At 64.1% G+C, this 112,767-nt stretch carries 108 protein-coding genes, 7 tRNA genes, 3 rRNA genes and 1 pseudogene (1 of these 119 cut by a window edge); 37 read left to right on the top strand and 82 right to left on the bottom strand.

Annotation, left to right across the window (positions count from 1 at the left end; all coding sequences use genetic code 11):
• The 49 genes from dsbD to H3H55_RS01350 form a co-directional block, all read right to left on the bottom strand.
• Window positions 1-1,572 carry the 5' portion of a protein-disulfide reductase DsbD gene (gene dsbD / locus H3H55_RS01590; RefSeq protein WP_193097484.1) on the bottom strand. Its footprint begins 273 nt before the window's first position, so the window shows 1,572 of its 1,845 coding nt (coding positions 1-1,572); it begins with the start codon at window positions 1,570-1,572; its stop codon lies beyond the left edge, outside the window.
• Complete coding sequence (gene cutA, locus H3H55_RS01585) at window positions 1,565-1,891, bottom strand: divalent-cation tolerance protein CutA (protein ID WP_193097483.1); 327 nt, start codon at window positions 1,889-1,891, stop codon at window positions 1,565-1,567. Before cutA ends, dsbD begins: the two co-directional genes overlap by 8 nt.
• 201 nt (window positions 1,892-2,092) lie before the next feature.
• Window positions 2,093-2,488 (bottom strand): 50S ribosomal protein L17, encoded by a 396-nt coding sequence (gene rplQ / locus H3H55_RS01580; RefSeq protein WP_006477175.1) that lies wholly within the window; start codon window positions 2,486-2,488, stop codon window positions 2,093-2,095.
• A gap of 137 nt (window positions 2,489-2,625) precedes the next feature.
• Window positions 2,626-3,603 (bottom strand): DNA-directed RNA polymerase subunit alpha, encoded by a 978-nt coding sequence (locus tag H3H55_RS01575; protein WP_006477176.1) that lies wholly within the window; start codon window positions 3,601-3,603, stop codon window positions 2,626-2,628.
• Between the two features lie 124 nt (window positions 3,604-3,727).
• On the bottom strand, window positions 3,728-4,351 hold the full coding sequence (gene rpsD / locus H3H55_RS01570) for a 30S ribosomal protein S4 (protein WP_129513518.1): 624 nt from the start codon (window positions 4,349-4,351) through the stop codon (window positions 3,728-3,730).
• Window positions 4,352-4,505: 154 nt separating this feature from the next.
• Complete coding sequence (rpsK, locus tag H3H55_RS01565; protein WP_004197937.1) at window positions 4,506-4,907, bottom strand: 30S ribosomal protein S11; 402 nt, start codon at window positions 4,905-4,907, stop codon at window positions 4,506-4,508.
• Between the two features lie 28 nt (window positions 4,908-4,935).
• Window positions 4,936-5,301 (bottom strand): 30S ribosomal protein S13, encoded by a 366-nt coding sequence (gene rpsM / locus H3H55_RS01560; protein ID WP_047899584.1) that lies wholly within the window; start codon window positions 5,299-5,301, stop codon window positions 4,936-4,938.
• A gap of 38 nt (window positions 5,302-5,339) precedes the next feature.
• Complete coding sequence (gene rpmJ / locus H3H55_RS01555; RefSeq protein ID WP_004199844.1) at window positions 5,340-5,456, bottom strand: 50S ribosomal protein L36; 117 nt, start codon at window positions 5,454-5,456, stop codon at window positions 5,340-5,342.
• A 20-nt stretch (window positions 5,457-5,476) separates the two neighbouring features.
• Entirely contained in the window at window positions 5,477-5,695 is a 219-nt protein-coding gene (gene infA, locus H3H55_RS01550) for a translation initiation factor IF-1 (RefSeq protein WP_004521905.1), read from the bottom strand.
• Window positions 5,696-5,703: 8 nt separating this feature from the next.
• Window positions 5,704-7,053, bottom strand: coding sequence for a preprotein translocase subunit SecY (gene secY / locus H3H55_RS01545; RefSeq protein WP_006482915.1), 1,350 nt, complete (start codon window positions 7,051-7,053; stop codon window positions 5,704-5,706).
• 42 nt (window positions 7,054-7,095) lie between these two features.
• Window positions 7,096-7,530, bottom strand: a complete 435-nt coding sequence (gene rplO, locus H3H55_RS01540) for a 50S ribosomal protein L15 (RefSeq protein WP_006477180.1) — start codon at window positions 7,528-7,530, stop codon at window positions 7,096-7,098.
• A gap of 26 nt (window positions 7,531-7,556) precedes the next feature.
• Complete coding sequence (rpmD, locus tag H3H55_RS01535) at window positions 7,557-7,739, bottom strand: 50S ribosomal protein L30 (protein WP_006400644.1); 183 nt, start codon at window positions 7,737-7,739, stop codon at window positions 7,557-7,559.
• Between the two features lie 15 nt (window positions 7,740-7,754).
• Window positions 7,755-8,273, bottom strand: coding sequence for a 30S ribosomal protein S5 (gene rpsE, locus H3H55_RS01530; protein ID WP_006752931.1), 519 nt, complete (start codon window positions 8,271-8,273; stop codon window positions 7,755-7,757).
• A gap of 14 nt (window positions 8,274-8,287) precedes the next feature.
• The gene (rplR, locus tag H3H55_RS01525) at window positions 8,288-8,653 is read right to left on the bottom strand and encodes a 50S ribosomal protein L18 (protein ID WP_006477183.1); all 366 of its coding nucleotides are present in this window, start codon (window positions 8,651-8,653) and stop codon (window positions 8,288-8,290) included.
• A 12-nt stretch (window positions 8,654-8,665) separates the two neighbouring features.
• Window positions 8,666-9,196: a 50S ribosomal protein L6 gene (gene rplF / locus H3H55_RS01520; RefSeq protein ID WP_006758786.1), complete on the bottom strand. Its 531-nt coding sequence runs from the start codon at window positions 9,194-9,196 to the stop codon at window positions 8,666-8,668.
• Between the two features lie 18 nt (window positions 9,197-9,214).
• Window positions 9,215-9,610: a 30S ribosomal protein S8 gene (gene rpsH, locus H3H55_RS01515; RefSeq protein WP_009687199.1), complete on the bottom strand. Its 396-nt coding sequence runs from the start codon at window positions 9,608-9,610 to the stop codon at window positions 9,215-9,217.
• Between the two features lie 14 nt (window positions 9,611-9,624).
• Window positions 9,625-9,930, bottom strand: coding sequence for a 30S ribosomal protein S14 (gene rpsN, locus H3H55_RS01510; protein ID WP_006482884.1), 306 nt, complete (start codon window positions 9,928-9,930; stop codon window positions 9,625-9,627).
• A 7-nt stretch (window positions 9,931-9,937) separates the two neighbouring features.
• Complete coding sequence (gene rplE / locus H3H55_RS01505; RefSeq protein ID WP_006477186.1) at window positions 9,938-10,477, bottom strand: 50S ribosomal protein L5; 540 nt, start codon at window positions 10,475-10,477, stop codon at window positions 9,938-9,940.
• Between the two features lie 16 nt (window positions 10,478-10,493).
• Window positions 10,494-10,802: a 50S ribosomal protein L24 gene (gene rplX / locus H3H55_RS01500; RefSeq protein ID WP_006477187.1), complete on the bottom strand. Its 309-nt coding sequence runs from the start codon at window positions 10,800-10,802 to the stop codon at window positions 10,494-10,496.
• 9 nt (window positions 10,803-10,811) lie between these two features.
• Window positions 10,812-11,180 carry a 50S ribosomal protein L14 gene (rplN, locus tag H3H55_RS01495; RefSeq protein WP_006752929.1) on the bottom strand — a complete coding sequence of 123 codons (369 nt, stop codon included), beginning with the start codon at window positions 11,178-11,180 and terminating at the stop codon, window positions 10,812-10,814.
• A 309-nt stretch (window positions 11,181-11,489) separates the two neighbouring features.
• Entirely contained in the window at window positions 11,490-11,762 is a 273-nt protein-coding gene (gene rpsQ, locus H3H55_RS01490; protein ID WP_047899582.1) for a 30S ribosomal protein S17, read from the bottom strand.
• Window positions 11,759-11,953 carry a 50S ribosomal protein L29 gene (gene rpmC, locus H3H55_RS01485; RefSeq protein ID WP_006400652.1) on the bottom strand — a complete coding sequence of 65 codons (195 nt, stop codon included), beginning with the start codon at window positions 11,951-11,953 and terminating at the stop codon, window positions 11,759-11,761. Before rpmC ends, rpsQ begins: the two co-directional genes overlap by 4 nt.
• A 9-nt stretch (window positions 11,954-11,962) precedes the next feature.
• On the bottom strand, window positions 11,963-12,379 hold the full coding sequence (gene rplP, locus H3H55_RS01480) for a 50S ribosomal protein L16 (protein WP_006752927.1): 417 nt from the start codon (window positions 12,377-12,379) through the stop codon (window positions 11,963-11,965).
• Between the two features lie 2 nt (window positions 12,380-12,381).
• A complete protein-coding gene (gene rpsC / locus H3H55_RS01475) occupies window positions 12,382-13,182 on the bottom strand; it encodes a 30S ribosomal protein S3 (protein WP_006482899.1) in 801 nt (266 codons plus the stop codon).
• A gap of 11 nt (window positions 13,183-13,193) precedes the next feature.
• Window positions 13,194-13,523 carry a 50S ribosomal protein L22 gene (gene rplV, locus H3H55_RS01470; protein ID WP_004199272.1) on the bottom strand — a complete coding sequence of 110 codons (330 nt, stop codon included), beginning with the start codon at window positions 13,521-13,523 and terminating at the stop codon, window positions 13,194-13,196.
• A gap of 12 nt (window positions 13,524-13,535) precedes the next feature.
• Window positions 13,536-13,811 (bottom strand): 30S ribosomal protein S19, encoded by a 276-nt coding sequence (gene rpsS, locus H3H55_RS01465; protein WP_004199273.1) that lies wholly within the window; start codon window positions 13,809-13,811, stop codon window positions 13,536-13,538.
• A 10-nt stretch (window positions 13,812-13,821) separates the two neighbouring features.
• On the bottom strand, window positions 13,822-14,649 hold the full coding sequence (gene rplB / locus H3H55_RS01460) for a 50S ribosomal protein L2 (protein ID WP_006482900.1): 828 nt from the start codon (window positions 14,647-14,649) through the stop codon (window positions 13,822-13,824).
• Between the two features lie 2 nt (window positions 14,650-14,651).
• Window positions 14,652-14,966: a 50S ribosomal protein L23 gene (gene rplW / locus H3H55_RS01455; RefSeq protein WP_004199275.1), complete on the bottom strand. Its 315-nt coding sequence runs from the start codon at window positions 14,964-14,966 to the stop codon at window positions 14,652-14,654.
• The gene (gene rplD / locus H3H55_RS01450; protein ID WP_011350675.1) at window positions 14,963-15,583 is read right to left on the bottom strand and encodes a 50S ribosomal protein L4; all 621 of its coding nucleotides are present in this window, start codon (window positions 15,581-15,583) and stop codon (window positions 14,963-14,965) included. The genes rplW and rplD overlap by 4 nt, the downstream gene beginning before the upstream one ends.
• Window positions 15,583-16,233, bottom strand: a complete 651-nt coding sequence (gene rplC, locus H3H55_RS01445) for a 50S ribosomal protein L3 (protein WP_006482922.1) — start codon at window positions 16,231-16,233, stop codon at window positions 15,583-15,585. The genes rplD and rplC overlap by 1 nt, the downstream gene beginning before the upstream one ends.
• Before the next feature lie 177 nt (window positions 16,234-16,410).
• A complete protein-coding gene (rpsJ, locus tag H3H55_RS01440) occupies window positions 16,411-16,722 on the bottom strand; it encodes a 30S ribosomal protein S10 (RefSeq protein WP_004199280.1) in 312 nt (103 codons plus the stop codon).
• 285 nt (window positions 16,723-17,007) lie between these two features.
• A complete protein-coding gene (gene tuf / locus H3H55_RS01435) occupies window positions 17,008-18,198 on the bottom strand; it encodes an elongation factor Tu (protein ID WP_129513512.1) in 1,191 nt (396 codons plus the stop codon).
• Between the two features lie 39 nt (window positions 18,199-18,237).
• On the bottom strand, window positions 18,238-20,340 hold the full coding sequence (gene fusA / locus H3H55_RS01430; RefSeq protein ID WP_047899581.1) for an elongation factor G: 2,103 nt from the start codon (window positions 20,338-20,340) through the stop codon (window positions 18,238-18,240).
• A 122-nt stretch (window positions 20,341-20,462) separates the two neighbouring features.
• Window positions 20,463-20,933: a 30S ribosomal protein S7 gene (gene rpsG / locus H3H55_RS01425; RefSeq protein WP_006477195.1), complete on the bottom strand. Its 471-nt coding sequence runs from the start codon at window positions 20,931-20,933 to the stop codon at window positions 20,463-20,465.
• A 172-nt stretch (window positions 20,934-21,105) separates the two neighbouring features.
• A complete protein-coding gene (gene rpsL / locus H3H55_RS01420) occupies window positions 21,106-21,486 on the bottom strand; it encodes a 30S ribosomal protein S12 (protein WP_006400662.1) in 381 nt (126 codons plus the stop codon).
• 227 nt (window positions 21,487-21,713) lie between these two features.
• Complete coding sequence (gene recQ / locus H3H55_RS01415; RefSeq protein ID WP_129513517.1) at window positions 21,714-23,561, bottom strand: DNA helicase RecQ; 1,848 nt, start codon at window positions 23,559-23,561, stop codon at window positions 21,714-21,716.
• 243 nt (window positions 23,562-23,804) lie between these two features.
• Window positions 23,805-28,052, bottom strand: a complete 4,248-nt coding sequence (gene rpoC, locus H3H55_RS01410; protein WP_129513516.1) for a DNA-directed RNA polymerase subunit beta' — start codon at window positions 28,050-28,052, stop codon at window positions 23,805-23,807.
• Window positions 28,053-28,073: 21 nt separating this feature from the next.
• Window positions 28,074-32,180 carry a DNA-directed RNA polymerase subunit beta gene (gene rpoB, locus H3H55_RS01405; RefSeq protein WP_129513515.1) on the bottom strand — a complete coding sequence of 1,369 codons (4,107 nt, stop codon included), beginning with the start codon at window positions 32,178-32,180 and terminating at the stop codon, window positions 28,074-28,076.
• Between the two features lie 377 nt (window positions 32,181-32,557).
• Window positions 32,558-32,932, bottom strand: a complete 375-nt coding sequence (rplL, locus tag H3H55_RS01400) for a 50S ribosomal protein L7/L12 (RefSeq protein WP_129513514.1) — start codon at window positions 32,930-32,932, stop codon at window positions 32,558-32,560.
• Between the two features lie 63 nt (window positions 32,933-32,995).
• A complete protein-coding gene (gene rplJ, locus H3H55_RS01395) occupies window positions 32,996-33,493 on the bottom strand; it encodes a 50S ribosomal protein L10 (protein ID WP_129513513.1) in 498 nt (165 codons plus the stop codon).
• A gap of 308 nt (window positions 33,494-33,801) precedes the next feature.
• Entirely contained in the window at window positions 33,802-34,500 is a 699-nt protein-coding gene (gene rplA / locus H3H55_RS01390) for a 50S ribosomal protein L1 (protein WP_006482906.1), read from the bottom strand.
• Window positions 34,501-34,932, bottom strand: a complete 432-nt coding sequence (gene rplK / locus H3H55_RS01385) for a 50S ribosomal protein L11 (RefSeq protein WP_006753591.1) — start codon at window positions 34,930-34,932, stop codon at window positions 34,501-34,503.
• 140 nt (window positions 34,933-35,072) lie between these two features.
• Window positions 35,073-35,630 carry a transcription termination/antitermination protein NusG gene (gene nusG / locus H3H55_RS01380; RefSeq protein WP_006400672.1) on the bottom strand — a complete coding sequence of 186 codons (558 nt, stop codon included), beginning with the start codon at window positions 35,628-35,630 and terminating at the stop codon, window positions 35,073-35,075.
• 1 nt (window position 35,631) lies between these two features.
• Entirely contained in the window at window positions 35,632-36,012 is a 381-nt protein-coding gene (gene secE, locus H3H55_RS01375) for a preprotein translocase subunit SecE (protein ID WP_006482892.1), read from the bottom strand.
• Window positions 36,013-36,055: 43 nt separating this feature from the next.
• Window positions 36,056-36,131 (bottom strand) — tRNA-Trp (locus H3H55_RS01370).
• 59 nt (window positions 36,132-36,190) lie between these two features.
• Window positions 36,191-37,381, bottom strand: coding sequence for an elongation factor Tu (gene tuf, locus H3H55_RS01365; RefSeq protein ID WP_129513512.1), 1,191 nt, complete (start codon window positions 37,379-37,381; stop codon window positions 36,191-36,193).
• Window positions 37,382-37,445: 64 nt separating this feature from the next.
• Window positions 37,446-37,520 (bottom strand) — tRNA-Thr (locus H3H55_RS01360).
• 25 nt (window positions 37,521-37,545) lie between these two features.
• Window positions 37,546-37,619 (bottom strand) — tRNA-Gly (locus H3H55_RS01355).
• A 44-nt stretch (window positions 37,620-37,663) separates the two neighbouring features.
• Window positions 37,664-37,749 (bottom strand) — tRNA-Tyr (locus tag H3H55_RS01350).
• Window positions 37,750-38,516: 767 nt separating this feature from the next.
• Between H3H55_RS01350 and H3H55_RS01345 the strand changes: the two genes are divergently transcribed.
• The gene (locus H3H55_RS01345) at window positions 38,517-39,230 is read left to right on the top strand and encodes a hypothetical protein (protein ID WP_193097482.1); all 714 of its coding nucleotides are present in this window, start codon (window positions 38,517-38,519) and stop codon (window positions 39,228-39,230) included.
• Window positions 39,231-39,959: 729 nt separating this feature from the next.
• Here H3H55_RS01345 and rrf read toward each other — a convergent pair.
• From rrf to H3H55_RS01315, 6 genes are all read right to left on the bottom strand, one after another.
• Window positions 39,960-40,072, bottom strand: a 5S ribosomal RNA gene (rrf, locus tag H3H55_RS01340).
• A 183-nt stretch (window positions 40,073-40,255) separates the two neighbouring features.
• A 23S ribosomal RNA gene (locus H3H55_RS01335) occupies window positions 40,256-43,137 on the bottom strand.
• Window positions 43,138-43,426: 289 nt separating this feature from the next.
• Window positions 43,427-43,502, bottom strand: a tRNA-Ala gene (locus tag H3H55_RS01330).
• Between the two features lie 86 nt (window positions 43,503-43,588).
• A tRNA-Ile gene (locus tag H3H55_RS01325) sits at window positions 43,589-43,665 on the bottom strand.
• Between the two features lie 63 nt (window positions 43,666-43,728).
• Window positions 43,729-45,261, bottom strand: a 16S ribosomal RNA gene (locus H3H55_RS01320).
• The 16S, 23S and 5S rRNA genes sit together here with 2 tRNA genes alongside, the layout of an rRNA operon.
• Window positions 45,262-45,824: 563 nt before the next feature.
• Window positions 45,825-47,090 carry an SGNH/GDSL hydrolase family protein gene (locus tag H3H55_RS01315; protein WP_193097481.1) on the bottom strand — a complete coding sequence of 422 codons (1,266 nt, stop codon included), beginning with the start codon at window positions 47,088-47,090 and terminating at the stop codon, window positions 45,825-45,827.
• 199 nt (window positions 47,091-47,289) lie between these two features.
• Between H3H55_RS01315 and paaA the strand changes: the two genes are divergently transcribed.
• The 8 genes from paaA (at window position 47,290) to H3H55_RS01275 (ending at window position 53,560) form a co-directional block, all read left to right on the top strand.
• Window positions 47,290-48,288: a 1,2-phenylacetyl-CoA epoxidase subunit PaaA gene (gene paaA, locus H3H55_RS01310; protein ID WP_193097480.1), complete on the top strand. Its 999-nt coding sequence runs from the start codon at window positions 47,290-47,292 to the stop codon at window positions 48,286-48,288.
• A 44-nt stretch (window positions 48,289-48,332) separates the two neighbouring features.
• Entirely contained in the window at window positions 48,333-48,617 is a 285-nt protein-coding gene (paaB, locus tag H3H55_RS01305) for a 1,2-phenylacetyl-CoA epoxidase subunit PaaB (RefSeq protein WP_034188015.1), read from the top strand.
• Window positions 48,618-48,627: 10 nt separating this feature from the next.
• On the top strand, window positions 48,628-49,431 hold the full coding sequence (gene paaC, locus H3H55_RS01300) for a 1,2-phenylacetyl-CoA epoxidase subunit PaaC (protein ID WP_193097479.1): 804 nt from the start codon (window positions 48,628-48,630) through the stop codon (window positions 49,429-49,431).
• Window positions 49,432-49,454: 23 nt separating this feature from the next.
• Window positions 49,455-50,012 (top strand): 1,2-phenylacetyl-CoA epoxidase subunit PaaD, encoded by a 558-nt coding sequence (gene paaD, locus H3H55_RS01295; protein WP_193097478.1) that lies wholly within the window; start codon window positions 49,455-49,457, stop codon window positions 50,010-50,012.
• Between the two features lie 2 nt (window positions 50,013-50,014).
• Window positions 50,015-51,103, top strand: a complete 1,089-nt coding sequence (gene paaE, locus H3H55_RS01290; RefSeq protein WP_193097477.1) for a 1,2-phenylacetyl-CoA epoxidase subunit PaaE — start codon at window positions 50,015-50,017, stop codon at window positions 51,101-51,103.
• Window positions 51,104-51,231: 128 nt separating this feature from the next.
• Window positions 51,232-52,047, top strand: a complete 816-nt coding sequence (locus H3H55_RS01285) for a DUF1835 domain-containing protein (protein WP_193097476.1) — start codon at window positions 51,232-51,234, stop codon at window positions 52,045-52,047.
• Window positions 52,048-52,063: 16 nt separating this feature from the next.
• A complete protein-coding gene (locus tag H3H55_RS01280) occupies window positions 52,064-52,669 on the top strand; it encodes a TetR/AcrR family transcriptional regulator (RefSeq protein WP_129513504.1) in 606 nt (201 codons plus the stop codon).
• A gap of 243 nt (window positions 52,670-52,912) precedes the next feature.
• A complete protein-coding gene (locus tag H3H55_RS01275; RefSeq protein ID WP_129513502.1) occupies window positions 52,913-53,560 on the top strand; it encodes a GNAT family N-acetyltransferase in 648 nt (215 codons plus the stop codon).
• 60 nt (window positions 53,561-53,620) lie between these two features.
• Here the strand turns inward: H3H55_RS01275 and H3H55_RS01270 are convergent, their stop codons facing one another.
• On the bottom strand, window positions 53,621-54,145 hold the full coding sequence (locus tag H3H55_RS01270) for an Lrp/AsnC family transcriptional regulator (protein ID WP_011350656.1): 525 nt from the start codon (window positions 54,143-54,145) through the stop codon (window positions 53,621-53,623).
• 222 nt (window positions 54,146-54,367) lie between these two features.
• Here H3H55_RS01270 and hppD point away from each other — a divergent pair, with 222 nt between their 5' ends.
• Window positions 54,368-55,465 (top strand): 4-hydroxyphenylpyruvate dioxygenase, encoded by a 1,098-nt coding sequence (gene hppD / locus H3H55_RS01265; protein ID WP_048248172.1) that lies wholly within the window; start codon window positions 54,368-54,370, stop codon window positions 55,463-55,465.
• A gap of 132 nt (window positions 55,466-55,597) precedes the next feature.
• Here hppD and H3H55_RS01260 read toward each other — a convergent pair whose 3' ends face one another.
• Window positions 55,598-55,792: a hypothetical protein gene (locus H3H55_RS01260; RefSeq protein WP_048248171.1), complete on the bottom strand. Its 195-nt coding sequence runs from the start codon at window positions 55,790-55,792 to the stop codon at window positions 55,598-55,600.
• 318 nt (window positions 55,793-56,110) lie between these two features.
• On the opposite strand from H3H55_RS01260, the gene H3H55_RS01255 reads away from it, so the two are divergent.
• Entirely contained in the window at window positions 56,111-59,701 is a 3,591-nt protein-coding gene (locus H3H55_RS01255; RefSeq protein ID WP_193097475.1) for an indolepyruvate ferredoxin oxidoreductase family protein, read from the top strand.
• Window positions 59,702-59,839: 138 nt separating this feature from the next.
• Here the strand turns inward: H3H55_RS01255 and H3H55_RS01250 are convergent, their stop codons facing one another.
• Entirely contained in the window at window positions 59,840-62,110 is a 2,271-nt protein-coding gene (locus H3H55_RS01250) for an NADP-dependent malic enzyme (protein ID WP_129513499.1), read from the bottom strand.
• A 460-nt stretch (window positions 62,111-62,570) separates the two neighbouring features.
• On the opposite strand from H3H55_RS01250, the gene H3H55_RS01245 reads away from it, so the two are divergent.
• Window positions 62,571-63,257, top strand: coding sequence for an orotate phosphoribosyltransferase (locus H3H55_RS01245; RefSeq protein WP_048248168.1), 687 nt, complete (start codon window positions 62,571-62,573; stop codon window positions 63,255-63,257).
• A 241-nt stretch (window positions 63,258-63,498) separates the two neighbouring features.
• The gene (locus H3H55_RS01240) at window positions 63,499-64,095 is read left to right on the top strand and encodes a YbhB/YbcL family Raf kinase inhibitor-like protein (protein ID WP_129513498.1); all 597 of its coding nucleotides are present in this window, start codon (window positions 63,499-63,501) and stop codon (window positions 64,093-64,095) included.
• 76 nt (window positions 64,096-64,171) lie between these two features.
• Here the strand turns inward: H3H55_RS01240 and H3H55_RS01235 are convergent, their stop codons facing one another.
• A complete protein-coding gene (locus H3H55_RS01235) occupies window positions 64,172-64,321 on the bottom strand; it encodes a hypothetical protein (protein ID WP_164991984.1) in 150 nt (49 codons plus the stop codon).
• Between H3H55_RS01235 and H3H55_RS01230 the strand changes: the two genes are divergently transcribed.
• The 5 genes from H3H55_RS01230 (at window position 64,305) to H3H55_RS01210 (ending at window position 70,088) form a co-directional block, all read left to right on the top strand.
• On the top strand, window positions 64,305-64,877 hold the full coding sequence (locus tag H3H55_RS01230; RefSeq protein ID WP_048248166.1) for a flavodoxin family protein: 573 nt from the start codon (window positions 64,305-64,307) through the stop codon (window positions 64,875-64,877). The two genes, H3H55_RS01235 and H3H55_RS01230, sit on opposite strands and share 17 nt — an antisense overlap.
• 164 nt (window positions 64,878-65,041) lie before the next feature.
• Window positions 65,042-65,992 carry an N-acetyl-gamma-glutamyl-phosphate reductase gene (gene argC / locus H3H55_RS01225; RefSeq protein WP_193097474.1) on the top strand — a complete coding sequence of 317 codons (951 nt, stop codon included), beginning with the start codon at window positions 65,042-65,044 and terminating at the stop codon, window positions 65,990-65,992.
• Between the two features lie 430 nt (window positions 65,993-66,422).
• Complete coding sequence (locus H3H55_RS01220) at window positions 66,423-67,853, top strand: DUF2957 domain-containing protein (protein ID WP_048248164.1); 1,431 nt, start codon at window positions 66,423-66,425, stop codon at window positions 67,851-67,853.
• 141 nt (window positions 67,854-67,994) lie between these two features.
• Window positions 67,995-69,236: a DUF2957 domain-containing protein gene (locus H3H55_RS01215; RefSeq protein ID WP_193097473.1), complete on the top strand. Its 1,242-nt coding sequence runs from the start codon at window positions 67,995-67,997 to the stop codon at window positions 69,234-69,236.
• 18 nt (window positions 69,237-69,254) lie between these two features.
• Window positions 69,255-70,088 (top strand): OmpW/AlkL family protein, encoded by an 834-nt coding sequence (locus tag H3H55_RS01210; protein ID WP_129513495.1) that lies wholly within the window; start codon window positions 69,255-69,257, stop codon window positions 70,086-70,088.
• Between the two features lie 183 nt (window positions 70,089-70,271).
• On the opposite strand, the gene H3H55_RS01205 is transcribed toward H3H55_RS01210, so the two are convergent.
• The gene (locus H3H55_RS01205; protein WP_129513494.1) at window positions 70,272-71,201 is read right to left on the bottom strand and encodes a LysR family transcriptional regulator; all 930 of its coding nucleotides are present in this window, start codon (window positions 71,199-71,201) and stop codon (window positions 70,272-70,274) included.
• A 97-nt stretch (window positions 71,202-71,298) separates the two neighbouring features.
• Here H3H55_RS01205 and H3H55_RS01200 point away from each other — a divergent pair, with 97 nt between their 5' ends.
• Window positions 71,299-72,582 (top strand): MFS transporter, encoded by a 1,284-nt coding sequence (locus tag H3H55_RS01200; RefSeq protein WP_193097472.1) that lies wholly within the window; start codon window positions 71,299-71,301, stop codon window positions 72,580-72,582.
• Between the two features lie 75 nt (window positions 72,583-72,657).
• Here H3H55_RS01200 and H3H55_RS01195 read toward each other — a convergent pair whose 3' ends face one another.
• The gene (locus H3H55_RS01195) at window positions 72,658-73,299 is read right to left on the bottom strand and encodes a LysE family translocator (RefSeq protein ID WP_193097471.1); all 642 of its coding nucleotides are present in this window, start codon (window positions 73,297-73,299) and stop codon (window positions 72,658-72,660) included.
• Between the two features lie 74 nt (window positions 73,300-73,373).
• The gene (locus H3H55_RS01190) at window positions 73,374-74,282 is read right to left on the bottom strand and encodes an NAD(P)-dependent oxidoreductase (protein WP_319022248.1); all 909 of its coding nucleotides are present in this window, start codon (window positions 74,280-74,282) and stop codon (window positions 73,374-73,376) included.
• Window positions 74,283-74,339: 57 nt separating this feature from the next.
• Here H3H55_RS01190 and H3H55_RS01185 point away from each other — a divergent pair, with 57 nt between their 5' ends.
• Window positions 74,340-75,098, top strand: coding sequence for a Mut7-C RNAse domain-containing protein (locus H3H55_RS01185; protein WP_193097469.1), 759 nt, complete (start codon window positions 74,340-74,342; stop codon window positions 75,096-75,098).
• A 77-nt stretch (window positions 75,099-75,175) separates the two neighbouring features.
• Here H3H55_RS01185 and H3H55_RS37230 read toward each other — a convergent pair whose 3' ends face one another.
• Window positions 75,176-75,541: a hypothetical protein gene (locus H3H55_RS37230; RefSeq protein WP_226799902.1), complete on the bottom strand. Its 366-nt coding sequence runs from the start codon at window positions 75,539-75,541 to the stop codon at window positions 75,176-75,178.
• Between the two features lie 239 nt (window positions 75,542-75,780).
• On the opposite strand from H3H55_RS37230, the gene H3H55_RS01175 reads away from it, so the two are divergent.
• From H3H55_RS01175 to H3H55_RS01160, 4 genes are read left to right on the top strand one after another with little or no spacing between them, the layout of a single operon-like run.
• Window positions 75,781-76,986, top strand: a complete 1,206-nt coding sequence (locus H3H55_RS01175; protein WP_193097468.1) for an efflux RND transporter periplasmic adaptor subunit — start codon at window positions 75,781-75,783, stop codon at window positions 76,984-76,986.
• Between the two features lie 7 nt (window positions 76,987-76,993).
• Complete coding sequence (locus tag H3H55_RS01170) at window positions 76,994-77,692, top strand: ABC transporter ATP-binding protein (protein WP_129513488.1); 699 nt, start codon at window positions 76,994-76,996, stop codon at window positions 77,690-77,692.
• Between the two features lie 21 nt (window positions 77,693-77,713).
• The gene (locus tag H3H55_RS01165; protein WP_048248154.1) at window positions 77,714-78,868 is read left to right on the top strand and encodes an ABC transporter permease; all 1,155 of its coding nucleotides are present in this window, start codon (window positions 77,714-77,716) and stop codon (window positions 78,866-78,868) included.
• Between the two features lie 8 nt (window positions 78,869-78,876).
• Window positions 78,877-80,043, top strand: coding sequence for an ABC transporter permease (locus tag H3H55_RS01160; RefSeq protein WP_193097467.1), 1,167 nt, complete (start codon window positions 78,877-78,879; stop codon window positions 80,041-80,043).
• A 13-nt stretch (window positions 80,044-80,056) separates the two neighbouring features.
• On the opposite strand, the gene H3H55_RS01155 is transcribed toward H3H55_RS01160, so the two are convergent.
• From H3H55_RS01155 to H3H55_RS01145, 3 genes are all read right to left on the bottom strand, one after another.
• Window positions 80,057-81,388, bottom strand: a complete 1,332-nt coding sequence (locus H3H55_RS01155) for a carotenoid oxygenase family protein (protein WP_193097466.1) — start codon at window positions 81,386-81,388, stop codon at window positions 80,057-80,059.
• Between the two features lie 16 nt (window positions 81,389-81,404).
• Window positions 81,405-82,031: a DUF2239 family protein gene (locus H3H55_RS01150; RefSeq protein WP_193097465.1), complete on the bottom strand. Its 627-nt coding sequence runs from the start codon at window positions 82,029-82,031 to the stop codon at window positions 81,405-81,407.
• A gap of 123 nt (window positions 82,032-82,154) precedes the next feature.
• A complete protein-coding gene (locus tag H3H55_RS01145; RefSeq protein ID WP_193097464.1) occupies window positions 82,155-82,871 on the bottom strand; it encodes a glutathione S-transferase family protein in 717 nt (238 codons plus the stop codon).
• A 39-nt stretch (window positions 82,872-82,910) separates the two neighbouring features.
• Between H3H55_RS01145 and H3H55_RS01140 the strand changes: the two genes are divergently transcribed.
• The 3 genes from H3H55_RS01140 (at window position 82,911) to H3H55_RS01130 (ending at window position 86,919) form a co-directional block, all read left to right on the top strand.
• Window positions 82,911-83,912 carry a LysR family transcriptional regulator gene (locus H3H55_RS01140; protein ID WP_193097463.1) on the top strand — a complete coding sequence of 334 codons (1,002 nt, stop codon included), beginning with the start codon at window positions 82,911-82,913 and terminating at the stop codon, window positions 83,910-83,912.
• A gap of 200 nt (window positions 83,913-84,112) precedes the next feature.
• Entirely contained in the window at window positions 84,113-85,453 is a 1,341-nt protein-coding gene (locus tag H3H55_RS01135) for an MFS transporter (protein ID WP_129513481.1), read from the top strand.
• A gap of 62 nt (window positions 85,454-85,515) precedes the next feature.
• The gene (locus tag H3H55_RS01130) at window positions 85,516-86,919 is read left to right on the top strand and encodes an enolase C-terminal domain-like protein (RefSeq protein WP_193097462.1); all 1,404 of its coding nucleotides are present in this window, start codon (window positions 85,516-85,518) and stop codon (window positions 86,917-86,919) included.
• A 65-nt stretch (window positions 86,920-86,984) separates the two neighbouring features.
• On the opposite strand, the gene H3H55_RS01125 is transcribed toward H3H55_RS01130, so the two are convergent.
• The 4 genes from H3H55_RS01125 to H3H55_RS01110 form a co-directional block, all read right to left on the bottom strand.
• Entirely contained in the window at window positions 86,985-88,739 is a 1,755-nt protein-coding gene (locus H3H55_RS01125; RefSeq protein ID WP_193097461.1) for a flotillin family protein, read from the bottom strand.
• Window positions 88,740-88,829: 90 nt separating this feature from the next.
• Window positions 88,830-89,489, bottom strand: a complete 660-nt coding sequence (locus H3H55_RS01120) for a YqiJ family protein (RefSeq protein ID WP_193097460.1) — start codon at window positions 89,487-89,489, stop codon at window positions 88,830-88,832.
• A 33-nt stretch (window positions 89,490-89,522) separates the two neighbouring features.
• Entirely contained in the window at window positions 89,523-90,221 is a 699-nt protein-coding gene (locus H3H55_RS01115; RefSeq protein WP_193097459.1) for a PspA/IM30 family protein, read from the bottom strand.
• 70 nt (window positions 90,222-90,291) lie between these two features.
• Complete coding sequence (locus H3H55_RS01110; RefSeq protein ID WP_193097458.1) at window positions 90,292-90,786, bottom strand: hypothetical protein; 495 nt, start codon at window positions 90,784-90,786, stop codon at window positions 90,292-90,294.
• Window positions 90,787-91,339: 553 nt separating this feature from the next.
• Here H3H55_RS01110 and H3H55_RS01105 point away from each other — a divergent pair.
• The 4 genes from H3H55_RS01105 (at window position 91,340) to H3H55_RS01090 (ending at window position 97,347) form a co-directional block, all read left to right on the top strand.
• Window positions 91,340-94,030, top strand: coding sequence for a type VI secretion system Vgr family protein (locus H3H55_RS01105; protein ID WP_129513476.1), 2,691 nt, complete (start codon window positions 91,340-91,342; stop codon window positions 94,028-94,030).
• Window positions 94,031-94,062: 32 nt separating this feature from the next.
• Entirely contained in the window at window positions 94,063-96,009 is a 1,947-nt protein-coding gene (locus H3H55_RS01100; RefSeq protein ID WP_129513475.1) for an esterase/lipase family protein, read from the top strand.
• A 77-nt stretch (window positions 96,010-96,086) separates the two neighbouring features.
• Window positions 96,087-97,046, top strand: a complete 960-nt coding sequence (locus H3H55_RS01095) for a T6SS immunity protein Tli4 family protein (RefSeq protein ID WP_193097457.1) — start codon at window positions 96,087-96,089, stop codon at window positions 97,044-97,046.
• A 13-nt stretch (window positions 97,047-97,059) separates the two neighbouring features.
• Complete coding sequence (locus H3H55_RS01090) at window positions 97,060-97,347, top strand: PAAR domain-containing protein (RefSeq protein ID WP_129513474.1); 288 nt, start codon at window positions 97,060-97,062, stop codon at window positions 97,345-97,347.
• Window positions 97,348-97,564: 217 nt separating this feature from the next.
• On the opposite strand, the pseudogene H3H55_RS37640 reads toward H3H55_RS01090, so the two are convergent.
• The 6 genes and pseudogenes from H3H55_RS37640 to H3H55_RS01060 all read right to left on the bottom strand — a co-directional run.
• Window positions 97,565-98,085, bottom strand: a pseudogene (locus tag H3H55_RS37640) (TIGR03747 family integrating conjugative element membrane protein); the annotation flags it as partial.
• 178 nt (window positions 98,086-98,263) lie between these two features.
• A tRNA-Ala gene (locus tag H3H55_RS01080) sits at window positions 98,264-98,339 on the bottom strand.
• Window positions 98,340-98,405: 66 nt separating this feature from the next.
• Window positions 98,406-98,768, bottom strand: a complete 363-nt coding sequence (locus H3H55_RS01075) for a c-type cytochrome (RefSeq protein ID WP_193097456.1) — start codon at window positions 98,766-98,768, stop codon at window positions 98,406-98,408.
• Window positions 98,765-99,565: a BON domain-containing protein gene (locus tag H3H55_RS01070; RefSeq protein ID WP_129513472.1), complete on the bottom strand. Its 801-nt coding sequence runs from the start codon at window positions 99,563-99,565 to the stop codon at window positions 98,765-98,767. Before H3H55_RS01070 ends, H3H55_RS01075 begins: the two co-directional genes overlap by 4 nt.
• A gap of 17 nt (window positions 99,566-99,582) precedes the next feature.
• Window positions 99,583-100,167 carry an SIS domain-containing protein gene (locus H3H55_RS01065; RefSeq protein ID WP_048248145.1) on the bottom strand — a complete coding sequence of 195 codons (585 nt, stop codon included), beginning with the start codon at window positions 100,165-100,167 and terminating at the stop codon, window positions 99,583-99,585.
• 126 nt (window positions 100,168-100,293) lie between these two features.
• Entirely contained in the window at window positions 100,294-100,722 is a 429-nt protein-coding gene (locus tag H3H55_RS01060; RefSeq protein WP_193099429.1) for a YraN family protein, read from the bottom strand.
• Window positions 100,723-100,768: 46 nt separating this feature from the next.
• Between H3H55_RS01060 and rsmI the strand changes: the two genes are divergently transcribed.
• Window positions 100,769-101,647: a 16S rRNA (cytidine(1402)-2'-O)-methyltransferase gene (rsmI, locus tag H3H55_RS01055; RefSeq protein ID WP_193097455.1), complete on the top strand. Its 879-nt coding sequence runs from the start codon at window positions 100,769-100,771 to the stop codon at window positions 101,645-101,647.
• A 78-nt stretch (window positions 101,648-101,725) separates the two neighbouring features.
• Here rsmI and H3H55_RS01050 read toward each other — a convergent pair whose 3' ends face one another.
• On the bottom strand, window positions 101,726-102,337 hold the full coding sequence (locus H3H55_RS01050; RefSeq protein ID WP_193097454.1) for a septal ring lytic transglycosylase RlpA family protein: 612 nt from the start codon (window positions 102,335-102,337) through the stop codon (window positions 101,726-101,728).
• Window positions 102,338-102,993: 656 nt separating this feature from the next.
• Here H3H55_RS01050 and H3H55_RS01045 point away from each other — a divergent pair.
• The 3 genes from H3H55_RS01045 (at window position 102,994) to H3H55_RS01035 (ending at window position 104,844) form a co-directional block, all read left to right on the top strand.
• Window positions 102,994-103,638, top strand: a complete 645-nt coding sequence (locus tag H3H55_RS01045; RefSeq protein WP_048248141.1) for an MBL fold metallo-hydrolase — start codon at window positions 102,994-102,996, stop codon at window positions 103,636-103,638.
• On the top strand, window positions 103,635-104,294 hold the full coding sequence (locus H3H55_RS01040) for an exonuclease (RefSeq protein WP_193097453.1): 660 nt from the start codon (window positions 103,635-103,637) through the stop codon (window positions 104,292-104,294). The genes H3H55_RS01045 and H3H55_RS01040 overlap by 4 nt, the downstream gene beginning before the upstream one ends.
• 79 nt (window positions 104,295-104,373) lie before the next feature.
• Window positions 104,374-104,844 (top strand): Lrp/AsnC family transcriptional regulator, encoded by a 471-nt coding sequence (locus H3H55_RS01035; protein ID WP_006477376.1) that lies wholly within the window; start codon window positions 104,374-104,376, stop codon window positions 104,842-104,844.
• Between the two features lie 51 nt (window positions 104,845-104,895).
• Here H3H55_RS01035 and H3H55_RS01030 read toward each other — a convergent pair whose 3' ends face one another.
• From H3H55_RS01030 to H3H55_RS01020, 3 genes are all read right to left on the bottom strand, one after another.
• Window positions 104,896-106,053, bottom strand: coding sequence for a cation diffusion facilitator family transporter (locus tag H3H55_RS01030; protein WP_129513467.1), 1,158 nt, complete (start codon window positions 106,051-106,053; stop codon window positions 104,896-104,898).
• A 242-nt stretch (window positions 106,054-106,295) separates the two neighbouring features.
• Window positions 106,296-106,589, bottom strand: a complete 294-nt coding sequence (locus H3H55_RS01025; RefSeq protein ID WP_039324408.1) for an H-NS family nucleoid-associated regulatory protein — start codon at window positions 106,587-106,589, stop codon at window positions 106,296-106,298.
• Between the two features lie 354 nt (window positions 106,590-106,943).
• On the bottom strand, window positions 106,944-107,603 hold the full coding sequence (locus H3H55_RS01020; protein ID WP_193097452.1) for a HugZ family protein: 660 nt from the start codon (window positions 107,601-107,603) through the stop codon (window positions 106,944-106,946).
• A 221-nt stretch (window positions 107,604-107,824) separates the two neighbouring features.
• Here H3H55_RS01020 and H3H55_RS01015 point away from each other — a divergent pair, with 221 nt between their 5' ends.
• The gene (locus tag H3H55_RS01015) at window positions 107,825-109,042 is read left to right on the top strand and encodes an MFS transporter (protein WP_193097451.1); all 1,218 of its coding nucleotides are present in this window, start codon (window positions 107,825-107,827) and stop codon (window positions 109,040-109,042) included.
• 85 nt (window positions 109,043-109,127) lie between these two features.
• Here the strand turns inward: H3H55_RS01015 and H3H55_RS01010 are convergent, their stop codons facing one another.
• Window positions 109,128-110,270 carry a branched-chain amino acid ABC transporter substrate-binding protein gene (locus tag H3H55_RS01010; RefSeq protein WP_129513464.1) on the bottom strand — a complete coding sequence of 381 codons (1,143 nt, stop codon included), beginning with the start codon at window positions 110,268-110,270 and terminating at the stop codon, window positions 109,128-109,130.
• A 442-nt stretch (window positions 110,271-110,712) separates the two neighbouring features.
• Window positions 110,713-111,792: an NAD(P)H-dependent flavin oxidoreductase gene (locus H3H55_RS01005; protein WP_193097450.1), complete on the bottom strand. Its 1,080-nt coding sequence runs from the start codon at window positions 111,790-111,792 to the stop codon at window positions 110,713-110,715.
• A 223-nt stretch (window positions 111,793-112,015) separates the two neighbouring features.
• Between H3H55_RS01005 and H3H55_RS01000 the strand changes: the two genes are divergently transcribed.
• On the top strand, window positions 112,016-112,708 hold the full coding sequence (locus H3H55_RS01000; protein WP_193097449.1) for a dienelactone hydrolase family protein: 693 nt from the start codon (window positions 112,016-112,018) through the stop codon (window positions 112,706-112,708).
• Window positions 112,709-112,767: the final 59 nt, after the last annotated feature.

Raw genomic sequence — 112,767 nt, 5'->3', positions numbered from 1 at the left:
GTAGAAGTCGAGCATCACGGGCTGGCCCGACGTCTTCAACAGCGCGTCGAGCTCGCCACTGGAGCGCACCGATGCGAACGCGGGGCCATCCTGCGCGGTCGCGCCAGCCGCCGCAGTGCCGCCCGACGCAACCGTGCGCGCCGCGAGCACGGCCAGCGGCTTGACCGGATCGGTCGATCCGGCGGCCAGGCCGACGAGCAGCGTCGCCGCCCAGATCGCGAGTGCGGCGCCCACACCGCGGCCGAGGCGGCGCCAGATCGACGCGGCGCCGGCATTCGGCGTGAACAGGCCGAGGGCCGCGGCGGCGATAAGCAACCACAACGCGGCGAGCACCATCTTCAGCCCACCCGCCAGCACCGGCCACACGATCCACAGCGCGGCCGCGAGCAGCACGATGCCGAAGAACACCTTCACGCCATCCATCCATGCGCCCGCGCGCGGCAGCACCGTCCCGGCGCCGACGCCGACGACGAGCAGCGGCACGCCGAGCCCCAGCCCCATCGCGAACAGCGCCGCGCCACCAAGCAGCGCATTGCCGGTGTGCGCAATGAACGCGAGTACCGCGAACAGCGGTGCCGTCATGCACGCGCCGACGACCAGCGCCGACAATGCGCCCATCGCCGCGACCGCAATGAAGTGACCGCCCTGGCGTGCGCTCGATGCCTCGGACGCGCCGTTCTGCCAGCGCGCGGGCAGCGCGATGTCCTTGCCCGAAATCAGCGACACAGCAAACGCGGCGAGCAGCACGCCGAACGCGCCGAGCACCCACGGGTTCTGCAGCCACGCGCCGAGGCTCTGGCCGACCAGTGCCGCGGCGATGCCGAGCGCCGTGTAGACCAGCGCCATGCCGACCACATAGGTCAGCGACAGCGCGAAACCGCGCGCATGCGTCGCGCGCGTGCCCTGGCCGATGATGATCGCGGACACGATCGGAATCATCGGGTACGAACACGGCAGGAGGCTCAGCACGACGCCCGCGACGAAGTACAGTGCGACGATCGTGAAGAAACCCTGCCCTTCGAGCAGCGACTGCGCGAAATCGGCGCTCGTGACCTTGTCGAACCAGCTGCCCGAGGCAGCCGTTTCGCCGGACGACGACGCGGCACCGAGCGCGGCGCCGTCGACCTTCACCACGTGCTCGGCCGGCGGATAGCAGATCCCCTCGTCCGCGCACCCCTGCGACGTCACCGCGAGCTCGAACGGCCCCGACGCCTGCTTGACGGGCACATGCACGACGACTTCGTCACGATAGGTCTCGACGTTCTTCTGGAACGTCTGGTCGAACTTCACGTGGCCGGCCGGGAATTGCGGCTCGCCGAGCGTCGCCTGCCCGCCCTTCACCGCGAACGCGAACCGCTCGCGGTATAGGTAATAGCCATTGGCTACCTTGAAGTGAACGTCCACCTGTCCCGGCGATTCGCTCGCACTGAACTTGAACGCGACCGACGGATCGAGGAAGTCGTCGGCCGCGCGCGCGACCGACAGGCCGCCCAGCACGAGCACGAACGACAACAGGACTGCAAGGAACCGCAGCGCGCGCACGCGCACGGGAAGCGCCATACCGTTAAACATGAAATAGACGTTGAGTTTCGCTGGTCACCCACTGACCGTACGCGGCCGAAGCCGTCGACTGCCAGGAGACGATTTCGGGCGTCTCGTAAGGATGATTCGCAAGAATAAATCGCTCCAGTTCGAGCGCCCGCACGGGGCTCGTCTTGAACAGCAACTGGATCTCGTCGGCCGTTTCGACCTTGCCCTGCCAGTGATAGCGCGACTTGATCGCACCGAGCTCCGACACGCACGCGGCAAGCCGTGCATCGAGCGCGCCGTCGGAGAGCGCCGCGGCCGTCGCCGCATCGGGCGCCGTCGTCAGCATCAGCACCACTATCATCCGCGCCCTCCTGGCTGGTCTACCGGCTTCTGCCGACACGGGTTGCCCCGCTGGAACCACGTCGGCTGCCCCGTATCGTAGCGCAGCCCGCGCAACGCTGCCGGCACCGGCCTGCGACAATCGATCGCAGCCGGCGCCGCAAAAACAAAAAGGGCCAAGCTATTGCTCGGCCCCTTTCAGATACTGCTGCGTACCGGAAGCTTATTCAGCTTCTTGCACGTTTTCCGTTTCGTCGACTTCCGGACGATCGAGCAGCTCGACCAGTGCCATCGGTGCGTTGTCACCAACGCGGAAGCCGAACTTCAGCACGCGCAGGTAGCCGCCCGGACGGTTCGCGAAACGCGGACCGAGCACGTCGAACAGCTTCGCGACCGAGTCACGATCGCGCAGGCGGTTGAACGCCAGGCGACGGTTTGCCAGCGACGGCTTCTTGCCGAGCGTGATCAGCGGCTCGACGACTTTACGGAGTTCCTTCGCCTTCGGCAGCGTCGTCTTGATGACTTCGTGCTCGATCAGCGAGTTGGACATGTTACGGAGCATAGCCAGACGGTGGCTGCTCGTGCGGTTCAGTTTCCGCAGACCATGACGATGGCGCATTTCAGTTTCCTTGATTCAAAGTTTTGATCCAGCTCTTCTATCGCACCTCGAAGGGTGCACGGGCCGGTAGCGAAAAAAGCAAGATGCGGATTTTAAAGGAAAATCCGCATCTTTGCCAACTACAGCTACAACCGGGCTTACTTGTCGAGACCAGCCGGCGGCCAGTTCTCGAGCTTCATGCCCAGCGTGAGACCGCGCGAAGCGAGCACTTCCTTGATCTCGTTGAGCGACTTGCGACCGAGGTTCGGCGTCTTCAGCAGCTCGTTTTCCGTGCGCTGGATCAGGTCGCCGATGTAATAGATGTTCTCGGCCTTCAGGCAGTTCGCCGAACGAACCGTCAGCTCGAGATCGTCCACCGGACGCAGCAGGATCGGATCGATCTGCGGTGCACGCGACGGCGCCTCGGCAGCCGTTTCCGTGCCTTCCAGCGCCGCGAACACGGACAGCTGGTCGACCAGGATGCGGGCCGATTGACGGATCGCTTCTTCCGGCGTGATCACGCCGCTCGTCTCGATGTTCATCACGAGCTTGTCGAGGTCGGTACGCTGCTCGACACGTGCGCTTTCGACAGCGTAGCTCACGCGGCGAACCGGCGAGAACGATGCGTCCAGCACGATGCGGCCGATGATCTTGGCCGTATCTTCGCCGTAGCGACGAACGTTGCCGGGCACATAACCACGACCCTTCTCGATCTTGATCTGAACGTCGAGCTTGCCGCCCTTCGACAGATGCGCGATCACGTGATTCGGGTTGATGACTTCGCAATCGTGAGCCAGCTCGATATCGCCGGCCGTGACAACGCCTTCACCTTCCTTGCGCAGCGTAACCGTCACTTCGTCACGGTTATGCAGCTTGAACACCACGCCCTTCAGGTTCAGCAGCAGGTTGACGACGTCCTCTTGCACGCCATCAAGCGTCGAGTACTCGTGCACCACGCCGGCGATCGTGACTTCGGTCGGCGCATAGCCGACCATCGACGACAGCAGCACGCGGCGAAGCGCATTGCCCAAGGTATGGCCGTAACCGCGTTCGAACGGTTCCATGACCACCCTCGCGTGGTTCTCGCCAAGCGATTCCACGGCGATGATCTTGGGTTTCAGCAAACTGGTTTGCATGGGCTTTCCTTTTCAATACCCTCGGCTCGTTACACCGATAAGGCTGACCGGTAACAACCAGAAAATAAACAGCCGAGGCCCCTCCTTGCGCAACGCAATCGGGGTACCTCGGCCGTCAATCGGATTAACGCGAATACAATTCGACGATCAGGCTTTCGTTGATGTCGCCTGCGATGTCAACGCGTTCCGGCATTTGCTTGAACGTGCCTTCGAACTTCTTCGCATCGACTGCAACCCAGCTCGGCATGCCGCCTTGCTCGGCCAGCGACAGCGATTCGACGATACGCGCTTGCTTCTTCGCCTTTTCGCGGATCGCGACGACGTCACCCGCCTTCACTTGCTGCGACGGGACGTTCGCGACGACGCCGTTCACGGTGATCGACTTGTGGCTCACCAGCTGACGCGCTTCAGCGCGGGTCGAGCCGAAGCCCATGCGATACACGACGTTGTCGAGGCGCGACTCGAGCAGTTGCAGCAGGTTTTCACCCGTGTTGCCCTTGCGGCGGTCGGCTTCGGCGAAGTAGCGGCGGAACTGACGCTCCAGCACGCCGTAAATGCGCTTGACCTTCTGCTTTTCGCGCAGCTGCGTACCGTAGTCGGACGTACGAGCGCCCGAGGTACGGCCGTGCTGACCCGGCTTGCTGTCGAGCTTGCACTTGTCGGCGAGCGAGCGGCGCGCGCTCTTCAGGAACAGGTCGGTGCCTTCACGGCGGGACAGCTTGGCTTTGGGGCCGATATAACGTGCCACTTTGCATTCCTTTATCAATCAGTCACGCGAACCGAAATCCGCGCTAGTCCGCTCCCTTTGGGGCGAACGGTGGGCTTAGTCAATCAAAAAAGCACAGCCCGTCGACGCTACGCGGCGACAGGCAATGCGCTAGCACGAACGTGCCAGCACATTCTTAGATACGACGACGCTTCGGCGGGCGGCAGCCGTTGTGCGGAATCGGGGTGACGTCCGAAATCGCGGTGATCTTGATGCCGAGGCCGTGCAGTGCGCGCACTGCCGACTCGCGACCCGGGCCCGGGCCCTTGATCCGCACTTCCAGATTCTTCACGCCGTATTCCATCGCGACGCGACCTGCCGACTCGGCTGCGACCTGAGCAGCGAACGGCGTCGATTTGCGCGAGCCCTTGAAGCCCTGGCCGCCCGACGTCGCCCATGCCAGTGCGTTGCCTTGGCGATCGGTGATCGTGATGATCGTGTTGTTGAACGACGCGTGAACGTGAACCACGCCTTCAGCGACGTTCTTCTTAACCTTCTTGCGTACGCGTTGCGCCGCGGTGTTCGAAGCCTTAGCCATTACGTTTTCCTGTAACTGTCAGTTCCGCTTACTTCTTCAGCGCTTGCGCTGCACGACGCGGACCCTTGCGAGTGCGTGCGTTCGTACGCGTACGCTGACCGCGCATCGGCAGGCCCTTGCGATGACGGACGCCACGGTAGCAACCGAGGTCCATCAGGCGCTTGATGTTCATCGTCACTTCACGGCGCAGATCGCCTTCGACGACAAACTTGCCCACTTCTTCACGCAGCTTTTCGAGATCTGCGTCGGTCAGGTCCTTGACCTTCTTCGAGAATTCCACGCCAGCTGCCGCGCAGATGCTGCGCGAGCGCGTGCGGCCGACACCGAAGATTGCCGTCAGGCCAATCTCGGTATGCTGGTGATTCGGGATGTTAACCCCTGCGATACGAGCCATTGTTTTTCCTCAAACAAAAAGCGCAAACAAACGCGCGGTCAGCCTTGGCGCTGCTTGTGGCGCGGATCCGAGCTGCAGATCACGCGAACGACGCCTTTGCGCTTGATGATCTTGCAATTGCGGCAAATGCGCTTAACCGATGCCATCACTTTCATGATAATACCCTTTTTTCAAATCACTTCGCCCGGAACACGATCCGCGCACGAGACAGATCGTAAGGCGTCAACTCAACCGTCACCTTGTCGCCCGGGAGGATGCGGATGTAGTGCATCCTCATCTTTCCGGAAATATGCCCCAATACGACATGGCCGTTTTCCAGCTTCACACGGAAGGTCGCATTCGGGAGGTTTTCGATCACCTCACCCTGCATCTGGATTACATCGTCTTTGGCCATAGTCCTATTTAACGCATCGGGATGTTGCCGCCCTTGAAGTTCGCCTTCTTGAGCAGTGACTCATACTGTTGCGACATAACGTACGACTGCACCTGCGCCATAAAGTCCATCGTGACGACGACAATGATCAGCAGCGACGTTCCACCAAAATAAAACGGCACGTTCCAGCGCAGCACCAGGAATTCCGGCAGCAGACACACGAAGACGATGTAGATCGCACCGGCCAGCGTCAGACGCGTGAGGATGCGGTCGATATATCGTGCGGTCTGATCGCCCGGACGAATGCCCGGAACAAACGCGCCGCTCTTCTTCAGGTTGTCTGCGGTCTCCCTGCTGTTGAACACCAGTGCGGTGTAGAAGAAGCAGAAAAACACGATTGCCAGCGTGTACAGCAGCACATAGACCGGCTGGCCCGGCTTCAGCGCTTCCGCAACGTTATGCAACGTATTGGAAATCCAGCTTCCCGTCGGCTGACCGGTACTGAACCAGCCGAGAATCGTTGCCGGGAACAGGATGATCGACGATGCGAAGATCGGCGGAATCACGCCCGACATGTTCAGCTTCAGCGGCAGGTGGGACGACTGCCCGCCGTAGATCTTGTTACCGACCTGGCGCTTCGCGTAGTTCACGAGGATCTTGCGCTGACCGCGTTCGATGAACACGACCAGGTAAGTCACCGCGGCAATCAGAACGACGATGATGATCGCCGAAATGATGCTCATCGAACCCGTACGCACCAGCTCGAACAACCCACCGACGGCATTCGGGAACCCTGCTGCGATCCCGCCGAAGATGATGATCGAGATACCGTTGCCCAGACCACGCTCGGTAATCTGCTCGCCGAGCCACATCAGGAACATCGTGCCAGTAACCAGCGTCACGACCGTCGTCAGTCGGAACAGCATGCCGGGATCGGTGACGAGGCCCGGCTGGTTTTCCAGCGCAGCCGCGATACCGAATGCCTGGAAGGTCGCGAGCACCACGGTGAAATACCGCGTGTACTGCGTGATCTTCCGTTGCCCTGCCTGCCCTTCCTTCTTCAGCGCCTCGAGCTGCGGCGAGACGATCGCCAGCAACTGCATGATGATCGACGCCGAAATATACGGCATGATCCCCAGCGCAAAGATCGTGAAGCGGGAAAGTGCGCCACCCGAGAACATGTTGAACATGCCCAGGATGCCACCCGCCTGGCTCTGGAACAGCTTAGCCAGTTGATCCGGATCGATGCCCGGCACGGGAATGTGCGCGCCGATGCGATAGACGATCAGCGCCAGGAGCAGGAACATCGCTCGCCGACGCAGATCGCCGAATTTCGCCGTGCTTCGACCGGGTTTTGCAAGACTCGGGCTGTTAGCCAAGTACCTTCTCCGATGAATGCAAGTGACGACGCGCTACGCGTGTCACTCGGCGAACGAACCGCCAGCCGCTTCGATCGCAGCGCGCGCACCCTTGGTGGCACCGAGACCCTTCACGACGATCTTGCGCTTCAGTTCGCCCGTCGCGATGATCTTTGCGCTCTTCGTCAGCTCACCGACCAGGCCGGCTTGCTTCAGTGCGAGCAGATCGATCTCATCGACCGGCAGCTTCTCGAGGTCGCTCAGGCGCACTTCACCGACGAATTCCTTCGTCAGCGACGTGAAGCCGCGCTTCGGCAGACGACGTTGCAGCGGCATCTGACCGCCTTCGAAACCGACTTTGTGGAAGCCGCCCGAACGCGATTTCTGACCCTTGTGACCACGGCCAGCCGTCTTGCCGAGGCCCGAACCGATGCCACGGCCGACGCGACGCTTGGCGTGCTTGGCGCCAGCTGCCGGCTTCAGGTTATTCAATTCCATATCAACTCCTTGATCCGTAGGGCCGCTTACGCGATGACCTTAACGAGGTACGAGACCTTGTTGATCATGCCGCGGACCGCCGGCGTGTCCTGCAGCTCGCTAACCGAGTTGAGTCGGCGCAGGCCCAGGCCACGCACGGTCGCGCGGTGCGATTCGCGGGTCCCGATCAGGCTCTTAACGAGCTGAACCTTGACAGTTTTTTCAGACATGGTGACCACCCGGGCTTAGCCCAAAATATCTTCGACGGACTTGCCGCGCTTCGCCGCGATGTCTGCCGGGGTGGACTGCTTGCGCAGGCCGTCCAGCGTGGCGCGAACGAGGTTGTACGGGTTCGTCGAACCGTGGCTCTTCGCCACAACGTTCTGAACGCCCATCACGTCGAACACTGCGCGCATCGGGCCGCCGGCGATCACGCCCGTACCTGCCTTCGCCGGAGCGAGGAGGACGGCCGAAGCGCCGTGCTTGCCGTGCACTTCGTGCTGCAGCGTGCCGTTCTTGAGCGGCACCTTGAACATGTTGCGGCGAGCTTGTTCCATTGCCTTCTGGACAGCGACCGGCACTTCCTTCGCCTTGCCCTTGCCCATGCCGATGCGGCCATCGCCGTCGCCAACCACGGTCAGTGCGGCGAAGCCGAGAATACGGCCACCCTTCACGACCTTGGTCACGCGGTTGACCGAAATCATCTTTTCACGAAGGCCGTCGTCGCGTTCGTCAGCCTGAACTTTCGCTTGCATCTTTGCCATGACGAATTCCTTCCTTAGAACTTGAGCCCAGCTTCGCGAGCTGCCTCAGCCAGCGCCTTGACGCGGCCATGGTAGCGGAAGCCCGAGCGGTCGAAGGCGACGGATTCGATGCCGGCGGCCTTTGCCTTCTCGGCAATACGCTTGCCGATCAGCGTCGCAGCATTAACGTTGCCGCCCTTGCCCGACTTGTCGGCGAGCTCTGCGCGCACTTCTGCCTCGAGCGTCGACGCACTGGCGAGCACCTTGGTGCCGCAGGGCGAGAACACTTGAGCGTAGATATGCGTGTTCGTGCGATGCACGGCGAGACGCGCGACCTGCAGCTCAGCGATCTTGATACGCGTCTGGCGAGCGCGGCGCAGGCGAGATTGAGTCTTATCCATGATTGCGCACCCTTACTTCTTCTTCGTTTCTTTGAGGATCACAACCTCGTCGGAATAGCGCACGCCCTTGCCCTTGTAGGGCTCCGGCGGACGGTAACCGCGGACTTCCGCAGCCACTTGACCGACTTGTTGCTTGTTGATCCCCTTGATCACGATTTCGGTTTGCGTCGGGGTTTCAGCCTTGACGCCTTCCGGCATCTGGTGCACCACCGGGTGCGAGAAACCCAGCGACAGGTTCAGCTTGTCGCCTTGCGCTTGTGCACGGTAACCGACGCCAACCAGCGTCAGCTTGCGCTCGAAACCCTTGGTCACGCCGTGCACGGCATTCGCGATGATCGCGCGCATCGTGCCCGACAGTGCATTTGCTTCGCGGCTTTCGTCGACCGGCGACAGATTCAGCGTGCCGTCGTTGTTCGCCACGTTCACGAGCGGATTGATCGCTTGCGTGATGGTGCCCAGCGGGCCCTTGACGGTGATTGCGCCGTCAGCCAGCTTGACTTCCGCGCCTTGCAGCGCGATCGGGCTCTTACCTACTCGAGACATGTTTCTCTCTCCTCGGCTTTAAGCGACGTAGCAGATGACTTCGCCGCCGACGCCGGTAGCGCGCGCCTTGCGGTCGGTCATCACGCCCTTGGGCGTCGACACGATTGCCACGCCGAGGCCATTCATGACCTGCGGAATGTCGTTACGGCCGCGGTAGACGCGCAGGCCAGGCTTCGACACGCGCTCGAGGCGTTCGATGACCGGACGGCCAGCGTAGTACTTCAGCGCGATATTCAGTTCAGCCTTTGCGCCTTCGCTCTTCACCGCGAAATCGTCGATATAACCTTCGTCCTTCAGGACTTGCGCGATTGCAACCTTGACCTTCGACGAGGGCATCGCGACCGATACCTTCTCGACCATCTGCGCGTTGCGGATGCGAGTCAGCATATCGGCGATAGGATCACTCATGCTCATTTACGTTTCTCCTATTACCAGCTCGCCTTGGTCAGGCCAGGAATCTCGCCACGGAATGCGATTTCACGAATCTTGTTACGCGCGAGGCCGAATTTACGGAACGTGCCACGCGGGCGGCCCGTGATCGCGCAGCGGTTACGCTGGCGGGTCGGGTTTGCGTTGCGGGGCAGTTGCTGCAGCTCCAGGCGTGCTTCGTAGCGCTCTTCTTCCGACTTGCTTTGGTCTTCGACGATCGCCTTCAGCGCTTCGCGCTTTGCTGCGAACTTCGCGACCAGGCGGGCGCGCTTCTTTTCACGTTCGATCAGTGCCAGTTTAGCCACGGTAACCTCAGTTTCTGAACGGGAACTTGAAGCTGGCGAGCAGAGCCTTTGCTTCGTCGTCGGTCTTCGCAGTCGTCGTGATGCTGATGTTCAGCCCACGCAGTGCGTCGATCTTGTCGTAATCGATTTCGGGGAAAATGATCTGCTCTTTCACACCGATGTTGTAGTTGCCACGGCCATCGAAAGCACGACCCGACACACCACGGAAGTCACGCACGCGGGGCAGGGCGACGGTCACGAAGCGATCGAGGAATTCGTACATTGCCTGGCCGCGCAGCGTCACCATCGCGCCGATCGGGTAGCCCTGACGAATCTTGAAACCTGCGATTGCCTTGCGTGCCTTCGTCACGACCGGCTTCTGACCAGCGATCTTCGTGAGGTCGCCAACGGCGTTCTCGATGATCTTCTTGTCAGCGATCGCTTCGCCAAGACCCATGTTCAGCGTGATCTTGGTGATGCGCGGCACTTCCATGACCGACTTGTAACCGAACTTCTCGATCAGGCCGGGCACAACCTTTTCTTTGTAAAACTCTTGAAAACGAGCCATTTTTTACTCCGCTGCGTCAGGCGCTCAGTACGGCACCGGTCGTCTTCAGGAAGCGAACCTTCTTGCCTTCCTCGACCTTGATGCCAACACGCGACGCCTTGCCATTCGCGTCGACCAGTGCGACGTTCGAAATATGCAGGGGCATCGTCTTCGCTTCCACGCCGCCCGTCGTACCCTTCATCGGGTTCGGCTTCACATGCTTCTTGACGAGGTTGATACCTTCAACCGTCACATGTTCAGCACCGACAGCCAGCACGACGCCGCGCTTGCCCTTGTCCTTGCCGGTGACGACGATCACTTCGTCACCCTTGCGAATCTTGTTCATCGCGACTCCTTACAGCACTTCCGGCGCAAGCGAAACGATCTTCATGAATCGTTCGCTACGCAGCTCACGCGTCACCGGCCCGAAGATACGGGTGCCGATCGGCTCGAGCTTGTTATTCAAAAGCACAGCGGCGTTGCCGTCGAACTTGATCAGCGAGCCGTCTTGACGGCGAACGCCCTTGGCGGTGCGAACCACCACGGCATTGTAAATTTCGCCTTTCTTCACGCGCCCGCGCGGCGTTGCCTCTTTGACGGTCACCTTGATGATGTCGCCAATGCCGGCATAACGACGCTTCGAGCCGCCGAGCACCTTGATGCACATGACTTCACGTGCACCCGTGTTGTCGGCTACTTCGAGCCGAGATTCGGTCTGGATCATGGTTTGTCTTTCCCAACTTAATCCGGATGCACCACCATGATGCATTCGGTCAGTCTTGGTCCCGTCAGCCAATCGGCTGCTTGGGTTGGAACAGCAGCGACGGCAAACGAAACCCGCCATCGCAATTCGGTGAATCTTTCAGACAGGCTGGCGCCAGTCCGCTTCCCCCACCAACTTCGCCCGCGACGGGGCTCCCATAAAGAGGGAAGACCAGGATTATAACAAATAATCCTGGTCACGCAAGCAAAAACTTTGCGATTTCAAGCACTTCGTGGAGAAGTGCCTGTTGCTGCCTACTGCACTGCCCGCTTAGATGACGCGAGCTGCTTCGACGAGGCGCGACACTGCCCAGGCCTTCGTCTTCGAAACAGGACGAGTTTCCTGGATTTCGACGAGATCGCCTTCGTTGCAGGTGTTCGCTTCATCGTGCGCGTGGTACTTCTTCGAACGCACGACATACTTGCCGTAGATCGGGTGCTTGACGCGGTGCTCGATCAGCACGGTGACGGTCTTGTCCATCTTGTTGCTGACGACCCGACCGACCAGCGTCCGCTTCAGCGAGGTTTTCACGCTATCGTTCATTTCTGGTTCGCCTTCTGAGTCATGACGGTCCGCACACGTGCGATGTCGCGACGAACCTTCTTCAGCTGGCTCGTGTTAGTGAGCTGCTGGGTCGCGAGTTGCATGCGCAGGCCGAATTGCGCCTTCAGCAGGTCCGCCAGCTCCTTGTTGAGCGCGGCCTGGTCTTTCTGGAGAAGTTCGGAAGCCTTCATATTTTCTCCTTAGGCGCCGAGCTGGCGCACGATGAACGCCGTCTTCAGCGGCAGCTTGGCTGCAGCCAGACGGAACGCTTCGCGTGCCAGTTCTTCGGTGACGCCGTCCATTTCATAGAGCATCTTGCCCGGCTGAATCTCGGCGACGTAGTACTCAGGGTTACCCTTACCGTTACCCATACGCACTTCGGCCGGCTTCTGCGAAATCGGCTTGTCCGGGAAGATCCGGATCCAGATGCGGCCGCCACGCTTGATGTGACGCGTCATTGCACGACGCGCCGCTTCAATTTGACGCGCGGTCAAACGGCCGCGACCGATCGCCTTCAGGCCGAAATCACCGAACGACACTGCGTTGCCGCGCGTCGCCTTGCCGGTGTTACGACCCTTCTGCTCTTTGCGATACTTCCTGCGTTTCGGTTGCAGCATCGTTATTCTCCAGTCTTGCCGTCTTCGGGCTTGCCGGCGCCACGGCGCGGTGCGCCACGACGAGCACCCGGAGCGCCGCCTTCGCCGTCACGGCGCGGACGACGATCGCCCGGGCGCGCATTGCGACGCGGACGCTTGTCTTCGGCTACTTCTTCCACCACCGGCGCGTCGTTGCGGCCGAGCGTGTCGCCCTTGTACACCCACACCTTGACGCCGATGATCCCGTAGGTCGTCTTCGCTTCCGAAGTCGCGTAGTCGATGTCGGCACGCAGCGTGTGAAGCGGAACGCGACCTTCGCGATACCACTCCGTACGTGCGATTTCGATACCGTTCAGACGGCCTGCGCTCATGATCTTGATGCCCTGGGCACCCAGACGCATCGCGTTCTGCATCGCACGCTTCATCGCGCGACGGAACATGATCCGGCGCTCGAGCTGTTGCGTGATCGAGTCAGCGATCAGTTGCGCATCGGTTTCCGGCTTGCGGATCTCTTCGATGTTGACGTGAACCGGCACGCCCATGCGGCGTTGCAGTTCCGTCTTCAGCTGTTCGATATCCTCGCCCTTCTTGCCGATGACCACGCCCGGACGCGAGCTGTAAATCGTGATGCGCGCGTTCTTTGCCGGACGCTCGATGACAACCCGACCGACCGAAGCGTTCTTCAGCTTCTTCTTCAGGTACTCACGAACACCGATGTCTTCCTGAAGCATCGCCGCGAAATTGTTGTTGTTCGCGTACCAACGCGAAGCCCAATTGCGGCTGACAGCCAGGCGGAAGCCAGTCGGATGAATTTTCTGTCCCATCGTATGGCTCCTTAATTCCCGACCGTCACAGTGATGTGACAGGATTGCTTCTCGATGCGGTTACCGCGGCCCTTGGCGCGCGCGGTGAAACGCTTGAGCGATGCAGCCTTATCGACGTAGATGCTCTTGATCTTGAGCTCGTCGATATCGGCGCCTTCGTTGTGCTCCGCATTCGCGATTGCCGACAGCACAACCTTCTTCACGATGCCAGCCGCCTTCTTCGGCGAGAACGTCAGAACGTTCAGCGCCTTGTCGACCGGCAAACCGCGGATCTGGTCAGCCACAAGGCGCGTTTTTTGCGCCGAGATGCGGGCACCGCGATGAATTGCTTTCACTTCCATCTTGATTGCCCCTTATTTCTTGGCCTTCTTGTCGGCTGCGTGACCCTTGAACGTACGGGTCAGTGCGAACTCGCCAAGCTTGTGGCCGACCATGTTTTCCGAGATGTACACCGGAACGTGTTGACGGCCGTTGTGAACAGCGATCGTCAGGCCGATGAAATCCGGCAGAATCGTCGAGCGACGCGACCAGGTCTTGATCGGCTTTTTGTCGCGCGAAGCTGCAGCCGCCTCAACTTTCTTCAGCAAATGGGCGTCGCAGAACGGACCTTTTTTAACAGAACGTGCCATTGCCTACTCCTTAACGCTTGTGACGGCGCTGGACGATCATCGTCGTCGTGCGCTTGTTGCTGCGGGTGCGATAACCCTTAGCCGGCGTACCCCACGGGCTCACCGGGTCGCGACCTGCAGCCGTCTTGCCCTCACCACCACCGTGCGGGTGATCAACCGGGTTCATCGCAACGCCACGCACCGTCGGGCGGATACCGCGCCAGCGGTTCGCGCCAGCCTTGCCGATTTGGCGCAGGCTATGCTCTTCGTTGCCGACTTCACCGATCGTTGCACGGCACTCGATGTGCACGCGACGGATTTCGCCCGAACGCAGACGAACCTGCGCGTAGACGCCTTCACGTGCCAGCAGCATGGCCGACGTGCCAGCCGAACGCGCCATTTGCGCGCCCTTGCCCGGCAGCATCTCGATGCAGTGGATCGTCGTACCGACCGGAATGTTGCGGATCGGCAGCGTGTTGCCTGCACGGATCGGCGCTTCCGAACCCGACATCAGCTGTTGGCCGACGGTCAGGCCCTTCGGGGCGATGATGTAGCGACGCTCGCCGTCTGCGTAGAGCACCAGCGCGATGTTCGCGCTACGGTTCGGGTCGTACTCGAGACGCTCGACCTTTGCCGGGATGCCATCCTTCGTGCGACGGAAATCGACGATACGATAGTGCTGCTTGTGACCACCGCCCTTGTGGCGCGTGGTGATGCGGCCGTTGTTGTTACGGCCGGCGGTCGAGCTCTGCGAGTCGAGCAGTGCCGCGAACGGCTTGCCCTGGTGCAGATTCTTGTTGACCACCTTGACCATCGCGCGGCGACCCGGCGAAGTCGGCTTAACTTTAACGATTGCCATGATTACTTGGCCTCCGCTTCAAAGTTGATTTCCTGGCCGGGCTTCAGGCAAACGTACGCCTTCTTCACGTCCTTGCGGCGGCCCATCGAACGGCCAAAGCGTTTCTGCTTGCCCTTCTGAACCAGCACGTTGACGGAGTCAACCTCAACCTTGAACAGCAGCTCGACAGCCGCCTTCACTTCCTGCTTCGTGGCATCCGGCGCGACTTCGAACACGACTTGCTCGTTCTTGTCGGCAACCAGCGTCGCCTTTTCCGAGATCACCGGTGCGAGCAGGACCTGCATCAAACGATGATCGTTCTTGCGAATCTCGCTCATGACAGCAACTCCTCGATCTGGGCGACCGCAGCCTTCGTGACCAGGACTTTCTTGAAGTAGATCAGCGACAGCGGGTCAGCGTAGCGCGGCTCGACAATTGCCACGTGCGGCAGGTTGCGCGAAGCCAGGTACAGGTTTTCGTCGACCGTGTCGGTAATGATCAGCACGGAGTCGAGACCCATGGTCTTGAATTTTTCGGCCAGCAGCTTGGTCTTCGGCGCTTCGAGGATGATGTCCTCGACAACCGACAGACGGCCTTCACGGGCCAGCTGCGAGAAGATCGAGCAGAGACCTGCGCGATGCATCTTCTTGTTGACCTTGTGCGAGAAGTTTTCTTCCGGCGAGTTCGGGAAGATACGACCACCGCCACGCCACAACGGGCTCGACGACATACCGGCACGAGCGCGGCCCGTACCCTTCTGGCGCCACGGCTTCTTGGTGGTGTGCTTGACCTGCTCGCGGTCCTTCTGCGCGCGGTTACCCTGGCGAGCATTCGCCTGGTAAGCGACGACGACCTGGTGGATCAGCGCTTCGTTGTAGTCACGACCGAACACGACGTCCGATGCGTTGACCACTGCACCTTCCTGACCATTTTCGTTCAGGAGCTTGAGTTCCATTATTTCGCCCCCTTGGTCTTGACGGCCGGCGTGACAAAAACCTTGCCACCCTTCGCGCCCGGAATCGCACCCTTGACGAGCAGCAGCTTGCGCTCTGCGTCGATACGAGCGATTTCGAGGTTCTGCACCGTCACCGTCACATCACCCATGTGACCCGTCATGCGTTTACCCGGGAACACGCGACCCGGATCCTGCGCCATACCGATCGAGCCCGGCACGTTGTGCGAGCGCGAGTTACCGTGCGTGGCACGGCCGGAGGAGAAGTTGTAACGCTTGATCGTACCGGCGTAGCCCTTACCGATCGACACGCCTTGCACGTCGACCTTCTGGCCCACTTCGAAAAGATCTGCACCGACCACGGCGCCATTCGACAGCTCGGCTGCCTTGGCCGCGTCAATGCGGAATTCCTTGAGGATTTCACCGGCTTCGACACCGGCTTTGGCGAGATGACCTGCCAGCGGCTTCGTCACGCGCGATGCGCGGCGGGAGCCGAATGCAACCTGCACGGCCGTGTAGCCGTCGGTTTCAACAGTCTTGATCTGCGTCACGCGGTTGTCCGACACGTCCAGCACGGTGACGGGAATCGAATCCCCTTCCGCCGTGAAGATACGGGTCATGCCAACCTTGCGACCTACGAGTCCAAGGCTCATCATTTTCTCCATTCCCGACTGCGATTGGTCGGGGCTGATTTACAAAATGCCGGGCACGCAAGGCCCAACTTTTTTACGCGAATACGCGAAAAGCCAAGCAGTATAGCCCGATTCTTCGTTTTCCGCAAGCAATCAAAGACTTAGCGCCGCCCGGCGAGCCGATCGGCGCTGGAAGCCTTACTGCAGCTTGATTTCCACGTCGACGCCAGCCGGCAGATCGAGCTTCATCAGCGCGTCAACCGTCTTGTCGGTCGGATCGACGATGTCCATCAGGCGCTGGTGGGTGCGGATTTCGAGCTGATCGCGCGACGTCTTGTTGACGTGCGGCGAACGCAGGATGTCAAAACGCTGAATGCGCGTCGGCAGCGGCACCGGGCCACGGACGATTGCGCCAGTCCGCTTCGCGGTATCGACGATCTCGGCTGCCGATTGATCGATCAGACGATAGTCGAAAGCCTTCAGGCGAATGCGGATTTTTTGTTGCTGCATGACGATTCCTTGAAAAGAGCGAGGCGATGTTGCATCGCCGAACACCAAAAGAACGTGAAACGTGAGGCCTGCGGGGAGCGAGGCATCAGGTTCCGGACAGTACTTCCACTGCTAAGCCCGCGATTCTACACGAAATTCTGAAGCGGTGGTGCGGGTTTATCGATCCACGCAACAGGCGCCGGAAAAACAAAACCGGGTGCCAGCGCAAGCTGGACACCCGGTTTCGACGGCACGACTGCATGCCGCGGAATCGCGGACCCCATCGGGATCCGCGGATCGTCGATATTACTCGATGACCTTGGCGACGACGCCGGCGCCGACCGTACGGCCGCCTTCGCGGATTGCGAAGCGCAGACCTTCTTCCATCGCGATCGGAGCAATCAGCTTCACCGTGATCGACACGTTGTCGCCCGGCATCACCATTTCCTTGTCCTTCGGCAGCTCGATCGAGCCCGTCACGTCCGTCGTACGGAAGTAGAACTGCGGACGGTAGTTGTTGAAGAACGGCGTGTGACGGCCGCCTTCGTCCTTGCTCAGCACGTACACTTCAGCCGTGAAGTGCGTGTGCGGCGTGATCGAACCCGGCTTCGCCAGAACCTGGCCACGCTCCACGTCTTCACGCTTCGTGCCGCGCAGCAGGATACCAACGTTGTCGCCTGCTTGACCTTGGTCCAGCAGCTTGCGGAACATTTCAACGCCCGTGCAGGTCGTCTTCACCGTCGGCTTGATACCGACGATTTCGATTTCTTCGCCGACCTTCACGACGCCGCGCTCGATACGACCCGTCACCACCGTGCCACGGCCCGAGATCGAGAACACGTCTTCCACCGGCATCAGGAACGCGCCGTCAACTGCACGCTCCGGCGTCGGGATGTACGTGTCCAGCGCATCGGCCAGGCTCATGATCGCCACTTCGCCCAGCTCGCCCGTGTCGCCTTCCAGCGCCAGCTTCGCCGAACCCTTCACGATCGGCGTGTCGTCGCCCGGGAAGTCGTACTTCGACAGGAGTTCGCGAACTTCCATCTCGACCAGCTCGAGCAGTTCAGCGTCGTCCACCATGTCGCACTTGTTCAGGAACACGATGATGTACGGAACGCCAACCTGACGCGCCAGCAGGATGTGCTCACGCGTTTGCGGCATCGGGCCGTCTGCTGCCGAGCAAACCAGGATCGCGCCGTCCATCTGTGCCGCGCCCGTGATCATGTTCTTCACATAGTCAGCGTGGCCCGGGCAGTCGACGTGTGCGTAGTGGCGGTTAGCCGTTTCGTACTCGACGTGTGCCGTGTTGATCGTGATGCCGCGCGCCTTTTCTTCCGGTGCCGCGTCGATCTGGTCGTATGCCTTCGCTTCGCCGCCGAACTTCTTCGTCAGCACCGTCGTGATCGCTGCCGTCAGCGTCGTCTTGCCGTGGTCAACGTGACCAATCGTACCAACGTTCACGTGCGGCTTGGTCCGCTCGAATTTACCTTTTGCCATGATTCTCTTCTTTCAAAAATAATCGATTGTGATAGCGAATTACTTCGACTTCGCGCTGATGATCGCTTCGGCAACGTTCTTCGGAGCTTCAGCGTAGTGCTTGAACTCCATCGTGTACGTTGCGCGACCTTGCGTCAGCGAACGCAGCGACGTGGAGTAGCCGAACATTTCCGACAACGGCACTTCGGCGCGCACGATCTTGCCGCCGCCAACCATGTCATCCATGCCCTGGATGATGCCGCGGCGACCCGACAGGTCACCCATCACGTTACCCATGAAGTCTTCCGGCGTTTCCACTTCCACGGCCATCATCGGCTCGAGCAGAACCGGATCAGCGCGGCGCATTGCTTCCTTGAACGCCATCGAACCGGCCATGCGGAACGCATTTTCGTTCGAGTCGACGTCGTGGTACGAACCGAACGTCAGCGTGACCTTCACGTCGACAACCGGGAAGCCTGCCAGCACGCCGCTCTTCAGCGTTTCCTGGATACCCTTGTCAACCGACGGAATGTATTCGCGCGGAATCACGCCGCCCTTGATCGCGTCGATGAACTCGTAGCCCTTGCCCAGTTCGCTGCGCTCGAGCGTAATGACTGCGTGACCATACTGACCACGGCCGCCCGACTGCTTGACGAACTTGCCTTCGACGTCCGCGGCCGACTTGCGAATGGTTTCGCGGTATGCCACCTGCGGCTTGCCGACGGTCGCTTCCACGCCGAATTCACGCTTCATCCGGTCGACGAGAATTTCGAGGTGGAGCTCGCCCATGCCCGAAATGATCGTTTGACCCGATTCTTCGTCGGTCTGCACGCGGAACGACGGATCTTCCTGAGCAAGACGGTTGAGCGCCAGGCCCATCTTTTCCTGGTCAGCCTTCGTCTTCGGCTCGACCGCCTGCGAAATCACCGGCTCCGGGAAAATCATGCGCTCGAGCACGATCGGATGTGCCGGATCGCACAGCGTGTCGCCCGTGGTCGCTTCCTTCAGGCCGACCGCAGCAGCGATGTCGCCTGCGCGAACTTCCTTGATTTCTTCGCGCTGGTTCGCGTGCATCTGCAGAATACGGCCGAGACGTTCCTTCTTGTCCTTGGTCGCATTGAGCAGCGTGTCACCCGAATTGACGACGCCCGAGTAGACGCGGAAGAAGATCAGCTGGCCGACGAACGGGTCGGTCATGATCTTGAACGCGAGTGCCGCGAACTTCTCGTCGTCGGCAGCACGGCGCTCCGTCTTCTCGCCGTTTTCGAGTTCGCCCGTAACCGGCGGAATATCGACCGGCGACGGCAGGAAATCGATCACGGCGTCGAGCATACGCTGCACGCCCTTGTTCTTGAACGCGGTACCGCACAGCATCGGCTGGATTTCGCACGCGATCGTACGGTCACGCAGACCCTTCACGATCTCGGCTTCCGACAGCTCGCCTGCTTCCAGGTACTTGTTCATCAGGTCTTCGTTCGACTCTGCAGCCGCCTCGACCATCTTTTCGCGCCATTCGTTGCACGTGTCGGCGAGTTCCGCCGGGATGTCCACGTAGTCGAACTTGGTGCCTTGCGACGCCTCGTCCCAAATGATCGCCTTCATCTTGATCAGGTCGACGACGCCCTTGAAGCCTTCTTCCGCGCCGATCGGCACCACGACCGGAACCGGGTTTGCCTTCAGGCGCAGACGGAGCTGGTCATAGACCTTGAAGAAGTTCGCGCCGGTACGGTCCATCTTGTTGACGAACGCGAGACGCGGCACCTTGTACTTGTTCGCCTGGCGCCACACCGTTTCCGACTGCGGCTGCACGCCGCCCACTGCGCAGTACACCATGCACGCGCCGTCGAGCACGCGCATCGAACGTTCCACTTCGATCGTGAAGTCGACGTGGCCCGGGGTGTCGATGATGTTGATGCGGTGTTCCGGATAGTTGCCGCCCATGCCCTTCCAGAAGGCCGTGGTAGCAGCGGACGTGATCGTGATGCCACGCTCCTGTTCCTGCTCCATCCAGTCCATCGTGGCTGCGCCGTCGTGGACTTCACCGATCTTGTGGTTCACACCGGTGTAAAACAGAATGCGCTCGGTCGTCGTCGTTTTGCCGGCGTCGATGTGAGCGCTAATACCGATATTGCGGTAGCGCTCGATAGGAGTCTTGCGAGCCACTTTGATCCTCTACTGGGATGGCGCGACGCAGCCCTGCTGCATCGCGCTTCAACACAAACGGGCGAGGCGCCTGAAAAGCGCACCCGCCCGGAATTTATTTCCGAAAAAGCCCAGCCAGGCGCTTAGAAACGGAAATGCGAGAACGCGCGGTTGGCTTCTGCCATGCGGTGAACTTCGTCGCGCTTCTTCATCGCGCCGCCACGGCCTTCGGCCGCTTCGGAGAGTTCACCTGCCAGGCGCAGAGCCATCGACTTCTCGCTGCGCTTCTTCGCAGCCTCACGCAGCCAGCGCATCGCCAATGCCATACGACGCGACGGGCGCACTTCGACCGGAACTTGATAGTTGGCACCACCAACGCGACGGCTCTTCACTTCGACCACCGGCTTCACGTTGTTGAGCGCAACCGTGAACACTTCCAGCGGGTCCTTGCCACCCTTGGTCTGGATCTGTTCGAATGCGCCATAAACGATGCGTTCTGCGACCGACTTCTTGCCGGACAGCATCAGCATGTTCATGAACTTGGCTACATCAACGTTACCGAACTTCGGATCCGGCAACACTTCCCGCTTGGGGACTTCGCGACGACGCGGCATGATTCTTCCTTTACTTGTTCAGTTGGAGCTGGATCCAGCCCCGCGGCCACCAACAAACCCGATCACATCTTCAAGACTAACCAGCTTGGCCGGGTGACCACTTACTCGACAGCACCGGCAATCCGGCACTCCCGCCTCGACCGCCCTACGGCGATCCTTGATCAAAAACTGCTTACTTCGCAGCCTTTGCACGCTTCGCGCCGTACTTCGAGCGCGCTTGCTTACGATCCTTGACGCCCTGGGTATCCAGCGAGCCGCGAACCATGTGGTAACGCACACCCGGCAAGTCCTTCACACGGCCGCCGCGGATCAGCACAACCGAGTGTTCCTGCAGGTTGTGGCCTTCACCGCCGATGTACGAAATCACTTCGAAGCCGTTCGTCAGACGAACCTTGGCGACCTTACGGAGTGCCGAGTTCGGCTTCTTCGGCGTCGTCGTGTACACACGGGTGCACACGCCGCGACGCTGGGGGCAGTCCTGCAAGGCCGGGCTCTTGCTCTTCGTCGTTTCCGACTGACGGCCTTTGCGAACCAGTTGGTTGATGGTTGGCATTGTTTATTCCTGAAATTGAACAAAATCCGCGCATCGATTTCGGGCAAAGCGAGAATCGACGCACAGTTGACTTCCGGGCCGGCGAAACGGACGCGAACCTTGGAACGCGACCTGACCCACCGAATACCGGAACCCAGCATAATATTCCGGAAATACCAACCAAGTCAACGGCTTGCGTGATTTACTGGGCAGCCGCGTGGTTTACCGGAAGGGTCGGAACACCTGTGTCAGGCCGATTCGACCACGTCGATGATCTCGTCGCCGAAGCGCTCGAGCTTGCGCACGCCCATGCCGGGGATATGGCGCAGGTCGTCGATCGACTCCGGTGCGTTGCGCGCGATTTCCGCGAGCGTCGCGTCGTGGAAGATCACGTAGGCCGGCACGCCGTCCGTCTTCGCGGTTTCCGCGCGCCACGCGCGCAGCGCATCCCACCGTGCGCGCTCCCGCGTGCCCATGCCGGCCGTCGGATCGACGCGCGTGCCGCTGCGGCTCGACGACTGACGGGTGCGTTGCGGCTTCACGTAGCGGCGCAGCGTGACCTTTTCCTCGTTCTTCAGCACGGGCTTCGCGGCCTCGGTCAGCACGAGCGCGCCGAAGCCGCCGTGATCGACGGCCAGGTAGCCGTACGCGACCAGCTGCCGGAAAATCGCGCGCCATTCGGGTTCCGACAGCGACGCGCCGATCCCGAACGTCGTGAGCTGGTCGTGGCCGCGCTGCAACACTTTCTCGGTACGCCCGCCGCGCAGGATCTCGATCAGGTGGCTGGAGCCGAAATTGAAGCCGCTCGCGCGCTGCGCGCGGAACACGCACGACAGCGCCATCTGCGCCTCGCGCGTTGCGTCCCACGAATCGGGCGGCTCGAGGCACGTGTCGCAGTTGCCGCACGGCCGGCTCTCTTCGCCGAAGTAGTTCAGCAGCCGCACGCGGCGGCACGAGATCGTCTCGCACAGCCCGAGCAGCGCGTCGAGCTTCGACGTCTGAACGCGCTTGTGGGCGTCGTCCGCATCGGACTCCTCGATCATCTTGCGTTGCTGGACGACGTCGCCGAGGCCATACGCCATCCACGCATTCGCCGGCATCCCGTCGCGGCCCGCGCGGCCCGTTTCCTGGTAGTAGCCTTCGACGCTCTTCGGCAGGTCCAGGTGCGCGACGAAGCGCACGTCGGGTTTGTCGATGCCCATGCCGAATGCGATCGTCGCGCACATCACGACACCTTCCTCGCGCTGGAACATTTCCTGGTGCTTCTGCCGCACCTCGAACTCCATGCCCGCGTGATAAGGCAGCGCGCGCACGCCCTGCGCCTTCAGCCACTCGGCCGTTTCCTCGACCTTACGGCGCGACAGGCAATAGACGACGCCTGCATCCGTCGTGCCGTCGGCGTTCGTGTGTTCGGCGCGGATGAAGTCGAGCAGTTGCGAACGCGCGTTGTCCTTTTCGACGATCCGGTAGCGGATGTTCGGGCGATCGAAGCTCGATATGAACACGCGCGCGTCGTCGAGCGCGAGACGATGGATGATCTCGTCGCGCGTGATTTCGTCGGCGGTGGCAGTCAGCGCGATGCGCGGCACCGACGGGAACCGCTCGTGCAGCACCGACAGCTGGATGTATTCCGGACGGAAATCGTGCCCCCATTGCGACACGCAGTGCGCTTCGTCGATCGCGAACAGGCCGATCTTCGCGCGTTCGAGCAACTCGAGGAACCGCCCCGTCATCAGCCGTTCGGGCGCGACGTACAGCAGGTCGATCTCGCCTTCGCGCAGCGCGCGCTCGGTCGCCGCGGCTTCGGCGCCCGACAGCGTCGAATTCAGGTATGCCGCGCGCACGCCGACTTCACGCAGCGCGGCGACCTGATCCTGCATCAGCGCGATCAGCGGCGACACGACGATGCCGGCACCCTGCCCGGTCTCGCGGCGCAGCAGCGCCGGAATCTGGTAGCACAGTGACTTGCCGCCGCCGGTGGGCATCAGCACGAGACAATCGCCGCCGCTGGCGACGTGTTCGACGATCTCGCCCTGCTGGCCGCGAAATGCGGAATAACCAAAAACTTCGTCGAGAATTTCGAGGGCGCGGGACATGAATGAGAACGAGGACGGCAGAACGATGACCGCAAGTTTAACAACCCGCTCGCACGACGCGTGGCGAATCGTGCAATGTTGGCCAATCGGACAGGGTTCGTTCCCGTGCATGACGCGCCTGCAGCGGCCTGAGCCGGCGTTGCGCAGGCGCGTCATGCACGGGAACGACGGATAAAAAAAACCGCCCGGCAGAACCGGGCGGTTTCGATGACAGCGAGGCGAGGCGGCTCGCGCCGCCCGCGCTTACTCGGCTGCCGGGTGCTGTTGCGGCTCTTCGGCTGCCGGCGCGCTCGGCGTGCCGAAGTCGAACGCTTCTTCCGCTGCGATCTGGTCGAAACGCTCGCGATCCGACGATTCCTTCGCCTTGCGTGCCTTGTGGAACGCGAGACCCGTACCGGCCGGAATCAGACGGCCGACGATCACGTTTTCCTTCAGGCCACGCAGATCGTCGCGCTTGCCCATGATCGCCGCTTCGGTCAGCACGCGGGTCGTTTCCTGGAACGATGCCGCGGAGATGAACGAGTCGGTCGACAGCGATGCCTTCGTGATACCGAGCAGCACGTTGTCGTACGAAGCCGGACGCTTGTCCTCGGCGATCATGCGATCGTTCTCGTCCAGCATGTCGGAACGCTCGACCTGTTCGCCCGGGATGAAGCGCGTATCGCCGTTGTCGGTGATCTGCACACGACGCAGCATCTGGCGAACGATCACCTCGATGTGCTTGTCGTTGATCTTCACGCCCTGCAGACGATACACGTCCTGCACTTCGTCGACGATGTAGCGCGACAGCGCCTCGATACCCTGCAGACGCAGGATGTCGTGCGGATCGGCCGGACCGTCCACGATCATTTCGCCCTTGTTGACGACCTGAGCATCGTGGACCAGCACCTGCTTTTCCTTCGCGATCAGGAACTCGTGCTGATTGCCCTCGAGATCCGTGATGACGAGACGCTGCTTGCCCTTCGTGTCCTTACCGAACGACGTCGTGCCGGTGACTTCCGCCAGAATGCCGGCATCCTTCGGCGAACGCGCTTCGAACAGTTCCGCCACCCGCGGCAGACCGCCGGTAATGTCACGCGTCTTCTGCGCTTCGGTCGGGATACGTGCGAGCACTTCACCGACCTGCACCTGCTGGCCATCCTTCACGGTGATCAGTGCGCCGACCTGGAAGCCGATCTGCACTGCGTGCTCCGTGCCCGGAATCTTGACTTCGTCGCCGTTCGCGTCGAGCAGCTTCACCTGCGGACGCACGCTCTTCGAAGCCTGCGAACCGCGACGCTTCACGTCGATCACGACCAGCGTCGACAGGCCGGTCACGTCGTCGATCTGCTTCGCGACCGTCACGCCTTCCTCGACGTTCTCGAACTTCACCGTACCACCGTACTCGGTGATGATCGGACGCGTCAGCGGATCCCACGTGGCGAGCTGCGTGCCGGCCTTGATGGTTGCGCCGTCGAGCTGCAGCAGCGTCGCGCCGTACGGCACTTTGTGACGCTCGCGCTCACGACCGAAGTCGTCGGTGATCATCGCTTCGCCCGAACGGGAAATGACGATCTGCTCGCCCTTCGCGTTCGTGACGTAGCGCATCGTGGCCGTGAAGCGCACGATACCGTTGCTCTTCGCTTCAACCGACGAAGCCACTGCCGCACGCGATGCCGCACCACCGATGTGGAACGTACGCATCGTCAGCTGCGTGCCCGGTTCGCCGATCGACTGTGCCGCGATCACGCCGACTGCTTCGCCGACGTTGACCGACGAGCCACGGCCCAGGTCGCGACCATAGCAGGCTGCGCACAGACCGTAGCGCGTTTCGCAAGTCAGCGGCGTACGCACGCGCACTTCGTCGATGCCGAGGCGTTCGATTTCTTCGACCGCGTCTTCGTCGAGCAACGTGCCCGTTTCGTACAGCGTTTCCTGCGTTTCCGGATTGACGACGTCAGCCACCGTCACGCGACCGAGGATACGGTCACGCAGCGCTTCGACGACTTCACCGCCTTCGACCAACGCCTTCATGGCGACGCCGTTGGACGTACCGCAATCGTCCTCGACCACCACCAGATCCTGCGTGACGTCGACCAGACGACGCGTCAGGTAACCCGAGTTCGCGGTCTTCAGTGCCGTATCAGCCAGACCCTTACGTGCACCGTGGGTCGAGATGAAGTACTGCAACACGTTCAGGCCTTCACGGAAGTTCGCGGTAATCGGCGTCTCGATAATCGAGCCGTCCGGCTTCGCCATCAGGCCACGCATACCGGCCAGCTGACGAATCTGCACCGCCGAACCCCGGGCGCCCGAGTCGGCCATCATGTAGATCGAGTTGAACGACTCCTGGCGCGTCTCGTTGCCGTCGCGGTCCGTCACCGGCTCCGTCGACAGCTGCTCCATCATCGCCTTGCCGACCGCTTCCGACGTCGCCGACCAGATGTCGACCACGTTGTTGTAGCGTTCTTGCGACGTGACGAGACCCGACATGTACTGGCGGTCGTATTCCTTCACCTTCTTCGCGGCGTCGCCGACGATCGTTTCCTTCTGCGGCGGCACGAGCATGTCGTCCACGCAGATCGAAATGCCGGCGCGCGTCGCGAGACGGAAACCCGACTGCATCAGCTGGTCGGCGAACACCACCGTCGCACGCAGACCGCACTTGCGGAACGCCGTGTTGATCAGGCGCGAGATTTCCTTCTTCTTCAGCGGCTTGTTCAGCACCGAGAACGGCAGGCCGTGCGGCAGGATCTCCGACAGGATCGCGCGGCCGACGGTCGTCGCGTACAGCGAGATCTTCGGTACGAATTCCGGCGCGCCTTCCGACTTGTCTTCGTTGCGGACCATTTCGGTGATCCGCACGTTGACGCGAGATGCGAGCTCGACTTCCTTGTTCTCGTACGCGCGGATCGCTTCCGACACGCCCGTGAACGACAGGCCTTCGCCCTTGCCGTTGATCGCTTCGCGGGTCGCATAGTACAGACCCAGCACGATATCCTGCGACGGCACGATCGACGGATCGCCGTTGGCCGGGAACAGCACGTTGTTCGACGCAAGCATCAGCGTGCGCGCTTCCATCTGCGCTTCGAGCGACAGCGGCACGTGAACGGCCATCTGGTCACCGTCGAAGTCGGCGTTGAACGCCGCGCAGACGAGCGGGTGCAGCTGAATTGCCTTGCCTTCGATCAGCACGGGCTCGAACGCCTGGATACCGAGACGGTGCAGCGTCGGCGCACGGTTCAGCATCACCGGGTGCTCGCGGATCACCTCTTCGAGGATGTCCCACACCACCGGCGTCTGGTTCTCGACTTCCTTCTTCGCAGCCTTGATGGTCGTCGCGACGCCCATCACTTCCAGCTTGTTGAAGATGAACGGCTTGAACAGCTCGAGCGCCATCAGCTTCGGCAGACCGCACTGGTGCAGCTTCAGCGTCGGGCCGACCACGATGACCGAACGGCCCGAGTAGTCGACGCGCTTGCCCAGCAGGTTCTGACGGAAACGACCGCCCTTGCCCTTGATCATGTCGGCGAGCGACTTCAGCGGACGCTTGTTCGCGCCCGTCATCGCCTTGCCGCGACGACCGTTGTCGAGCAGCGAGTCGACGGCTTCCTGCAGCATCCGCTTTTCGTTGCGGACGATGATTTCAGGCGCCTTCAGCTCGAGCAGACGCTTCAACCGGTTGTTACGGTTGATCACGCGGCGATACAGGTCGTTCAGGTCCGACGTCGCGAAACGGCCGCCGTCCAGCGGCACGAGCGGACGCAGTTCCGGCGGCAGCACCGGCAGCACTTCGAGGATCATCCACTCGGGCTTGATGCCCGAGCGCTGGAATGCCTCGAGGACCTTCAGGCGCTTCGCGTACTTCTTGATCTTCGCTTCCGAGCCGGTGTTCTTCAGCTCGGTGCGCAGCGTCTCGACCTGCTCGTCGATGTTGATCGCGCGCAGCAGTTCACGCACGCCTTCCGCGCCCATCTCGGCACGGAATTCGTCGCCGTATTCCTCGACCTTGTTGTAGTAATCCTCTTCGGTCATGATCTGCCGCGCCTTCAGCGGCGTCATGCCCGGTTCGATCACCACATATGCTTCGAAGTACAGCACGCGTTCGATGTCGCGCAGCGTCATGTCGAGCACCATGCCCAGACGCGACGGCAGCGACTTCAGGAACCAGATGTGCGCGACCGGCGAGGCCAGTTCGATGTGGCCCATGCGTTCGCGACGCACCTTCGCCAGCGTCACTTCGACGCCGCACTTCTCGCAGATCACGCCGCGGTGCTTCAGACGCTTGTACTTGCCGCACAGGCACTCGTAGTCCTTGATCGGCCCGAAGATCTTCGCGCAGAAGAGACCATCGCGTTCCGGCTTGAACGTACGGTAGTTGATGGTCTCCGGCTTCTTCACTTCGCCGAACGACCACGAACGGATCTTGTCAGGCGAAGCCAGACCGATCTTGATCGCGTCGAAAACTTCTTCCTGTTGGACTTGCTTGAATAGATCGAGCAGAGCTTTCATTGCTTTCTCTCCGTAGTCCGATTAATTGCGGTCGAGATCGATGTCGATACCGAGCGAGCGGATTTCCTTCACGAGCACGTTGAAGGATTCCGGCATGCCTGCATCGATGACGTGATCACCCTTGACCAGGTTCTCATAGACCTTGGTCCGGCCGTTCACGTCGTCCGACTTCACCGTCAGCATTTCCTGCAGCACGTAGGACGCGCCGTACGCTTCGAGTGCCCACACTTCCATTTCACCGAAACGCTGGCCACCGAACTGTGCCTTGCCGCCCAGCGGCTGCTGCGTGACGAGCGAGTACGGGCCCGTCGAACGCGCGTGCATCTTGTCGTCGACCAAGTGGTGCAGCTTCAGGTAGTGCATGTAGCCAAGCGTCACGCGACGTTCGAACATTTCACCCGTGCGGCCGTCGTACAGACGGACCTGGTTCTTCGACGGGTTCATGCCGAGCTGTTCCGCGATGTCGTCCGGGAAGGCCAGATTGAGCATCTTGCCCATTTCTTCCTCGGTCGCACCGTCGAACACCGGCGTTGCGAACGGCACGCCTTCACGCAGGTTCCGCGCGAGTTCGAGGATCTCGTCGTCGGTGAAGCTTTCCAGATCTTCCTGGCGGCCCGACTCGTTGTAGATCTTCGTCAGGAACACGCGCATTTCCTCGATCTTCGCCTGACGCTGCAGCATTTCGCCGATACGCCAGCCGAGACCCTTCGCGGCCCAGCCGAGGTGCACTTCCAGAACCTGACCCACGTTCATCCGCGACGGCACGCCGAGCGGGTTCAGCACGACGTCTGCCGGACGGCCATCGGCCATGTACGGCATGTCTTCGATCGGGACGATCTTCGACACGACACCCTTGTTACCGTGACGGCCTGCCATCTTGTCGCCAGGCTGCAGACGGCGCTTCACCGCGAGGTACACCTTGACCATCTTCAGCACGCCCGGCGGCAGTTCGTCGCCTTGCGTGAGCTTCTTGCGCTTCTCTTCGAACGCGAGGTCGAACTGGTGACGCTTTTCCTCGATCGAGTTCTTGATCGCTTCGAGCTGCGCCGCTGCCTCGTCGTCCGCCAGGCGGATGTCGAACCAGTGGTAGTGGTCGAGGTCTTCCAGGTAAGCCTGGTCGATCTTCGTGCCCTTCGCGAGCTTCTTCGGACCGCCGTTCGCGACCTTGCCCACGAGCATGCGCGCGAGACGCTGGAACGCGTCGCCTTCCACGATGCGCAGCTGGTCGTTCAGGTCGAGACGGTAGCGCTTCAGTTCATCGTCGATGATCTGTTGCGCACGCTTGTCGCGCTGGATGCCTTCACGCGTGAACACCTGGACGTCGATCACGGTACCGCTCATGCCCGACGGCACGCGCAGCGACGTGTCCTTCACGTCCGATGCCTTCTCGCCGAAGATCGCGCGCAGCAGCTTCTCTTCCGGCGTCAGCTGGGTCTCGCCCTTCGGCGTGACCTTGCCGACCATCACGTCGCCCGCTTCGACTTCCGCACCGATGTACACGATGCCCGATTCGTCGAGACGGCCGAGCTGGACTTCCGCCAGGTTCGAGATGTCGCGCGTGATTTCTTCCGGCCCGAGCTTCGTGTCGCGTGCAACGACGTTCAGCTCTTCGATGTGGATCGACGTGTAGCGATCGTCGGCCACGACCTTCTCCGAGATCAGGATCGAATCCTCGAAGTTGTAGCCGTTCCACGGCATGAACGCGATCAGCATGTTCTGGCCGAGCGCGAGCTCGCCCAGGTCCGTCGAGGCGCCGTCGGCCAGCACGTCGCCGCGCGAGACCTTGTCGCCCATCTTCACGATCGGACGCTGGTTGATGTTCGTGTTCTGGTTCGAACGCGTGTACTTGATCAGGTTGTAGATGTCGACACCGACTTCACCTGCGACCGCTTCGTCGTCGTTCACGCGAATCACGATACGGCCTGCGTCGACATAGTCGACGACGCCGCCGCGGAACGCCTGAACCGTCGTGCCCGAGTCGACCGCACAAGTGCGCTCGATGCCCGTACCGACGACCGGCTTTTCCGGACGCAGACACGGCACGGCCTGACGCTGCATGTTCGAGCCCATCAGTGCACGGTTCGCATCGTCGTGCTCGAGGAACGGAATCAGCGAGGCTGCAACCGACACGATCTGCGACGGCGCCACGTCCATGTACTGGATACGGTCCGGCGTGACCATCATCGTTTCGCCGGCTTCACGCGACGACACGAGTTCGTCGATCAGCTGACCGTTCTCGTCGATCGCGGCGTTCGCCTGCGCGATCATGTAGCGGCCTTCCTCGATCGCCGACAGGTAGTCGATCTGGTCGGTCACCTTGCTGTCCACGACCTTGCGGTACGGCGTCTCGAGGAAGCCATACTCGTTCAGGTGCGCATACAGTGCGAGCGAGTTGATCAGGCCGATGTTCGGACCTTCCGGCGTTTCGATCGGGCACACGCGGCCATAGTGGGTCGGGTGCACGTCGCGGACTTCAAAGCCTGCGCGCTCGCGCGTCAGACCGCCCGGGCCCAGTGCGGAAACACGGCGCTTGTGCGTGATTTCCGACAGCGGGTTGGTCTGGTCCATGAACTGCGAAAGCTGCGACGAACCGAAGAACTCGCGAATCGCCGACGAAATCGGCTTCGAGTTGATCAGGTCGTGCGGCATCAGGTTTTCGCTTTCGGCCTGGCCGAGGCGTTCCTTGACCGCGCGCTCGACACGCACGAGACCTGCGCGGAACTGGTTTTCCGCCAGTTCGCCGACGCAACGCACACGACGGTTGCCGAGGTGGTCGATATCGTCCACTTCGCCCTTGCCGTTGCGCAGCTCGACGAGGATCTTGATCGTCGCGAGAATGTCGTCGTCCTGCAGCGTCATCGGGCCGGTGATCTCGTCACGGCTGACGCGGCGGTTGAACTTCATGCGGCCGACCTTCGACAGGTCGTACGCTTCTTCGCTGTAGAACAGACGATTGAACAGTGCCTCGACCGCTTCTTCGGTCGGCGGCTCGCCCGGACGCATCATGCGGTAGATCGCGATGCGCGCAGCGGTGCGGTCGGTCGTTTCGTCGACACGCAGCGTCGACGAGATGTACGGGCCCTGGTCCAGATCGTTCGTGTAGAGCGTCTGGATGTCCTTGATGCCCGCTTCGCGCAGCTTCTCGAGCACGCTTTCCGTGACTTCGTCGTTCGCGCTCGCGATCACTTCGCCGGTATCGCCGTCGACGACGTTCTTCGCCAGCACGCGGCCGAGCAGATAGTCTTCCGGCACCGAGATGAACTTGGTCTTCGCGGCTTCGAGGTCGCGAATGTGCTTCGCGTTGATCCGCTTGTCCTTCTGGACGATGACCTTGCCGTCGCGATCCGTGATGTCGAAACGCGCGACTTCACCGCGCAGGCGCTCGGGCACGAACTCGAGTTGCGCGCCTTCGTCCATCAGCGTGAAGTTGTCGAAAACGAAGAAGTTCGCGAGGATCTGTTCCGGCGTAAGGCCGATGGCCTTCAGCAGGATCGTGACCGGCATCTTGCGGCGACGGTCGACGCGGAAGTACAGGATGTCCTTCGGATCGAATTCGAAGTCGAGCCACGAGCCGCGGTACGGAATGATCCGTGCCGAGAACAGCAGCTTGCCCGAGCTGTGCGTCTTGCCCTTGTCGTGTTCGAAGAACACGCCCGGCGAACGGTGCAGCTGCGAGACGATGACACGCTCGGTGCCGTTGATGACGAACGAGCCCGTCGGCGTCATGAGCGGAATTTCGCCCATGTACACTTCCTGCTCCTTCACTTCCTTGACGACCGGCTTGTTCGGCGATTCCTTGTCGAGGATGACAAGGCGGACCTTCGCGCGCAGCGCGGAGCAGTACGTCAGGCCACGCTGCTGGCATTCCTTGATGTTGAATGCCGGCGAGGACAGCGCATAGCTCACGAACTCGAGGCGCGCGAAACCGTTGTGCGAAACAATGGGAAATACCGATGTGAAGGCGGCCTGCAAACCTTCAGGCTTGCGTTGCGTCGCCAGCACATCGGCTTGCAGAAACGTGCTGAATGATTCAAGCTGGGTAGCCAGCAAGAACGGAACTTGGTGAACGATGGGGCGCTTCGCGAAACTCTTGCGAATGCGCTTCTTCTCGGTGAAGGAATATTGCATACGATCTCCGAATCACGGCGGGTGCTATCGAGGCGGAATACCTGGACGTTTCAAACCCGAGTGTTCACCGACTGAGACCCGATGGCCGTCCGACGGCTTGAACGAGCCGAGAAGCTTGGTGGTTGGCCGCTACCAACCGCTGGCTGACGGCAGCGGATGCCTGTGTTGCCCGCTACCCGACCAAACTTGCCTTCTGCAGTCGCTTCAGAAGACAAAGAGAAACGCCAATCGTGACCAATGACAACGATTAGACGGTTATCTTTGGCTTCTGGGGCCAATTATTCGGGCTCCCGAATGAGTGCCAGAATAACGTCCCCACAAAGCACAAAAAGGCCGGCGGTGAAAATACCGCCAGCCTTCGCACAGCGCGTCGAAACTTACTTGATTTCGACCTTCGCGCCTGCTTCTTCCAGCTTCTTCTTGGCTTCGTCAGCAGCAGCCTTGTCGACGCCTTCCTTGACGGGCTTCGGTGCGCCGTCAACCAGGTCCTTCGCTTCCTTCAGGCCCAGGCCCGTCAGTTCGCGAACGGCCTTGATGACGCTGACCTTGTTGCTACCGGTTTCAGCCAGAACGACCGTGAATTCGGTCTTTTCTTCAGCAGCAGCAGCAGCGCCGCCGCCTGCCGGGCCAGCGACTGCCACTGCAGCTGCCGACACGCCAAACTTCTCTTCGAATGCCTTGACCAGTTCGTTCAGTTCCAGAACGGTCATCCCTTCGACTGCTGCCAGGATGTCTTCTTTTGCGATTGCCATTTGAAATACTCCTAAATTGAATTCGGATACAGCCAGCGATCAATGACGCTGATGCACGCTCGATTACGCAGCTTCCGCTTGCTTCTTCTCGGCCAGCGCGGCGAGTGCACGCGCGAAGCCCGAAACAGGCGCTTGCATAACGAACAGCAGCTTCGAGAGCAGTTCTTCGCGGCTCGGGATGCTTGCCAGCGCTTGCACGCCAGCCTTGTCCATCACCTTGCCATCGAACGAACCAGCCTTGATGACCAACTTGTCATTGCTCTTGCTGAAGTCGTTGACGACCTTAGCAGCAGCAATTGCATCTTCCGAGATGCCGTAGATCAACGGGCCAGTCATCTGCTCTGCCAGCGGAGCAAACGGCGTACCTTCAACAGCGCGACGCGCCAGCGTGTTCTTCAACACGCGCAGGTAAACCTGTTGCTCACGCGCTTGCGCGCGCAGCTTGGTCAGATCGCCAACCGCAATTCCACGATACTCAGCCAGCACAACGGTCTGGGCCTTCGCGACTTGCGCGGAAACCTCAGCGACGACGGCTTGCTTGTCTTCTCTATTAAGCGGCACGGTTAGCCTCCAGAAACGATACGTTCGGCGCGGCCGGCATGGCCGAAACCTCACGTACCTCGTTCAACAACGGCGTCCGACCTCGTTAGGAGTATTTCCACCTCACACCGCGAATCGCTTCGCGGCCTGCGGCTTCACCACTGCAAAACTTTTTCGGGTTCGCCATCTGCGTTGGCTTGAATTAAGGGATCGCCTGCCTGCTGCGCCCCACCAACGGTCTTTGATAACCGGTTGCCCGCCTTACCGCACGAACAACCGCCCAAAGCCCATGAAGGCCGCTTCGCGAGCGAAGCGGCCCGAATACTTGCTTACTGTGCTGCCAGCGTAGCCTGGTCGACACGCACGCCGACGCCCATCGTGCTCGACAGTGCGATCTTGCGCAGGTACACGCCCTTGCTCGTTGCCGGCTTCGCCTTCTGCAGCGCTTCGATCAGCGCCGACAGGTTCGAACGCAGCGCGGTCGGCTCGAACGATGCACGGCCGATGGTCGCGTGGATGATACCGGCCTTGTCGACACGGAATTGCACCTGACCAGCCTTCGCGTTCTTGACGGCGGTTGCGACGTCCGGCGTGACCGTACCGACCTTCGGGTTCGGCATCAGGCCGCGCGGGCCGAGGATCTGACCCAGCGTACCGACGATACGCATCGTGTCCGGCGAAGCGATCACGATGTCGAAGTCCATCTGGCCAGCCTTGATCTGCTCTGCCAGGTCTTCCATACCGACGATTTCCGCGCCTGCTGCACGCGCTTGCTCGGCCTTCTCGCCTTGCGCGAACACCGCAACGCGAACCGACTTGCCCGTACCGGCCGGCAGAACGACCGAACCACGAACGACCTGGTCCGACTTCTTCGCATCGATGCCGAGCTGAACTGCGACGTCGATCGACTCGTCGAACTTCGCGCTCGCGCATTCCTTCACGAGGCTCAGTGCGTCTTCGATCGCGTACAGCTTCTGACGATCAACCTTGGCGGCAAATGCCTGACGGCGCTTGGAGATCTTAGCCATTTACACGCCCTCCACAGTGATGCCCATCGAGCGTGCGCTACCAGCGATGGTGCGAACGGCTGCGTCCAGATCAGCTGCCGTAAGGTCCGGCATCTTGGTCTTCGCGATTTCTTCAGCTTGAGCGCGCGTGATCGAACCGACCTTGTCGGTGTGCGGCTTGCTCGAGCCCTTGTCCACCTTCGCCGCCTTCTTGATCAGGACGGTCGCCGGCGGCGTCTTCATCACGAACGTGAAGCTCTTGTCAGCGAATGCCGTGATGACCACCGGCACCGGCAGACCCGGCTCCATGCCTTGAGTCTGCGCGTTGAACGCCTTGCAGAACTCCATGATGTTCAGGCCGCGCTGGCCCAGTGCCGGACCGACCGGCGGCGACGGGTTGGCTTTACCTGCAGGAATCTGCAGCTTGATAAAGCCGACAATTTTCTTTGCCATTTGTAAACCTCGTTGGAACGCCAGACGACGTTCGGTGAGTGATAACGCGCTTTCGCCGCTGGCTACTGACGCTCCTCAACGGCCATAACGCGGACCGTAAGCGCGAAGGTGGGCAGCCAAGGCTGCCCACCGAATCGGGATCAAACTTTTTCGACCTGACCGAACTCGAGTTCGACCGGTGTTGAGCGGCCAAAGATGGTGACCGACACACGCACGCGCGATTTTTCGTAGTTGACTTCCTCGACGGTGCCGTTGAAGTCCGTGAAAGGACCTTCCTTGACACGCACCATCTCGCCAACTTCGAACAGGGTCTTCGGGCGCGGCTTTTCGACGCCTTCCTGCATCTGCGACATGATCTTCTCGACTTCCTTCGGGGAAATCGGGGTCGGGCGGTTACGCGCACCGCCGACGAAACCGGTGACCTTCGCGGTGTTCTTCACGAGGTGCCACGTTTCGTCCGTCATTTCCATTTCCACCAGCACGTAGCCGGGGAAGAAACGACGCTCGGTCACAGCCTTGTGGCCGCCTTTGACTTCGACCACTTCTTCGGTCGGAACCAGGATCTGACCGAATTTATCCTGCATGCCAGCACGTTCGATGCGCTCCTGAAGCGCGCGTTGCACGCTCTTCTCCATACCGGAGTAGGCGTGCACGACGTACCAACGTTTTCCGCTCGGGGATGCCGGAGTATCGCTCATATCATTTCCAACCCAGAATCGCCGAGAAAATCACCCATTCGATCGATTTGTCACTCAACCAGAGGAAAATCGCCATTACGAGCACGAAACCGAACACGACGAGTGTGGTTTGCGTCGCTTCCTTGCGGGTAGGCCACACGACCTTCCGGACTTCCTTGTACGAATCCTTGGCAAAGGCGATGAGGCTTTTGCCAGGTGCGGACATGAGCCCGACGGCCACGCCGGCGATGATACCTACCGCCAACGCGGCACCGCGGACATACCACTGCTGATTGGCCAGCCAGAAGAAGCCCACGAATCCGGCCAAGACCAACAATACGCCCAGGGCCAGCATCAGCTTATCGCCGGAGGTATTTACAGTTTCGACGGATGGATTCGCCATAACACCTTAAAACAAATGCCACGTAGGACACGTGGCTATTTTTTGGCAGGGGCAGAGGGAATCGAACCCCCAACCTTCGGTTTTGGAGACCGACGCTCTGCCAGTTGAGCTATACCCCTAAACCATGTTGGGGCCGGCTGTTGCCAGCCCCAAAACTGTCGATCAACGAATAACTGGCTTACTCGATGACCTTGGCGACGACGCCGGCGCCGACCGTACGGCCGCCTTCGCGGATTGCGAAGCGCAGACCTTCTTCCATCGCGATCGGGGCAATCAGCTTCACCGTGATCGACACGTTGTCGCCCGGCATCACCATTTCCTTGTCCTTCGGCAGCTCGATCGAGCCCGTCACGTCCGTCGTACGGAAGTAGAACTGCGGACGGTAGTTGTTGAAGAACGGCGTGTGACGGCCGCCTTCGTCCTTGCTCAGCACGTACACTTCAGCCGTGAAGTGCGTGTGCGGCGTGATCGAACCCGGCTTCGCCAGAACCTGGCCACGCTCCACGTCTTCACGCTTCGTGCCGCGCAGCAGGATACCAACGTTGTCGCCTGCTTGACCTTGGTCCAGCAGCTTGCGGAACATTTCAACGCCCGTGCAGGTCGTCTTCACCGTCGGCTTGATACCGACGATTTCGATTTCTTCGCCGACCTTCACGACGCCGCGCTCGATACGACCCGTCACCACCGTGCCACGGCCCGAGATCGAGAACACGTCTTCCACCGGCATCAGGAACGCGCCGTCAACTGCACGCTCCGGCGTCGGGATGTACGTGTCCAGCGCATCGGCCAGGCTCATGATCGCCACTTCGCCCAGCTCGCCCGTGTCGCCTTCCAGCGCCAGCTTCGCCGAACCCTTCACGATCGGCGTGTCGTCGCCCGGGAAGTCGTACTTCGACAGGAGTTCGCGAACTTCCATCTCGACCAGCTCGAGCAGTTCAGCGTCGTCCACCATGTCGCACTTGTTCAGGAACACGATGATGTACGGAACGCCAACCTGACGCGCCAGCAGGATGTGCTCACGCGTTTGCGGCATCGGGCCGTCTGCTGCCGAGCAAACCAGGATCGCGCCGTCCATCTGTGCCGCGCCCGTGATCATGTTCTTCACATAGTCAGCGTGGCCCGGGCAGTCGACGTGTGCGTAGTGGCGGTTAGCCGTTTCGTACTCGACGTGTGCCGTGTTGATCGTGATGCCGCGCGCCTTTTCTTCCGGTGCCGCGTCGATCTGGTCGTATGCCTTCGCTTCGCCGCCGAACTTCTTCGTCAGCACCGTCGTGATCGCTGCCGTCAGCGTCGTCTTGCCGTGGTCAACGTGACCAATCGTACCAACGTTCACGTGCGGCTTGGTCCGCTCAAATTTACCCTTGGCCATTTTCGACTCCCAAAAGGAATTTCACAGGTTGCGCCGCGCGCAAACAGACACTGACTTGTACTGCTGGTGCCCATGGGCAGGATCGAACTGCCGACCTCTCCCTTACCAAGGGAGTGCTCTACCACTGAGCCACATGGGCGCTTTTACGCTTCAACTTCACGGTCTGGAGCGGGTGAAGGGAATCGAACCCTCGTCGTAAGCTTGGAAGGCTTCTGCTCTACCATTGAGCTACACCCGCACGGGCGACTAACGATTCCCTACCGCTCTTTCAGCTGATGTTCTTGGTGGAGGAGGTTGGATTCGAACCAACGTAGGCGTAAGCCAACAGATTTACAGTCTGCCCCCTTTAGCCACTCGGGCACCCCTCCGTAGAGAACTGACGATTATGGGGGTGCATCGCACTCCTGTCAAGCACATCCGGAAGATTATTTTCACTCTCTTCCCAACACTTGCTCCGCCACCGATCTTCGCCCCTTGCCCGGCTAAGGCAAGCACGCGATGTTGCCGATCGGCGCCACATCTTCGTCAGACTCCGTTTCCAGCGCCAAACTTCATCTGCGCTAAAAACGAAAGACCGCCATCATAAGGCCTCCAGCGCACAATGCCAAGCGGGTAAGCACAAAATTTCCGCAAATTTCGTGCCGGACAGCTCCGGCGACCTCTTCTTCGGTGTTCGCGGGGCTTCAGCTCGGTTATCGATGGATGGCACGAGCCCATTGCCGGGTACCGCGGCGACGCCTGGTCACGCCCAATGGCCGGCACGCGCAATAGCATTGGCTCGTGAGCACTCCGGCATCCGCACCGGACATTGCGACTGTACTTTCGGCACGGGTTCCTGGTCGCCCCGCCCTGTTTTTGCCGACTTCTGCGGCACGCGCGATACCATCCCGGGTCACCTGCCCGCTCCCGGCTCCAATCCTCATGCGCCTGCTTGCTCTTGTGACGGCTTTCATGGCCTTGACCGCACATGCCGCCGGCCCGGCTGATGCCTGGTGCCGCTCGAGCACGATCGCAAAGCCACGCCGCGGGACGCTCAAAGGCAGTCGCGGCGCTCGCAGCGTACGACCGGTTGAAGCCGGCGCTCGATGCCGGATGTCTGGAATCGACGCGCCTTGATTCGCCTTCGGTGCGCCCAATGAATCAGGATGCGATCGCCTATGCGTGGCTACTCAGCGACGCCTCCGCGTACCTGATCGCCGCGGGCGCCCGAGATGACCCGCCTCAAGACGAGTCCGGCAGCCCAGCCTGCCTCGGCGTGCTGCAGCCATTGCTAGGCGACGACATGCGCCCACGCCCTGGGGTGCCCCGAAACCTCGGCGCCGCCATCGCGGCGAATGTCCTGCAGTGCGGCACTCGTTGCGTCGCCCCGTCGTGCAAACCGACCAACGTCAGCATCTGGTCCGCGTATCGCAGCGAATCCGCGGCGTACACACGGCATCCCGCATGCCCGTACGATGCCCGCCTCGCGCAGCTGAACGACGGAATCTGCGTCGGGTTCGACGCGGGCGCTTTCGCCACGTCCCATACGTACGACGAGGCCGGGAAACTGACATGCGACGATCAGTCGTCAACGTCCGCCACGCGTTGCCCGGCAATGCTCGTGCTGACTCGGGATCACGACCGGAACACGACGCGCCGGTTTCCGCCAGCCGAGCATTCCGCACTCAGTGATCCGAGTACCGCGTGCACGGTGCGATCGACCGGCGTCGACGCAGGCGGCACGCACTTCGCGTTGATGGGTGAAGGGCGAGACTGTTTCGGCGGCACCGCCTATTCGCTCATCGAAGAGATCTACGTGTTGCGAGACGGACAACCCGTGCTCGTCAGAAGGAACAGCGCCGACTTCTGATGGCGGCCTTGCCCGCGAGCTCTCTCGCGTCGCGGTTGGCGCCAAGATCGAGATTTTTTGCAGCGAGCTGCGCACGCCCCTGGCCCGGCCTCGAATGAGGTCGGTTTCAATGATGATGGGTGGAATTGAGTCAAGAACGCAGCTTGATAGCAACACGGCGCTGGCCCTGGCAAAGTTCGGTCGCGCGGCTTCAACTGGTAACAACCGTTCTGAGCTCACGTCAAAAACATGCTGAAAGCTGGGCACGTGCGGCACACGACACCTGGCTCATGCGAACCGCGCCAAGGGCGCCGGCATGCGATGCAGCCGCAGAATAGCAATTTTGGCAGATGATGCGTTCAGTATGGCATTGAACGGAGCAAGATAGCCGATCATTGAGCCGCGAGGGGACGCCACATCAGGCCAAGCCCGACGACGAACAAATCCGTGACGGAGGATTGCAGCGTAGGAGTTGGCGAGTGTAATCGGCCTGGCTGCCGACTCGATCGCTGTCGCTGCGAACAGTGGGGTGGATAGGAAGATGTAGGTCTCGGCAGCGCGAGTTGTTGTTGCGTGGCCGACCGGAGTGCTCCGAGCACGTTTCGCCAACCGCGTGGGTGGCCGGCTCCGGACTGAATCAACGCCATCGAAGCGCCAGTTCGGGCCGCACCGTCCTTCGCCGGCGCGCACATTTCCGGCGCACCAATGCAAAAACCCCCGCCTTTCGGGCGGGGGTTCTTGGCTTAGGGAGCCTGACGATTACCTACTTTCACACGGGAATCCGCACTATCATCGGCGTAGAGTCGTTTCACGGTCCTGTTCGGGATGGGAAGGGGTGGGACCGACTCGCTATGGTCATCAGGCAAAGAGGGTTGTCGCGCTGCTTCGCAGCGCGACCAATCGGGAAGAAGCAGTAATTTTGGGGTTGTGAGGTTGTATCTCACACGTACGCGGTACTTCAACCGTCGTACGCCGAGTGCCTTGCACTCGACGTTCGACATCCGTAAGCGCTGAAGCGCTAACGGCTGTCGAAACAGACTTGTTATAGGATCAAGCCTTACGGGCAATTAGTATCAGTTAGCTGAACGCATTACTGCGCTTACACACCTGACCTATCAACGTCCTGGTCTCGAACGACCCTTCAAGGGGATCTAGTCCCCAGGGATATCTCATCTTAAGGCGAGTTTCCCGCTTAGATGCTTTCAGCGGTTATCTCTTCCGAACATAGCTACCCGGCGATGCCACTGGCGTGACAACCGGTACACCAGAGGTTCGTCCACTCCGGTCCTCTCGTACTAGGAGCAGCCCCCTTCAAATATCCAACGCCCACGGCAGATAGGGACCAAACTGTCTCACGACGTTTTAAACCCAGCTCACGTACCTCTTTAAATGGCGAACAGCCATACCCTTGGGACCGGCTACAGCCCCAGGATGAGATGAGCCGACATCGAGGTGCCAAACACCGCCGTCGATATGAACTCTTGGGCGGTATCAGCCTGTTATCCCCAGAGTACCTTTTATCCGTTGAGCGATGGCCCTTCCATACAGAACCACCGGATCACTATGACCTGCTTTCGCACCTGCTCGACTTGTCGGTCTCGCAGTTAAGCACGCTTATGCCATTGCACTATCAGCACGATTTCCGACCGTACCTAGCGTACCTTCGTACTCCTCCGTTACGCTTTGGGAGGAGACCGCCCCAGTCAAACTGCCTACCATGCACTGTCCCCGACCCGGATCACGGGCCAAGGTTAGAACCTCAAACAAACCAGGGTGGTATTTCAAGGACGGCTCCACCGAAACTAGCGTTCCGGTTTCATAGCCTCCCACCTATCCTACACAGATCGGTTCAAAGTCCAATGCAAAGCTACAGTAAAGGTTCATGGGGTCTTTCCGTCTAGCCGCGGGTAGATTGCATCATCACAAACACTTCAACTTCGCTGAGTCTCGGGAGGAGACAGTGTGGCCATCGTTACGCCATTCGTGCAGGTCGGAACTTACCCGACAAGGAATTTCGCTACCTTAGGACCGTTATAGTTACGGCCGCCGTTTACCGGGACTTCAATCAAGAGCTTGCACCCCATCATTTAATCTTCCGGCACCGGGCAGGCGTCACACCCTATACGTCCACTTTCGTGTTTGCAGAGTGCTGTGTTTTTATTAAACAGTCGCAGCCACCAGTTTATTGCAACCCCTTCACCCTTTGCCCGCAGGGGCATCAAGCTACAAGGGCGTACCTTATCCCGAAGTTACGGTACCAATTTGCCGAGTTCCTTCTCCCGAGTTCTCTCAAGCGCCTTAGAATACTCATCTCGCCCACCTGTGTCGGTTTGCGGTACGGTCATCGTTAGACTGAAGCTTAGAGGCTTTTCTTGGAACCACTTCCAATTGCTTCGCTCCCTAAGGAGCTCGCGCCACACCCTTGAATTCCGCGCCCGGATTTGCCTAAGCGCCTTCTCCAATGCAGCGACCGGGACTTCCAACACCCGGACAACCTTCCGCGATCCGTCCCCCCATCGCATCTAACAATGGTGCAGGAATATTGACCTGCTTCCCATCAGCTACGCATTTCTGCCTCGCCTTAGGGGCCGACTCACCCTACGCCGATGAACGTTGCGTAGGAAACCTTGGGCTTACGGCGAGGGGGCCTTTCACCCCCTTTATCGCTACTCATGTCAGCATTCGCACTTCTGATACCTCCAGCATCCCTTCCGAGACACCTTCGCAGGCTTACAGAACGCTCTCCTACCATGCGTGCAAAGCACGCATCCGCAGCTTCGGTATATAGCTTAGCCCCGTTACATCTTCCGCGCAGGACGACTCGATCAGTGAGCTATTACGCTTTCTTTAAAGGGTGGCTGCTTCTAAGCCAACCTCCTGACTGTTTTAGCCTTCCCACTTCGTTTCCCACTTAGCTATATTTGGGGACCTTAGCTGGCGGTCTGGGTTGTTTCCCTCTTGACACCGGACGTTAGCACCCGATGTCTGTCTCCCGTGATTGCACTCTTCGGTATTCGGAGTTTGCTATGGCGGGGTAATCTGCAATAGACCCCCCAACCATGACAGTGCTCTACCCCCGAAGGTGAGACACGAGGCACTACCTAAATAGTTTTCGGAGAGAACCAGCTATTTCCAAGTTTGTTTAGCCTTTCACCCCTATCCACAGCTCATCCCCTAACTTTTCAACGTTAGTGGGTTCGGACCTCCAGTACGTGTTACCGCACCTTCATCCTGGCCATGGATAGATCACTTGGTTTCGGGTCTACGCCCAGCAACTGAACGCCCTATTCGGACTCGCTTTCGCTACGCCTGCCCTATACGGTTAAGCTTGCTACTGAACGTAAGTCGCTGACCCATTATACAAAAGGTACGCCGTCACCCCTTACGAGGCTCCGACTGTTTGTATGCATGCGGTTTCAGGATCTATTTCACTCCCCTCCCGGGGTTCTTTTCGCCTTTCCCTCACGGTACTGGTTCACTATCGGTCGATCACGAGTATTTAGCCTTGGAGGATGGTCCCCCCATCTTCAGACAGGATTTCACGTGTCCCGCCCTACTTGTCGTACACCTAGTTCTTTCATACTGTTTTCGCCTACAGGGCTATCACCTGCTATGGCCGCACTTTCCAGAGCGTTCGGCTAACAATACAAATAAAGAGTACAAGGCTCATCCCATTTCGCTCGCCACTACTTTGGGAATCTCGGTTGATTTCTTTTCCTGCGGTTACTTAGATGTTTCAGTTCACCGCGTTCGCTTCGCATGGCCTATGTATTCAGCCATGGATACTCCAAAAGGAGTGGGTTTCCCCATTCGGACATCTACGGATCAAAGCTCGTTTGCCAGCTCCCCGTAGCTTTTCGCAGGCTACCGCGTCCTTCATCGCCTGTGATCGCCAAGGCATCCACCACATGCACTTGTTCGCTTGACCCTATAACGAGTCTGTCTCTCCGACAGTCGTTACAGGTTGAGTTTTCGCGTTGTGCCGTATTCCAATTGAGTCAAACATAGAGTTCGAATCATCTTGAGATACATCGATACAATCACAACCCGGATAGTTTTCACGCCCATCTCATAGACGCTTCCGCTATCCAAATTACTTACTTCTTCCAGATTGTTAAAGAACGACAGCCGATACGTACTACGTATCACTCTGACTGGCTCAATCGCCAATGACAAAGACTCGAACAAACTTCATTCGAATATTTGTCATTGAAGATTGGTGGAGGCAGACGGGATCGAACCGACGACCCCCTGCTTGCAAAGCAGGTGCTCTCCCAGCTGAGCTATGCCCCCATATACAGAGATCCTCAGGTGTTAGCCGGTCGGCTTGGGGTACTCGTAAGCGCTAAAGCGCTAACGATCACCGACACGTCAGACAATGGTGGGTCTGGTTGGATTCGAACCAACGACCCCCGCCTTATCAAGACGGTGCTCTAACCGACTGAGCTACAGACCCCTGAGTCTGTCTTTAATTTACAGCCGATAAGCGTGAGCGCTCAACTTTGCGAGATAGCTCTAGAAAGGAGGTGATCCAGCCGCACCTTCCGATACGGCTACCTTGTTACGACTTCACCCCAGTCATGAATCCTACCGTGGTGACCGTCCTCCTTGCGGTTAGACTAGCCACTTCTGGTAAAACCCACTCCCATGGTGTGACGGGCGGTGTGTACAAGACCCGGGAACGTATTCACCGCGGCATGCTGATCCGCGATTACTAGCGATTCCAGCTTCATGCACTCGAGTTGCAGAGTGCAATCCGGACTACGATCGGTTTTCTGGGATTAGCTCCCCCTCGCGGGTTGGCAACCCTCTGTTCCGACCATTGTATGACGTGTGAAGCCCTACCCATAAGGGCCATGAGGACTTGACGTCATCCCCACCTTCCTCCGGTTTGTCACCGGCAGTCTCCTTAGAGTGCTCTTGCGTAGCAACTAAGGACAAGGGTTGCGCTCGTTGCGGGACTTAACCCAACATCTCACGACACGAGCTGACGACAGCCATGCAGCACCTGTGTATCGGTTCTCTTTCGAGCACTCCCACCTCTCAGCGGGATTCCGACCATGTCAAGGGTAGGTAAGGTTTTTCGCGTTGCATCGAATTAATCCACATCATCCACCGCTTGTGCGGGTCCCCGTCAATTCCTTTGAGTTTTAATCTTGCGACCGTACTCCCCAGGCGGTCAACTTCACGCGTTAGCTACGTTACTAAGGAAATGAATCCCCAACAACTAGTTGACATCGTTTAGGGCGTGGACTACCAGGGTATCTAATCCTGTTTGCTCCCCACGCTTTCGTGCATGAGCGTCAGTATTGGCCCAGGGGGCTGCCTTCGCCATCGGTATTCCTCCACATCTCTACGCATTTCACTGCTACACGTGGAATTCTACCCCCCTCTGCCATACTCTAGCCTGCCAGTCACCAATGCAGTTCCCAGGTTGAGCCCGGGGATTTCACATCGGTCTTAGCAAACCGCCTGCGCACGCTTTACGCCCAGTAATTCCGATTAACGCTCGCACCCTACGTATTACCGCGGCTGCTGGCACGTAGTTAGCCGGTGCTTATTCTTCCGGTACCGTCATCCCCCGACTGTATTAGAGCCAAGGATTTCTTTCCGGACAAAAGTGCTTTACAACCCGAAGGCCTTCTTCACACACGCGGCATTGCTGGATCAGGCTTTCGCCCATTGTCCAAAATTCCCCACTGCTGCCTCCCGTAGGAGTCTGGGCCGTGTCTCAGTCCCAGTGTGGCTGGTCGTCCTCTCAGACCAGCTACTGATCGTCGCCTTGGTAGGCCTTTACCCCACCAACTAGCTAATCAGCCATCGGCCAACCCTATAGCGCGAGGTCCGAAGATCCCCCGCTTTCATCCGTAGATCGTATGCGGTATTAATCCGGCTTTCGCCGGGCTATCCCCCACTACAGGACATGTTCCGATGTATTACTCACCCGTTCGCCACTCGCCACCAGGTGCAAGCACCCGTGCTGCCGTTCGACTTGCATGTGTAAGGCATGCCGCCAGCGTTCAATCTGAGCCAGGATCAAACTCTTCAGTTTAAACCTGTTACTGTTTTCGGTTCGGTTAAGAACCGGTCGCTCACTCAAAGCTGACAGGAATATGAATTGCTTCATAAACCTGACTTACTTTAGTGTGAGACTCTTGATACTTTTGCCATCTGATCCGAGGATCAGCTCGCTTCCATCAAGCGCCCACACTTATCGGCTGTTAATTTTTAAAGAGCAATCTGCGAGGAACTTCGTGTTTCTCAGCAGCGCTGCGTTTTCAGCAGCAGAGAAGCGAGATTATGAACCGTGTTTCGCAGTTCGTCAACAACTTTTTACTGCTTCGTTGTGACTGCGGGGTTCAACTTCGTGTGCTGCCCGGGTTCGTTACCACCGCACCCCAACCGCACCACTTCCCTCTCCCGCGCCGTGTTTCCGTTAGCGCGAAAGAGGCGTGATTCTATGCACCCCGCCCCGTTCGCGCAAGCCCCTTTGTGAAATTCTTTTGAAAAAGCCTCCGTGCGCTGCCGCGCACGGAGGCTTTGGGCTCGACGGGCCGGGTGTCGCTGCCGACCTCCAGGCCGCCGGCAGCGCTTCACTCTATATATAGAAGGGTGTCACTTGCCGCCCACGGCAGCCTGCAGTTGCTCGACCGGTACCGCGTCGGCCATCGCCGTGTAGCCGGCGTCGCTCGGGTGAATGCCGTCACCGCTATCGTATCGGCGCTGCAGCACACTCGGGCGTGCCGAATCGCGCAGCACCGCGTCGAAGTCGACCACACCGTCGAACCCGCCGCCGCTCCGGATCCACCGGTTCACCTCGAGCCGGATCTCCTCGCGCCCGGCCGGCAAACCTGCCGGCGTGAGCGTCGCGCCGAAGACCTTCACGCCCTGGCGGTGCGCCGCCTCGATCAGCCGGCGATAACCGTCGATCAGCGACGCGGCCGTGACCTGCGTATGCGGGTGGTCGCAATCGAGCCCCGCGCGCGGCGGCATCGCCGCGAAATTGATGTCGTTGATCCCGATCAGCACGATCGCCGCCTTCACGCCCGCGCGCGACAGCGCATCGCGCTCGAACCGCGACGCCAGCGACGTGCCGTAGCACGCCGAATCGCTGAGCAGCCGGTTCCCGCTGATACCGAGATTCGCGACGCCGACCGACTCCACGCCCGACGCCGTCAGCCGACGCGCCAGCGCATCCGGCCAGCGGCGGTTCCGGTTCAGGCTCGAGCGCAACCCGTCGGTAATCGAATCGCCGATCGCGGCCACGCTGGCTCGCGCGGAACCCGCTTCGACGGCCAGTTCGGTCACCCATGCATATTGGGTAAAACGGGTGCGGAACGTGGCGGCACCCGGATCCCCCACGTGGTCGCCCGGTGCAGAGACATAGTTGAACTGGTTCGACACGCGGTGCCAGACCGTCATCCGCTGGTTCGGTCCCATCTGGAGGCTGATTGCAACCGGCCGCCCGGCCGCCACGTCGATCGCTACCGGATCGCTTTCGAGTTCCTGGCCCGGCGCGAGCGTCACCGACGCCTTGCCGCCGAACCGGACCGGCACCGCCGCGCCGCCTGCGAGCGCGGCACCTTCACCGGCGCGCGCGAGGCTCGCGGCATCGACGACCAGAGGCGCTCGACCGTATGCATTGCTGACGCGAATCCGCGCGGCCCGCCCCGACACCGTCGGATAGACGATCTGGCGCACGGTCCGCCCGGCCACGTCGGGTGCGCGATAGAGCGGCGGCGGCGCGGCAAGGTCGGGAATCGGCTGCAGCGCGGTTGCCCACGCAGCAACCCACCCGGACGGCGCGGCCGACACAACGAGTGGCGACACAAAAACGGCCGCACCCAGCACGGCCGCGGCGAAACTGCTTCGAAATGACATCGGCAAAATCCTCATCGGAAAGCGGGCATTGTGCCGCAGAAGATGCGGTGACCACGCACCGGACCGCGGTCGCGACGCCTGATCGCGCCCCGACGTTTCTCGTTTACCCGCGTCTCGCCGTAAATCCGCAAGAAATTTATTAACCGACCGGTCGGTTGGTTTATACTTCGCAGACATTCAACCGGACGAGAGCCTCGCCATGTACACGCAATCCCTCGACATCCCCGGCAACGTCGCCCCGCTCGACGCCGCAGCCGAGTCGCCCGAGCAGGCGCGGTTCGATGCGATCATGGCCGCGGACGGCAAGATCGAACCGCAGGACTGGATGCCCGACGCCTATCGCAAGACGCTGGTTCGCCAGATCTCGCAGCACGCGCATTCGGAAGTCGTGGGCATGTTGCCCGAAGGCAACTGGATCTCGCGCGCGCCAAGCCTGAAGCGCAAGGCGATCCTGCTCGCGAAGGTCCAGGACGAAGCCGGCCACGGCCTCTATCTTTATAGCGCGGCCGAAACGCTCGGCGTGTCGCGCGATTCGCTGATCGACGCGCTGCACGCCGGCAAGGCGAAATACTCGAGCATCTTCAACTATCCGACGCCGACCTGGGCCGATGTCGGCGTGATCGGCTGGCTCGTCGACGGCGCCGCGATCATGAACCAGATCCCGCTGTGCCGCTGCACGTACGGCCCGTACGCACGCGCGATGATCCGCGTGTGCAAGGAAGAGTCGTTCCACCAGCGCCAGGGTTTCGACGCACTGCTGTCGATGATGAAGGGCAGCGACGCGCAGCGCGCGATGGTCCAGCAGGCCGTGGACCGCTGGTGGTGGCCCGTGCTGATGATGTTCGGCCCGAGCGACGCCGATTCGGTCCACAGCAGCCAGTCCGCGAAATGGGGCATCAAGCGGATCTCGAACGACGACCTGCGGCAGAAGTTCGTCGACGCGACGGTCGACCAGGCGAAGGTACTCGGCGTGACGCTGCCCGACCCCGACCTGAAGTGGAACGATGCGCGCGGCCACCACGACTACGGCACGATCGACTGGGACGAATTCTGGCGCGTCGTCAACGGCGACGGCCCGTGCAACAAGGAACGCCTCGCGACCCGCGTGAAAGCGCACGAGGACGGCGCATGGGTGCGCGAAGCCGCGCTCGCGCACGAAGCGAAGCGCCGCGCCCGCGCCGAACAGCACGCCGCCTGAGCGGCAACCATCGAATTCAGGAATCAGGGAATCAGGAGAAAGTGATGAACAAGGAATGGCCGATCTGGGAAGTGTTCGTGCGCAGCAAGCAGGGCCTCGACCACAAGCATTGCGGCAGCCTGCACGCCGCCGACGCGACGATGGCGCTGCGCATGGCGCGCGACGTCTACACGCGCCGCCAGGAAGGCGTGAGCATCTGGGTGGTCCCGTCGTCGGCGATCACCGCATCGGATCCGAACGAGAAGGCCGAACTGTTCGAACCGGCGGGCGACAAGATCTACCGTCACCCGACGTTCTACACGCTGCCCGACGAAGTCAACCACATGTAACGCCCGCGCCATGACGATCACGCCCGAACACCTCTCCTACGTGCTGCGCCTCGCGGACAACGCGCTGATCCTCGGTCAGCGCAATGCCGAATGGTGCGGCCACGGCCCGATCCTCGAAGAAGACATCGCGCTCACCAACATGAGCCTCGATCTCATCGGCCAGGCGCGCATGCTGTATACGCACGCGACCGAACTCGAGCGCCAGCTCACCGGTGCGACGAAGACCGAGGACGACTACGCGTACTTCCGGACCGAGCGCGAGTTCGCGAACTTCACGCTCGCCGAGCTGCCGCACTACGGCCCGCTCGCCGGCACCGCGCACGCCGACAAGGACTACGCGGTGACGATCGTGCGCAACTTCCTGTACGCGGCGCTGATGCTCCACGTGTGGAGCGCGCTGGAAACGTCGACCGACACGCAGCTTGCCGCGATCGCCGCGAAATCGGTGAAGGAAACCCGCTATCACGTGCAGCACGCGCGCGAGTGGCTCGTTCGGCTCGGCGACGGCACCGACGAGTCGCACCGCCGCGCGCAGGATGCGCTCGACTACCTGGCCCCGTACACGCGCGAATTCTTCGCCGCCGATGCGGTCGACGACACAATCGCCGCACCGGGCATCGGCCCGGCACCGGCTTCGATCGAAGCCGCATGGCGCGCGGACGTGGACGATGCGCTCGCGGAAGCGACGCTCACGCTGCCGGCGCCGGTGAAGCATGTGACGACCGGCAAGCAGGGCGAGCACTCGGAGCACATGGGCTACCTGCTCGCGGAAATGCAGAGCCTCGCGCGCCAGCATCCCGGCGCGACCTGGTAACCCCGACGCCACGGAGCCCGACGATGTCCGTCCAGACCGCCGCCCACGCCACGCCCGCCGCACGCCGCGACGATCCGCTGCTCGCCCGTGCTTGGGACCTGCTCGAAGCCGTGCCCGATCCCGAGATCCCGGTCGTGTCGATCCGCGAGCTCGGCATCCTGCGCGACGTCCGCCGCGCGGACGACGGCCTGCTCGAAGTCGTGATCACGCCGACCTACTCGGGCTGCCCGGCCATGTCGCAGATCGCCGAGGACATCGCCGCCGCGCTGCAGGGCGCCGATCTCCCGCCGCACCGGATCGAGACGGTGCTCGCACCCGCGTGGACGACCGACTGGATCACGCAGGAAGCGCGCGAGAAGCTGCGCGCGTACGGCATCGCGCCGCCGGTCGGCCAGTGCGGCAGCGCCGCGCCGCGGGAAAACGTCGTGCGTTTCGTGCCGCGGCCGGTCGCGGCACCCGCGTGCCCGCGCTGCGGCTCCGCCCGCACCGAGCGTCTCGCGCAATTCGCGTCCACGGCCTGCAAGGCGCTGTATCGCTGCGTCGACTGCCGCGAACCCTTCGACTACTTCAAACCCTACTGAATATGGCGACCCCGCAATTTCACTCGCTGCGTATCCGCGACGTGCGGCCCGAGACCGCCGACGCCGTCACCGTCTCCTTCGACGTGCCGCCCGAACTGCGCGACGCGTACCGCTTCACGCAGGGCCAGTTCGTCACGCTGAAGACCCACATCGACGGCGAGGAGACGCGCCGCTCGTATTCGATCTGCGTCGGCACGACGGACTACGACCGTGACGGCGAACTGCGCATCGGCATCAAGCGCGTACGCGGTGGCCGCTTCTCGAATTTTGCGTTCGATTCGCTGAAGCCGGGCCACACGATCGACGTGATGACGCCGGACGGCCGCTTCTTCACGCACCTCAACGCCGACCACGGCAAGCAGTACGTCGCGTTTTCCGGCGGCTCGGGGATCACGCCGGTGCTCGCGATCGTGAAGACGACGCTCGAAGTCGAGCCGCGCAGCACGTTCACGCTGATCTACGGCAACCGCAGCGTCGACGCGATCATGTTCGCGGAGGAGCTCGAGGACCTGAAGAACCGCTACATGAACCGCTTCGTCCTCTATCACGTGCTGTCGGACGACCAGCAGGACGTCGAGCTGTTCAACGGCGTGCTCGACCAGGCGAAATGCGCGGAATTCCTCGGCACGCTGACGCCGGCCGACGCGATCGACGAGGCGTTCATCTGCGGCCCCGCGCCGATGATGGACGCGGCCGAAGCCGCGCTGCAGGCGGCTGGCGTACCGCGGGAGAAGGTGCATGTCGAGCGCTTCGGCACGCCGCTGCCGCAGGCCGGTGCGCCGGTCGTCGACATCACCGACCAGACGCCGGCTGCCGACCTGGAAATCGTGCTCGACGGCAAGAAGCGCAAGCTGCGCCTGCCGTACGAGGGCGTGAGCCTGCTCGACGTCGGCCTGCGCGCGGGCCTCGCGCTACCGTACGCCTGCAAGGGCGGCGTGTGCTGCACGTGCCGCGCGAAGGTGATCGAGGGCGAAGTGCGGATGGAGAAGAACTACACGCTCGAGGACCACGAAGTGAAGGACGGTTTCGTGCTCACGTGCCAGTGCCACCCGATCAGCGACAAGGTCGTGGTGAGCTACGACGAGCGTTGAGCGACGTCGCGTCGCGGCGCCGGACGGTTTCTCGCCGTCACACATCTCGCTTACACTAGGGGCCGCCGGCCGGCTGGACATCGCAACGTCCGCCCGGCCGGCGGTTTTCTTTTGTTGACGACAGGCCGATGAGTACCATTCATGTGATTCAGGGCGGCACCGCCGCCGCGTCGCTGCGCGAGGCCCTTGCGCAAGCCGGACGCGACGAGCGCGTCGTCGGATTGCTCGACGATCTCGGCGTCGGGCCGCTCAAGGGCGCCGACGAGACGCCCGACACGCGCGCCGCCTTCTGGCAGCGCGTGCTCGGCGACCAGATTCCCGACTGGAACGCGGAAATCGACGACGAATTCGCACGCCTCGACCAGCTCGCGATGGGCACGGGCCAGGTGGTCGTGTGGCACGCGCCGAGCGTCGGCGACAAGCTGCTGCTGCGCCGCGTCGCCTATCACCTGCGCAACGTCCCGCAGCGGCTGAACGAAGTGCGGCTGTCGGCCGCCGACCTCGACGCCGCGCAGCGCGCGTCGCTGTCGCGCACCGACCAGGCGTGCGCGACCGGGATGTTCTCGCCGGCCGAACTCGCGCGGAAACGGCCGATGGCCGCGCCGATCTCGGTGCTGCGCATCGGCCGCCTCGCGCTCGAATGGCAGGAAGCGAAGCACCTGAACGCCGAACTGCGCTACTGGGTCAGCAACACGATCAAGAGCGGCCACTATGCCGACCTCGACACGCTGATCGTCGCGCGCGCGGAATCCGACTGGCTGCCCGCACGGCGCCTCGTCGGCAGCATCATGGCCGACGCCGACCGCGGCGGGCTGTTCGTCAGCGACTCGATCGCCTGGTGGCGCTGCCGCGAACTCGCGGCCGCCGGCCGGCTCGAGCTGCAGGACGACGCGCCTGACGCCCTCTCCTCCACGCAGGTGCGCGCGCCCGCCGCGCCCCGCTAATCTTCCGCATTCGACCATGGCCCGTACCCGAGCGCCCGACCACGAATCCCAGCGCGAGCAGATCCTCGATCTGGCCGCCGAGAAATTCGCGCAGACGAGCTACCCGAGCACGTCGATGTCCGATCTCGCGACCGCGAGCGGCACGTCGAAGGCACGCCTCTATCACTATTACGAGAGCAAGGAAGCGATCCTGTTCGACCTGCTCGACCGCTACACGAAGCGACTGATGCTGATCATCGCCGAGGTCGAAGCCGCGAGCCAGCGGCGCGGCCTCAGCGAGCGCGACGCGTTCGCCGAGCTCGTGCGCGCGTTCCTCGCGGAATACGAGACGTCGCACAGCCGCCATGTCGCGCTGCTCAACGACGTGAAGTATCTCGAGGACGCGCAGCGGGAAATCGTGCTCGACCGCCAGCGCGACATCGTCGCGGCGTTCGCGCGGCAGCTCGCGCGCGCCTACCCGGACCGCATCTCGAAGGAAAACCAGACTTCCGTGACGATGATGGTGTTCGGGATGATCAACTGGACGTTCACGTGGCTGAAGCCGGGCGGCCGCCTCGGCTACCGCGATTTCGCCGAACAGGTGATCGACCTGATCGAGCGCGGGCTGACGCCGACGGCCTGATTGCCGCGCAGCAGCAAACGTTGCGCGACGGGCACACTGCGACAGCCCGCCACGCATTTCATATGATGAATTTTTAATCCGTTAAAAATCAAATAGATAGAAAATTAACTAAGCGGATTTAGAATTCATCCTCCAGCACAAATAAGGTTAAATACGGGTTTTCCCCAATCCGGGGGCTGACGGTCGGGTAAAATGCTGTTGCGTTGCACAACCCGCTGTACGGTCACACTTGAGGAACCCACGATGAACACGCAATTGAACGGCAATGCCGATGTCGTCGGCACCGCCGGTAGTGCGCCGGTTCTCGTCAGGGAACTGGCTTCCAAAGACCGTGAGCAAATGCTCACCCACTTTCTCTCGCTCGACGTCGAGGACCGCCTGCTGCGCTTCGGCCAGATGGTGCCCGACCACGTGATCGAGAACTATGTCCGCACGATGGACTTCGGTCGCGACACCGTGTTCGGCGTGTTCGACCACAACCTCGAACTGATCGGCGTCGGCCACCTGGCCTACCTGCCGGCCGAGGGCGACAAGCGCACGGCCGAATTCGGCGTGTCGGTGCTCGAAAGCGCGCGCGGCCGCGGTGTCGGCTCGAAGCTGTTCGAGCGCGCGGCGATCCGCAGCCGCAACACGCACGTGACGATGCTGTACATGCACTGCCTGTCGCGCAATGCGACGATGATGCACATCGCGAAGAAGTCCGGGATGCGGATCGAGTACGCGTACGGCGAAGCCGATGCGTATCTGTCGTTGCCGCCGGCCGACCACTCGACGATCATCGCCGAGATGCTGCAGGAACAGGCTGCGGTGTTCGACTACGCGCTCAAGCGCCAGGCACACCGCACGACGAAGTTCATCGAATCGCTGATGCCCGCCGCACTGACGGCGTAACGTCGGCCGACCGGGCCGCGCCTGCGGCGCGCCCGGTTCCTCCCTTCCCCGCCCGGCGCACTACCGCACCGATCGAATCGGCAACGCGGTCGTCTCCTTGAAGCATTCGAGCGAAAAGCTCGTCTTCACGTCGATGACCGACGGGTGATGCAGCAAATGCTCCTGCACGAAGCGGGAGAAATGCGCCATGTCCTCGACCTGCACGCGCAGCAGGTAATCCATGTCTCCCGTCATCGCGTGGCACGCGACCACTTCCGGCCAGGTCTGCACGGCCGCGCGAAACAGCTCCGCATGGGTCGCGCCCGCGCGCGCCGACGTCTCGTCGGCCCGGACCGGCGCCAGGCCGCCGCGCTTCTCGAGCCGCACGCTCACGTACGCCAGCAGGTCGAGCCCGAGCTTCTGCGGATTCAGCAGCGCGACATAACCGGTGATCACGCCGATCTCCTCGAGCCGCCGGATCCGCCTCAGGCACGGGCTCGGCGACAGGTTCACGCGCTCGGCGATCTCCTGGTTCGACAGGCGCCCGTTCTCCTGAAGAATCGCGAGAATCCGCCGGTCGATGGCATCCAATTCGGCTTGCGCCATCTTCTGCCCTCCAATGGTTATTCAGAGACTGGAAATTGCGTCATCGTAGGGGCGGACGATTAACTTCGCAAGTTTCCGCTCGCGGCCGCCCGCTACACTCTGTCGCACGTACCGATTCGTTGCGCACGCCGACGCGTGCGCCGCCTTCGACATCGAACCGGGCCGGGCCGGGCACGCGCACGTCGATCGCCCCGGCCGATCGCCAAGCACAGGAGACACGCCATGCAGATCCCCAACTGGGACAACCCCGTCGGCACCGACGGCTTCGAATTCATCGAATACACGGCACCGGACCCGAAAGCGCTCGGACAACTGTTCGAACGGATGGGTTTCACCGCGATCGCGCGCCACCGCCACAAGGACGTGACGGTGTACCGCCAGGGCGACATCAACTTCATCATCAACGCCGAACCGGATTCGTTCGCGCAACGCTTCGCGCGCCTGCACGGCCCGTCGATCTGCGCGATCGCGTTCCGCGTGCAGGACGCAGCAAAGGCGTACAAGCACGCGCTGGAACTCGGCGCATGGGGCTTCGACAACAAGACGGGCCCGATGGAGCTGAACATCCCGGCGATCAAGGGCATCGGCGATTCGCTGATCTACTTCGTCGACCGCTGGCGCGGCAAGAACGGCGCGCAGCCGGGCGCGATCGGCGACATCAGCATCTACGACGTCGACTTCGAGCCGATCGCCGGCGCGAATCCGAACCCGGTCGGCCACGGCCTCACCTACATCGACCACCTGACGCACAACGTGCACCGCGGCCGCATGCAGGAATGGGCCGAGTTCTACGAGCGCCTGTTCAACTTCCGCGAAGTGCGCTACTTCGACATCGAAGGCAAGGTGACGGGCGTGAAGTCGAAGGCGATGACGTCGCCGTGCGGCAAGATCCGCATCCCGATCAACGAGGAAGGCTCGGACACGGCCGGCCAGATCCAGGAATACCTCGACGCGTATCACGGCGAAGGCATCCAGCACATCGCGCTCGGCGCCAGCGATATCTACGGCGCGGTCGATGGCCTGCGCAGCAAGGAAGTGAAGCTGCTCGACACGATCGACACCTATTACGAGCTGGTCGACCGCCGCGTGCCGGACCACGGCGAATCGCTGGACGAACTGAAGAAGCGCAAGATCCTGATCGACGGCGCACGCGACGACCTGCTGCTGCAGATCTTCACCGAGAACCAGATCGGGCCGATCTTCTTCGAGATCATCCAGCGCAAGGGCAACCAGGGTTTCGGCGAAGGCAACTTCAAGGCGCTGTTCGAATCGATCGAACTCGACCAGATCCGCCGCGGCGTCGTGCAGGACAAGGCCTGACGCATCCGGCGCGCGGCGGCCCGGGGCAACCCGGCCGACCGCACGATCCGGTGGCACAAAGAAAAAGGGCGGGAATCCGAGGATTCCCGCCCTTTTTGCGTTCCGGCGCGACCCGCGGGCCGCGCGACCGGATCAACGCGCGTTCGCCTTCGACTCGACGGCGCGCTCGGCCGACGGCTGCGCGTCGGTGTTCTGGGCCGGCACGATCTGACGCATCTGCGCGCCGGCTGCCGCCAGTGCGCTTGCGCCTTGCGCGTGCACCGGGCCGGTCATCGCGAAAAACGCGGCGGACACGACCAGAAAACTCTGGATATGACGTGTGTTCATTGCACCTCCTGTAAAACTGCCGGCGCCTCCCCGATTGCGTCGAAATAAACCCACGCGACCGGGCACCTCCGGCAGGCCGACAAGATTAACGGCATTTGCCCGCAGATGGGGCCGGCTTTACATGCATTTACATGATGTAACGCATCATCACGCCCTGTTTTCCTGGCCCACCGCCGCCATCCGGCCGACGGGCGGCGGGTTTGCCCCAGTGCTACCATCGCTTAAAACCGGCCAATATGCCGGCCACTGCCGACGCGTTCAAAAGACGCCGGAGCAGTCGAGTTTTGGTGATCCCAAACTGGGTGGAGGAGACTGTTAATGAATGCCCCGCTAGACGCAGACCAACGCGCGTCGCTAGAAGCCGCGCTGAAGTCCGTCACGCTTGATGACAAATACACACTGGAACGCGGTCGCGCGTACATGAGCGGCATTCAGGCCCTCGTGCGCCTGCCGATGCTCCAGCAGGAACGCGACCGCGCCGCCGGTCTCAATACGGCCGGGTTCATTTCCGGCTATCGCGGTTCGCCGCTCGGCGGCCTCGACCTCTCGCTCTGGAAGGCCAAGCAACACCTGGCGGCCCACCAGATCGTCTTCCAGCCCGGCCTCAACGAAGATCTCGCCGCCACCGCCGTGTGGGGCTCGCAGCAGGTGAACCTGTACCCCGGCGCGAAGCACGACGGCGTGTTCGGCATGTGGTACGGCAAGGGCCCGGGCGTCGACCGCACGGGCGACGTATTCAAGCACGCGAACTCGGCCGGCTCGTCGCAGCACGGCGGCGTGCTGGTGCTCGCCGGCGACGACCACGCGGCGAAATCGTCGACGCTCGCACACCAGTCCGAGCACATCTTCAAGGCCTGCGGGCTGCCCGTGCTGTTCCCGTCCAACGTGCAGGAATATCTCGATTTCGGCCTGCACGGCTGGGCAATGAGCCGCTACTCGGGGCTGTGGGTCGCGCTCAAGTGCGTGACGGACGTCGTCGAATCGTCGGCGTCGGTCGACATCGACCCGCATCGCACCGAGATCGTGCTGCCGACCGACTTCATCGTCCCGGACGGCGGCCTGAACATCCGCTGGCCCGACCCGCCGCTCGTGCAGGAAGCGCGGCTGCTCGACTACAAGTGGTACGCGGCGCTCGCCTATGTTCGCGCGAACAAGCTCGACCGGATCGAGATCGATTCGCCGAGCGCACGCTTCGGGATCATGACCGGCGGCAAGGCGTACCTCGACGTGCGCCAGGCGCTGACCGACCTCGGTCTCGACGATGAAACCTGCGCGCGGATCGGCATCCGGCTTTACAAGGTCGGCTGCGTTTGGCCGCTCGAAGCGCAGGGCGCGCAAGCGTTCGCGCGCGGCCTCGACGAAATCCTCGTCGTCGAGGAAAAGCGCCAGATCCTCGAATACGCGATCAAGGAAGAGCTGTACAACTGGCCCGACGGGCAACGGCCGCGCGTGTTCGGCAAGTTCGACGAGAAGGACGGCGCCGGCGGCGAATGGTCGGTGCCGATGGGCAACTGGCTGCTGCCCGCGCACTACGAACTGTCGCCCGCGATCATCGCGAAGGCGATCGCGACGCGCCTCGAGAAGTTCGAGCTGCCGTCCGACGTGCGTGCGCGCATCGCCGCGCGGCTCGCGGTGATCAACGCGAAGGAAATGGCGCTCGCGAAGCCGCACGTGCAGACCGAGCGCAAGCCGTGGTTCTGCTCGGGCTGCCCGCACAACACGTCGACCAACGTGCCGGAAGGCTCGCGCGCGATCGCCGGCATCGGCTGCCACTACATGACCGTGTGGATGGACCGCAGCACGAGCACCTTCAGCCAGATGGGCGGCGAAGGCGTGCCGTGGATCGGCCAGGCGCCGTTCACGGACGAGAAGCACGTGTTCGCGAACCTCGGCGACGGCACCTATTTCCACTCGGGCCTGCTGGCGGTGCGGGCGGCGATCTCGTCGAAGGCGAACATCACCTACAAGATCCTCTACAACGACGCCGTCGCGATGACGGGCGGCCAGCCGGTCGACGGCGTGCTGACGGTGCCGCAGATCACGCACCAGCTTGCGTCCGAAGGCGCGAAGAAGATCGTGATCGTCACCGACGAGCCGGAGAAGTACGACAGCCAGAAGGCGCTGCTCGCGCCCGGCGTGACGATCCATCATCGCGACCAGCTCGACGACGTGCAGCGCGAGCTGCGCGAGATCGAAGGCACGACGATCCTGATCTACGACCAGACCTGCGCGACCGAGAAGCGCCGTCGCCGCAAGCGCGGCACGTATCCGGACCCGGCCAAGCGCGTCGTGATCAACGACGCGGTGTGCGAAGGCTGCGGCGACTGCTCGGTGCAGTCGAACTGCCTGTCGGTCGAGCCGCTGGAAACCGAATTCGGCACGAAGCGCCAGATCAACCAGTCGAGCTGCAACAAGGACTTCTCGTGCGTGAAGGGCTTCTGCCCGAGCTTCGTCACGGTCGAGGGCGGCCAGTTGAAGAAGCCGAAGGCGGTTTCGGTCGACGGCAACGCACTGCCGCCGATCCCGGAACCGACGCTGCCGGACATCGACCGGGCCTACGGCGTGCTCGTCACGGGCGTCGGCGGCACGGGCGTCGTCACGATCGGCGCGCTGCTCGGGATGGCCGCGCACCTCGAGAACAAGGGCGTGACCGTGCTCGACGTCACGGGCCTCGCGCAGAAAGGCGGCGCGGTGATGAGCCACGTGCAGATCTCGCATGCGCCGACCGACATCCACGCGACGCGGATCGCGATGGGCGAAGCCGATCTCGTAATCGGCTGCGACGCGATCGTCACGGCCGGCGACGAGTGCACGTCGCGGATGCGGCACGACACGACGCGCGTGGTCGTCAACAGCGCGCAGACGCCGACTGCCGAGTTCATCAAGAACCCGAACTGGGCGTTCCCCGGCCTGTCCGCGGAGAACGACATCCGCGCGGCGGCCGGTGAAGCGGTCGATTTCATCGACGCGAACCGCTTCGCGGTGGCGCTGCTCGGCGACGCGATCTACACGAACCCGTTCGTGCTCGGTTATGCGTGGCAGAAAGGCTGGCTGCCGCTCACGCTTGCATCGCTCGAACGCGCGATCGAGCTGAACGCCGTGTCGGTCGACAAGAACCGCGCGGCATTCGACTGGGGCCGCCGCGCCGCATACGACCTTGCCAGCGTGAAGCAGGCCGCGGCCGGCGATACACGCCCCGCGCAAGGCGCCACGGTGATCGCGCTGCACACGAAGAAGGCGGTCGACGCGTTGATCGCGAAGCGTGTGGAATTTCTCACCGCGTACCAGAACGCCGCGTACGCATCGCGCTATGCGGCGTTCGTCGACAAGGTGCGCGCAGCCGAGCGCGCGCTGGCGGACGGCGACACGATGCAGGAGCAACTGACCGAGGCGGTCGCGCGCAACCTGTTCAAGCTGATGGCGTACAAGGACGAATACGAAGTCGCGCGGCTGCAGTCCGATCCCGCGTTCCTCGCCCGCCTGTCCGCGCAGTTCGAAGGCGACTGGAAGCTGAAATTCCACCTCGCGCCGCCGCTGTTCGCGAAGACGGACGCCCACGGCCATCTCGTGAAGAAGGCGTACGGCCCGTGGATGATGTCGGCGTTCCGGCTGCTCGCGAAGGCGAAGTTCCTGCGCGGCACGGGGCTCGACCCGTTCGGCCGCACCGAGGAACGCCGCACCGAGCGCGCGCTGATCGGCGAGTACGAAGCGCTGATCGACGAAGTGACGGCCAAGCTGAACGCGGCCAATCGCCCGCTCGCGCTCGAGCTCGCGGCGCTGCCGGACGGCATTCGCGGCTACGGCCACGTGAAGGAGAACAACCTGCGCGCGGTACGCCAGAAGTGGGACACGCTGCTCGCGAAGTGGCGTTCGCCGGCGGGCAGCCAGTCGCACCAGCAGGTCGCGTAACGGCACGCGACGGGCGTTCGCGGTACGGACGCCCGCCCGCGCCGCCGGCGCTTCGCGATAAAAAAACGCCACGGAGCGCAAGCTTCGTGGCGTTTTTCATTGCGCCGCGCGTGAAGCGCGGCACACGCGGGCGCGAACTTACTTCGTGTTCACGTTCGCGGCGGCAACGGCCGTCATGTTGATGATCCGGCGCACGGTCGCGGCCGGCGTCAGGATGTGGGCCGGCTTCGCGGCGCCGAGCAGGAACGGGCCGACCGTCACGCCTTCGCCGCCGACCATCTTCAGCAGGTTGTACGCGATGTTCGCGGCTTCGACGTTCGGCATGATCAGCAGGTTCGCTTCGCCCGACAGCGTCGTGCCCGGGAATGCCTGCTTGCGGATCATTTCCGACAGCGCGGCGTCGCCGTGCATTTCGCCGTCGACTTCCAGGTTCGGTGCACGTTCGACGATCAGCTTGCGTGCCTCGGCCATCCGGCGCGACGACGCCGACGGCGCGCTGCCGAAGTTCGAGTTCGACAGCAGCGCCGCCTTCGGCGCGATGCCGAAGCGCTCGATCTCGGCCGCGGCCTGGATCGTCATGTCGGCGAGCTGTTCGGCGCTCGGCAGCTCGTTCACGTACGTGTCGCACACGAACAGGTTGCGGCCCGGCAGCATCAGCAGGTTCATCGCCGCGAAGTGCTCGGCGCCCTTCGCACGGCCCAGCACCTGCTCGATGAACTTCAGGTGGCTGTGGAACGTGTCGATCATCCCGCAGATCATCCCGTCCGCGTCGCCCAGGTGCACGAGCATCGCGCCGATCAGCGTGTTGAACTTGCGCAGCGCGGCCTTCGCGACTTCCGGCGTCACGCCATCGCGCGCGGCGATGTCGTGGTATGCCTGCCAGTAGCGGTGGTAGCGCGTGTCGTCTTCCGGATTGACGATTTCAAAATCAACACCGGCCTTCAGCTTCGAGCCGATCTTCTGCAGGCGCATCTCGACGACCGACGGACGGCCGACGATGATCGGCTGCGCGATCTTTTCCTGCAGCACGAACTGCGCGGCGCGCAGCACGCGCTCGTCCTCGCCCTCGGCGAACACGATGCGGGCCTGCTTCTTCTTCGCGGTCGCGAACACCGGGCGCATCACCATGCCGGTGCGGTAGACGGTCGCGCCGAGCTGCTCGCGGTACGCATCCATGTCCTGGATCGGACGCGTGGCGACGCCCGAATCCATCGCGGCCTGCGCGACGGCCGGCGCGATCTTGATGATCAGGCGCGGGTCGAACGGCTTCGGAATCAGGTAATCCGGCCCGAATTCGAGCGAATGACCTTCATACGCCTTCGCGACTTCCTCGCTCTGGTCGGTTTCCTGCGCCAGTTCGGCGATCGCGCGCACGCAGGCGAGCTTCATTTCTTCCGTGATCGTCGTCGCGCCGACGTCGAGCGCGCCGCGGAAGATGAACGGGAAGCACAGCACGTTGTTGACCTGGTTCGGGTAGTCCGAACGGCCGGTCGCGACGATCGCGTCCGGGCGCACGGCCTTCGCGTCTTCCGGGCGGATTTCCGGCTCCGGGTTCGCGAGCGCCAGGATCAGCGGCCGGTCGCCCATCGTCTTGACCATGTCCTGCTTCAGCACGCCCGCGCTCGAGCAGCCAAGGAACACGTCGGCGCCGACGATCGCGTCCGCGAGCGTGCGTGCGTCGGTGGTCGCCGCATAACGCTGCTTCGACGGATCGAGATTGCCGCGCCCTTCGTAGATCACGCCCTTCGAATCGGCGACGAGGATGTTCGACTTCGTCAGGCCGAGGTTCACCAGCAGGTCCAGACACGCGATCGCCGCGGCGCCGGCGCCCGAGCACACGAGCTTCACTTCGGACAGCTGCTTGCCGACGACCTTCAGGCCGTTCAGGATCGCGGCCGACGCGATGATCGCGGTGCCGTGCTGGTCATCGTGGAAGACGGGGATCTTCATGCGCTCGCGTAGCTTCTGCTCGATGTAGAAGCATTCCGGCGCCTTGATGTCCTCGAGGTTGATGCCGCCGAGCGTCGGCTCGAGCATCGCGATCGCCTCGACGAGCTTGTCGGGGTCGGACTCCGACAGTTCGATGTCGAACACGTCGATGCCCGCGAATTTCTTGAAGAGGCAGCCCTTGCCTTCCATCACCGGCTTCGCGGCGAGCGGGCCGATGTTGCCGAGACCGAGCACGGCCGTGCCGTTCGTGATCACGCCGACGAGGTTGCCGCGCGACGTGTACTTCTGCGCGTCGAGCGGATCGGCGTGGATCGCCTCGCACGCGGCGGCGACGCCCGGCGAATACGCGAGCGACAGATCGAGCTGGTTCGACAGCGGCTTGGTCGGGGTGACCGAAATCTTGCCGGGTTTCGGGTTCAGGTGATAAGCGAGAGCGGCCTGCTTCAGTTGTTCGTCCATGATTGACCTGCGAGAGACATGCGAAATTTTGACGGTTCAGTTCACAGCACCTTCGGCCGCGTCTGCTTGAATCGAGGGGATGGTCGACTGCGAGACGGCACGCGACGCGCCGGATCGGCACGCCATCGAACCTTGGCGGGTGGCAAGAGGAAAGTACAAAGTACTGAACGATTTCTAAGGGTCGCCTAGTGTACACCCCGCGCATGACACGCGTTGGTGCAGCGCCGCATCCCCGACATCGGCCTGAGAGCGGTCCGCCCCCGTTTGTTTCGCCGGTGGTGAGCGGCGCGGCGAACCCGCGCGAATTCCGCCGAAAACCGGCCTGAATCGGGTAAAATGTCGGGCTACGCGCGCAGCGATGCGATTGGTTCTCCGATCGCGCCCCGGCCCTCTGGGCAGGTTCCCCTTGCTGCGCCACCGGGCCCGCGCCCGCTCCTCGCTCAACACCCAAGGAATGCCCATGACAGGCTACGATCGTCAGTCGATCTCGGATACGACCGCCAAAATGCTGCTCGAAGTGCAGGCGGTGCACTTCAACGCCGAAAAACCCTTCGTCTTCACGTCGGGCTGGGCAAGCCCCGTCTACATCGACTGCCGCAAGCTGATCTCGTATCCGCGCGTGCGCCGCGGCCTGATGGAAATGGCGGAAACGACGATCCTGCGCGACATCGGTTTCGAGCAGATCGACGCGGTGGCAGGCGGCGAAACGGCCGGCATCCCGTTCGCGGCATGGATCGCGGACCGGATGATGGTGCCGATGCAGTACGTGCGCAAGAAGCCGAAGGGTTTCGGCCGCAACGCGCAGATCGAAGGCCATCTGGAAGAAGGCTCGCGCGTACTGCTGGTGGAAGACCTGACGACCGACAGCCGCAGCAAGATCAACTTCATCAACGCGCTGCGCACCGCGGGCGCGACGGTGAATCACTGCTTCGTGCTGTTCCACTACAACATCTTCAAGGAAAGCGTGTCGGTCCTGAAGGACATCGACGTCGACCTGCACGCGCTGGCGACGTGGTGGGACGTGCTGCGCGTCGCAAAGGCCTCGGGCTACTTCGAGACGAAGACGCTCGACGAAGTCGAGAAGTTCCTGCACGCACCGGCCGAGTGGTCGGCCGCGCACGGCGGCGCGACGGGCGCCCAGGAGTGACGCCGCGCCGGCTCGCATGCCGGCGCCCAGGCTGAAAAAGCCGCCCGCTTCATCGCGGGCGGCTTTTTTTTCGTCCATCGTCCCGCGCAAGAACCGGTCGCGACCACGGGTCGCGGTGTGCATCGCTCATCGAACCCTAATGCTAGACTTGATCCATCGCCGCCATCAGCTGCTCGGGCAACGCACAACGCCAACAACGCCGGGAGCATCAGCCCGGCCCACGTGACGGGAGAAGCGCCATATGCGTGTGGATCGCCGGATCACCCCGCCTGCGCCATCGGGTCGCCCGCCTCCATTCATCCTCTCCGCCCTCCTGTGCGCCGCCGTCTTCGCGGCACTGCCCGCGCATGCGGAAGGCCCGTTCACCGTGACGAGCGACGACCTGGCACCCGGCGGGCACGTCCGCGCCGCGAACGTGTTCGACCGCGGCGACTGCAAGGGCGGCAACCACTCGCCGCAGCTCACCTGGCACAACCCGCCGCCCGGCACGCGCGGCTACGCGGTCACGATCTTCGACCCCGACGCGCCCGGACACGGCTGGTGGCACTGGGCCGTGGCGGGCATCCCCGCGACGGTCACGAGCCTGCCGGCCGACGCGAGCGCGTCCGGCTTCCTGCGACGCATCGGCGCGAGCGAGGCGCGCAACGACTTCGGGATCGACGGCTATGGCGGCCCGTGCCCGCCGCCCGGCAAGCCGCACCGCTACGTGATCACCGTCTACGCGCTGAAGGGCACCGACCTGCGCGTCGCGCAGGGCCGCCCCGCGCCGATGTTCGAGCACGAGATCGGCACGCTCGCGATCGGCACCGCGCAATTCACGGTCAGCTACGGGCAGTAACGAGCGCCGTGCGCCACCACGTCGCGATTGCCGACCATCGAGAAATTTCGTGCACGGCACGCGCGCGTTTTTCCCGTCATTTCAGCTTGCTAGACTCGTCGTCACCGGTCGCGGCGCCCCGCCGCGCATCCGTCGCGCCGCCCACCGGCGACGCATAACCCGGCAGGCCGCCGCGGCCGCCGACCCCGTTCCTTTCCGGAGAACGCTTCATGTCGAACATCGTCATCGTCTATCACAGCGGCTACGGTCACACGCAGAAACTGGCCGAGGCCGTGCACACCGGCGCGCAGGACGCCGGCGCGACCGTGCGCCTGATCGCCGTCGGCGACCTCGACGACGCAGGCTGGGCCGCACTCGACGCGGCCGATGCGATCGTCTTCGGCGCGCCGACCTACATGGGCGGCCCGTCCGCGCAGTTCAAGCAGTTTGCCGACGCAACGTCGAAAGCGTGGTTCACGCAGAAGTGGAAAGACAAGATCGCCGCGGGCTTCACGAACTCCGCGACGATGAACGGCGACAAGTTCTCGACGATTCAATATTTCGTCACGCTGTCGATGCAGCATGGGATGGTGTGGGTCGGCACGAGCCTGATGCCTGCCAACTCGAAGGCGGCCACGCGCAACGACATCAACTACCTCGGCGGCTCAACGGGCCTGCTCGCGCAGTCGCCGGCGGATTCGACGCCCGACGAGGGCCCGCTGCCGGGTGACCTCGAGACCGGGAAGGCATTCGGCCGGCGCATCGCCGAAGCGACGGCCCGCTGGGTTGCCGGCGGCCGCTGAGCACGCCCCTGACGCCGTCGCGCCCGCGCCGGCGGGCGTCAAAGGGACACAAGACGGCCCGCCGGCCGTCTTTTTTTCGCCCCGCGCGGTACAGGCCCGCCGGATGACGTCTTAAAATGGCGGTTTCAGGGCGCGGCCCCTCCGTTTCATTCAGTGAGAGCGAAATGAGCACCAAAGTTTTTGTCGACGGCCAGGAAGGCACGACCGGCCTCAAGATCTTCGAATACCTGTCGGCACGCAGCGACATCGAGATCCTGCGCATCGATGAAGCGAAGCGCAAGGACGTCGACGAGCGCCGCCGCCTGATCAACGCGTCGGACGTCACGTTCCTGTGCCTGCCGGACGTCGCGTCGCGCGAATCGGCGTCGCTGGTCGAGAACCCGAACACGACGCTGATCGACGCGAGCACCGCGTTCCGCACCAGCGCCGACTGGGCCTACGGCCTGCCCGAACTGACCCGCGCGCAGCGCGAGAAGATTCGCACGTCGAAGCGCATCGCGGTGCCGGGCTGCCATGCATCGGCCTTCGTGCTCGCGATGCGTCCGCTCGTCGATGCAGGTATCGTCGCGCCGACGTTCGCCGCGCACAGCTACTCGATCACCGGCTACAGCGGCGGCGGCAAGTCGATGATCGCCGAATACGAAAGCGCCGCGCCGGGCGGCAAGCTCGCGAGCCCACGCCCGTATGCGCTCGGCCTCACGCACAAGCACCTGCCGGAAATGGCCGCGCACACGGGCCTCGCGAACCCGCCGATCTTCACGCCGATCGTCGGCCCGTTCCTGAAGGGCCTCGCGGTGACGACCTACTTCACGGCCGAGCAGCTCGCGAAGCACGCGACGCCGCAGGACGTGCAGCGCGTGTTCGCCGAGTACTACGCGGACGAAGCGTTCGTGCGCGTCGCGCCGTTCAACGCGGACGCGAACCTCGACGGCGGCTTCTTCGACGTGCAGGCGAACAACGACACGAACCGCGTCGACCTGTTCGTGTTCGGCAACGAAGAGCGCTTCGTCACGGTCGCGCGCCTCGACAACCTCGGCAAGGGCGCGTCGGGCGCCGCGATCCAGTGCATGAACCTCAACATCGGCGCAGCCGAGGACGCGGGCCTCAAGCGCTGATCATCATCTCATGCGATGCAAAGCCGGCCGCTGGCCGGCTTTTTATTTACTCGTATCAGGCAATAAATAAAATCCGGTTCGCGTATTTACAATTATTTACAAGCTTTCCATTGCACGATTACCGGTGAATTAAGCCCACCCCTCTTTCTCCAGTCAATCCCGAATAGGGATAAACCGGATACCGTCGCTTTAAACGCTGCCGTTATACGCGGGAAGGCCGTTCGACAGCCTGCCGAGCGTGGCACATTCCCCACTCCGGCAGCTTCCGGCAGCCCCTGCCTCGTTTTAATTCTTACCGAATGCCGCGTCGGACAAGGAATCAAAACGCGATATCCGTTTCAATCGCCTTTTTTAGACGGGTTCATCAATTGACAGCAAAAATCAAGGCGGCGACATTAGCTCGCACAATTAAACGATTGGAGACAGCGGCATGTCGCACACCTTATCGAAGGGGGTGGCAACGGCCTTTGCCATTACCCCTTTCCTGCTTGCCTGTGGTGGGGGGGATTCTGGCGGCGCGCCTGCGCCGATCAATGCGCCCCAATGTTCCGGATCGAGCTGCGGCACGCAAGGGCCGCCGCCTTCGCAGCCCGTCAACGGTTCGCTGTGCCCGGCCGACGCCGACATCGTGAAAAGCACGTATCTCGGTGGCGCCGGTAGCGGCGAGATCGTCAGCGTCAACATCGACGCGGTCGCGATGACCTACACGCTCAAGTGGCTCGAATCGCCGATTCCGCTCGCAACCGGCACGGTCACGCCGAGCCGCGTCGGCACGTCGATCGCCGGCAAGGTCATCCATCCGCCGACCGGCACGCTGCCGACCGCAGAACAGACGCGCTGCGCGTTCGTCCTCACGCCGGGCACGGGCACCGCGCCGAACGGCTCGACCTATTCGACGGCCGCCGACTTCAATCCGGCGAACCCGCCGATGCTGCTGGTCGGCATGGGCGTCGCGGGCGGCGGCATTCCGGGTGCGACGGTGCAGTACGACGGGCTGACGATCAGCCTCGCCGGCATCCCGCTCTACCAGAACGTCGGCCAGGTGCCGAACCGTCACTTCGACTTCTATCCGTTCCTCGGTTTCGCGAACACGACGACGGACCTCACGAAGCTGCCGGGCACCTACAACGCGCTGATCTACCACCTCGTGCCGTCGGGCAACTACGCGACGCAAGGCGCGAATTCGAGCGAGACGTTCGATGCGAACGGCGCGTGCACGTCGACGAATGCGTCGGGCTGCGAAACGACCGGCGATCCGTGGAAGACGAGCGCGAACGGCGGCTACTTCGACAGCACGAAGGCGCCGCAGATCCTGCCGCAGACGAAGCTGCCGATCATCGGCGCGACCGGCAAGTCGGCGACCGCGCACATGGTGATCGGCCAGCTCAACGGCGCGACCGTGCCGGTGATCGTGCGCACGGGCAACGTGAACCTCGGCACGCCGCCGCTGCACACCGACGCGCAGGTCGACGACGAATCGGGCATCGCGGTGCTCGGCTCGGCGACGGCGATCCAGTCGGGCGCGATCGACGGCGGCTACGCGGGCGCGGACTCGAACTTCAAGTACACGGCCGCACTGATCCGCGGCAGCAACGCGTCGTTCATCAACCCGACCACGCAGGCCGAGGAAGACGCCTTCTCGCTCGACTACGGCCAGGCGACGCCGGGCCTGCTGAACGCGAAGACGACGCCGCCGAGCGGCGCGGCCTACCCGTCCGCGTCGGGCGTGGTGATCGCGACGGGCGGGCTGTACGCGGCGCTCATCCAGGGCACGGTGAACGGCGGCGTCACGTCGACGTCGGCGAACTCGAGCACGTCGTCGACACCGTACTTCGGCGTGGGCGCGCAGATCAGCAAATAGCGTACGAGGACGCGGCGGCGGCCAGCCCGCTGCCGCGTGACGCAAGGACGCGCGTGGCACGGCGCGGGCAGGACGAGCACAAGTAACAGAAGCGGCCGACAGGGAGCTGGCCGCCGCACAAGACAAATCTGGAGGAGCAACATGAAGCGCAACCTCATTCTGGCGGCGGCCCTTGCCGCCCCCCTTCTTTCCGCCTGCGGCGGCGGCAGCGACAACCCGCCCCCGCTCGTCGAAGACCGGCTCTGTCCCGCCTCGCTCGATTACACCACCGTGTTTACCGGCGGTGCGGGCAGCGGCGAACTCGCCAAGGTCCAGCTCGACACGACCAAGATGACGTGGCAGGTCACGTACGTCGAATCGCCGGTGCCGCAGACGACCGGCACCGTCGTGCCGACCCGCGCGGGCACCGTCGACAGCGGTACGCTCACGCAGGAAACGCTGCTGCCGACCAACAAGCTGAACCAGTGCGCGTTCCGCCTGAACGGAGCAAGCCTCGACCCGACGCGCCCGGCACGGATCTTCGTCGGCGAAGGTGTCGCTGGCGGTACGATTCCCGGCAAGGAAATCCAGTTCGGCGGCGTGCTCGGCCAAGCCGCGGTGCCTGACACGAAATTCCCGTACTACCCGTTCATCGGCTTCTCGTCGATCGAAACCAACATCGCGAACGTCGCGGGCACGTACAGCCACGTCGGCTTCGGCGAAGTGCCGTCGCAGAACTTCGCGCCCGCGTCGATCGACGCGAAGGTGACGATCAACGCGGACGGCTCGTGGACCAAGTGCGACACGACCGGCCAGTTCGCCGGCGGCGCGTGCACGCAGCAGGGCACGAACTTCGTGCAGTCCGCGGACGGCAGCGGCGCGTTCCAGTCCAACAACTACCAGAGCCAGTTGAAGCCGACGCTGTCGACGACGCCGCAGGGCAAGGGCTTCATGATCGTCGGCAAGCTGCGCAACCAGCTGGTGCCGATCCTCGTGCGCACGGGTGTTGCGAACCCGAACCCGACGCCCGACAGCAACGGCGTGCCGGGCCTCACCGCCGACGATGAATCGAGCATCTCGATCCTCGCGCCGCAATCGATGGTCGCGGTCGGTTCGCAGAACGGCGAGTACATCGGTGTCGACAGCCAGTTCAATTACCGGACCACCGCGCTGGCCAACACCCAGGCCACGCTGCTCGATCCGTTCCAGCCGTCGCAGGCCTCGCTCGCGACCGCACTCGACCTCGACTACACGCAGAAGGTGCCGGGCACGGTCACGACGATCCACACGGGTTCGGGCAGCACGTCGCCGACCGGCAAGTTCATCTTCACGGGTGGCGTGTTCGGTTTCCTCGATAACGCCGGATCGACGCCGTATTTCACGATCGGCGCGTTCGTCCAGTAAGCAGAGGGGAAAGCCGTGATGAAGAAAACCCTACTCTGCGCGGCGGCCGGCGCCGCCGCCCTGGCGCCGCTCGCGGCGCACGCGCAGAGCGCCGGCAGCAACGTCGTCACGCTGGGCTGGTTCCACGTGATGCCGCAACAGAGCAGCACGCCGATGACGACCAACGTCGCACCGACGCCGATCAACACGCCGCTGCGGCTGCCGCCGTCGTTCACGTCGCCGGGCACCGGGCTGCGCACCAGCGGCGCCGACACCGTCGGCCTGACGGTCAGCCACTTCCTGACCGACCACATCGCGGTCACGTCGGTGGCGGGCGTGCCGCCGGTGTTCAAGGTGTCGGGCCAGGGCACGATCAGGCCGCCCGGCCCGGCCGGCGCGCTCGGCACGCAGAACATCGGGCTCGCGTCGGTCAACCCGATCGTGAAGAGCGTGCGGCAGTGGAGCCCGGCCGTGCTGCTGCAGTACTACTTCGGGCAGGCGACCGCGAAGTTCAGGCCGTTCCTCGGCCTCGGCGTGTCGTACAACTGGTTCAGCGACCTGCAGCTCAACACGAACTTCATCAAGCAGACGCAGGAGAACCTCGGCGCGATTCTCGCGGCGGGCGCGGGCAAGCCGGGTACGACATCGGTGGAGGCGAAGGCGTCGTCGTCATGGCAGCCGGTGTTCAACGCGGGTCTGCAGTACAACATGACCGAGCATTTCGGGCTGATCGCGTCGGTGACGTACATCCCGCTGAAGACGACGTCGACGGTGACGATCAAGGCGGCCGACGGTTCGGTGCTGGCCGAGTCGAAATCGGACCTGAAGGCCGACCCGATCATCAGCTACGTCGGGATGACGTACAAGTTCTGAGGGCGGCGACGGCGACGAATGGCACGCTGCGGCAAAATCGCAGGCAAAAAAAAGCCCGCCTAAGAGGCGGGCTGAATCCATATCAGAGGAGACATGGAGGAGACAGGTGCAACTATAGCGAATCGATTTCCGCATTGCAACATTTCCGTAGAGAAAATAAGGATTTTCCCTCGAATGCCGACTCTAACTCGCTTCGTTCGCTTCTGACCCCTTCCTGATCTCCCCGTCCAGCACCTCGCCCAGCGCGTCGCGCAGCAGCGCGACAGGCCGCACCAGGCGGCCCGGCAGCGCGGCGTGCACGATCCACACGTTGATCCGCGTCTCCAGCCCCACCGTTTCCACCACCCGCAGCGCATCGCGATGCGCGCTGCGCGCGAGCGCGTTCGGCGGTGCGATCCCGATGCCCGCGCCGCGCGCGACGAGCGACAACTGCAACTCCGAGCCGAACGCCTCGACCGCGACGTCGAACGGCAGCCCGGCCGCGCCGAGCGCGCGACTCAGCGCCGAACGCATCCCGCAGCCGTCCTGACTCAGCACCCACGGAAAACCCGACAGCGTGTCGAGCGACAACGGGCCGTCCGGCAGCGGAAAGTCGCGTGCGGCGACGAGCACCGTCGGCTGCGTGGCGAGCAGCGTCGCCGTGAACGCGTCGGGCAGCACCGTGCTCGCCGGCACCATCACGGCCGCGACGTCGAGCGTGCCGCGCTCGATGCCCTGCAGCAGCGCCGGCGACCAGCCGGCCGTCACGCGCAGCGTGAGGCGCGGGAACGCGTCGCGCAGCCGGTCGATCGGCCGCTCGAGCGCCAGTTCGGACAGGAACGGCGGGACACCGATGCGCAGCTCGCCCGACGGCTCGCTGTCCGGCGCGCCGGCCGCCATCAGCTCGTCGACCGCGCCCAGCACGTTGCGCGCGAGCGCGTAGACGTCGCGCCCGGCCGCGGTCGGCTTCAGCGGCTTGCTTTGCCGTTCGAGCAGCGGCACGCCGAGCAGCGTTTCGAGGTTCTGCACGCGCCGCGTCAGGCCGGGCTGCGTCAGGTGGAGCTTCGCGGCCGCGGCAACCATCGAGCCGCTGTCGACCACCGCGACGAACGCCAGGAGATCACGCGTATTCAAAACAAACTCGCATAATCATGTTAGACATATTTCAATTGTCGCATAAACATCGGCCCCCTACGATGGGAACTCCTTCGACCCACACCCCAGGCTTCCGATGAACTGCCCTGCCAACCCTTGTCCCGGCGCCGTTCGCGCACCCGTCGGCGCGCCGCCCGCGCTGAGCGCGGGCATGACGCTGTTCTTCGCCGCGACGGTCGGCGTGATCGTGATGGACCTGTTCGCCGCGCAACCGCTGACGGGCCCGATCAGCGCGGACCTGCACCTGCCGCCCGGCCTCGCCGGCCTCGTCGCGATGCTGCCGCAGCTCGGCTACGCGGCCGGGCTCGTGCTGCTCGTGCCGCTCGTCGATCTGCTCGAAAACCGCCGCCTGATCGTCGCGACGCTCGTCGCCTGCGCGGCCGCGCTCGCGCTGCCCGCGTTCACGCGGTCGGGCGTCGTGTTCCTGCTGGCGACGCTGGTCGCCGGCGCCGCGTCGAGCGTGATCCAGATGCTCGTGCCGATGGCCGCGTCGATGGCGCCCGAAGCACAGCGCGGCCGCGCGGTCGGCAACGTGATGAGCGGGCTGATGCTCGGCATCCTGCTGTCGCGGCCGCTCGCGAGCCTGATCGCGGGCTCGGCCGGCTGGCGCGCGTTCTACGCGCTGGCCGCGCTCGCGAACGCCGCGATCGCCGTCGTGCTCGCGCTGCGCCTGCCGTCGCGCACGCCGTCGATCACGGCCGGCTACCGCGCGCTGCTCGCGTCGATGGGGCGCCTGCTCGCCGACGAACCGGTGCTGCGCCGGCACGCGCTGTCGGCCGCGCTCGCGATGGCTGCGTTCAGCGCATTCTGGACCGCGGTCGGGCTGCGGCTCGCGCAGCCGCCGTTCGGTCTCGACCTGCACGGGATTGCGCTGTTCGCGTTCGCCGGTGCCAGCGGTGCGATCGTCACGCCGCTCGCCGGCCGCGCCGGCGATCGCGGCCACGGCCCGACCGCGCAGCGGATCGCGCACGGCACGATGCTGGTGGCGCTCGTCGTGCTCGGCATCGCGGGCGCCGGCTGGTTCGGCTTCGACGCGCATGCGCATCGCGGCCTCGCGCTTGCGCTGCTCGCCGGCGGCGCGGCGTTGCTCGACGCGGGCGTCATCGTCGACCAGACGATCGGCCGCCGCGAGATCAACCTGCTGAACCCGGCCGCGCGCGGGCGCCTGAACGGACTGTTCGTCGGGCTGTTCTTCGTCGGCGGCGCGCTCGGCGCGGCGCTCGCGGGCAGCGCGTGGGCATGGGGCGGATGGAGCGCCGTGTGCGGCGTCGGGTTCGCGTTCGCCGGTGCGGCCGCGGTGTTCGGCCTCACGGCCGGGCGCCGGGTCGGCGCGGCGACGCTGACTCGCCCGCATCCGTGAAGCGGACGTGAAAAGACGAACGCCCCGCCCTCTTGCGAGGGACGGGGCGTTCGGCGCACCGGAATCCGTTCGAAATCAGTGACGCACCAGCGCCATCATCGCACCGAAGCCGACGAACAGTCCGCCCGTCAGCCGGTTGAACACCTTCGCGACGCTCTGGCTCTTCAGCGTCGCGCCGATGCGCGTGCCGAACGACGCGTAGACGAGATACCAGCTCACCTCGATCACCGCGAACGTGACGACGAGGATGCCGAACTGCGGCAGCGTCGGCGCGGCCGCGTTGATGAACTGCGGCAGCAGCGCGGCCGCGAACAGGATCGCCTTCGGGTTGCTGCCCGCGACCAGGAAGCCATTGCGGAACAGCACCCAGCGCGATGCCGACGCAGCCTGACGCGACACCGATTCGACGTCGGTGGCCGGCGGCGCGTCGTCGACGCGCGCACGCCACGCCTTCACGCCGAGGTAGATCAGATAGGCGGCGCCCGCGAAGCGCAGCGCGTTGAACATCGCGGGCCACGCTTCGAGGAACACGCCGAGGCCGGCCGCCGACACCGACAGCATCAGCACCAGCGCGCTCAGGCAGCCGGCCATCGTCGACGACGAGCGCCGCAGCCCGTGCCGCGCGCCGTGCGTCATCACGAGCAGCATGTTCGGGCCCGGAATCGCCGACACGACGAACACCGTCGCCACGAAAAGCCACCACGTATGCAAGTTCATGCGTGCCTCTGCCTGAATGTAGGAAAACCGAAACGTCGATTATGCCGTGCGCGCGGCGCTTCTGTCGCGTCGTGTCAGCGGCCGGCGCGGCGCAGCGCGACTTCGCCGAGCACCGCGAAATCCTGGTCGCCGCCGCCGTGCGCGAGCGCGTCGAGCAGGCTGTCGCGCACGACGCTCGCGATCGGCAGCGGCACCGACGCGGTGTCGCCGGCCTCCAGCGCGAGCCGGACATCCTTCAGCCCGAGGCGCGCCTTGAAGCGCGCGGGCTCGTATTGCCGCTCGGCGATCATCCCGCCGTAGCCTGCGTAGACGGGCCCCGGAAACACGCTGCTCGTGATCACGTCGAGGAAATCGCGCATCGCGACGCCGTGCGCGCCCAGCAGCGCGGACGCCTCGCCGAGCGTCTCGATCGCCGACGCGAGCGTGAAGTTCGCCGCGATCTTCGCGACGTTCGCGTGCTGCGGCAGCGAGCCGAACCGCCAGGTCTTCTGGCCGATCGCGTCGAACAGCGGCTGCACGCGGTCGATCGCCTCGGCCGGGCCGCCCGCCATGATCGTCAGGCGCGCGGCGGCCGCGACGTCGGGCCGCCCCATCACCGGCGCGGCGACATAATCGATGCCGCGCGACGCATGCGCGTGCGCGAGCGATTCCGCGAGCGCGACCGACACCGTCGCCATGTTCACGTGGATCAGGCCGCGCGGCGCCTGCGCGAGCAGCGCGTCGTCGAACACGGCGCGCGCGGCCGCGTCGTCGCCGAGCATCGAGAACACGGCATCGCCGCGAAACGCGTCGGCCGGCGTGTCGACGATCTGCGCGCCGAATGCCGCGAGCGGCTCCGCACGCTCGCGCGACCGGTTCCAGACCCGCACCGTGTGGCCCGCCTTCAGCAGGTTCGTTGCGATCGCCTGCCCCATTTCGCCCAGCCCGATAAATCCGAGATCCATTGCCTGCTCCTTCGCTCCGTGGAGCCGCGAGTTAAACACAGATGGCGGCCGTCTGCAGCGCCCGCCGCCGGCCGTGCGCGGTGCGATACTGCACGGATGGCGACCGCGACCTTCCGCTTCCACGACGAACTGAACGCCTTTCTCCCGCGCGCGCAGCGCGACCGCGCGTTCGGGCACGCGTGCGCGCGCGATGCGACGGTGAAGCACGCGATCGAGGCGCTCGGCATTCCTCACACGGAAATCGGCCGGCTGCACGTGAACGACGCGCCGGCCGCGCTCGACCGGCCGCTCGGCGACGGCGACCGCGTCGAAGCCTTTCCGGAACGCGCGCAGCCGGCGGCGAACGGTGCCACCGCGCCGCAGCCGGCGCAATGGTGCTTCATCGCCGACGCGCATCTCGGCGGCCTCGCGCAACTGTTGCGCCTCGCGGGCTTCGACACCTGCTACGACAACCACTATCGCGACGACGAGCTCGCGGCGCTCGCCGCGCGAGAGGGCCGGATCGTGCTGACCCGCGACCGCGAACTGCTCAAGCGGCGCACGATCGCGCGCGGCTGCTACCTGCATGCGCTGCAACCGGCCGACCAGTTGCGCGAGCTGTTCGCGCGGCTCGATCTCGCGCCGCACATGCGGCCATTCCGGCTATGCCTGCGCTGCAATGCACCGCTGCATCCGCTCGACGCGGCGGCTGCCGCGCCGCGCGTGCCGGCCGGCGTCGGGCTGCGGCACCGGCGCTTCGCCGCGTGCGACGTGTGCCGGCGCGTGTTCTGGGAAGGCTCGCACTGGCGGCGCATGCGCACGGTGGTCGACGCGATGCGCGCGCCGCCGACGCCGGCGGACGAACACGGCGCCTGAAAAAACAAAACCCCGCATGCCGAAACATGCGGGGTCTCGCGACTGGCGGCCGGCAGTGCCGGCCCCGGGCGACGCGCTTAGTTTGCTGCGCCTGCGTCGTTCGTGCCGGCTGCCGATGCGGCTGCGGCCTTTGCCTTGCCCTTGGCCGAACCGTGTTGCTTCAGCGCGTGCTTCGGCTTGCTGTGATCCTTCTTCATCGGTGCGGAGGCGGGTGCCATCGCGCCTGCCGGAGCCGACGCCGACTCCTGTGCGAATGCCGAAACCGATGCGAGTGCGATTGCTGCGGTCATGATCGAAGCGAGCGTCTTCTTCATTGTTCTTCCTTTAGCGGAGAAAAAATCAAACGAACCGGTGAAAGATGCGAGGCATTCGCATCGGAGCGCCAGGCCGGGAGGCCGGCTTTCGCCGTTCCGCCTCAATAAAACCTGACGCACTGGTTCCATAACGCACCGCCTTCGCGGCGAGTTGACACGTTGCTTGCGCCCTTCGGGTTTCCCCGAGGGTGAGCGCTTCTTTCCGCGTCTTCCCGCGTCGGCGTGCCGGTGCGGCGGCCGCCGCACTGGCCCCACAAACGCGCTCGCGCGCCATCGGGGCGACGCTTATACTGGCGTCCATCCGTCCCCTTCCCCGGAAACCGGATCGCGGCCGGTCGCCAGACCGCCGCTGTCTCGAGGCGCTCAAATTGCCCGATCACAATCTGGACAAACTGAAAATCGACCGGCGTCCGGTCGCACCGGCGCCCCGCCGACGCCGGTGGGTCCGCTATGCGGCCGCCGCCGCGATCGCTATCGTCGCGATCATTGCCGGCCTTGCGCTCACCGGCCGGCCGACCGTCGAAACGACGTCCGTCACGTCCGCCTACCCGTACCAGAACGACACGCAACTGAATGCGACCGGCTACGTCGTGCCGCAGCGCAAGGCCGCGGTCGCGTCGAAGGGCCAGGGGCGGGTCGAATGGCTCGGCGTGCTCGAGGGTACGCGCGTGAAGAAGGACGAGATCATCGCGCGGCTCGAAAGCCGCGACGTCGAGGCGGCGCTCGCGCAGGCGCTGGCCCAGGCGAAGGTCGCCCGCGCGAACCTCGGCGTGCAGCAGGCCGAGCTGAAGGACGCCGAAATCGCATTCCGCCGCACTGCAGCGCTCGCGCCGAAGGGCGCCGTGCCGGCCGCGCAGCTCGACATCGACACGGCCCGCGTGAACAAGGCGCGCGCGTCGCTCAGCAGCGGCGAGGCCGCGATCGTCTCCGCCGACGCCAATGCGCAGGCCGCGCAGGTCGCGGTCGACCAGACGGTGATCCGCGCGCCGTTCGACGGCATCGTGCTCGCCAAGCATGCGAACGTCGGCGACAACATCACGCCGTTCTCGTCCGCGTCGGACAGCAAGGGCGCGGTCGTGACGATTGCCGACATGGACACGCTCGAGGTCGAGGCCGACGTCGCCGAATCGAACATCGCGAAGATCCGCGCCGAGCAGCCGTGCGAGATCCAGCTCGACGCGCTGCCGGACACGCGCTTCGCGGGCCGCGTGTCGCGCATCGTGCCGACCGTCGACCGCTCGAAGGCCACCGTGCTCGTGAAGGTGCGCTTCGTCGATCGCGACGACCGCGTGCTGCCCGACATGAGCGCGAAGATCGCGTTCCTGTCGAAGCCCGTGTCGGCGCAGGACCGGCAGCCCGTGACGGCCGTGCAGGCGAGTGCCGTCGTCGAGCGCGACGGCCGGCCGGTCGTGTTCGTCGTGAAGGACGACAGCGTGCGCGCGGCGGCCGTGACGACGGGCATGCGGATCGGCGAGCTGGTCGCGATCCGCGGCGTGAAACCCGGCGACACGGTCGTGCTCGCACCGGGTGCGAAGCTGAAGGACGGCGCGAAAGTGACCGTCGCGAAGAAGTAGCGCGAGCGTGAACGACGCGCCGCCGCCCCTCGTCGAGATCAGCCACGTCGCGAAGTCGTACCGGCGCGGCAACCAGATCGTGCCCGTGCTGACCGACATCACGCTCGATATCGGCGAAGGCGATTTCGTCGCGCTGATGGGGCCGTCGGGCTCCGGCAAGAGCACGCTGCTGAACCTCGTGGCCGGCATCGACCGGCCCGACAGCGGCGAGCTGCGCGTGGGCGGCCTCGACATCTCGCAGCTCGCCGAGGCGCAACTGGCCGAATGGCGCGCGGCGAACGTCGGCTTCATCTTCCAGTTCTACAACCTGATGCCCGTGCTCACCGCGTTCGAGAACGTCGAGCTGCCGCTGATGCTCACGCACCTGTCGCGCCGCGAGCGGCGCGAGCGCGTCGAGCTCGTGCTCGACATGGTGAATCTCGGCGACCGGACGAGCCATTACCCGTCCGAGCTGTCGGGCGGCCAGCAGCAGCGCGTCGCGATCGCGCGCGCGCTGATCACCGACCCCGTGCTGATCGTCGCGGACGAGCCGACCGGCGACCTCGACCGCACGTCGGCCACCGACGTGCTCGCGATGCTGCAGCGGATGAACGCCGAGCTCGGCAAGACGATCATCATGGTGACCCACGATGCGCACGCGGCCGGCGCCGCGCAGTCGCTCGTGCATCTGGAAAAAGGGGAGCTGATCGATGGGCACGCCGGCTGACCGGCTGCGGGAGCGCGCGCGATGTATGTGCTGAAGCTGATCGCGCGCAACGCACTGCGGCACCGGCTGCGCACGCTGCTGACCGTGCTCGGGCTCACGATCGCGGTGCTGGCGTTCGGGCTGCTGCACACCGTCGTCGACGCGTGGTACGCGGGCGCGGCCGCCGCGTCCAGCGGACGGCTCGTCACGCGCAATGCGATCTCGCTGGTGTTTCCGCTGCCCGTCAGCTACGAGAACCGGATTCGCGGCGTCGACGGCGTGACGGCCGTGGTCCGCTCGAACTGGTTCGGCGGCATCTACCGCGACCCGAAGAACTTCTTCGCGAGCTTCGCGGTGTCGGACAACTATCTCGACCTGTACCCGGAATTCATCATCCCGGCGCAGCAGCGCGCCGACTACGACCGCGACCGCCGCGGCTGCCTCGTCGGGCGCCAGCTCGCGACGCAGTTCGGCTTCAAGATCGGCGACGTGATCCCGCTCAAGGGCACCATCTATCCCGGCACGTGGGATTTCGTCGTGCGCGGAATTCTCGACGGCCGCGACGATTCGACGATCACGCGCCAGATGGTGTTCCACTGGGACTACCTGAACGAGACGGTGCGCCAGCGCACGCCGAAACAGGCCGACCAGGTCGGCGTATTCGTGCTCGGCGTCGCGAACCCCGACGACGGCGCGACGATCGCGCGCGGCGTCGACGCCGTGTTCAAGAACTCGCTCGCCGAGACGCTGACCGAGACCGAGCAGGCGTTCCAGCTCGGCTTCGTCGCGATGTCGAACCAGATCATCGCGGCGATCCGCCTGGTGTCGTACGTGGTGATCCTGATCATCATGGCCGTGATGGCCAACGCGATGGCGATGAGCGCGCGCGAGCGCACGGCCGAATACGCGACGCTGAAGGCGCTCGGCTTCGGCCCCGGCTTTCTCGCGCTGATCGTGTTCGGTGAATCGGTCGTGATCGCGGTGGCCGGCGGCGGGCTCGGGATCCTCGCGACGCCGCCGGCCGCGAGCCTGTTCAAACAGGCGGCCGGCGGCATCTTCCCGGTGTTCAAGGTGTCGACCGAGACGGTCGTGCTGCAGGCCGCGTGCTCGGTCGCGGTCGGCGTCGCGGCCGCGATCGTGCCGGCGTGGCAGGCGGCGCGCGTACGCGTCGTCGAAGGCCTGCGGGCGATCGGGTAGACACGAGCATGGCGATCCCGCTCAACTACATCGCGCGCAACCTGTGGACCCGGCGGCTCACCACCGCGCTGACCGCGGGCGGGATGGCGCTCGTGATCTTCGTGTTCGCGACGGTCCAGATGCTCGACGCGGGGCTCACGCAGACGCTCGTGTCGACCGGCGAGCCCGACAACGCGGTGGTGATCCGCAAGGGCGCCGAAACCGAGATCCAGAGTTCGATCGACCACCAGCAGGCCAACGCGCTCGAGATGCATCCGGCCGTCGCGCTCGGCCCCGACGGCCGGCCGCTCGTGTCGAAGGAAGCCGTCGTGCTGATCTCGCTCGTGAAGACGTCGACCGGCAAGCCGTCGAACGTCGTGATCCGCGGCGTGTCGCAGGCCGGCCTCGCGCTGCGGCCGCACGTGAAACTGGTGGCCGGCCGCATGTTCGTGCCCGGCTCGTCGGAGATCATCGTCGGCAGTGCGATCGCGAAGGGCTTCAGCGGCACGCAGCTCGGCGACAGCCTGCATTTCGCGCAGCGCGACTGGACCATCGTCGGCATCTTCGACGCGGGCGGCAGCGGCTTCGATTCGGAGATCTGGGGCGACGTCGATCAACTGATGCAGTCGTTCCGGCGCACGAGCTATTCGTCGATGGTGCTGCGCATCCCGAGCGCCGACGGTTTCGCGCGCTTCAAGGCCGACATCGACGTCGACCCGCGGCTGACCGACGAGGCGAAACGCGAGCAGACCTTCTACGGCGACCAGTCGAAGGCGCTGTCGACGTTCATCAACATCCTCGGCATCACGCTGTCGACGATCTTCTCGATCGCCGCGATGATCGGCGCGATGATCACGATGTATGCGTCGGTCGCGAACCGCGTCGCCGAGATCGGCACGCTGCGCGCGCTCGGCTTCAAGCGCAGGAACGTGCTCGCCGCGTTCCTGCTGGAAGCGCTGCTGCTCGGCTTCGTCGGCGGCGTCGCGGGGCTCGCGTGCGCGTCGCTGATGCAGTTCGCGTCGTTCTCGACGACCAACTTCCAGACCTTCTCGGACCTGTCGTTCCGCTTCGTGCTGACGCCCGCGATCGTCGTGAAGACGCTGCTGTTCTCGCTCGTGATGGGGCTCGTCGGCGGGTTCCTGCCGGCGATGCGCGCGTCGCGGCTGAAGATCGTCGACGCGCTGCGGGCGCAGTGACGCGCACGGCCGCTCAGCGCATGCGTGGCACCCACGCGCCGTGGAACCCGGCCGGCACGCGGCGCGGCAGGTGCACGGTCGCGACCGGCCCCGCGTCGATCGCGCGCGCATCGAGGATCACGACGTCGCTCGACTCCGTCGCCGCGCGGTAGACCATCACCAGCAGCCAGCCGTCGTCCTCGTCGACGCCGCCCGGGCGCGGCACGAACACGGGTTCGCCGTTCTGGTCGCCGGCCGGCACCTCATAGTGCGTTGTCGTGCCGCGCGCGTGGTCGAAGCGCATCACGCCGCGCATTTCCGCGTTGTTCGGCTGCTCGACCGCATATAGATAGCGGTAGCTGCGCCCGGTCCGGCTTTCGTTGATGCGCGGCAACTCGATGCCGCCGTCGGCGAGCGGCCCTTCATCGATCAGCCCGTTCGCCGTATCGATCACATAGCGCCACAGCTCGCCGACCGGGTTGTCCTCGAACCGGCCGGTGCGCGCGTCGAGCCGCAGGAACCACGGATAACGCACCACGTCGAGCACGAGGCACGATGCGTCGCAGTCGTACGCGTTCACGACGTGCTGGACGAAGCACGGCTCGACGCCGAACCAGCGCACGTCGCCGCCGTGACGCGGGATCACGCCGATGCGTGCAGGCCGGTCGTCGTGCCAGCGCAGCGGCATCCGGTGGCCCTGCTTCAGCAGCGAGAAGTCGTAGCCGACGTTCAGGTCGAGCAGCAGGCTGCGGGTTTCGGTGATCGCGAAGTCGTGCATCATCGACGGCGCGGGCAGATCGATAGCGATATCGACGCGCTGCACGCCCTGCGCGTCGGCGACGCCGTAGCGCAGCCACGGCGCGCGCCAGTCCGCGCGAAACGCAATCAGCTCGCCGGTCACCGGGTCGACCTTCGGATGCGCGGTCATGCCGCCATCGAAACCCGCCAACCGGCGCGACACGCCGAGCGAATCGAGCGCGGCCGTGATCGCGAACGGCGCGCCGCCCTCCGCCATCGCGAGCAATTCGCCGGCATGCTGCAGCACGCTCACGTTCGGATTGGTGTCGGGCAGATGCGGCACCTGCCCGGGCGCATGCACGGCGGCCCAGCGCTGCGTGCGCGCCCAGCGGTTCCGGTAGCCGGTCGCGCGGCCGCCTTCGAACGCGATCGCGTGCAGCATCGCGGCTTCCGGCCACCACGACAGCATGTCATTGCCTTCGAAGCGGCCGCCCGGCGGATTCGGGCCGTTGCGCAGCAGCGTGCCGTCGAGTTCGCGCGGGACGGCGCCGGTCACGCGCAGGTCGACGAGATCGACCTCGTCGGCGACCGGCGCGATCGCGCCGCGGTTCAGATCGAATACGGTCATCGTGTCCAGTACTCCTTCAGCAGTCTTCGGCGGGCGGCGGCAGATCGCCGCGCGCCAGCGCGAGCGCATGGTCGCGCACGTCGTCCGGCCAGCCGGCGATCAGCTCGGCGAGCCGCGCCAGGTCGTTCGCATACAGCGCCCGCGCGGCCTCCTCGAAACCGGGCAGGTCGCCCGCCATCGCCGACATGAAGTGATACGCGCGCGTCTGCGCGTCGCGGTGCCGGTCAGCCGCCGCATGTGTGCGCCGCGCGTCCTCGACCAGCTTGCGCAGCGCGACCGACGCGCCGCCCGGCTGCGCGCCGAGCCATTCCCAGTGACGCGGCAGCAGCGTGACCTCGCGCGACACGACGCCGAGCTTCGGCCGGCCGCGGCCGCGCTGCTCGCCCGCGCCGGCCGGTTCGCCGGCGGCCCCCGCGGCGTCGCCCGGCGGCGGCGCGAAACGCGCGCGGACTTCGTCCGCCGTGCCGCGCAGGTCGAGATCGATCGAGCGGCCCGTCGCATCGTCGAAGATCAGGATCGAACCAGCCATCGCGTCGCCGGCCGCCTGCCGGACCGCGAGCGCGACCGCCGCAAGCGGGCCCGACGCGAGCCGACGGTGGCCGTCGAAGGCCGTGTAGGAAGGAAGGAGCATGGAGGTTGTCATCGTGGTCGCCTGCGGACAGGAATCGGAATGACGTTATTTTTATCCGGGTATTAATTGGATGTCAATATCACCCGGGTAAAAATATCGCCGATGCCCTGCCCGTCGGGCGACCGCGTTGCGCGGTCAGGTCGCCAGAACGTGCGCGCTTGCCAGCGCGTCGTCGAGCGACACATGTCCTTCGAACGCCGACGAGGCCGGCAGCGGCAAGCCTTCCTCGACCGCGTGCGCGAAATGCACGCCCGCGTCGTCGGCGAGCCGCGCGCGCAGCGCGGCGATGCGCGGGAACGCGTCGCGCTCGAACACCGCGTGATAGTCGGCCCAGCGGGCGATCCCCGCGAAATACGCATCGGCCAGCGTGCGCCGTGCGCCCAGCAGCCACGGGCCATCGCCGCGCGCGAGTTGCGCTTCGAGCTGCCGGTGCGCCTTCAGCACCTTGCCGCGGCCGTAGGCCTGCAACGCTGCTTTCTCGGCACCCTCGGTGTTGTGTTCGTACACGTACCAGAGCGCACCGAACGCGTTGAAGAATGTCGTGTTCAGCCACGCCAGCATCCGGTTCAGCCGGTCGAAATCCGCGCTGCCCTGGCGGAACGCGAGGCCGCTGTCGAGCACGTGCGCGCCGACGTGGCCGAGGATCGCGAGGCTTTCGGTCAGCACATCGCCGTTCGCGGTCACGAATGCCGGTGTTTCGGCGACGGGGTTCAATGCGAGGAATGCGTCGCTCGTCGCGAGGTCGGGCATCGTGATGCGCGACAGCCGATACGGACGACCGGCCCATTCGAGCGCGACGATCGAGCCGAACGAGCAGCCGGCGGGAATGCCGTAGAGAAGGATCGGGGACATCGGGTATTCCGCGGAAGTTGAACGAGCGACCATGCTCCCATGGCGAACGATGGCGCAGTAGCCGCTAGAATTGAAACCCGTCGTTTCTCCAAGTGGACGCTGACAGTGAATCTGAACGATCTCTACTTGTTCGTGCAGGCGGTCGACGCGGGCAGCATGTCGGCGGCCGCGCGCCGGCTCGACCTGCCGAAATCGACGGTCAGCAAGCGCGTTGCCGAGCTCGAGCGCACGCTCGGCGCGCGGCTCGTGCATCGCACGTCGCGCAGCTTCCGGTTGACGCCGGTGGGCGCCGAATTCTTCGAGCACGCGCGCGCGGCCGTGATCGAGGCCGAGAGCGCGCGCGACGCGGTGCTGCGGCAGGCCGCCGAACCGGCGGGTGTCGTGCGGATCACGAGCTCGGTGCCCGTTGCGCAGCACATCCTCGCGCCCTGCCTGCCGGCGCTGGCCATCGCACACCCGAAGCTGCTGCTGCAGATTCATGCGAGCGACCGCCTGGTCGACATCGCGCAGGAAGGCTTCGACATCGCGGTACGCAGCCATTTCGCCCCGCTGCCCGATTCGGCGCTCGTGCAGCGGCCGCTCGCGACGTCGCCGATCGTCGTCGTTGCGTCGCCGGGTTATCTCGCGCGCACCGGCGCACCGCACGAGCCGGCCGACCTCGCACGGCACGACGGACTCCATCCGAGCCAGCAGCCGTGGCGACTGCAACGCGGCGGCAACACTGTCGACGTGACGCCGCGCATCCGCCTGCAGGCCGACGAATCGACGCTGCTGCTGCAGGCCGCGACGGCCGGCCTCGGCCTGGCCTGCCTGCCCGACTGGATCGCAAGCGACGCGCTGGCGTCCGGCGCGCTCGTGCGCGTGCTGCCCGGCTGGCGGGCCGGCACCGTCACGACGACACTGCTGATGCCGCACCGGCGCGGCCAACTGCCCGGCGTACGCGCGGCCGTCGAGTTTCTCGTGCGGCACGTGGCGCGTCATCATGGCGACGGTGGCGACGACGCGGACGACGCGCGCGCGCCGGGCGATCGACCGACTTGATCGATTCAAATGCTGAATCGATCAAGTCAGCAATTGGCATGAAAGCGCAAATATCGACATGACAGAATGATCCGGACGCCCTGCCTGTCGGCATCGGCGTCTGGCGCCCGGCCTCCGGCCGACGGCACCCGATACGAAAACGCGCGCACCCGACGCGCCTGCCGCACGACGGCACCTTCCGCCATTCGGAGGAGACAGTCATGAATCCGCTTCACGCGCTGCCGGCATCCGCGTCGGCAACGGCCCGGCGCACGCGCGTGCGCTGGCTCGTGCTGGCCGTCCTGTTCGCGGTCACGACGATCAACTACGCGGATCGCGCGGCCATCGCGATCGCGGGCCCGAGCCTCGCCCGCGCGCTGCACCTGAACCACGTGCAGATCGGTTTCATCTTCTCCGCGTTCGGCTGGTCGTACGTGGTCGCGCAACTGCCGGGCGGCTGGCTGCTCGACCGCTACGGGTCGCGCATCGTCTATGCGTTCAGCATCTTCTTCTGGTCGCTGTTCACGCTGCTGCAGGGCTCGATCGGCTTCTTCGGCGGCGCGGCCGCGTTCGCGCTGTTGTTCGGGCTGCGCTTCCTGGTCGGCGCGGCCGAGGCGCCTTCGTTTCCGGCCAACAGCCGGATCGTGTCCGCGTGGTTCCCGGCCGCCGAACGCGGCACCGCGTCGGCGATCTTCAACGCCGCGCAGTACGCGGCGACCGTCGTGTTCGCACCGCTGATGGGCTGGCTCGTGCACGCGTTCGGCTGGCAGTCGGTGTTCGCGGTGATGGGCGTGCTCGGCTTCGCGTTCGTTCTGGTGTGGAATCGCACCATGTACGACCCGAAGGACCACCCGAGCATCAACCGCGCGGAACTCGACTACCTCGCCGAAGGCGGCGCGCTCGTCAACATCGACCAGGCGACGGGCGCGCGCGGCGGCGGCCCGTCGATGCGTCACGTGAAGGCGCTGCTGAAGAGCCGGATGCTGATCGGCGTGTACGTCGCGCAGTACTGCATCAACGCGCTCACCTACTTCTTCATCACGTGGTTTCCCGTCTATCTCGTGCAGGCACGCGGGATGTCGATCCTCAACGCGGGGCTCGTCGCGTCGATCCCGGCCGTGTGCGGGTTCCTCGGCGGGATTCTCGGCGGCGTCGTGTCCGACGCGCTGCTCAAGCAGGGCCGCTCGCTGTCGGTCGCGCGCAAGGTGCCAATCGTGATCGGCATGCTGCTGTCGATGTCGATGATCGTCTGCAACTACACCGATTCGCACGTGCTCGTCGTGCTGTTCATGGCGCTGTCGTTCTTCGGCAAGGGGCTCGGCGCGCTCGGCTGGGCCGTCAACGCCGACACCGCGCCGCGCCAGATCGCGGGGCTGAGCGGCGCGCTGCTCAACACGTGCGGCAACCTGTCGAGCATCACGACGCCGATCGCGATCGGCTACATCGTCGACCGCAGCGGCTCGTTCAACGGCGCGCTCGTCTATGTCGTCGCGCACGCGCTCGTCGCCGTGATCTGCTACCTGTTCGTCGTCGGCGAGATCCGCCGCGTCGAGCTTCATTGAACGGCGCGGGCCGCGCCGGCGCGTCCGGCGGCCCGCGCGCCACCGGAACCAGGAGCGAACCGATGTCCGAATCCCGCCGTGCCGGCACCCCGCGCGTCACGCGCATGCAGGTGATTCCCGTCGCCGGCCGCGACAGCATGCTGCTCAACCTGTGCGGCGCGCACGCACCTTATTTCACGCGCAACCTCGTGATCCTCGACGACAGCAGCGGCCACACGGGCGTCGGCGAAGTACCGGGCGGCGAAGGCATCCGCCACGCGCTGGAGCGCATGACGGATCTCGTGGTCGGCCAGTCAATCGGCCGCTACCAGGCGACGCTGAACGCGGTGCGCGCGGCGCTGTCCGGCGCGGGCGCGGGTGCAGGTGCGGGCCGCACGATCCGGCACGAGGTCACGTCGGCCGGCGAGGCCGCCGTGCTGCGCCAGCCGCACGAGATCAACCTGCGGCTCGACAACGTGATCACCGCGATCGAGGCCGCGCTGCTCGACCTGCTCGGCCAGCATCTCGACGTACCGGTCGCGGCGCTGCTCGGCGAAGGCCAGCAGCGCGACGCGGTGCCGATGCTCGCGTACCTGTTCTACCTGGGCGACCGGCGCCGCACCGACCTGCCGTATCGCGACGAAACGCATGCGGCGGATCCGTGGTTCCGGCTGCGCAACGAAGCGGCGTTGACGCCGGCCGCGATCGCGCGGCAGGCCGAAGCCGCGGTCGAGCGCTACGGCTTCGCCGACTTCAAGCTGAAGGGCGGCGTGATGGCCGGCGCCGACGAGATGGAAGCGATCGCGGCGATCAAGGCGCGCTTTCCCGACGCGCGCGCGACGCTCGACCCGAACGGCGCGTGGTCGCTCGACGAGGCCGTCGCGCTGTGCCGCGGGCAAGGCCATCTGCTCGCCTATGCGGAAGACCCGTGCGGGCCGGAAGGCGGCTATTCGGGCCGCGAGGTGATGGCCGAATTCCGCCGCGCGACGGGCATTCCGACCGCGACCAACATGATCGCGACCGACTGGCGGCAGATGGATCACGCGGTGCGGCTGCAGGCGGTCGACATCCCGCTCGCCGATCCGCATTTCTGGACGATGCAGGGTTCGGTGCGGCTCGCGCAGCTGTGCCGCGACTGGGGGCTCACGTGGGGTTCGCACTCGAACAACCACTTCGACGTGTCGCTCGCGATGTTCACGCATGCGGCGGCGGCCGCGCCCGGCACGATCACCGCGATCGACACGCACTGGATCTGGCAGGAAGGCGACGCGCGGCTCACGCGCGAACCGCTCGCGATCGTCGGCGGCAAGGTGGCCGTACCGGAGCGGCCGGGGCTCGGGATCGAACTCGACATGGCGCAGGTCGAGGCCGCGCATGTGCTGTATCAGAAGGTTGGCGGCACGGCGCGCGACGATGCGGTTGCGATGCGCTATCTCGTGCCGGGGTGGACGTACGATCCGAAACGGCCGAGTTTCGGGCGCGGGTGACGGCGGCGGCGGCCGGAAACAAGAAAGTCCTTCCGCGCCGCCGGCCCATGCGCCGTTGCCCCGCGTTATGCGGTCTCGGCGCCGCCCTCACGCGGAGCGGCCGCTGATGCAGGGTGCGCCAGCGGTACGGCGTGCGTCATCGGTGCGGGACTCGCCGCCGGCTTGCTCGGATGGACAGCCGGCACCATCCCTTGCAGCGATCCGCCGGACAGGCCGATTTCACCGAGCAGCGAATCGATCAGCGGTGCGTGCGCGCGATAGGACAACGCCGCGGACATCGCCTGCTCGGCCAGATTGCTCCCTGCCGCTGCCGGCGCGCCGCCGTCCGCCGCGCCGTTGCGATTGAGCCCGTCGACCTGGATGATCTTGATGCCGTCGATCGACTTCATCGGCTCGACGGTCTGCTGGATCACGCCTGGCAGCGCCTGCAGCAGCGCGAGCTTGAACTTGAGGCTGGTCTGGTCCGATGACAGCGCGTTGATCGCGTCGTTCAGCGCACGCTGCGCCTCGGCTTCCGCGAGCCCCTTCTTGCGCGCCGCCTCGGCCAGCTCGACCATCGCGGCAGCCTGCATCTGGGCCGCGTCCCGCTCGGCACGCGCCTGCGTCGTGATGTGAACCGCCTGCGTTTCCGCCTCCTGGGACGCTTCGATCAGCGCGACCTGCTTCGCGCGATCCGCCTCGGCGGTCTTGCGCGTCGTCTCGACCAGTTGCTCGGCACGCACCGCGTCCGCGAGCGATGCACTCGCGCGCGCCTGCGCCTGCGATTGCGCCTCGGACTTCTCCGCGATCACGATCTCCTTCTCCTGCTGCGCAATTTCGGTCACTTTCGCCTGCTCGATCGCCGCCATCTGCGTCACCCGCGTCTGTTCGATCTCCTTCACGCGCACTTCGCGCTCCGCTTCCACCTTGCGGGTACGCAAGGCCTGCTCGCGCTGAATCTCGGATTCCTGGATCTGCCGCTCGGCGCCGATCCGGCTTTGCTCCGCCTCCTGGTGACGCTCGGCCTCGAACGCGGCAATGCGGGCGTTCTGCTCGGCCGAGCGCGTCTTGACCTGCTGCTCCTGCTCGAGCTTCATGAACGCTTCCTGCTGCTCGATTTCGAGCTTGCGGGAGAGCGCGTCGCGGTTCTTTTCACGCACGGCGACCTCGGTGTCCTGCTCGACCTCGTTGCGCTCCTTGCGGCGCCGTTCGGTTTCCTGGGTCAGCTTCGTCAGGCCTTCGGCGTCGAATGCATTGTTCGGATCGAAGTACTGCTTCGACGTCTGGTTGAAATTGGTCAGCGACACGCTTTCCAGTTCCAGCCCGTTCTTCGTCAGATCTTCCGCGACCGTGTTCTGCACGCCCTGCACGAATTTTTCGCGGGCGTCCTGCAGGTCCTGCATCGTCATCTGCGCGGCAGTCGAGCGCAGCGCATCGACGAACTTGTCGTCGACGAGCGCGCGCAGGTTTTCAGGCGCGAGCGTACGCTGGCCGAGCGTCTGCGCCGCAGTCGACACGCCTTCCTCGGTCGGCGCGACCCGCACGAAGAATGCGACGACCACGTCGACGCGCATCCGGTCCTTCGTGATGAGGCTGTCGTGCGACGCGCGGCTCACTTCGAGCTTCAGCGTGTTCATGTTGATCGGGATCACCTCGTGAAACACCGGCAGCACCACCGCGCCGCCGCTCATGATCACCTTCTGCCCGCCGAGACCGGTGCGGACGAAGGCCCGCTCCGCGGACGCGCGGACGTATAGACGCGCGAAAATCATGCCGATCACGCAGATACCCACCACCACTGCCAATGCGACAGCGCCCCAGAATGAGAGTGCATTCATCATGATGTTTGTTCGACTCCTGTGTACGGATGGTGACAGCAAGGTGCGCCAGCCCCCGCCGCCCGGAACGGCGGCCGCCTGGTGAAACGGGATTCAGAGCAGTTCGGGTCGGGGATTTTCGATTGCGTGATAACGCGAACCCGAAATGCGCGACACGAGCAGGACTGTCGTGCCTTTCGCAAAAGTCCGGCCTGCCTCGTCCGGCTCCACCCGGACGTAATGCTGCTGACCGTGTTCGTCGACGAGCCGCGCTTCGGCCGGATTGCCGAGCGACGCGTCACCGGTGACGATCCGCGCGGTGCGGCCGATGAAGTCGGCTTCGGAAACCGCCGTGGTTTCGCTTTGAGGGAGAAAGCGCGCGACGAATTTGCCGGTGTGACGCACGAACGGCAGCGCGGCGACTGTCGCCAGCCCCACGGCCAGCGCGGTGGGCAGCATGAAACCCGCCACGGCCTGCAGCGACGTCTGCAATGCGAGCCCGAGAATCGAAAAACCGAGCAGGAACAGGATCAGCAGGATCAGCAGCGGAACCCGGCCGACATGCAGCCAGCCGAGAAACTGGCCGACGACGCTGGCGTCGGGGCCGCCGTCTGCGTGGTCGAGACCGAAATGCAGGACGAGCAAGTGGCCTGCATGCTCGGTCAGGCTCAGCCCCAGCAGCATCGACACGCACTCCAGCACCCCGATGACGATCATCAGCGCGATCGCGACGACGAACGGTGCGTTGCCCGGCAGCATCAGTGAAGAAGTCATTATCGTCTTGCTCTCAGGTTCGGAAACGAAGCATCAGGACATGTCGTCCGCCAGCGTTCCGGGTTGCGACTTCAGGCGGGCGACGCGCTCCTCGATCCGCTGCTCCTTGTGGAGCGTTTCAAGGCGATACAACAACGACGGATCGGCCGACGAAGGACTGGTACCCAACCCCGCCGTCCCGGTCGCGCCGGCCATCGTCCGGTTGAAACCCTGTTCGAGCTGCTCCGCCCTCGGGTCGGCGCCCGCCGCGCCCTCCGGGCGGCGCTCGCCGTCGCCGGGCGCGGCCCCGCGCGCCGCAATCAACTCGCGCAGCCCTGCTTCCATCTCTGCCCGCTTCGCGCGCAGGCCCAGCAGGTCGGCCTCGGCGACCTGCGCGTGCTCGCTCGCCTCGTGAAGCGACTGCTGGAGCACGCCGAGCTGGTCCTCCAGCTCGATCTGCCGTTCCGCGCCGGCACGCACGGCTGCATCGTCGCTCCGGGCGAGCGCGGTGCCAAGCAGGTCGTTCAGCCGCTCGATCTCGTTGTTGATGCGCGCGATCGCCTTGGCTGCCTGGTACCGCGCGGCTTCGTGCCGCCCCAGCACCACCCGCGCCTGCGCGATCACGTCGTCGAATTCGCGCAGGTACTGCTCGAGGATGGCCTGCGGCATGCGGCTTTCCAGCGAACCGATCAGCGCATGCACGTTCGCGGTCAACAGCCTTTTGACCCGGATACCGAAATGTTCTGTCGTCACGACTTGTCACTCCTTCAGGGATTCAGGCGGGCCAGGTCGGCCCGGCCACCAGATGCCGGCTTCATGGGCTTCACGGATTTGCCTGCGCCGGCTGAATGAGGTTCGCCAGTTCCTTGACCTCGTGCACGTATGAATCGAGCACGGCCGGTTGATAGACGGGGGGATTGCCGGTCACGGCCAGGCGCAGCATGCCGAGCAGCAGGCGCATGCTCTTCGCAGTCAGCCGCGCCTCAAGTTCGCCGGCGGCTTCGCCGATCGGCTTGCCCGGCGGCGCCGCCGTGACGAGGCTGGCCATGAGTTCCGGAAGTTGTGCCGCGAGCAACGTCACGATTTCGGAGCGCTGATGCGTGGCGTGTTCGTAGGCATCGATCGCGTCGAGCACCGGCCGCACCTGTTCCCTGAACAGCGCCGCGCAGCGGACGAAATCGTGTGCCCCCTTGACCCGGCGGCGCGCGTCGGCAATCAGCGCGCGAATCTTGTCGCTCGGGCTCGTCGCATCCGGCAGTTGCAGTTCGACCAGCCACGCGAGATCGTCCTCTGGAATTCGTACCGATACGGTTTGCATGACGTTCAGCCCCTTCGAGTCGATTACTCAAAGCATAGTGCGCCCGTATGCAAATGTATACGTTTGTATTTTGAGATAAATGCGAGGCACCGGCGTCGCCAAAAACAAAAAGGGCCCAGTCATGCGTGAGGCAGGGAGCAAATCCTTGCGCACAGCAGGACTCAACTTTTTGCACTCCAACCGCAAGAATCAAAGACCTCCGCAAAACGGAGACCCAGCGGGTGGAAGCAATTCCCCGCACTTTCCCCTAGGTGCTCTGATTTCGTTGCTCTTTGTGTATGCGGCGTGGTCGTGGTTATGGCCCGCTTCCGATACAAATATCCCCACTCGATACAGGTATGGTTGCGTGGAAGAAAATCAGTCGACACGCGCTGCAGATGTGCGAGCCCCGTCACACAAGCAGGATTTGTTTGCGCGAATGTTCACCCATTAATCAGGCCCCAATATAAGTTGGGCACTTAGTCACTCTGGATTTTTTCAAATCCTAATAATCGTTCATGAATTTTCACCGTAGAATCGCGCGGAAAGTAAAAATAAACCACTGAGAGGCGGTATGGGCACGCGTGACATAGTCGTGGCAATAACTGGCGAATTATCGCAACAGGATCGTCTTCTAAAACTCGACACGCCGGCAGGTCAGAATGTCCTGCTGCCCCACCGCGTGACCGGACGTTCACGGATCGGCCGCGATTACCTCTTCCTGCTCGATTGCGTCTCCACGTCCAGCGATGTTCAGCTCAAAACGCTGATTTCCCAGGCCGTGACCCTCTGGATCCAGCAGGCCGACGGTTCCTATCACCCGCATCACGGCTACGTGCACACGGCCCGCCGGCTGGGAGCGGACGGTGGTCTTACGAGCTATCAGCTAGGTTTTTCCTCGTGGATGCACTTCCTGAGGTTCCGTCGCGACCAGCGGCACTGGCAGGATAAGACTGCGGACGAAATCATTGCAGACGTATTCGACGGGCATCCGCAGGCGAAGGGCATGTACCGCTTTGCGCTTTCGAAGGCGCTGCCGGCACGTTCCTATTGCCGGCAGGACGAGGCCGACTGGAACTTCGTGCATCGGCTCCTGGAATCAGAAGGTCTGTACGGCATTTGGCAGCAGGCGACCGATGGCAAATCGCATACGCTGGTAATCACTGATCGCCTCGACACACTCGAACCGCTGTCGCCGGCCACTGTTGAGTTCTATCGTGCGGGTATCCACAGCGAGGCCGATGCACTGACCCAATGGGCAGGAACCCGGACGCTGCAATCCGTGTTGTTGTCGACGCGCACCTTCGACTACAAGAATCCTTCGACGCACTTCAATCCGAAAGAGACATCGGTGCCGACGATGGCCAACCAGGGCGCGTTGCCCGTGCAAGCGGAAGTCTATGAATACACCGGCGGCTATACGTATCCCGAACAGGATCGCGGCGACCATCTGTCGAAGATCCGGATGGAGGAGTGGGAGTCGCAGGCCAAGCGCTTTCACGGCATCGGCGGTCTGCGTGCCTTCGATGCGGGGCGACGCTTCACGCTGACTGGACATCCGGAGCACGATCAGGATGCCGCGAACCAGAACGAATTCGCGAGCATCGAGGTGGAATGGACCATCGAGAACAACCTGCCGCTCTCCGGACATGAAACGAATTTCCCCCACAGCCTGAGTCATGCGCTAGCGCGGGCCCGTGGCGACGATCCCGCCCAGACGTTCGGCGTGCCCCATGCTGACGGATCGACGGGGTTTTACCGGATCGCCATCGAGGCGCAGCGCACGACAGTGCCGTACCGCAGCCCGTTCGAACATCGCAAGCCCGAAGCGAAGCTGGAATCGGCGATCGTGGCAGGCCCAAAAGGCCAGGAATGCTACACCGATGAACTGAACCGGGTGAAGGTGCTGTTCATATGGGATCGGCTCAACGAAGGTGACGAGCGCGCCTCGTGCTGGGTGCGCATCGCGCAATCCGACACCGGCGAGGGCTATGGCGGCGTCCACATGCCGCGTGCGGGCGAAGAACTTCTGATCGGCCATATCGGCAACGACATCGACCGCCCGATTGCGCTTCACCGCGTGTACAACGGCGCAGCGAAACCACAGTGGCATTCGAACGGCCTGCTGTCCGGCTATCAGTCACGGGAGTATGGCGGCGGCGGTGGCTACAACCAGCAGGTCATGGACGACTCGACCGGCCAGCCGCGGATGCGCGTGATGAGCAGCCACGGCATGAGCGGCCTGCATCTCGGTTACCAGATCGTCCAGAACGGCAATACCCGGGGCGCCTATGTGGGTAGCGGCTTTACGCTGCGTACCGATAACGCCGGCGCGATTCACGCGGGCGAGGGTCTGTACTTCAGTACCCATTCCACCAGCGTCGATGGCCAGCCTCTCGATACCAGCCAGCCACGCGAGATCCTGGCACGCGCCGACCTGCTGGTCGAGTCGCTGTCCTCCGCCAGCGCGACAGCCAGGGGCGAGGATCTGAAGCCGGGACGCGAAGCCCTCGCCGCGTTCGCGAAGGCGACCCAGCACAGCAAGGCGGGCGTCTCCAATGGTGGCAGCACGGCCGGCGGCGGGACCGGCAACGCGAACGCCTTTGCCAAGCCCGTCATGCTCGGGTCGAGTCAGGAAAGCATGGGCTTGACCACACGCGCGTCGGCGCAGCTGGTGGCCGACGAACACCTGAATTTGGTGAGCGGCAAGGACACCTACTGGGCGGTCGGCAAATCGCTGGTGGCGGGCGTTGCCGAAAAAATCAGCATCTTCGTCCAGCGTGCCGGCATGAAGCTGATCGCCGGAAAAGGCGCGGTCGACATCCAGGCGCTCAGCGACCAGCTGCGCCTGCTTTCCGAACTCGGCCTCACACTCAAGAGCAACAACGGCAGCATCGTGATCGACGCCAAGACCGAACTGATGCTCAAGTGTGGTGGCTCGTACATCCGGATTACCGCCGAAGGCATCGAGGACGGCACCCGCGGTGCGCGAACCGTCAAGTCGGCGTCGTTCAGCCGACAGGGGCCCAGTTCGGTGGCCGAGCACATGAACAGCCTCCCCAAGCCGGCGTTCAACGACAAGTACATCTTGCGCGACCGCATCACGGGCGATCCGCTCAAGAATCATCCGTACGAGATCGTTCGTGGCGATGGCACGCGCCTGAGCGGTGTCACCGACGAACTCGGCCATACCACTGAGCAGAAGAACAACGATATCGAAACCGTCATGATCCGTGCGCTACGACCGGGCGCCAGCAAAGCCTAGGCGGCGCACGCAACCTCTACCAGCGAGCATCCATGACCGAAAATCAGCCTGACAGTCCCGGTACCCCGGGCCAGGGTTCCGGCGACGACGAGGCCGAACAGGAAGTCGTCCGTCTGGCATCGCATACCGACGAAGGGGGCGACTCCTACGCCCATGCCACCCTGACGCCGCCCGACGATACCCGAGCCAAGGAGACGTTGCACGATCTGCGTCCCATCATCCCGGTGATCTTCATCCCCGGCGTCATGGGCTCGCCGATCGTCACCGCGGACACAGGCGAAGAGGCCTTCTTCGCTCCGAACATGGACACGGTCGGTGCGATGCTCGGCGGATTTTTGTCGGTCATCGTCGGGTGGTTTCAAAGCGCATCGTCGCGCGAGAGCCGTTTCGATCCGCTCAGTGTGTCGGTGACGCCGCTCGGACCGATCAACGTGGGCGATGGCAAGACGATCACCGAAAAGGAGGCGCGGCGGCGTGGCTGGGGTTCAGTCTACCGAACCAGCTATCAGCCCGTACTGCTGTGGCTTGAGCAACAATTGAACAACCCCATGCTGTGTGCCAAGTTGCAAGGCGCCTGGTGCGAGCCCGATCCGAAGGGCGAGACGTGGGCACTGCATCCGGTGCTCGACACCGCGCCGACGCAATACGGGGCGTACGGAAAAGGCGAGGCGATCACCGAGGAGTCCCCGGAGTTCAAGCGGTTCGTCAAGTTCCGCTATCGTGTCTACGCAATCGGCTACAACTGGCTGCAGTCGAACGACGATTCGGGGCGCGATGTGGTCACGGGTGTCGATTGTCCCGATCCGCAGACCAAGAAGAAGACACGGCTCATGGGCATCACCGAGATCTGCAAGGAGAACGATACGGGCAAGGCCATCATCCTGACGCATTCGATGGGTGGTCTGGTGGCTCGCTTTGCCGTGTTGAACCATGGCGCGGAAGGCTCGATCCACGGGGTATTTCACGGCGCGCAGCCGGCCACCGGGGCGCCGCTGGCGGCCAAGCGTTACAAGACAGGCGGCGGTCCCGAAGGCGGCATGAACGGATTTATCAACGGTAGCCTGCTCGGACGCGATGCGGACGAATTCATCGCGGTGATGGCGAACGCGCCGGGGCCGATGGAACTGACACCGATGCCGGACTATCACAACGGCGCGGCGTGGTGGATTTTCTCCCGACCCGACGGAACGGTGCTCATGCAGTTCCCGAAGAACGGCGACGCCTACAACGACCTGTATCTCAATGCCGATTGGTACGGTTTGCTGCCGAAGGAAGATCAGCTTGATCCAGCCAAGCGGGTGAGAAAACGACTGGGCAAGGATGCGACCGGCGCCAATGTCCTGGTCAACCATTACAAGGCCACCTTGAAGCAGGTGGTTATCCGGCAGAGCCAGTTGACGAATCATTACCATGGCAACACGTATGTCGCGTATGGCAATGGGGGATTGGACACGCTATCTCCTGCGGCCGACACGACGACCGAGGCTGCCAGCAAGGACAAGCCCACCGTCGAGCAAGGAGAGCTGACCAAGAACTTGCTGGCGTGGGGCAACGCCATCTGGACTGGCGACGTACCGGCCGATGTACAGGAATCCGAGCTCCGCGCCGCCACGCTGCTGCACGATTCGGGCAAGGGCGAACTCCGCGTGCTGCTGGAGCAGCGCAACCTGAGCGTCACGTTCACGATGCAGAAGACGAACAAGATCCCCGACGTGAGCGCCACGACCGACTGGAATCGCGTGGCGAGCAAGACCGGCATCATTCGCGGCGACGGCACCGTGCCGGCATGGTCGGCGGACGCGCAGGCGCGTGGCCTGAAGCCGGATGTGCCCGGTGATCCGGCCAAGGGCGTGCAGATGGCATTCGTGCAGGCCGGGTATGAGCACATGAAGAGCTATGCGCATCCCTGGACACGCTGGGCGCTCCTTTACAGTGTGGTGCAGATCGTGAAAGACATCGAAGTGCCGGGAGGGGCATGATGGCGCGTTTCGTTCGCACACTCTTTTTGCTGGCGGGTCTGTGTGCCTGCTCTCTTGCGTTTTCCGTGGAATCGACGATGAACAATCCTCTGCTGTCCAAAGTACGTCCGTGGTGCATCGGTCGCCTCGTGTTCGACCGGCCCGCTTCGAGCGAGATCTCGAATGAGAGTTACAAGTACCGCGGAGAAAAACTCGTCACGACGCACAACGTGCCGGTGGAGACCTACGACGCGAAGGTTGCAGCGCGCGAGACGGAACTGCGCACCAAGCAACGCGTGAATCCCGTCAATCTGAAGGAGAAGACGGGCCATGCGTGGCTGGAAAAAGCGTATTCTCCGGTGCCGCATTCGCGGGTTTTCGTCTTCAACGATGCGGTGGCGAAGGCAGCGACTTTGCCGTTCGATACCGAGGGCTATCTGTTCGCGAACCGCACGCTCGTCCATACGACGGGCATGATCGGCGCGGATGTGCTGGACCGGGCTGAAAACATCTATAACGATACCTACCGACGCATCAAGGTGCGCGATAACTGGACCGTGCCGACGGAGCCGGGTTTCTGTTTCGATGGCGGCATCGTCACGGGTCCGTCGACCTACACGGAAGAGGTCAGCCAGTCGTTCGCGCTGATGCCGGGCCGGCCGGCGCTGCTGGTGATCAAGTTGCGCGACGCGGCGGATGGGGACCAATCCCAGCCGCTCACCAGCAGTCTGCCTGCATTGCGTGCGAAGCTCGATCGCATGCCCGGCAGCTATCGTATCCTGCGGCAGGGCAAGCGAACGGTGGCCGGCATGGACGCCGAGGAAGTGCTGTTTGCGCTGAAGGACGGCGACGTCACGGTATACCGCTTCTACCTGCTCGCGCCGGGCAATCCCGCGACGGTGGCGCAGCCGCATACCTCGGTTGAATTGCTGCTGGGCGCGCCGGCGCGCGACGACCTGCCGCCGGACCAGGCCACCTCGCCGGTCGACGAAGCGGGGGCGCTGCAGACGTGGGACACGCTGGTGAACAGCCTGCGCGCGCGACCGGGCTCGGTCTGAGCGGGGCCGAACGATGCGCCGCTACGATATTGTGAAGGGTGACCTGACGACGGTCGGCGGGGTCGTGCAGGGCGGCGACGCGCACGATCTGCTCGGCGGCCGCGAGCAGGCGTACGAGACCGATCCGGTCTGGTGTCCCGTCTGCAAGACCATGGGACACATCCTGTGCGAAGGTTCGCGCGTCTCCACGACAGGCCCCGATGGGCGACAGGCGGCGCTGAGCGATGATCTGTGTATTTGCCTGTGTACGCCGCCGCCGCGCCTCGTGCCGTCGCAGCAGACATCGTATGTGGATCTGTAGTGCCGGGGCGAGTTACCGATGTCGACGACGAGTGTCGTTTTTTTCAGCGAGGGAGTCGCGTGATGGTCAGGAAATGGATGGGGATTGCGTTGCTGCTCGCGTGGACGTTGGCCCTCTCGGGCTGCCAATCGTTTCGGGACTGCATGCAGGCACTGGGCGGCGGTTGTCACTGATGCAAGGTCTCAGACCCCGGGCCCAGCGGACCCGCGCGTGATCTCTAAAGATACTTCTTGACGCTTCCGGCGACGATGTCAATGGCCAGCCCGAGCAACGCCGCCGCCGGCAGCAACACCTGCAAGGGGCTGATACTGACTGGCAGCGCTAGATAGGGCACCTAGGGCAGCACGACGAGCGGCATCAGGCTGGCCTTTGCGCGGTGATAGACGAAACCCGATTCGCAGCCGACGCCGAAGCGCCGCACATCGCAGTGCACCAGGCTGTCGACCAGTCCGACGAACGCGGCATCACGAACAAGGGTACCGTCAGGCAGAGCACGCCCAGCCGTACCAGAAAGACCAGGACCGTGTAGGCCGCCGAGATCAGGTCGGCCTACAGATGCACGGCGACAAGGCCCAGGTAGTAGTGAAGGTCTTTCACCCGGCGCAGGCTGTCGTGCTCGGCGCGTGCCGACGATACCTGCATCCACGCCAAGAGTCCGCTTCGGGCGAACCGCCCGTCGTACGCCCGCTGGATCAGCCGATGGATCGTATGCGCCGGTTCCTGCACGAGCAGTCGTCTAATCCGTACGCGGGCACAGCTGAGCCACGGTTAGTCGTTCCAAAACAACAAAGCCGGCACAAGGCCGGCTTTGTTGTTTGCGATGCATAAGGCCACACTCTGGAAACGGAAGCATCTCTTTGCACCCAGTGCAAAATTCTCCTTCCTGCCTCATACGACCGAGCCCTTCGAATTCCGTTGGTGGAGCGGAGGAGGATCGAACTCCCGACCTTCGCATTGCGAACGCGACGCTCTCCCAGCTGAGCTACCGCCCCAACAGTCGACCATCATACACACGCATTTCCGCGCTTGGCAATAGGGGTTACGTCACCCCGAACGCGTCACTTTGACGGCGCGCCAGCCAGCACCCATTCGACCACCGAACGGACGTCGGCGTCGCTCATGCGCGGATGCGCAGGCATCGGAATCGCACCCCAGACGCCGGAGCCGCCTTCCTTCACCTTCTTCGACAACTTCGGCACGGCCTGCGGATCGGACTTGTAGCGGGTAGCGATATCCTTGAACGACGGGCCGACGAGCTTGCGGTCGACCGCGTGGCAGCCCATGCATGCGTTGCTGCGCGCCACCTTCAGGCCGTCGCCGACGTCCGCGTGCGCGGCGCCCAGCGTGCCGGCCACGAGCGCCGTGGCCACGGCGCCCTGCGCCACCCACTGTTTCATCTGCTTCATCTGCGCGATCTTCATTGCGACGGGGCCTTCGGGTTGCCCGGGTGCACGTTCGACGAATTCGAGATCGGCGCGGGCGGCTGCAGCGGCGTGGACTGCACCGACGCGTCGGGCACCGCACCGACCGTCGCGGCATCCGCCGGCGCGGCGGCAGCCTGCGCGCCGGACGCGCCGCTCGCGGGCGACGCGGCCTGCAGCGCCTGCGCGTCCTGCGGCTTGATGTACTGGAACACCTTCACGACCTTCTCGACGCCCGGCACCTGGCTCGTCGCTTCCGCGCCGCGGTTGCCTTCGTCGACCGTCACGAGGCCCATCAGATACAGGTTGCCGCGCTCGCTGACGATCTTGTAGTTGTTCGCCGACAAGCCCTTCGTCGCGATCAGCTCGGACTTCACGCGTCCTTCGAGATACGAGTCGTTCGCGCGCGACGACAGCGACGACGCCGGCTCGACCGACAGTTCGTTGATGATGCCGTTCACGTTGTTGATCGCGCGTACGATTTCCTCGGCGCGCTGCTTCGATGCATCGTTCGGCACTTCGCCCGTCAGCAGCACGCGACGGTTGAATACCGTCACGTTCACGTGCGACTGGTCCGGCAGCCCGCTGTTGATCTGCGACAGCGCCTTGACCTGGATCTCGCGATCTTCCGTCTGCGCGCCGAGCGTACGGCGATCGGTCGCGATCAGCGCACCACCACCGGCCGCTGCGCCCAAGACTCCGAGCACGCAACCCTGCAGCGACACGGCGAGGCCCGCCGTCAGCGCGACGAGCAGCGTGGTTCTGACGAGCGTCTGTTTGACGCGGCTTTGATTCATCGACGGCTCTCCTTCGTTCAATCCTCACCCAGCAGCATCGCGTCGATGCCGTCGCACAGGCAGTGGATAGTCAGCAGATGGACTTCGTGGATGCGTGCCGCGCGAACGGCGGGCACGCTGATCGGAATATCGGTGTCGGACAGCGCCGCCGCGACCGCGTGGCCGTTGCCGCCCGTCAGCGCGACGACGGTCATCTCGCGCTCGTGCGCCTCGTCGATCGCCGCCAGCACGCGTGGCGACGCGCCGCCCGGATCGAGCACCAGCAGGATGTCGCCCGTCTGGCCGAGCACACGCACTTGCTGCGCGAACAGTTGTTCCGCAGCCGCCGTGCCCACGAGGCCGGCCTGCGATGCGTCGGTGGCCAGCGCGATCGCGGGCAGGCCCGGGCGCTCGCGTTCGAAGCCGCCGACGAGCGACACGGCGAGGTAGTGCGCGGCGGCGGCCGACGGGCCGTCACCGCAGGCGACGATCTTGTTGCCGTTCGCCAGCGCGGCGAACATCGCGTCGACCGCGGCTGCGATCGGCAGCGACAGCGCGTCGGCCGCTTCGGCATGAAGCGCGACGCTGTCGCGGAAATGTTGCTGAATACGTTCGACTGACATCGATTCCTGGTGAACTGGGCGCGTGGCTCGCATCACGCGACATCATGGGTGCGGCGAGTTTACCGTACTCCGACACCCTCTCCGGGGGTCCGGCAAGAACTCTTTACATCTGGTCACAGCTCGCGGCTACGCATCGTCGGTACGAAATGCGTCGCGCAGCCACACGAGCCGCCCGGCCTCGAACGCGACGACGTCGAAACGGCACGCGGCCCCGGCACCGTGGCGCGCCCAGAACTGGAGCGCCGCCGCGACTAGCCGACGCCGCTTGCGCCAGCCGACGCTCGCGGCCGCGCCGCCATGCCGGACGCTGCGCCGCGCGCGCACTTCGACAAACACGAGCATGCCGTCGGGCTCGCGCATCACGAGATCGAGCTCGCCGCCGCGCATCGTCACGTTCGCCGCGACGAACCCGAGGCCGTGGCGTTCGAGAAACTGCCGCGCGCGCAGCTCGAACGCCGCGCCGACCGGTTTGGATCCCGTCGCGCCGGAAAAGTTGTCACCCTCACGCGGCAAACCGCGCCCGTCGCCCGGCCGAGCCGGCGCCGCGTGGCACAATGCCGTCCTTGTTCCGCTTGCGCCGCGATTGCGCGCATTGCCCGCCATGACTGCCCTCCTCGAACTCGCGCATACGCAGCACTACCCGAGCGCCGCGCTCTATGTGGTCGCCACACCGATCGGCAATACCGCCGACATCACGCTGCGCGCGCTGCACGTGCTCGGCCTCGTCGACCGCATCGCGGCCGAAGACACCCGCAACACGGGCCAGCTGCTCGCCCGCTACGGGATCTCGAAACCGCTCGTCGCCGTGCACGAGCACAACGAACGCGAAGCCGCGCAGCGCGTGGTCGACCTGCTGCGCGCCGGCGAACGCGTGGCCTACGTATCGGACGCCGGCACGCCCGGCATTTCGGACCCGGGCGCGCGGCTCGTCGACGCGGTGCGCGATGCCGGCTTCGCGGTGATCCCGCTGCCGGGCGCAAGCGCGGCCGTGACCGCGCTGAGCGTAGCCGGCGACTGGGCCGGCGCGTTCACGTTCGCAGGCTTCCTGCCGCCGAAGACCAAGCAGCGCGCGACCGCGCTGCAGGCGCTGGTGTCGCACCCGTATGCGCTGGTGTTCTACGAAGCGCCGCACCGGATCGCCGAAACCGTCGCCGCACTCGCCGACGCGTTCGGCCCCGCGCGCCGGCTGCTGATCGCGCGCGAACTCACCAAGCTACACGAGCAGCTGTTCCAGGGCACCCTGGCCGAAGGACAGACCTGGCTCGCCGGCGATGCGAACCGGCAGCGCGGCGAGTTCGTGCTGGTCGTCGAAGGCGCGCCGGCAACGAGCGGCGAAGCCGACGACACCGCCCACGACGCGCTGCTCAGGCTGCTGCTGGAAGAAGTGCCGGTGAAGAGCGCGGCCAAGCTCGCGGCCGCGCTGACGGGCGCATCGCGCAACACGCTGTATGCGCGTGCGCTCGCGCTGAAGGAAGGCTGACGCGCGACAGCGCCGCGCAGAAACGACAAAGGGCTGCCGGAAGGCAGCCCTTTGTGCAAAAGCGGACGAACCGCCGCGTTACTTCGCCGACAGCGACGCGACCATTTCGTCGCGTGCCTCGCGCGCTTCCTGCGGCGACAGCCCTTCGATCTTCACGCGGCCCGTGCCGGCATGCACGAGGCCGATCACCTTGGCGGCCGCATACGACAGGTCGAGCACACGGCCGCGCTTGAACGGCCCGCGATCGTTGACCTTCACGACGACCCACTTGCCGGTCGACGCGTTCGTCACCTTGATGTACGACGACAGCGGCAGCGTGCGGTGCGCGGCGGTGAGCGCGTTCATGTTGAAACGCTCGCCGTTCGCGGTGCGGCGGCCGTGGAAATCCCGCCCGTACCAGGAGGCGCGACCCGTCTGGCGGAAGTCGGACACATCCTTGCCATCGATCGGCTCGGCGTCCGCCAGCGACGGTTTCTTCGCGTCCTTGCTGTCGGCAGCCGGCATCGATGCCAGCGCGGAATCGAAATTCAGTTGCTGCTTGTCGTTGTCCGCCTTCGCGGCAGCGGCCGTCTTGTCGACCGCGTTCTTCTGGTTCGCGCTTCCGGTGGTCTGGCTGGGTGGCACCGCACAGCCCGTCAACGCAAAAAATAATGCAATGGTCCCGAATCGGCTCGGAATTCGTACGTTCATCGACGTGTCGCCTTCTGGTTCGGGCCGGTGCTTGACGACGCTGCTTCACAACGCAGACACGCGGCCCGGACGGCAAATGCGTGCACGCCCCGCTCGCAATGCGAGCAGGCGGCTAGCATGGGCGCGGCTCATCTCTATGCCGCAACCGTCCTGATTAGCTTTCACGTCTGGCGCAACCTGTCCCCAACAGCCTGACCAGACCCCACATGCCGCCATCGAACATGACTTCACGTTCGCGCGCGTCGAAACGACCAACGCACAGGAACGGCGGCACAGGCCTCATCCGGCGGCGCGGCAGCAGGGCCGCAGGCGGGCGCGCAGCACCCGGCCGGACAAGACGTGAGCACCGAATATTCGGTGCTGGATACACCGCCGGACTCCCCGGCGGCTGATGCTTGACGGTGTTTCCGGCACCCCAATTAACGGGGCCGAAACACCAGCGAATTGCGTGAAATTCACGCGCAATGGAGCGCATTATACATAAACCAAAAGGCTGTCTCGAAAAGCACCCCCTCCACACCATTGATTCTCTCTATGGTTGTAACAATCGGGATGCTCCGGGAATCCCCTCGGCCGCGTGTCGCGCCGTGCGCCGCGCGGGCGGCAGGCAGCGCGCGCGACCGGTACAATCGCTCCTTTTAGCCGCCGGTGTCTCCATGAAAGTCACGCTCATTCCGGTCACGCCGTTCCAGCAGAACTGTTCGCTGCTCGTCTGCGAGAAGACCGGCCGCGCCGCCGTCGTCGATCCGGGCGGCGATCTCGACCGGATCGAACAGGAAGTCGCGCGGCAGAACGTGCAGGTCGAGAAGGTGCTGCTCACGCACGGGCACATCGATCACTGCGCGGGCGCGAAGACGCTCGCGACGCATTACGGCGTGCCGATCGAGGGGCCGCAGGAAGAAGAGCGCTTCTGGATCGAGAAGCTGCCGATGCAGAGCGAGCGCTTCGGCTTTCCGGCCGCCGAAACCTTCGAGCCGGACCACTGGCTGAACGATGGCGACACCGTGCAGTTCGGCGACGAGACGCTCGAGGTCTATCACTGCCCGGGCCACACGCCCGGCCATGTCGTGTTCTTCAGCCGCGCGCATCGCGTCGCGATCGTCGGCGACGTGCTGTTCGCCGGCTCGATCGGCCGTACCGATTTCCCGCGCGGCAATCACGCGGATCTCGTCCGTTCGATCAAGGAGAAGCTGTGGCCGCTCGGCGACGACGTCACGTTCGTGCCGGGCCACGGCCCCGTCTCGACATTCGGCGACGAGCGCCGCACGAACCCGTTCGTGTCCGACAAGGTATTCGGATGAACCAGACCGCCATCCCGGAAATCTACGTCAGCACCGACGTCGAAGCCGACGGCCCGATTCCCGGCCCGCACTCGATGCTGAGCTTCGCATCGGCCGCCTACACCGAGGACAAGCAGCTGATCGCGACGTTCTCGGCGAACCTCGAGACGCTGCCCGGCGCGCAGGCGCATCCGGTGCAGGAAGCGTGGTGGAAGACCGAGCCCGATGCCTGGGCCGCCTGCCGGCGCGACCTGCAGGCGCCCGAGGCGGCGCTGGTCGCGTACGTCGACTGGGTCGAGGCGCTGCCCGGCAAGCCGGTGTTCGTGGCGATGCCGGCCGGCTTCGACTTCACGTTCATGTTCTGGTACATGATGCGCTTCGCGGGACGTTGCCCGTTCTCGTGGTCGGCGCTCGACATCAAGACGCTCGCGTTCGCGATCACGGGCCTGCCGTACCGCAAGGCGATCAAGCCGCGTTTTCCGAAGCACTGGTTCGACGACCATCCGCACACGCACGTGGCGCTCGACGACGCGATCGAGCAAGGCGCGCTGTTCTGCAACATGCTCGCCGACCTGCGCCGGCAGCAGGCCGCGCTCGCGGGCCTCGCCGTGTCGGACACCGATCGGTCGGAAGACGCGGGGGCGGGACAAATCCCCACGGATCCGCGGGCAAATTAGCGAATCTCGCTCAACAGCGCCGCATCAGATTGCCTTTCCTTTCCCGGCCCTCTAACATTCAGCATGTTGTAGCTGCCGCATGGAGGCGCAGGTGACGCTCGATTCCTTTTCGCAAAAAATCCTTCGCCTGTTGCAGCTCGACGCGCGCCGTTCCGTACAGGAAATCTCCGACCAGGTCGGTCTGTCGAGCACGCCATGCTGGCGGCGCATCAAGGACATGGAACAGTCGGGCGTGATCCAGCGCTACACGGCGCTGCTCGATCGCGAGAAGCTCGGCCTGCACGTCTGCGCGCTTGCGCACGTGCACCTGACCCGCCACAACGAAGGCGGCGTCGAGCAGTTCGAGCGCGAGATCGCGACCTGCCCGGAAGTCACCGAGTGCTACAGCACGACCGGCGAAGCCGATTACATCCTCAAGATCGTCGCGCCGGACATCAAGGCCTACGACGTGTTCCTGCACGAGCGCATCTTCAAGATTCCGGCCGTGTCGCAGGTGCGCACGAGCGTCGTGCTGCGCGAAATCAAGTTCGACACGCAACTGCCGCTGTAACGCGCGGGCGCGGCCGGCTCCCGGTCGCGGTGACCGTTATCGGCGGCCCTGTTACGCCTGCACGGGCATCGCGCGCGTGAAGCCGATCCGGCGCGCGCCGAACTCGCGCTCCAGCGCGGCGACGTCGAGCCGGCTGCCCAGCGCCGCATCGGTGTCGTGCGGATCGCTGGCGAGCGTCACGTCGATCTCGAGCCCCGTACTCAGGTAATGCAGGTTGATCGCCGCCGCGCGCAGCCCGCGCTGCGCGAGCGCGGCCTCGAGCCGTGCCGCGATCTCGCCGCGCGGCGGCAGCGCGAGCGCCGGACGGCGCGCCGCGTCGTTCTCCGGGTCGACATGGATCAGCGCGTCGAGCACGCGCTGGTCGGACAGCACGCGCGCACGCGCGGTCTCGGCGATGTAATGCCCTTCGGAGACGGAGATCTTCGGATCGACGAGGATGTGCGCGTCGACGAGCGCGGCATCGCCCATCTTGCGCGTGCGCAGGTCGTGCACGTCGCGCACGCCGGGGGTCGCCGCGAGCAGCGCGCGGATCTCGGCCGTATCGGCCGTATCGAGCGCGCGGTCGGACAGGTCCTGCAACGCGTCATAACCGAACGTCCAGCCCATGCGCGCGACCATGAAGCCGACGATCGCGGCCGCGATCGGGTCGAGCAGCCGCACGCCGGCCAGGCTGCCGACGATGCCGATCGCGACGACGAGCGACGACGCGGCATCCGAACGCGCGTGCCAGGCGTTCGCGACGAGCATCGCCGAACGCACGCGCCGCGCCTCGCGCAGCATGTAGCGAAACAGCGCTTCTTTCGACACGAGCACCGTCAGCGCAACGATCAGCGCGGAAAAATGCACGGCCGGAATGTTTTCGAGATTAACGAGCCGGTCGCCGGCCCGCCAGAGCATGCCGATCCCGACCGCAATCAGGATCGCGCCGAGAAACAGCGACGCAACCGTCTCGTAGCGGCTGTGTCCGTAATTGTGGTCGGCATCGGGCGATGCACCACTATGCCGATTCGCAACCAGCACGACAAAATCCGAGATCAAATCGGATATCGAATGCACACCGTCGGCAATCAATGCCTGCGAATGCGCAATCGTGCCGACGACGATCTGAAATGTCGCAAGCACGACATTCAGAACAATACTGACGAGTGTGCTCTTGCGCGCAACCGCGTGCTTATCTGCGCTCTGAGCGTCGCCGGAAAACGTGGACATGAAATATGAGATATCGGTGTGCGATGCGCAATTCTATCAAAGGCGCGTCGCGAGCCCGTCCAATACCCACAAATTCCTCATTTAAATCAACTGCTTATGCGAACGTGTCGCATTTCCATTCACATGCAATTCTTACATTTTTATGACAATGCACAGGCGCCTGCCGACACCCGGAAACAAAAAAGCCGCGCTCCTGAACGGACACGCGGCTCTTTTGAAGAACAGACGACTTAAACAAACGTTTAAATCGCAAACTGTTCGCGGTTCTTGCCTGCAATCCAGCGCGGCGGCTTGCCGCGGCCCGACCACGTCGCGCCCGTTTCCGGATCGCGATATTTCGCGGCCACGCCTGCGCGCGGACGGCCGACCTTACCTGCCTTCGCGCGGCTGAGACCGAGATCGGCGAGCGAAAAGCCATAGTCGGCAATTTTCTGCTTCACGTCATTCAGCACTTCAGCGTATTCACGCGACTTCGCTTCTTCGATTTGCTTCTCCAGCTTCTCCCGCTGGGCCAGCAGGTCCTTGTAAGAAGACATAGTTTCCCTTTCTATCTGACCAATGGCGCCGGTCTGCAGCCAGCTCACCATTCATGAAATATATGTGCCTCGGATTTTCGAAGGCAGAGATTAGCACAAAAAAGATTTGATAGAAGCGGTATTCATGAAAATCCCGAGGCCAATTGAATTTCGCACATGTCATTTTGACCGGCCGCGGCCATTTCTCAAATTTTTACGTCTCTCCACAGAGATTAGGACATTAGCGATTGTCTATTCGGCCTATCAACATACGCAATTACCCTGCATTCGAAAAATCAAAGCTTTCATAGGACGACAGCTTTGCAAAAATCGGACGGCACGTTTTGCTAAACGGACAAATCGGCACCCGCGACGTCACGCCACATCCCGAGCGCACGCGATCAGCCGGTCGCGCAGCGCGCCGGTATCGGCCGACGGCGCGTCGAATGGCGTGCGCACGCGGCGGCCGTCGCATCGCCAGTCGGCGCCATGGCGATCGACGCCAAGCAATGCGAGCCCGTCGCGGCGCGCATCGCCGGCATCGTATGCGTCCCACAGCGCCTGCTCCTCGTCGAAAGCGAGCGGCGGCAACGCGTCGAGAAGGGTGCCGTCGACCCAGCCCATGAGCCCGAAGCCGCCGATATAGCGCAGCCGCTCGATGTCGAGCGCCCAGAACGTGAAATCGCCGAGCGCAAGATAGCGCGCGGCGTCCGGCTCGTAGCGCCGGTAGCGCGCGCTCACATGCGGATCGTCGCCGAGCGGCACGAACCGGCCGAGCAGCGTCGCGCGCTCGGCATTCAGCACGTCGCCGCCAGGTGCGTCGACGACGAGGAAGCCCGCGCGCGGATCGGCGGCGAGATTGCGCGTGTGCTCGGCAAGGCCGCTCACGAGGATCACGGGCCGATGGCTTGCATCGGGTGCAAACGGGACGACGGTCGGATACGGGAAGCCCTGCGGATCGCGCGCATGGGTGGCGAGCGTGCCGAGCGCGCAGCGGTGCAGCAGGTGCAGGGCGAAGGCGGGATCGATGTTCAAGAGGACTCCTGCGGTCGAAGGGCGGCGGGCCGGGCGCGCCGCGTGTGCTTCGATGTTACCCGCGGGCGCTGCGCGTCGCGCATCGGTCGAACGGCCGATGCGGCCCGCCCCCGGCCATCGGCCGAACGGACATCGCCCGGCAGGATCGTAAGCGGTTCGATAGAATCGGACGAATCCGACCGACGCCGCGTGCGTCCGCGCATTTTTTGACGAGCCTCCCCGTGTCCGAATCCACTTCCCCCGAATCGTCGTCCCCGTTCGCCGCGCCGCCCGACGCGCATCGCGTGCTGTCGCTCCCGGCCCGCCAGCGCGCGCGCACCGCGTCGATGGCGCTGTTCTTCGTCGCCGGCATGATGTACGCGTCATGGGGCGTGCACGTGCCGACCGTGCGCGACAAGTTCGCGCTGAGCCCCGGGCTGCTGTCGATCGCGCTGTTCGCGGTCGCCGGCGGCTCGATCGCCGCGATGCTGACCATCGCGCGCTGGATCACGCGCGTCGGCTCGCGCACCGCGTGCCTCGCGGGCGGGCTCGTGATGTCCGCGTGCGCGGCGCTGATCCTCGTCGTGCCCGACTACTGGATGCTGCTCGCCGTGCTCGCGCTGTTCGGCTTCTCGATGGCGACGCTCGACGTCGCGATGAACGCCGAGGCCAGCGCGGTCGAGATCGCGCTCGGCAAGCCGATCATGTCGTCGCTGCACGGCATGTTCAGCATCGGCGGGATGTCGGGCGCGGCGGCCGGCGGCGCACTGCTGTCGGCCGGCATGGCGCCGGCCGTGCATCTCGCGCTCGCGGCGGCGGCGAGCGCGACGGTGCTCGTGGTCGCGAGCCCGGCCGTGCTGCCGCATGTGCCGCATCACGAACACGCGCACGGCGGCGGCAACCGCTGGCGCTCGCCCGCGTTGTGGATGCTCGGCGGCATCGCGCTCGTCGCGCTGATCGCCGAAGGCGCGATGTACGACTGGGCGACGGTCTACATGCGCGACGTCGTCGCGGCGAGCCCCGCGCTCGCGAGCGCCGCGTACGCGGCATTCTCGGGCGGGATGGCCATCGCGCGCTTCGCGGGCGACGCCGTGCGCGCCCGCTTCGGCGCGCCGCAGCTCGTGTTCGCGAGCGCGTCGCTCGCGTGCGCGGGGATGATCGGCGCGCTACTGCTGCCGAATCCGGCCGCGGTGCTGACCGGCTTTACGCTGATGGGCCTCGGCCTCGCGAACATGATGCCCGTGCTGTTCGCGGCCGCCGCGCGCGTGAAGGGCATCCACGCGGCCGAAGGGCTCGCGCATGTGGCGGGGCTCGCGTATTTCGGACTGCTGTTCGGTCCGGTCGTGATCGGCGCGGTCGCGCAGGCCGCGAACCTGACCATCGGCCTGTCGGTCGTCGCGCTGTGCGCGGCGCTCGTCGCGGCCGTCGCGCCGAAGGTGCTCGCGCACCTGAAGATCTGACGGCACGGCGCACGCCGGCCAAAAAGAAAGCGCGCATGCGTTGCCGCATGCGCGCTTTCACCCCTTCTGTTGACCGCTTTTTGCGTTACATCTTCACTTCGTCGAGCAGCGACTTCTTGCCGCTCTTGTAGTTGTACAGCGAGATCACGCCGTGCTGCAGGTCACCCTTCGAATCGAAGGTCGTCTTGCCGATCACGCCCGTGTAGTTCGTCGCCGGCATTGCTGCGAGGATCTTCGCCGGATCCGTCGAGTTCGAGCGCTTCATCGCATCGACGATGATGTACACCGCGTCATACGTGAACGGCGCGTAGATCTGGATCGGCTGGCCGAAACGCTTCTCGTACTTCGCCTTGAACGCGCCGCCGCCCGGCATCTTCTCGAGCGAGGCACCGGCTTCCGAGCACACGATGTTGTCGGTCGCGTCGCCGGCCAGGTCGGCCAGCTTTTCCGTGCACACGCCGTCGCCCGCGAAGATCTTCGCGCGCAGGCCAAGCTGCTTCGCCTGCTTCGCGAACGGGCCGCCCGTGGCGTCCATGCCGCCGTACATGATCGCGTCCGGGTTTTCGCCCTTGATCTTCGTCAGAATCGCGCGGAAGTCGACTGCCTTGTCGTTGGTCGCGTCGTGCGACATCACGTTCAGGCCAAGCGCCTTGGCCTTCTTCTCGAACTCGTTCGCGAGACCCTGGCCGTAGGCGGTCGAATCGTCGACCACCGCCACGCTCTTGATGCCCTTCGAGTGCGCGTAGTTCGCGAGTGCCGGGCCCTGCTGCGCATCGGTCGCCACCACGCGGTACGTGGTCTTGAAGCCCTGCTGCGTGTAGGCCGGGTTGGTCGCCGACGGCGAGATCTGCACGATGCCCGCATCGCTGTAGATCTTCGAGGCCGGGATCGACGTGCCCGAGTTCAGGTGGCCGACCACCGCGACGACCTTGTCGTCGACGAGCTTCTGCGCAACCTGCGTGGCCTGCCGCGGGTCGGCCGCGTCATCCTGCGCGTCGAGTTGCAGCGTAATCTTCTGGCCGCCGATCGTGAGACCCTTGGCGTTGATCTCCTCGACTGCGAGACGCGCACCGTTTTCGTTGTCCTTGCCCAGGTGTGCAATGCCGCCCGTCAAGGGCGCGACGTGGCCGATCTTGACGACTTGATCGGCGGCCGCGTTGCTTGCAGCTGCAACGCACAGCATCGCCGCAGCGGTGATCGGCAACAGCTTCTGCATTTTGATATTCATGTAAGTCTCCAGTTTCGGTCCCAATAAACGCCATCGCCCGGTGCCCCGCTGCCATCCTTGTGTTTGCAATCACTGGACGATTCGCCGGTTGCATCGTTCATGCACTTGGCCTCAAGCACGTGAAAACAGCCGCTTTTAGCAGCCACCCGCTCGTACTTGCGCGCAAGTGTAGGTGATCAAATTAATTTGTGGGACTTTTTTGGGGTAGTGGTAACACTACTGATATGCACACACTGGAATGACTACTCGAATATCGTCGCAAGCCCCGCCTGATAAGGGTTTCCGCTAATTCCCGGGATCCGGCTGAAAGGTGGTTTTAAAGCATTCCCGTGTCATTTCGATTCGGTATTTTGTGCACGGGATCATTGAATGAAACGCGCGTGACAGCACGCGCGTTTCGTCGTCCGATATGACCGTTCGGGCGGTCGACGGTACCCGTCGTTCACTCGGCCGACGCACGCCATTCGGCGTCCAGTGCAGCGACGAGCTGCGACGTCGTCAGCGCGTCGCCGCGCCGCCGCGCGAGCGGCGCGCCCTGGCCGGCCCACAGCGACAGGTAATCGCCGTCGTTCGCGCGTGCGGCGGCCTGGCGCAGCGGCTGCGTCAACGCGTTCTGAACCGGGTACGGCGCCGCATCGGCCACGCGTTCGCCGAGCCGCGCCATCAGCGTGTTGCGCAGCCCGCGCGCGTGGCGACCGGTGATCGCGCGCGTGACCTGTGTCGACGTGTCGGTGCTGGCGAGGAGGCGCGCCTTCCAGTCCGCCGCGATCGCACTTTCCGTGCAGGTGAGGAACGCCGTGCCGAGCTGCGCGCCCTGCGCGCCGAGCGCGAGCGCGGCCGCGATCCCGCGGCCGTCCATGATGCCGCCCGCGGCGAGCACGGGCAGCCCGGTCGCGTCGACGAGCTGCGGCACGAGCGCGAGCGTGCCGATCAACGCATCGTCGGCGGAGCCGATGAAGGTGCCGCGATGGCCGCCCGCTTCTGCGCCCTGCGCGGACAGCGCATCGGCGCCGGCCGCCTGCCACGCGAGCCCTTCGGCGACGTGCGTCGCGGTGCCGATCACGTAGGTGCCGGCAGCCTTCAGGCGCGCGACGTCGGCCGCGTCGAGCACGCCGAACGTGAAGCTCGCGACCGGCACGCGCAACGCCACGAGCGCATCGAGCTGTGCGCGGAAGTCGGGCGCGTAACGTGCGGGCGCGACGCCCGGCGGCAGCCCGAGCGTCGCGTTCAGCGGATCGATCGCCGCCAGTGCGCGCGCGACGGTGGCCGCATCGGGCGCGGCGTCCGGCAACACGAACAGGTTGACCGCGAACGGGCGATCGGTCGCCGCGCGGATGGCTTCGACTTCGGTCGCGAGGCGCTCGGGCGCGAACGCGCCGGCGCCGAGGCTGCCGAGCGCGCCGGCGTTCGATGCGGCGGCGACCATCGCGGTCGTGGTCGCGCCGACCATCGGCGCCTGCACGAGCGGCAGGCGCAGGCCGAAGCGTTCGGAAAAGGGCGTGGAAAACAGGCGGGCAGACATGGCGAATCCTTCGATGACGATGCGCGAAAGCGCTTTGTAAAGGCCGACACATCGACTCTATCGAAGCGGCGCATCGCCGAAAAATGAATAATCGAGATCGAAACGATCGCTGCGCGAGAAGCGGGCGCGCGCCCTGCACCGCCGTACGATTGGTGGCACACTAGGCCGCCCTCTTCCACCCCGGGGCGCGCACGACGCGCCCCGTTCGCCAGGAGTTCAAAACGTGACTGCACAATGGATCGACATCCCGACCGGTAACGACAGCTTCGGTGGTTATCTCGCGCTGCCCAAGCGCGGCACGGGCCCTGCCGTCATCATCATCCAGGAGATCTTCGGCGTGAACTCGCACATCCGCGCGGTCGCCGACCAGTACGCGTCCGACGGTTACGTCGCGCTCGCGCCGGACGTGTTCTGGCGCACCCAGCCGCGCGTCGAGCTGACCTACGAAGGCGCGGATCGCGACAAAGGCATCGAGCTGATGAAAAAGACCGACGTGGGTCTCGCGGTCGCGGACATCGGCGCGGCGGCCGACGCATTGCGCGCGCGCCCCGAAGTGGCCGGCAAGATCGCCGCGATCGGCTACTGCTTCGGCGGCCAGCTCGCGTATCGCGCGGCCGCGACCGGCAAGGTCGATGCCGCGGTCGCCTACTACGGCGGCGGCATCCAGAACGCGCTCGACCTCGCCGGCAAGGTCACGCAGCCGATCCTGTTCCACTACGCGGAAAACGACCACGGGATCCCGCTCACGGCCGTCGAGCAGGTCAAGGCCGCATTCGCCGGCCACGGCCACGCTTCGTTCCATGTGTATCCGGGCGCCGAGCACGGCTTCAACTGCACGGACCGCGCGTCGTACAACCAGCGCGCGTCGGCGCTCGCGCACGGCCGCACGCTGACGTTCCTCGCCGAGCACCTGTAAGAATGGCCGGCCGCGGGCCCATCGCGCCGGGCCCGCGTTATGCTCCCATCATTGCCACG

The sequence above is a fragment of the Burkholderia sp. Z1 genome (genome assembly GCF_014893795.1).
Classification (GTDB): domain Bacteria; phylum Pseudomonadota; class Gammaproteobacteria; order Burkholderiales; family Burkholderiaceae; genus Burkholderia; species Burkholderia theae.
This window is presented reverse-complemented; position numbering and strand designations above follow the sequence as displayed.

What these genes read in the sequence shown, in the direction of transcription:
- rplO (WP_006477180.1), bottom strand. Translation starts at nt 7,530, where the DNA reads ATGGAATTGAATAACCTGAAGCCGGCAGCTGGCGCCAAGCACGCCAAG.
- H3H55_RS01280 (WP_129513504.1), top strand. Translation starts at nt 52,064, where the DNA reads ATGGCCCGTACCCGAGCGCCCGACCACGAATCCCAGCGCGAGCAGATC.
- H3H55_RS01050 (WP_193097454.1), bottom strand. Translation starts at nt 102,337, where the DNA reads ATGAACGTACGAATTCCGAGCCGATTCGGGACCATTGCATTATTTTTT.
- H3H55_RS01010 (WP_129513464.1), bottom strand. Translation starts at nt 110,270, where the DNA reads ATGAATATCAAAATGCAGAAGCTGTTGCCGATCACCGCTGCGGCGATG.
- H3H55_RS01220 (WP_048248164.1), top strand. Translation starts at nt 66,423, where the DNA reads ATGTCGCACACCTTATCGAAGGGGGTGGCAACGGCCTTTGCCATTACC.
- nusG (WP_006400672.1), bottom strand. Translation starts at nt 35,630, where the DNA reads ATGAGCGATACTCCGGCATCCCCGAGCGGAAAACGTTGGTACGTCGTG.
- recQ (WP_129513517.1), bottom strand. Translation starts at nt 23,561, where the DNA reads ATGTCCCGCGCCCTCGAAATTCTCGACGAAGTTTTTGGTTATTCCGCA.
- rplX (WP_006477187.1), bottom strand. Translation starts at nt 10,802, where the DNA reads ATGAACAAGATTCGCAAGGGTGACGAAGTGATCGTCGTCACCGGCAAG.
- H3H55_RS01250 (WP_129513499.1), bottom strand. Translation starts at nt 62,110, where the DNA reads ATGGACGAACAACTGAAGCAGGCCGCTCTCGCTTATCACCTGAACCCG.
- rplE (WP_006477186.1), bottom strand. Translation starts at nt 10,477, where the DNA reads ATGGCTCGTTTTCAAGAGTTTTACAAAGAAAAGGTTGTGCCCGGCCTG.
- secE (WP_006482892.1), bottom strand. Translation starts at nt 36,012, where the DNA reads ATGGCGAATCCATCCGTCGAAACTGTAAATACCTCCGGCGATAAGCTG.
- H3H55_RS01255 (WP_193097475.1), top strand. Translation starts at nt 56,111, where the DNA reads ATGAATGCCCCGCTAGACGCAGACCAACGCGCGTCGCTAGAAGCCGCG.
- tuf (WP_129513512.1), bottom strand. Translation starts at nt 18,198, where the DNA reads ATGGCAAAAGGTAAATTCGAGCGGACCAAGCCGCACGTGAACGTTGGT.
- rpsQ (WP_047899582.1), bottom strand. Translation starts at nt 11,762, where the DNA reads ATGAACGATAGCGTGAAAACCTCGCTGAAGCGGACGCTGGTCGGTCGG.
- rplN (WP_006752929.1), bottom strand. Translation starts at nt 11,180, where the DNA reads ATGATCCAGACCGAATCTCGGCTCGAAGTAGCCGACAACACGGGTGCA.
- H3H55_RS01575 (WP_006477176.1), bottom strand. Translation starts at nt 3,603, where the DNA reads ATGCAAACCAGTTTGCTGAAACCCAAGATCATCGCCGTGGAATCGCTT.
- H3H55_RS01075 (WP_193097456.1), bottom strand. Translation starts at nt 98,768, where the DNA reads ATGAAGATCGCGCAGATGAAGCAGATGAAACAGTGGGTGGCGCAGGGC.
- rpmC (WP_006400652.1), bottom strand. Translation starts at nt 11,953, where the DNA reads ATGAAGGCTTCCGAACTTCTCCAGAAAGACCAGGCCGCGCTCAACAAG.
- rplK (WP_006753591.1), bottom strand. Translation starts at nt 34,932, where the DNA reads ATGGCAAAGAAAATTGTCGGCTTTATCAAGCTGCAGATTCCTGCAGGT.
- H3H55_RS01230 (WP_048248166.1), top strand. Translation starts at nt 64,305, where the DNA reads ATGTCGAACATCGTCATCGTCTATCACAGCGGCTACGGTCACACGCAG.
- H3H55_RS01245 (WP_048248168.1), top strand. Translation starts at nt 62,571, where the DNA reads ATGACAGGCTACGATCGTCAGTCGATCTCGGATACGACCGCCAAAATG.
- H3H55_RS01215 (WP_193097473.1), top strand. Translation starts at nt 67,995, where the DNA reads ATGAAGCGCAACCTCATTCTGGCGGCGGCCCTTGCCGCCCCCCTTCTT.
- H3H55_RS01100 (WP_129513475.1), top strand. Translation starts at nt 94,063, where the DNA reads ATGACCGAAAATCAGCCTGACAGTCCCGGTACCCCGGGCCAGGGTTCC.
- H3H55_RS01070 (WP_129513472.1), bottom strand. Translation starts at nt 99,565, where the DNA reads ATGAATCAAAGCCGCGTCAAACAGACGCTCGTCAGAACCACGCTGCTC.
- H3H55_RS01025 (WP_039324408.1), bottom strand. Translation starts at nt 106,589, where the DNA reads ATGTCTTCTTACAAGGACCTGCTGGCCCAGCGGGAGAAGCTGGAGAAG.
- H3H55_RS01345 (WP_193097482.1), top strand. Translation starts at nt 38,517, where the DNA reads ATGAATCAGGATGCGATCGCCTATGCGTGGCTACTCAGCGACGCCTCC.
- rplA (WP_006482906.1), bottom strand. Translation starts at nt 34,500, where the DNA reads ATGGCTAAGATCTCCAAGCGCCGTCAGGCATTTGCCGCCAAGGTTGAT.
- rplR (WP_006477183.1), bottom strand. Translation starts at nt 8,653, where the DNA reads ATGGATAAGACTCAATCTCGCCTGCGCCGCGCTCGCCAGACGCGTATC.
- H3H55_RS01130 (WP_193097462.1), top strand. Translation starts at nt 85,516, where the DNA reads ATGTCCGAATCCCGCCGTGCCGGCACCCCGCGCGTCACGCGCATGCAG.
- paaE (WP_193097477.1), top strand. Translation starts at nt 50,015, where the DNA reads ATGGCGACCCCGCAATTTCACTCGCTGCGTATCCGCGACGTGCGGCCC.
- rplD (WP_011350675.1), bottom strand. Translation starts at nt 15,583, where the DNA reads ATGGAACTCAAGCTCCTGAACGAAAATGGTCAGGAAGGTGCAGTGGTC.
- rpsJ (WP_004199280.1), bottom strand. Translation starts at nt 16,722, where the DNA reads ATGCAGCAACAAAAAATCCGCATTCGCCTGAAGGCTTTCGACTATCGT.
- H3H55_RS01135 (WP_129513481.1), top strand. Translation starts at nt 84,113, where the DNA reads ATGAATCCGCTTCACGCGCTGCCGGCATCCGCGTCGGCAACGGCCCGG.
- H3H55_RS01005 (WP_193097450.1), bottom strand. Translation starts at nt 111,792, where the DNA reads ATGTCTGCCCGCCTGTTTTCCACGCCCTTTTCCGAACGCTTCGGCCTG.
- rplQ (WP_006477175.1), bottom strand. Translation starts at nt 2,488, where the DNA reads ATGCGCCATCGTCATGGTCTGCGGAAACTGAACCGCACGAGCAGCCAC.
- H3H55_RS01105 (WP_129513476.1), top strand. Translation starts at nt 91,340, where the DNA reads ATGGGCACGCGTGACATAGTCGTGGCAATAACTGGCGAATTATCGCAA.
- H3H55_RS01045 (WP_048248141.1), top strand. Translation starts at nt 102,994, where the DNA reads ATGAAAGTCACGCTCATTCCGGTCACGCCGTTCCAGCAGAACTGTTCG.
- paaD (WP_193097478.1), top strand. Translation starts at nt 49,455, where the DNA reads ATGTCCGTCCAGACCGCCGCCCACGCCACGCCCGCCGCACGCCGCGAC.
- rpsC (WP_006482899.1), bottom strand. Translation starts at nt 13,182, where the DNA reads ATGGGACAGAAAATTCATCCGACTGGCTTCCGCCTGGCTGTCAGCCGC.
- rsmI (WP_193097455.1), top strand. Translation starts at nt 100,769, where the DNA reads ATGACTGCCCTCCTCGAACTCGCGCATACGCAGCACTACCCGAGCGCC.
- H3H55_RS01195 (WP_193097471.1), bottom strand. Translation starts at nt 73,299, where the DNA reads ATGAACTTGCATACGTGGTGGCTTTTCGTGGCGACGGTGTTCGTCGTG.
- rplF (WP_006758786.1), bottom strand. Translation starts at nt 9,196, where the DNA reads ATGTCTCGAGTAGGTAAGAGCCCGATCGCGCTGCAAGGCGCGGAAGTC.
- H3H55_RS01200 (WP_193097472.1), top strand. Translation starts at nt 71,299, where the DNA reads ATGAACTGCCCTGCCAACCCTTGTCCCGGCGCCGTTCGCGCACCCGTC.
- H3H55_RS01095 (WP_193097457.1), top strand. Translation starts at nt 96,087, where the DNA reads ATGAACAATCCTCTGCTGTCCAAAGTACGTCCGTGGTGCATCGGTCGC.
- H3H55_RS01065 (WP_048248145.1), bottom strand. Translation starts at nt 100,167, where the DNA reads ATGTCAGTCGAACGTATTCAGCAACATTTCCGCGACAGCGTCGCGCTT.
- paaA (WP_193097480.1), top strand. Translation starts at nt 47,290, where the DNA reads ATGTACACGCAATCCCTCGACATCCCCGGCAACGTCGCCCCGCTCGAC.
- argC (WP_193097474.1), top strand. Translation starts at nt 65,042, where the DNA reads ATGAGCACCAAAGTTTTTGTCGACGGCCAGGAAGGCACGACCGGCCTC.
- rplV (WP_004199272.1), bottom strand. Translation starts at nt 13,523, where the DNA reads ATGGAAGTGAAAGCAATTCATCGCGGTGCCCGCATCTCGGCGCAAAAA.
- H3H55_RS01110 (WP_193097458.1), bottom strand. Translation starts at nt 90,786, where the DNA reads ATGCAAACCGTATCGGTACGAATTCCAGAGGACGATCTCGCGTGGCTG.
- H3H55_RS01185 (WP_193097469.1), top strand. Translation starts at nt 74,340, where the DNA reads ATGGCGACCGCGACCTTCCGCTTCCACGACGAACTGAACGCCTTTCTC.
- H3H55_RS01120 (WP_193097460.1), bottom strand. Translation starts at nt 89,489, where the DNA reads ATGACTTCTTCACTGATGCTGCCGGGCAACGCACCGTTCGTCGTCGCG.
- H3H55_RS01035 (WP_006477376.1), top strand. Translation starts at nt 104,374, where the DNA reads ATGGAGGCGCAGGTGACGCTCGATTCCTTTTCGCAAAAAATCCTTCGC.
- rplL (WP_129513514.1), bottom strand. Translation starts at nt 32,932, where the DNA reads ATGGCAATCGCAAAAGAAGACATCCTGGCAGCAGTCGAAGGGATGACC.
- rplB (WP_006482900.1), bottom strand. Translation starts at nt 14,649, where the DNA reads ATGGCAATCGTTAAAGTTAAGCCGACTTCGCCGGGTCGCCGCGCGATG.
- rpsH (WP_009687199.1), bottom strand. Translation starts at nt 9,610, where the DNA reads ATGAGCATGAGTGATCCTATCGCCGATATGCTGACTCGCATCCGCAAC.
- rpsK (WP_004197937.1), bottom strand. Translation starts at nt 4,907, where the DNA reads ATGGCTAAGGCTTCGAACACCGCGGCGCAACGCGTACGCAAGAAGGTT.
- hppD (WP_048248172.1), top strand. Translation starts at nt 54,368, where the DNA reads ATGCAGATCCCCAACTGGGACAACCCCGTCGGCACCGACGGCTTCGAA.
- paaC (WP_193097479.1), top strand. Translation starts at nt 48,628, where the DNA reads ATGACGATCACGCCCGAACACCTCTCCTACGTGCTGCGCCTCGCGGAC.
- H3H55_RS01285 (WP_193097476.1), top strand. Translation starts at nt 51,232, where the DNA reads ATGAGTACCATTCATGTGATTCAGGGCGGCACCGCCGCCGCGTCGCTG.
- H3H55_RS37230 (WP_226799902.1), bottom strand. Translation starts at nt 75,541, where the DNA reads ATGGAACCAGTGCGTCAGGTTTTATTGAGGCGGAACGGCGAAAGCCGG.
- rpsE (WP_006752931.1), bottom strand. Translation starts at nt 8,273, where the DNA reads ATGGCAAAGATGCAAGCGAAAGTTCAGGCTGACGAACGCGACGACGGC.
- rpoC (WP_129513516.1), bottom strand. Translation starts at nt 28,052, where the DNA reads ATGAAAGCTCTGCTCGATCTATTCAAGCAAGTCCAACAGGAAGAAGTT.
- H3H55_RS01165 (WP_048248154.1), top strand. Translation starts at nt 77,714, where the DNA reads ATGTATGTGCTGAAGCTGATCGCGCGCAACGCACTGCGGCACCGGCTG.
- H3H55_RS01090 (WP_129513474.1), top strand. Translation starts at nt 97,060, where the DNA reads ATGCGCCGCTACGATATTGTGAAGGGTGACCTGACGACGGTCGGCGGG.
- rpmD (WP_006400644.1), bottom strand. Translation starts at nt 7,739, where the DNA reads ATGTCTGAAAAAACTGTCAAGGTTCAGCTCGTTAAGAGCCTGATCGGG.
- rplC (WP_006482922.1), bottom strand. Translation starts at nt 16,233, where the DNA reads ATGAGCCTTGGACTCGTAGGTCGCAAGGTTGGCATGACCCGTATCTTC.
- H3H55_RS01270 (WP_011350656.1), bottom strand. Translation starts at nt 54,145, where the DNA reads ATGGCGCAAGCCGAATTGGATGCCATCGACCGGCGGATTCTCGCGATT.
- H3H55_RS01155 (WP_193097466.1), bottom strand. Translation starts at nt 81,388, where the DNA reads ATGACCGTATTCGATCTGAACCGCGGCGCGATCGCGCCGGTCGCCGAC.
- rpsL (WP_006400662.1), bottom strand. Translation starts at nt 21,486, where the DNA reads ATGCCAACCATCAACCAACTGGTTCGCAAAGGCCGTCAGTCGGAAACG.
- rpoB (WP_129513515.1), bottom strand. Translation starts at nt 32,180, where the DNA reads ATGCAATATTCCTTCACCGAGAAGAAGCGCATTCGCAAGAGTTTCGCG.
- H3H55_RS01125 (WP_193097461.1), bottom strand. Translation starts at nt 88,739, where the DNA reads ATGATGAATGCACTCTCATTCTGGGGCGCTGTCGCATTGGCAGTGGTG.
- rpsG (WP_006477195.1), bottom strand. Translation starts at nt 20,933, where the DNA reads ATGCCGCGTCGTCGCGAAGTCCCCAAGCGGGAAGTGTTGCCGGATCCG.
- rplP (WP_006752927.1), bottom strand. Translation starts at nt 12,379, where the DNA reads ATGCTGCAACCGAAACGCAGGAAGTATCGCAAAGAGCAGAAGGGTCGT.
- H3H55_RS01040 (WP_193097453.1), top strand. Translation starts at nt 103,635, where the DNA reads ATGAACCAGACCGCCATCCCGGAAATCTACGTCAGCACCGACGTCGAA.
- H3H55_RS01315 (WP_193097481.1), bottom strand. Translation starts at nt 47,090, where the DNA reads ATGTCATTTCGAAGCAGTTTCGCCGCGGCCGTGCTGGGTGCGGCCGTT.
- H3H55_RS01235 (WP_164991984.1), bottom strand. Translation starts at nt 64,321, where the DNA reads ATGACGATGTTCGACATGAAGCGTTCTCCGGAAAGGAACGGGGTCGGC.
- tuf (WP_129513512.1), bottom strand. Translation starts at nt 37,381, where the DNA reads ATGGCCAAGGGTAAATTTGAGCGGACCAAGCCGCACGTGAACGTTGGT.
- H3H55_RS01145 (WP_193097464.1), bottom strand. Translation starts at nt 82,871, where the DNA reads ATGTCCCCGATCCTTCTCTACGGCATTCCCGCCGGCTGCTCGTTCGGC.
- infA (WP_004521905.1), bottom strand. Translation starts at nt 5,695, where the DNA reads ATGGCCAAAGACGATGTAATCCAGATGCAGGGTGAGGTGATCGAAAAC.
- rplW (WP_004199275.1), bottom strand. Translation starts at nt 14,966, where the DNA reads ATGAGCGAGATTCGCAAGAACGATCATCGTTTGATGCAGGTCCTGCTC.
- H3H55_RS01275 (WP_129513502.1), top strand. Translation starts at nt 52,913, where the DNA reads ATGAACACGCAATTGAACGGCAATGCCGATGTCGTCGGCACCGCCGGT.
- cutA (WP_193097483.1), bottom strand. Translation starts at nt 1,891, where the DNA reads ATGATAGTGGTGCTGATGCTGACGACGGCGCCCGATGCGGCGACGGCC.
- rpsS (WP_004199273.1), bottom strand. Translation starts at nt 13,811, where the DNA reads ATGGCACGTTCTGTTAAAAAAGGTCCGTTCTGCGACGCCCATTTGCTG.
- H3H55_RS01260 (WP_048248171.1), bottom strand. Translation starts at nt 55,792, where the DNA reads ATGAACACACGTCATATCCAGAGTTTTCTGGTCGTGTCCGCCGCGTTT.
- H3H55_RS01240 (WP_129513498.1), top strand. Translation starts at nt 63,499, where the DNA reads ATGCGTGTGGATCGCCGGATCACCCCGCCTGCGCCATCGGGTCGCCCG.
- H3H55_RS01150 (WP_193097465.1), bottom strand. Translation starts at nt 82,031, where the DNA reads ATGACAACCTCCATGCTCCTTCCTTCCTACACGGCCTTCGACGGCCAC.
- H3H55_RS01140 (WP_193097463.1), top strand. Translation starts at nt 82,911, where the DNA reads ATGGCGAACGATGGCGCAGTAGCCGCTAGAATTGAAACCCGTCGTTTC.
- H3H55_RS01210 (WP_129513495.1), top strand. Translation starts at nt 69,255, where the DNA reads ATGAAGAAAACCCTACTCTGCGCGGCGGCCGGCGCCGCCGCCCTGGCG.
- rpmJ (WP_004199844.1), bottom strand. Translation starts at nt 5,456, where the DNA reads ATGAAAGTGATGGCATCGGTTAAGCGCATTTGCCGCAATTGCAAGATC.
- rpsM (WP_047899584.1), bottom strand. Translation starts at nt 5,301, where the DNA reads ATGGCTCGTATCGCAGGGGTTAACATCCCGAATCACCAGCATACCGAG.
- H3H55_RS01160 (WP_193097467.1), top strand. Translation starts at nt 78,877, where the DNA reads ATGGCGATCCCGCTCAACTACATCGCGCGCAACCTGTGGACCCGGCGG.
- H3H55_RS01030 (WP_129513467.1), bottom strand. Translation starts at nt 106,053, where the DNA reads ATGTCCACGTTTTCCGGCGACGCTCAGAGCGCAGATAAGCACGCGGTT.
- paaB (WP_034188015.1), top strand. Translation starts at nt 48,333, where the DNA reads ATGAACAAGGAATGGCCGATCTGGGAAGTGTTCGTGCGCAGCAAGCAG.